The organism is Paraburkholderia sp. DD10 (assembly GCF_049177125.1).
GTDB lineage: Bacteria > Pseudomonadota > Gammaproteobacteria > Burkholderiales > Burkholderiaceae > Paraburkholderia > Paraburkholderia terricola.
The window spans coordinates 1,892,252-2,006,582 of the sequence record NZ_CP185393.1; the positions used below are offsets into that span (position 1 = coordinate 1,892,252).

At 64.5% G+C, this 114,331-nt stretch carries 106 protein-coding genes, 1 tRNA gene and 1 riboswitch (1 of these 108 only partly in view); of the genes, 30 read left to right on the forward strand and 77 right to left on the reverse strand.

All coding sequences use genetic code 11. The features are described 5' to 3' along the window. Positions 1-227: 227 nt before the first annotated feature. The 4 genes from ACOCG7_RS23715 to ACOCG7_RS23730 all read right to left on the reverse strand — a co-directional run bounded on the left by ACOCG7_RS23715 (position 228) and on the right by ACOCG7_RS23730 (position 8,752). A complete protein-coding gene (locus ACOCG7_RS23715; RefSeq protein ID WP_421380290.1) occupies positions 228-665 on the reverse strand; it encodes an outer membrane protein assembly factor BamE in 438 nt (145 codons plus the stop codon). An 89-nt stretch (positions 666-754) separates the two neighbouring features. Continuing rightward, the gene (locus tag ACOCG7_RS23720) at positions 755-4,777 is read right to left on the reverse strand and encodes a YadA-like family protein (RefSeq protein ID WP_421380293.1); all 4,023 of its coding nucleotides are present in this window, start codon (positions 4,775-4,777) and stop codon (positions 755-757) included. 1,769 nt (positions 4,778-6,546) lie between these two features. After that, positions 6,547-6,915, reverse strand: a complete 369-nt coding sequence (locus ACOCG7_RS23725) for a response regulator (RefSeq protein ID WP_421380296.1) — start codon at positions 6,913-6,915, stop codon at positions 6,547-6,549. Positions 6,916-7,681: 766 nt separating this feature from the next. Beyond that, positions 7,682-8,752, reverse strand: a complete 1,071-nt coding sequence (locus ACOCG7_RS23730; protein ID WP_421380299.1) for a GNAT family N-acetyltransferase — start codon at positions 8,750-8,752, stop codon at positions 7,682-7,684. A 743-nt stretch (positions 8,753-9,495) separates the two neighbouring features. On the opposite strand from ACOCG7_RS23730, the gene ACOCG7_RS23735 reads away from it, so the two are divergent. The 4 genes from ACOCG7_RS23735 to ACOCG7_RS23750 all read left to right on the forward strand — a co-directional run bounded on the left by ACOCG7_RS23735 (position 9,496) and on the right by ACOCG7_RS23750 (position 11,357). Next, positions 9,496-9,759 carry a hypothetical protein gene (locus tag ACOCG7_RS23735; RefSeq protein WP_421380302.1) on the forward strand — a complete coding sequence of 88 codons (264 nt, stop codon included), beginning with the start codon at positions 9,496-9,498 and terminating at the stop codon, positions 9,757-9,759. A gap of 346 nt (positions 9,760-10,105) precedes the next feature. After that, on the forward strand, positions 10,106-10,378 hold the full coding sequence (locus ACOCG7_RS23740; RefSeq protein WP_421380305.1) for a hypothetical protein: 273 nt from the start codon (positions 10,106-10,108) through the stop codon (positions 10,376-10,378). A gap of 218 nt (positions 10,379-10,596) precedes the next feature. Further along, complete coding sequence (locus ACOCG7_RS23745; RefSeq protein WP_421380308.1) at positions 10,597-11,079, forward strand: DUF2778 domain-containing protein; 483 nt, start codon at positions 10,597-10,599, stop codon at positions 11,077-11,079. Next, positions 11,076-11,357 (forward strand): hypothetical protein, encoded by a 282-nt coding sequence (locus ACOCG7_RS23750; RefSeq protein ID WP_421380311.1) that lies wholly within the window; start codon positions 11,076-11,078, stop codon positions 11,355-11,357. Before ACOCG7_RS23745 ends, ACOCG7_RS23750 begins: the two co-directional genes overlap by 4 nt. 620 nt (positions 11,358-11,977) lie before the next feature. Here ACOCG7_RS23750 and ACOCG7_RS23755 read toward each other — a convergent pair. The 29 genes from ACOCG7_RS23755 to ACOCG7_RS23895 all read right to left on the reverse strand — a co-directional run bounded on the left by ACOCG7_RS23755 (position 11,978) and on the right by ACOCG7_RS23895 (position 35,474). After that, positions 11,978-12,769, reverse strand: a complete 792-nt coding sequence (locus tag ACOCG7_RS23755; RefSeq protein ID WP_421380314.1) for a DNA adenine methylase — start codon at positions 12,767-12,769, stop codon at positions 11,978-11,980. 225 nt (positions 12,770-12,994) lie between these two features. Then, entirely contained in the window at positions 12,995-13,609 is a 615-nt protein-coding gene (locus ACOCG7_RS23760) for a hypothetical protein (RefSeq protein ID WP_421380317.1), read from the reverse strand. After that, the gene (locus ACOCG7_RS23765; protein WP_421380320.1) at positions 13,609-14,160 is read right to left on the reverse strand and encodes a glycoside hydrolase family 108 protein; all 552 of its coding nucleotides are present in this window, start codon (positions 14,158-14,160) and stop codon (positions 13,609-13,611) included. Before ACOCG7_RS23765 ends, ACOCG7_RS23760 begins: the two co-directional genes overlap by 1 nt. Beyond that, positions 14,157-14,618, reverse strand: a complete 462-nt coding sequence (locus tag ACOCG7_RS23770) for a hypothetical protein (RefSeq protein ID WP_073432313.1) — start codon at positions 14,616-14,618, stop codon at positions 14,157-14,159. Before ACOCG7_RS23770 ends, ACOCG7_RS23765 begins: the two co-directional genes overlap by 4 nt. 108 nt (positions 14,619-14,726) lie before the next feature. Further along, positions 14,727-15,779: a phage late control D family protein gene (locus tag ACOCG7_RS23775; protein ID WP_421380323.1), complete on the reverse strand. Its 1,053-nt coding sequence runs from the start codon at positions 15,777-15,779 to the stop codon at positions 14,727-14,729. Between the two features lie 9 nt (positions 15,780-15,788). Then, on the reverse strand, positions 15,789-15,995 hold the full coding sequence (locus tag ACOCG7_RS23780) for a tail protein X (protein ID WP_073432252.1): 207 nt from the start codon (positions 15,993-15,995) through the stop codon (positions 15,789-15,791). Further along, positions 15,970-16,851 carry a phage tail protein gene (locus ACOCG7_RS23785; protein WP_421380326.1) on the reverse strand — a complete coding sequence of 294 codons (882 nt, stop codon included), beginning with the start codon at positions 16,849-16,851 and terminating at the stop codon, positions 15,970-15,972. The genes ACOCG7_RS23780 and ACOCG7_RS23785 overlap by 26 nt, the downstream gene beginning before the upstream one ends. An 8-nt stretch (positions 16,852-16,859) precedes the next feature. Beyond that, positions 16,860-19,298: a phage tail tape measure protein gene (locus ACOCG7_RS23790; protein WP_421380329.1), complete on the reverse strand. Its 2,439-nt coding sequence runs from the start codon at positions 19,296-19,298 to the stop codon at positions 16,860-16,862. Between the two features lie 111 nt (positions 19,299-19,409). Further along, the gene (locus ACOCG7_RS23795; RefSeq protein ID WP_421380332.1) at positions 19,410-19,769 is read right to left on the reverse strand and encodes a phage tail assembly protein; all 360 of its coding nucleotides are present in this window, start codon (positions 19,767-19,769) and stop codon (positions 19,410-19,412) included. Between the two features lie 80 nt (positions 19,770-19,849). Next, positions 19,850-20,353, reverse strand: coding sequence for a phage major tail tube protein (locus ACOCG7_RS23800; RefSeq protein ID WP_114162072.1), 504 nt, complete (start codon positions 20,351-20,353; stop codon positions 19,850-19,852). Between the two features lie 10 nt (positions 20,354-20,363). Continuing rightward, entirely contained in the window at positions 20,364-21,533 is a 1,170-nt protein-coding gene (locus ACOCG7_RS23805) for a phage tail sheath subtilisin-like domain-containing protein (protein WP_421380336.1), read from the reverse strand. 134 nt (positions 21,534-21,667) lie between these two features. Next, a complete protein-coding gene (locus ACOCG7_RS23810) occupies positions 21,668-21,985 on the reverse strand; it encodes a hypothetical protein (protein WP_421380339.1) in 318 nt (105 codons plus the stop codon). A 42-nt stretch (positions 21,986-22,027) separates the two neighbouring features. Further along, the gene (locus tag ACOCG7_RS23815) at positions 22,028-22,357 is read right to left on the reverse strand and encodes a phage tail assembly chaperone (RefSeq protein ID WP_421380342.1); all 330 of its coding nucleotides are present in this window, start codon (positions 22,355-22,357) and stop codon (positions 22,028-22,030) included. Positions 22,358-22,528: 171 nt separating this feature from the next. Next, complete coding sequence (locus ACOCG7_RS23820) at positions 22,529-24,415, reverse strand: hypothetical protein (RefSeq protein WP_421380345.1); 1,887 nt, start codon at positions 24,413-24,415, stop codon at positions 22,529-22,531. A gap of 12 nt (positions 24,416-24,427) precedes the next feature. Continuing rightward, positions 24,428-24,982, reverse strand: a complete 555-nt coding sequence (locus tag ACOCG7_RS23825; RefSeq protein WP_421380348.1) for a phage tail protein I — start codon at positions 24,980-24,982, stop codon at positions 24,428-24,430. Beyond that, positions 24,975-25,892 (reverse strand): baseplate assembly protein, encoded by a 918-nt coding sequence (locus ACOCG7_RS23830; protein WP_421380351.1) that lies wholly within the window; start codon positions 25,890-25,892, stop codon positions 24,975-24,977. Before ACOCG7_RS23830 ends, ACOCG7_RS23825 begins: the two co-directional genes overlap by 8 nt. Continuing rightward, positions 25,889-26,245 (reverse strand): GPW/gp25 family protein, encoded by a 357-nt coding sequence (locus ACOCG7_RS23835; RefSeq protein WP_083083957.1) that lies wholly within the window; start codon positions 26,243-26,245, stop codon positions 25,889-25,891. Before ACOCG7_RS23835 ends, ACOCG7_RS23830 begins: the two co-directional genes overlap by 4 nt. Positions 26,246-26,247: 2 nt before the next feature. Further along, positions 26,248-26,478, reverse strand: a complete 231-nt coding sequence (locus ACOCG7_RS23840; protein WP_421380354.1) for a hypothetical protein — start codon at positions 26,476-26,478, stop codon at positions 26,248-26,250. Positions 26,479-26,553: 75 nt separating this feature from the next. Then, positions 26,554-27,237 carry a phage baseplate assembly protein V gene (locus ACOCG7_RS23845; RefSeq protein ID WP_421380357.1) on the reverse strand — a complete coding sequence of 228 codons (684 nt, stop codon included), beginning with the start codon at positions 27,235-27,237 and terminating at the stop codon, positions 26,554-26,556. Positions 27,238-27,243: 6 nt separating this feature from the next. Further along, positions 27,244-27,771 (reverse strand): hypothetical protein, encoded by a 528-nt coding sequence (locus ACOCG7_RS23850; protein WP_421380360.1) that lies wholly within the window; start codon positions 27,769-27,771, stop codon positions 27,244-27,246. Further along, positions 27,761-28,300, reverse strand: a complete 540-nt coding sequence (locus ACOCG7_RS23855) for a phage tail protein (protein WP_421380363.1) — start codon at positions 28,298-28,300, stop codon at positions 27,761-27,763. The genes ACOCG7_RS23850 and ACOCG7_RS23855 overlap by 11 nt, the downstream gene beginning before the upstream one ends. Before the next feature lie 13 nt (positions 28,301-28,313). After that, entirely contained in the window at positions 28,314-28,610 is a 297-nt protein-coding gene (locus ACOCG7_RS23860; protein WP_083083960.1) for a head-tail joining protein, read from the reverse strand. Positions 28,611-28,620: 10 nt separating this feature from the next. Next, positions 28,621-29,616 carry a major capsid protein gene (locus ACOCG7_RS23865; RefSeq protein WP_421380366.1) on the reverse strand — a complete coding sequence of 332 codons (996 nt, stop codon included), beginning with the start codon at positions 29,614-29,616 and terminating at the stop codon, positions 28,621-28,623. Between the two features lie 77 nt (positions 29,617-29,693). Beyond that, on the reverse strand, positions 29,694-30,038 hold the full coding sequence (locus ACOCG7_RS23870) for a head decoration protein (protein WP_310316448.1): 345 nt from the start codon (positions 30,036-30,038) through the stop codon (positions 29,694-29,696). Positions 30,039-30,078: 40 nt separating this feature from the next. Further along, positions 30,079-31,236, reverse strand: coding sequence for a head maturation protease, ClpP-related (locus ACOCG7_RS23875; protein ID WP_421380369.1), 1,158 nt, complete (start codon positions 31,234-31,236; stop codon positions 30,079-30,081). Continuing rightward, positions 31,223-32,737, reverse strand: a complete 1,515-nt coding sequence (locus ACOCG7_RS23880; protein WP_421380372.1) for a phage portal protein — start codon at positions 32,735-32,737, stop codon at positions 31,223-31,225. The genes ACOCG7_RS23875 and ACOCG7_RS23880 overlap by 14 nt, the downstream gene beginning before the upstream one ends. Then, complete coding sequence (locus ACOCG7_RS23885; RefSeq protein WP_073429762.1) at positions 32,734-32,940, reverse strand: phage head-tail joining protein; 207 nt, start codon at positions 32,938-32,940, stop codon at positions 32,734-32,736. The genes ACOCG7_RS23880 and ACOCG7_RS23885 overlap by 4 nt, the downstream gene beginning before the upstream one ends. Before the next feature lie 22 nt (positions 32,941-32,962). Beyond that, a complete protein-coding gene (locus tag ACOCG7_RS23890) occupies positions 32,963-35,029 on the reverse strand; it encodes a phage terminase large subunit family protein (RefSeq protein WP_421380375.1) in 2,067 nt (688 codons plus the stop codon). Beyond that, positions 34,911-35,474 (reverse strand): MarR family transcriptional regulator, encoded by a 564-nt coding sequence (locus ACOCG7_RS23895; protein ID WP_421380378.1) that lies wholly within the window; start codon positions 35,472-35,474, stop codon positions 34,911-34,913. The genes ACOCG7_RS23890 and ACOCG7_RS23895 overlap by 119 nt, the downstream gene beginning before the upstream one ends. A gap of 215 nt (positions 35,475-35,689) precedes the next feature. Here ACOCG7_RS23895 and ACOCG7_RS23900 point away from each other — a divergent pair, with 215 nt between their 5' ends. Next, positions 35,690-36,172, forward strand: coding sequence for a hypothetical protein (locus ACOCG7_RS23900; protein WP_421380381.1), 483 nt, complete (start codon positions 35,690-35,692; stop codon positions 36,170-36,172). 202 nt (positions 36,173-36,374) lie between these two features. Here the strand turns inward: ACOCG7_RS23900 and ACOCG7_RS23905 are convergent, their stop codons facing one another. The 5 genes from ACOCG7_RS23905 to ACOCG7_RS23925 all read right to left on the reverse strand — a co-directional run bounded on the left by ACOCG7_RS23905 (position 36,375) and on the right by ACOCG7_RS23925 (position 41,316). Continuing rightward, the gene (locus tag ACOCG7_RS23905) at positions 36,375-37,127 is read right to left on the reverse strand and encodes a hypothetical protein (protein ID WP_421380384.1); all 753 of its coding nucleotides are present in this window, start codon (positions 37,125-37,127) and stop codon (positions 36,375-36,377) included. Between the two features lie 270 nt (positions 37,128-37,397). After that, positions 37,398-39,920 (reverse strand): VapE domain-containing protein, encoded by a 2,523-nt coding sequence (locus tag ACOCG7_RS23910; protein ID WP_421380387.1) that lies wholly within the window; start codon positions 39,918-39,920, stop codon positions 37,398-37,400. A gap of 142 nt (positions 39,921-40,062) precedes the next feature. After that, on the reverse strand, positions 40,063-40,461 hold the full coding sequence (locus ACOCG7_RS23915; RefSeq protein ID WP_421380390.1) for a hypothetical protein: 399 nt from the start codon (positions 40,459-40,461) through the stop codon (positions 40,063-40,065). Beyond that, complete coding sequence (locus ACOCG7_RS23920) at positions 40,462-40,992, reverse strand: phage regulatory CII family protein (protein ID WP_110404823.1); 531 nt, start codon at positions 40,990-40,992, stop codon at positions 40,462-40,464. It lies immediately after the preceding gene. 111 nt (positions 40,993-41,103) lie between these two features. Beyond that, positions 41,104-41,316 (reverse strand): hypothetical protein, encoded by a 213-nt coding sequence (locus tag ACOCG7_RS23925; RefSeq protein WP_421380393.1) that lies wholly within the window; start codon positions 41,314-41,316, stop codon positions 41,104-41,106. Positions 41,317-41,437: 121 nt separating this feature from the next. On the opposite strand from ACOCG7_RS23925, the gene ACOCG7_RS23930 reads away from it, so the two are divergent. The 9 genes from ACOCG7_RS23930 (at position 41,438) to ACOCG7_RS23970 (ending at position 45,857) form a co-directional block, all read left to right on the forward strand. Beyond that, the gene (locus ACOCG7_RS23930) at positions 41,438-41,968 is read left to right on the forward strand and encodes a helix-turn-helix transcriptional regulator (RefSeq protein ID WP_310158940.1); all 531 of its coding nucleotides are present in this window, start codon (positions 41,438-41,440) and stop codon (positions 41,966-41,968) included. Next, complete coding sequence (locus ACOCG7_RS23935; protein ID WP_310316425.1) at positions 41,913-42,398, forward strand: hypothetical protein; 486 nt, start codon at positions 41,913-41,915, stop codon at positions 42,396-42,398. Before ACOCG7_RS23930 ends, ACOCG7_RS23935 begins: the two co-directional genes overlap by 56 nt. Positions 42,399-42,546: 148 nt before the next feature. Further along, complete coding sequence (locus ACOCG7_RS23940; RefSeq protein WP_421380398.1) at positions 42,547-42,789, forward strand: hypothetical protein; 243 nt, start codon at positions 42,547-42,549, stop codon at positions 42,787-42,789. A gap of 9 nt (positions 42,790-42,798) precedes the next feature. After that, positions 42,799-43,002 carry a hypothetical protein gene (locus ACOCG7_RS23945; RefSeq protein WP_421380401.1) on the forward strand — a complete coding sequence of 68 codons (204 nt, stop codon included), beginning with the start codon at positions 42,799-42,801 and terminating at the stop codon, positions 43,000-43,002. An 18-nt stretch (positions 43,003-43,020) separates the two neighbouring features. Next, complete coding sequence (locus ACOCG7_RS23950; RefSeq protein WP_421380404.1) at positions 43,021-43,365, forward strand: beta-hexosaminidase; 345 nt, start codon at positions 43,021-43,023, stop codon at positions 43,363-43,365. Between the two features lie 161 nt (positions 43,366-43,526). After that, positions 43,527-43,841, forward strand: coding sequence for a hypothetical protein (locus ACOCG7_RS23955; protein ID WP_244744895.1), 315 nt, complete (start codon positions 43,527-43,529; stop codon positions 43,839-43,841). Beyond that, a complete protein-coding gene (locus ACOCG7_RS23960; RefSeq protein ID WP_421380407.1) occupies positions 43,834-45,117 on the forward strand; it encodes a ParB/RepB/Spo0J family partition protein in 1,284 nt (427 codons plus the stop codon). Before ACOCG7_RS23955 ends, ACOCG7_RS23960 begins: the two co-directional genes overlap by 8 nt. Beyond that, on the forward strand, positions 45,114-45,566 hold the full coding sequence (locus tag ACOCG7_RS23965; protein WP_083083978.1) for a hypothetical protein: 453 nt from the start codon (positions 45,114-45,116) through the stop codon (positions 45,564-45,566). The genes ACOCG7_RS23960 and ACOCG7_RS23965 overlap by 4 nt, the downstream gene beginning before the upstream one ends. Positions 45,567-45,590: 24 nt before the next feature. Beyond that, positions 45,591-45,857 (forward strand): pyocin activator PrtN family protein, encoded by a 267-nt coding sequence (locus ACOCG7_RS23970; RefSeq protein ID WP_421380411.1) that lies wholly within the window; start codon positions 45,591-45,593, stop codon positions 45,855-45,857. Here ACOCG7_RS23970 and ACOCG7_RS23975 read toward each other — a convergent pair. After that, complete coding sequence (locus ACOCG7_RS23975; protein ID WP_421380414.1) at positions 45,836-46,930, reverse strand: site-specific integrase; 1,095 nt, start codon at positions 46,928-46,930, stop codon at positions 45,836-45,838. The genes ACOCG7_RS23970 and ACOCG7_RS23975 overlap by 22 nt on opposite strands. Before the next feature lie 164 nt (positions 46,931-47,094). Beyond that, positions 47,095-47,562, reverse strand: coding sequence for an Lrp/AsnC family transcriptional regulator (locus tag ACOCG7_RS23980; protein ID WP_083083980.1), 468 nt, complete (start codon positions 47,560-47,562; stop codon positions 47,095-47,097). A 137-nt stretch (positions 47,563-47,699) separates the two neighbouring features. On the opposite strand from ACOCG7_RS23980, the gene ACOCG7_RS23985 reads away from it, so the two are divergent. Next, positions 47,700-48,380 carry a cysteine dioxygenase family protein gene (locus ACOCG7_RS23985; RefSeq protein ID WP_083084343.1) on the forward strand — a complete coding sequence of 227 codons (681 nt, stop codon included), beginning with the start codon at positions 47,700-47,702 and terminating at the stop codon, positions 48,378-48,380. 51 nt (positions 48,381-48,431) lie between these two features. Here the strand turns inward: ACOCG7_RS23985 and ACOCG7_RS23990 are convergent, their stop codons facing one another. The 4 genes from ACOCG7_RS23990 to ACOCG7_RS24005 form a co-directional block, all read right to left on the reverse strand. Continuing rightward, the gene (locus ACOCG7_RS23990; protein WP_083083981.1) at positions 48,432-51,050 is read right to left on the reverse strand and encodes a mechanosensitive ion channel family protein; all 2,619 of its coding nucleotides are present in this window, start codon (positions 51,048-51,050) and stop codon (positions 48,432-48,434) included. Positions 51,051-51,220: 170 nt separating this feature from the next. Beyond that, the gene (locus ACOCG7_RS23995; RefSeq protein WP_083083982.1) at positions 51,221-51,868 is read right to left on the reverse strand and encodes an NAD(P)-dependent oxidoreductase; all 648 of its coding nucleotides are present in this window, start codon (positions 51,866-51,868) and stop codon (positions 51,221-51,223) included. 140 nt (positions 51,869-52,008) lie between these two features. Next, the gene (locus ACOCG7_RS24000; protein WP_083083983.1) at positions 52,009-52,464 is read right to left on the reverse strand and encodes an Rrf2 family transcriptional regulator; all 456 of its coding nucleotides are present in this window, start codon (positions 52,462-52,464) and stop codon (positions 52,009-52,011) included. A gap of 103 nt (positions 52,465-52,567) precedes the next feature. Beyond that, entirely contained in the window at positions 52,568-53,044 is a 477-nt protein-coding gene (locus ACOCG7_RS24005; RefSeq protein WP_073430108.1) for a hypothetical protein, read from the reverse strand. Positions 53,045-53,306: 262 nt separating this feature from the next. On the opposite strand from ACOCG7_RS24005, the gene ACOCG7_RS24010 reads away from it, so the two are divergent. After that, entirely contained in the window at positions 53,307-53,888 is a 582-nt protein-coding gene (locus ACOCG7_RS24010) for a DJ-1/PfpI family protein (protein WP_083083984.1), read from the forward strand. Positions 53,889-54,089: 201 nt separating this feature from the next. Then, positions 54,090-54,416, forward strand: coding sequence for a hypothetical protein (locus ACOCG7_RS24015; protein WP_073430035.1), 327 nt, complete (start codon positions 54,090-54,092; stop codon positions 54,414-54,416). Here the strand turns inward: ACOCG7_RS24015 and ACOCG7_RS24020 are convergent, their stop codons facing one another. Further along, positions 54,417-56,174: a sensor histidine kinase gene (locus tag ACOCG7_RS24020; RefSeq protein ID WP_083083985.1), complete on the reverse strand. Its 1,758-nt coding sequence runs from the start codon at positions 56,172-56,174 to the stop codon at positions 54,417-54,419. Between the two features lie 407 nt (positions 56,175-56,581). Here ACOCG7_RS24020 and ACOCG7_RS24025 point away from each other — a divergent pair, with 407 nt between their 5' ends. Next, entirely contained in the window at positions 56,582-57,784 is a 1,203-nt protein-coding gene (locus tag ACOCG7_RS24025; protein ID WP_083083986.1) for an ammonium transporter, read from the forward strand. A gap of 83 nt (positions 57,785-57,867) precedes the next feature. Here the strand turns inward: ACOCG7_RS24025 and ACOCG7_RS24030 are convergent, their stop codons facing one another. Continuing rightward, entirely contained in the window at positions 57,868-58,215 is a 348-nt protein-coding gene (locus ACOCG7_RS24030; RefSeq protein WP_083083987.1) for a DUF190 domain-containing protein, read from the reverse strand. A gap of 167 nt (positions 58,216-58,382) precedes the next feature. Then, positions 58,383-58,444: riboswitch (Fluoride riboswitch) on the forward strand. A 78-nt stretch (positions 58,445-58,522) separates the two neighbouring features. Between ACOCG7_RS24030 and crcB the strand changes: the two genes are divergently transcribed. Then, positions 58,523-58,903: a fluoride efflux transporter CrcB gene (gene crcB / locus ACOCG7_RS24035; protein WP_073430039.1), complete on the forward strand. Its 381-nt coding sequence runs from the start codon at positions 58,523-58,525 to the stop codon at positions 58,901-58,903. Between the two features lie 20 nt (positions 58,904-58,923). Here crcB and ACOCG7_RS24040 read toward each other — a convergent pair whose 3' ends face one another. Genes ACOCG7_RS24040 through ACOCG7_RS24050 form a run of 3 tightly spaced genes read right to left on the reverse strand, consistent with a single transcriptional unit; the run spans position 58,924 to position 63,744 of the window. Then, positions 58,924-60,933, reverse strand: a complete 2,010-nt coding sequence (locus ACOCG7_RS24040) for a protein-L-isoaspartate(D-aspartate) O-methyltransferase (protein ID WP_083083988.1) — start codon at positions 60,931-60,933, stop codon at positions 58,924-58,926. Between the two features lie 31 nt (positions 60,934-60,964). Next, positions 60,965-62,275 carry an NAD(P)/FAD-dependent oxidoreductase gene (locus tag ACOCG7_RS24045; RefSeq protein WP_083083989.1) on the reverse strand — a complete coding sequence of 437 codons (1,311 nt, stop codon included), beginning with the start codon at positions 62,273-62,275 and terminating at the stop codon, positions 60,965-60,967. 38 nt (positions 62,276-62,313) lie between these two features. Beyond that, positions 62,314-63,744: a homospermidine synthase gene (locus ACOCG7_RS24050; RefSeq protein WP_083083990.1), complete on the reverse strand. Its 1,431-nt coding sequence runs from the start codon at positions 63,742-63,744 to the stop codon at positions 62,314-62,316. A gap of 292 nt (positions 63,745-64,036) precedes the next feature. On the opposite strand from ACOCG7_RS24050, the gene ACOCG7_RS24055 reads away from it, so the two are divergent. The 4 genes from ACOCG7_RS24055 to ACOCG7_RS24070 all read left to right on the forward strand — a co-directional run bounded on the left by ACOCG7_RS24055 (position 64,037) and on the right by ACOCG7_RS24070 (position 67,112). After that, positions 64,037-65,611: a sensor domain-containing diguanylate cyclase gene (locus tag ACOCG7_RS24055; protein ID WP_083083991.1), complete on the forward strand. Its 1,575-nt coding sequence runs from the start codon at positions 64,037-64,039 to the stop codon at positions 65,609-65,611. Between the two features lie 176 nt (positions 65,612-65,787). Further along, positions 65,788-66,330 carry a DUF488 family protein gene (locus ACOCG7_RS24060; protein ID WP_083083992.1) on the forward strand — a complete coding sequence of 181 codons (543 nt, stop codon included), beginning with the start codon at positions 65,788-65,790 and terminating at the stop codon, positions 66,328-66,330. 174 nt (positions 66,331-66,504) lie between these two features. Then, positions 66,505-66,580 (forward strand) — tRNA-Lys (locus tag ACOCG7_RS24065). A 214-nt stretch (positions 66,581-66,794) separates the two neighbouring features. Then, the gene (locus tag ACOCG7_RS24070; RefSeq protein ID WP_083084345.1) at positions 66,795-67,112 is read left to right on the forward strand and encodes a hypothetical protein; all 318 of its coding nucleotides are present in this window, start codon (positions 66,795-66,797) and stop codon (positions 67,110-67,112) included. A 16-nt stretch (positions 67,113-67,128) separates the two neighbouring features. On the opposite strand, the gene tssJ is transcribed toward ACOCG7_RS24070, so the two are convergent. Continuing rightward, the gene (tssJ, locus tag ACOCG7_RS24075; RefSeq protein ID WP_421380428.1) at positions 67,129-67,581 is read right to left on the reverse strand and encodes a type VI secretion system lipoprotein TssJ; all 453 of its coding nucleotides are present in this window, start codon (positions 67,579-67,581) and stop codon (positions 67,129-67,131) included. 495 nt (positions 67,582-68,076) lie between these two features. Between tssJ and ACOCG7_RS24080 the strand changes: the two genes are divergently transcribed. The 4 genes from ACOCG7_RS24080 (at position 68,077) to ACOCG7_RS24095 (ending at position 77,155) form a co-directional block, all read left to right on the forward strand. Beyond that, on the forward strand, positions 68,077-68,913 hold the full coding sequence (locus tag ACOCG7_RS24080) for an IclR family transcriptional regulator (protein WP_073430045.1): 837 nt from the start codon (positions 68,077-68,079) through the stop codon (positions 68,911-68,913). A 380-nt stretch (positions 68,914-69,293) separates the two neighbouring features. Next, entirely contained in the window at positions 69,294-70,685 is a 1,392-nt protein-coding gene (locus ACOCG7_RS24085; RefSeq protein WP_083083994.1) for an MdtA/MuxA family multidrug efflux RND transporter periplasmic adaptor subunit, read from the forward strand. A 23-nt stretch (positions 70,686-70,708) separates the two neighbouring features. Continuing rightward, positions 70,709-73,831 carry an MdtB/MuxB family multidrug efflux RND transporter permease subunit gene (locus tag ACOCG7_RS24090; RefSeq protein ID WP_073430047.1) on the forward strand — a complete coding sequence of 1,041 codons (3,123 nt, stop codon included), beginning with the start codon at positions 70,709-70,711 and terminating at the stop codon, positions 73,829-73,831. Between the two features lie 3 nt (positions 73,832-73,834). Then, positions 73,835-77,155, forward strand: a complete 3,321-nt coding sequence (locus ACOCG7_RS24095; RefSeq protein ID WP_083083995.1) for an efflux RND transporter permease subunit — start codon at positions 73,835-73,837, stop codon at positions 77,153-77,155. 25 nt (positions 77,156-77,180) lie between these two features. Here the strand turns inward: ACOCG7_RS24095 and ACOCG7_RS24100 are convergent, their stop codons facing one another. Continuing rightward, positions 77,181-77,741, reverse strand: coding sequence for a peroxiredoxin (locus tag ACOCG7_RS24100; protein WP_083083996.1), 561 nt, complete (start codon positions 77,739-77,741; stop codon positions 77,181-77,183). Positions 77,742-77,882: 141 nt separating this feature from the next. Further along, entirely contained in the window at positions 77,883-79,250 is a 1,368-nt protein-coding gene (locus ACOCG7_RS24105; protein WP_083083997.1) for an EAL and HDOD domain-containing protein, read from the reverse strand. Between the two features lie 300 nt (positions 79,251-79,550). Here ACOCG7_RS24105 and ACOCG7_RS24110 point away from each other — a divergent pair, with 300 nt between their 5' ends. Beyond that, entirely contained in the window at positions 79,551-81,365 is a 1,815-nt protein-coding gene (locus ACOCG7_RS24110; protein WP_073430051.1) for a putative bifunctional diguanylate cyclase/phosphodiesterase, read from the forward strand. Positions 81,366-81,456: 91 nt separating this feature from the next. Then, complete coding sequence (locus ACOCG7_RS24115; protein ID WP_073430052.1) at positions 81,457-82,914, forward strand: HDOD domain-containing protein; 1,458 nt, start codon at positions 81,457-81,459, stop codon at positions 82,912-82,914. Between the two features lie 131 nt (positions 82,915-83,045). Here the strand turns inward: ACOCG7_RS24115 and ACOCG7_RS24120 are convergent, their stop codons facing one another. The 25 genes from ACOCG7_RS24120 to ACOCG7_RS24240 all read right to left on the reverse strand — a co-directional run bounded on the left by ACOCG7_RS24120 (position 83,046) and on the right by ACOCG7_RS24240 (position 112,724). After that, on the reverse strand, positions 83,046-84,419 hold the full coding sequence (locus ACOCG7_RS24120; RefSeq protein WP_244744890.1) for an EAL and HDOD domain-containing protein: 1,374 nt from the start codon (positions 84,417-84,419) through the stop codon (positions 83,046-83,048). Between the two features lie 396 nt (positions 84,420-84,815). Continuing rightward, the gene (locus ACOCG7_RS24125; protein WP_083083999.1) at positions 84,816-85,616 is read right to left on the reverse strand and encodes an ABC transporter substrate-binding protein; all 801 of its coding nucleotides are present in this window, start codon (positions 85,614-85,616) and stop codon (positions 84,816-84,818) included. A gap of 270 nt (positions 85,617-85,886) precedes the next feature. Next, positions 85,887-86,939, reverse strand: a complete 1,053-nt coding sequence (astE, locus tag ACOCG7_RS24130; protein WP_227470772.1) for a succinylglutamate desuccinylase — start codon at positions 86,937-86,939, stop codon at positions 85,887-85,889. Next, positions 86,923-88,263: an N-succinylarginine dihydrolase gene (gene astB, locus ACOCG7_RS24135; RefSeq protein WP_083084001.1), complete on the reverse strand. Its 1,341-nt coding sequence runs from the start codon at positions 88,261-88,263 to the stop codon at positions 86,923-86,925. The genes astE and astB overlap by 17 nt, the downstream gene beginning before the upstream one ends. A 9-nt stretch (positions 88,264-88,272) precedes the next feature. Then, complete coding sequence (astD, locus tag ACOCG7_RS24140; protein ID WP_083084347.1) at positions 88,273-89,736, reverse strand: succinylglutamate-semialdehyde dehydrogenase; 1,464 nt, start codon at positions 89,734-89,736, stop codon at positions 88,273-88,275. Between the two features lie 2 nt (positions 89,737-89,738). Further along, positions 89,739-90,776, reverse strand: coding sequence for an arginine N-succinyltransferase (astA, locus tag ACOCG7_RS24145; RefSeq protein ID WP_073430057.1), 1,038 nt, complete (start codon positions 90,774-90,776; stop codon positions 89,739-89,741). Next, positions 90,773-91,828, reverse strand: a complete 1,056-nt coding sequence (gene aruF / locus ACOCG7_RS24150; RefSeq protein ID WP_083084348.1) for an arginine/ornithine succinyltransferase subunit alpha — start codon at positions 91,826-91,828, stop codon at positions 90,773-90,775. Before aruF ends, astA begins: the two co-directional genes overlap by 4 nt. A 37-nt stretch (positions 91,829-91,865) precedes the next feature. After that, positions 91,866-93,101, reverse strand: coding sequence for an aspartate aminotransferase family protein (locus ACOCG7_RS24155; protein ID WP_083084002.1), 1,236 nt, complete (start codon positions 93,099-93,101; stop codon positions 91,866-91,868). A gap of 182 nt (positions 93,102-93,283) precedes the next feature. Further along, positions 93,284-94,324 carry a GlxA family transcriptional regulator gene (locus ACOCG7_RS24160; protein ID WP_421380442.1) on the reverse strand — a complete coding sequence of 347 codons (1,041 nt, stop codon included), beginning with the start codon at positions 94,322-94,324 and terminating at the stop codon, positions 93,284-93,286. Positions 94,325-94,356: 32 nt separating this feature from the next. Then, positions 94,357-95,148, reverse strand: coding sequence for an ABC transporter ATP-binding protein (locus ACOCG7_RS24165; protein WP_073430113.1), 792 nt, complete (start codon positions 95,146-95,148; stop codon positions 94,357-94,359). 77 nt (positions 95,149-95,225) lie between these two features. Next, complete coding sequence (locus ACOCG7_RS24170; RefSeq protein ID WP_083084004.1) at positions 95,226-95,939, reverse strand: ABC transporter permease; 714 nt, start codon at positions 95,937-95,939, stop codon at positions 95,226-95,228. Positions 95,940-95,945: 6 nt separating this feature from the next. Further along, positions 95,946-96,635 (reverse strand): ABC transporter permease, encoded by a 690-nt coding sequence (locus ACOCG7_RS24175; RefSeq protein WP_083084350.1) that lies wholly within the window; start codon positions 96,633-96,635, stop codon positions 95,946-95,948. 436 nt (positions 96,636-97,071) lie between these two features. Beyond that, the gene (locus tag ACOCG7_RS24180; protein ID WP_073430061.1) at positions 97,072-98,025 is read right to left on the reverse strand and encodes a patatin-like phospholipase family protein; all 954 of its coding nucleotides are present in this window, start codon (positions 98,023-98,025) and stop codon (positions 97,072-97,074) included. Between the two features lie 36 nt (positions 98,026-98,061). Beyond that, positions 98,062-98,613, reverse strand: a complete 552-nt coding sequence (locus ACOCG7_RS24185; protein ID WP_083084005.1) for a hypothetical protein — start codon at positions 98,611-98,613, stop codon at positions 98,062-98,064. 529 nt (positions 98,614-99,142) lie between these two features. Next, the gene (locus ACOCG7_RS24190; protein WP_083084007.1) at positions 99,143-100,333 is read right to left on the reverse strand and encodes an acyl-CoA dehydrogenase family protein; all 1,191 of its coding nucleotides are present in this window, start codon (positions 100,331-100,333) and stop codon (positions 99,143-99,145) included. A gap of 67 nt (positions 100,334-100,400) precedes the next feature. Beyond that, positions 100,401-101,294, reverse strand: coding sequence for an ABC transporter substrate-binding protein (locus ACOCG7_RS24195; protein WP_083084352.1), 894 nt, complete (start codon positions 101,292-101,294; stop codon positions 100,401-100,403). Positions 101,295-101,687: 393 nt separating this feature from the next. After that, the gene (locus ACOCG7_RS24200) at positions 101,688-103,295 is read right to left on the reverse strand and encodes a rhodanese-related sulfurtransferase (RefSeq protein WP_083084008.1); all 1,608 of its coding nucleotides are present in this window, start codon (positions 103,293-103,295) and stop codon (positions 101,688-101,690) included. Beyond that, positions 103,292-103,900, reverse strand: a complete 609-nt coding sequence (locus tag ACOCG7_RS24205) for a cysteine dioxygenase (protein WP_083084010.1) — start codon at positions 103,898-103,900, stop codon at positions 103,292-103,294. Before ACOCG7_RS24205 ends, ACOCG7_RS24200 begins: the two co-directional genes overlap by 4 nt. Positions 103,901-103,946: 46 nt before the next feature. Further along, positions 103,947-105,044, reverse strand: coding sequence for an ABC transporter substrate-binding protein (locus ACOCG7_RS24210; RefSeq protein ID WP_083084011.1), 1,098 nt, complete (start codon positions 105,042-105,044; stop codon positions 103,947-103,949). A gap of 13 nt (positions 105,045-105,057) precedes the next feature. Then, on the reverse strand, positions 105,058-105,885 hold the full coding sequence (locus tag ACOCG7_RS24215; RefSeq protein ID WP_083084013.1) for a class II aldolase/adducin family protein: 828 nt from the start codon (positions 105,883-105,885) through the stop codon (positions 105,058-105,060). A gap of 11 nt (positions 105,886-105,896) precedes the next feature. Next, positions 105,897-106,976 carry an LLM class flavin-dependent oxidoreductase gene (locus ACOCG7_RS24220; RefSeq protein ID WP_154874191.1) on the reverse strand — a complete coding sequence of 360 codons (1,080 nt, stop codon included), beginning with the start codon at positions 106,974-106,976 and terminating at the stop codon, positions 105,897-105,899. Between the two features lie 439 nt (positions 106,977-107,415). Continuing rightward, positions 107,416-108,903, reverse strand: a complete 1,488-nt coding sequence (locus tag ACOCG7_RS24225) for a glycosyltransferase family 9 protein (RefSeq protein WP_083084016.1) — start codon at positions 108,901-108,903, stop codon at positions 107,416-107,418. A gap of 54 nt (positions 108,904-108,957) precedes the next feature. Continuing rightward, the gene (aroC, locus tag ACOCG7_RS24230; RefSeq protein ID WP_083084017.1) at positions 108,958-110,058 is read right to left on the reverse strand and encodes a chorismate synthase; all 1,101 of its coding nucleotides are present in this window, start codon (positions 110,056-110,058) and stop codon (positions 108,958-108,960) included. 123 nt (positions 110,059-110,181) lie between these two features. After that, positions 110,182-112,119 carry an MFS transporter gene (locus ACOCG7_RS24235; protein ID WP_083084019.1) on the reverse strand — a complete coding sequence of 646 codons (1,938 nt, stop codon included), beginning with the start codon at positions 112,117-112,119 and terminating at the stop codon, positions 110,182-110,184. A 143-nt stretch (positions 112,120-112,262) separates the two neighbouring features. Beyond that, the gene (locus tag ACOCG7_RS24240) at positions 112,263-112,724 is read right to left on the reverse strand and encodes a CBS domain-containing protein (protein WP_073430072.1); all 462 of its coding nucleotides are present in this window, start codon (positions 112,722-112,724) and stop codon (positions 112,263-112,265) included. Positions 112,725-112,963: 239 nt separating this feature from the next. Here ACOCG7_RS24240 and ACOCG7_RS24245 point away from each other — a divergent pair, with 239 nt between their 5' ends. Continuing rightward, positions 112,964-114,331 carry the 5' portion of an O-acetylhomoserine aminocarboxypropyltransferase gene (locus ACOCG7_RS24245; RefSeq protein WP_083084020.1) on the forward strand. Its footprint extends 63 nt past the window's final position, so the window shows 1,368 of its 1,431 coding nt (coding positions 1-1,368); its start codon is at positions 112,964-112,966; the stop codon falls past the right edge of the window.

The following is a 114,331-nucleotide window of genomic DNA, read 5'->3' on the forward strand; positions in this document are numbered from 1 at the left end:
TGCGGTTCGCTAAGCCGACAATGGGAAATCCAAGTCCCCACCTGCGCGGCAGCGTCGAGCAACTGGCCTGCCGACGCGCCGGCTTGGCCACCATCGCAAACGCGGCACAGGCTGACAATACGCAGCCGCCAGCAATTATGTATAGACGTGGGCTACTTTTCATCCAAGTTTCCCCGGCGGATGTCGCCGCGCCGTTCTGGCAGCGAAAGGCGCAGCTCTCACTATGTTCAGTCGAGGTCGTTGAGCGTCAGAGGCTTGGCTGCGTTCTTATCCACGGCGCTGTTGCGTGCACCGCTGTACTTCTCGCAGGCCTGATCCTCCCACCGTGAGCTGGATACCCGGCTCTTGTCGTCGAACTGCACCTGATACTGGCAGTTGGCTATCCCGTCCGCCGTGCGAAAGTGAAACAGGTAATTCCAGACGCGCACATGGAAGACCGATTCATGGAAATGTGGCGGCCCTACCAGCTCGTACAGCTGGTGCTTTGTCATGCCTGGCGCAACCTTGCTCAGGTTGTCGGTGTTAGGAAAGGAGCCTTCCGGCCACGTCAATGTGTCCGGCTGTGGAAACGCGGTATCGCCGCCAACCGGGCCTACGCACGCGGCAAGACCAAGGAGGCAGCAAACTGCGGCTAATGAAACCGGGACCAATCTGATGTTCATCATAATAAGTGTCCAAACGTTGTAAGGCCTAGAGGCTGCAGCGGCGGTTGAGCGCACCGCGTCTGTTCGCGCGATGCCGTCATGCCGCCGGCTTACCACTGGTAGCCGGCGCCGACTACCGCGCCGTATGTCCCTCGCGTATTCGTTGACACGGCGGCCTTGTAAACCCAATGGTCGTTCTCTGAAATCGTCGAGACGCCAAGCGCCTGTCCCGACTGACCGCGATAGACACTACCCGCTATCGCCACCATGCTCTTGCCAGGGCCTGAGGGTTGAGGCAGACCGGCAACGGCCATTGCCGTGGCCGTCCCGCCATCGGCGTCGTGACGATAAGAGTCGAGGCTGTTGCGCAGCCCCGCGACCTGGCTGTCCGTGTAGCTGTTTGCCTGCGTCAGCATGTTGCTGACACTCGCGTTCAGTTGGCCAACGTTCACTGCGTCAGTGGGGGCCGTCCCCGCTGCCACGTTGATGACCTGCCGCGTCGAATCGGTCGAGCCCACAGCGACAACGTTGGAGCGGCCGCCATCGTTACTGCCGGCGCCGACCGCAGCCGAACCTGATCCCGTCGACGTTGCGCCAGTGCCGACTACCGTAGATCCGTTGCCCGTCGCCTGCGAGCCGTTACCGACTGCAGTACTGTTGGAACCCGATGCAACCGCGCCTGAGCCGCCCGCAGACGAGTTCGCACCAGTAGACGACGGCGGCACGGTTGTGCCGCCCGGCGGCGTCGACGTATAACTTCCGCCATTGTTGCTAGTGCGCTGATCGATCAGCGTGGTCAGTTGGGTCGTCACCGCGGCCAGTTGCGAGACGTTGACGGCATCAGTGCCGAGGCGTCCGGCAGCAACGCCGGTGATCTGGCGGTTGCCGACGTTTACTTCGCCAGCTGACGACTGCGGGCTGCTCAATCCATAGGCGATGTAGCTGCTCAATGCACCGACCGTGGTCAGCGACCCTGCACCTAGCGCGACACTGTTCGCAAAAGAAGCCGTTGCACCGGCACCCACGGCGACGGCATCAACCGCGCTGCTGTTCGCGCCCGAACCGAGTGCAATGCCGCCGGCAGCCGTCGCATTGGCGTTGGCGCCCTGAGCGATCGACTGGGCACCGAGTGCCGAGGCACCGCTGCCGAGCGCCATGGCGTCGGCCTGGCCGGAATGCGCACTCTCGCCAATGGCCACTGCCCCCGGCGCGTTCATATCGATGGTCGCGCCATTTCCCATCCCGATGCCATTGTCACCGTTGACGACCGTGGCCGGACCGACAGCAACGGAATCGGTACCGATCGCTAACGAGTCGGGCTTGGTCGAATTGGCATGGAAGTACAGCGTCGGCGTGACTGCGAACGCTTGTAGCGCTCCTGCGAGCTGCCTGACCGTAACCGCATCCTGTGCCTGCGTACCATCGGCGACATTGGTCAGTTGCCGGTAGGTCGCGCTGCCTGCGGTCGAATTGCCGAATGAAACGGCACCTAGCAGCGTCGCATCGGTCGTGTTGAATGGGATTGAGTAGCTGCCTGCTGCAATCGAACCGGTGCCAGACGCAACCGCGCGATTGGACAGCGAGCCCGAGCCGATAGCCACGCCGCCCGCCACCGAGACCGTCGATTGCGCGCCAAGCGCAAGCGCGCTTGCGGCTTGAGCCTGCGCGCCGTTGGCCGCCGCGAAACTGTCCGTGCCGCTCGCGACCGCGAGCGGGCCGATTGCAACGCTATCAGTACCCGTCGCCTGACTGTCGGCGGCGGTCGAGTTGGCATGGAAGTACTTGATGCCGGCACCAGCCTCGATGTTGTTGATCGCGGTGGAGTTCGCCGTCACCTGCTGGTTGGTCGCATAAAGCTGCGAGCCGTTGACCGCGTCGGTGCTGGTTCCGCTCAACTGGCCAGCCGCGACATTCTGGATCTGGCGCTCGGCGCCCACTGCCCCGACGCTCACGACGCCCACGGGTGTCGAACCCGCAAAGCTGTAGTTGACGCTGCCGATCGTTGCGCCTGCCGTCGGCGTAGCGGCTGTTGTTGTCGAGCCCGCGCCAAGCGCGACGCTGTTGGCAACGCTTGCCACTGCCCCGGTGCCCACGGCTACCGCATTTGCTGCAGTAGACTGCGCGTTGCCTCCGACAGCGATGGCATCCGTGCCGGAAGCCGACGAATCGGCCAGCGTCGAATTGGCATGGAAATACTTAATCCCCGCGCCATTCTCGATATTCGTGATAGCCGTCGAGTTTGCCGTCACCTGCTGATTGGTCGCGTAGAGCTGTGAGCCGTTGATCGCATCCGTGCTCGTGCCATTCAACTGGCCGGCTGCGACGTTCTGGATCTGGCGCTCGGCGCCAGGCGCGCCGACGCTCACAACGCCCGCCGGCGCTGCCCCCGCGAAGCTGTAGTTGACGCTGCCGATCGTCGCGCCGGCAGTCGGCGTGGCTGTTGTTGTGGTCGAAGCCGCACCAAGCGCAACACTGTTCGCGACACTTGCCGTCGCACCAGAGCCGAGCGCGAGGCTCTTCGTTGCTGCGCCTTGCACTACTGCGGCATCGCCAATCGCGACAGAACCCGCTGTATTGGCCTGTGAGGCGTTGCCTAGCGCGACGGACCCCTGGCCTGTCGCGGTGTTGCCATTGCCCATCGCCAAGGCGCCCTGGCCGTTCGCCGTATCGTCTGCACCTGCGGCAACGGCGCCATTCCCGATGGCCGAATTCGGATCGCCGATCGCCACCGCGCCATTGCCGCTTGCCGTTTGACCCTCGCCCAGCGCGACCGCGCCGGTACCGCTGGTGACCTGAGAATTGTGGCCCGCCGCTATTGAACCGGCACCGGCCGCCGCCGCAACGATGTTGCTGTCGCCGATGGCCACCGTCGAAGCAGCCAGGGCGTTGGATAAACGGCCAATCGCAACGGCTTCGGCAGCACTCGCAGTGGCACCGTTACCGATCGCCACGGCGGCCGTGCCCGCACTTTGAGCACCCGATCCTTGCGCAATGGCGGCCACGCCTGACGCAATAGCCTGATTACCGAAAGCCAGCGCAAAATTGCCGGACGCATTTGAGAAGGGGCCGATAGCAACGGCACTTGTCCCAGCTACGTTTGCCTGAATGCCCATTCCGATACCGTAGACACCGGAAGATTGCACGTCCGTGCCGATGGCAATTGCCGATTCTGCGGAAGCCCCCACACCGGTCGTGCGCGCGCCGACGTAAATGGCGTTGAGGGCAGTCGAATAGGCCTGCCACCCAACCGCCGTCGCGTGGGTTGTGGTCGCCTGGGTCGATAGTCCTACCGCGGTCGCACCATTGCCGTTGGCGTTGGTGCTGCCACCTAATGCAGTCGAACCGATGCCGGCCGTAGCGTTCTCACCGACGGCGGTCGCATTCCCTCCGTTTGCGTTTGCACTGACGCCAAGCGCTGTGGCATTGCCGGCCGTTGCCAGCGCACCTGCACCTAGCGCAGTGGCATTGCCGACCGTTGCCTGCGAACCTTCACCTATAGCGGTCGTGTAGCTGCTCGCTGCCTGGGAAGAGTCGCCAAGTGCGATGGCGTGGTCCCCGGTTGCTTTCGCCAGGGGACCGACGGCCGTTGAGAGGTTGCCGCTGGAAACCGCGTCGACGCCAATACCAATTGCCGCCGACCCGCTCGCGGTGACGTCCGTACCGATGCCAATTGCCGACTGCGCAGTCGCGCCCGTTCCCGCTGCAGTGCGAGCGCCCACGTAAATAGTGTTGGTGTTGGACGCAATCGCCTGGAAGCCGAACGACACGGCGTTAAGTCCCGTACTGCTCGCGCCATACCCGACCGCGGTGGCTCCGCCACCAGTGGCTGTTGACGCAAGGCCCACGCACGTCGTGCTGCCGCTATAAAAGTTGTAGGGCGCCGTCGAGCAGCTTGCCTGCGCCTGCGCCTGCGCACCCCATCCGCCCGCGCCCATCGCCAACACTATAGCTAGTGCGCGCGGGTGCGCGCCGCTCAGTGCCAAAGAGCGGCACTTTCCCGGCTCTCCGTTGCGTCCATCACATATCGAGGCAGCCGCGCCTGATCGGCCCTTGCCGTACGACCCGTTCAGTTCCGATGTGGCCACAAACGCGCTGAGCGCTTTATTCCAGATTGTCCGGTACACCGTGTTCATGACTCGTCCTGTAAATAAAAGATGGCAGTTGACAACCGCGAGCGTGTGGATTCATCCTTTCGTTAGGATTACTAGCTATCTATAATTCAATGTGTTCGATTGCTGGCGCCCTACCCACCAGACGCCACAGCGCTTGCGACCTGCGGCGGTGAACGTCAAACTGACGTGAGCAGACCCCGCCATCCCCACCTGGGACGGTGCGTGGCTATCAATCGATGGCGGGCAATGCGGCTAACGTGCGTCCGGCGACTCATCGGACTGCACCGACGCGAGTGATGCGTTATGAAGGTCCGGACCGAAGCCCCATGAGGGTCATTACCTGATGGAGTGCCAGACGACGCACTCGCCGATAATCGCTTTTCGCGTGGCACAAGCCTGACAATCTTATGCGCCCCTTACTCATAGTTGACAATCTCTTCTTGAGTGCGCTACGTCCGTTCGTTCGGCGTATGGCTGACAACTGGTTCATGCCGCAGCAAGGCGCCGGTTCTTCTATCGTGTTAATGCGACGGCCCCGCTTGTTCGAATTGAATTCGATTGCCGGGCATGTAACAAAAAGAAAGTTTGTTGGCGGGAACTTTCTCATAAGGCTTTACGTTTGTCTACAGAAAGCCGTTGAGAGCTATGTGTCTCACAAGATTTAACATTTCGACGATGACGGTAGTGGCGCCGTCCACGTCACGGCGTTCGGCCCGGCCAGCCGTTGCTGGGCTGAAGCACGCCATCACTGGCGCGGCCACGCGTCGTCCAGACCCATCTCCGTTTTGACAGTGTCAGGTCTGAATTGAATTACTGATTTTTTAATGAATTTCCGCAATTTACGCATCTTGGCGTTAAGAGAAGTGCGGCATAGCAAACGGCCTTTGCGAGCTCAGTGTGTCGTAAATAGGAATGCCTAGCGTTTCACAGTCTGATTGCCGCAGGTCGGGGGAGGCACTGTGCGAGTTACGGTAGGCAGCGCAGGGAAATTCACCAGCAACAAAAGTCTTTTGTGCCGGGGCCAATGCGGAGGTTGACTGGCTGCTCTGCCTCCAAAACGGTCGTGTCAATAGCGTCTGACGAAATGATATAGCCCCCGCACCGCCAATTTTCGCCTAGAAATCATTGGCTTACAGTGGATTTTTGAGTCGAAATTCACTGGAAAAACGGCCTGATACGTCCTAATAAAATCAATCACTTACGGAGGGTTATGAACAGGCCCGCCAAGGGTTGGCAGCTCTCCGCTCCCGTGTAGGTGCGCGTCGCAAACGTCATGCAACCAACGTACGAGTCGACATCGATAGTCCAGTCGCCAGCCATCCGTGAAGAGCATTGCAAGCGAGCCAGAGTCGCAAAGCGCTGAGACCTTGAGAAAGTCTGGGGCGATAGTCGCTGAAGCTTGGCCGAGCTCGGACCGCGCCAACCATGCCCCGTGCGCGCCGTTGGAATCCGTCCACATGCGGGCGGACTCGACGAGATGGTCCGTACGCAGCCATTCTCCCGTCCGGGCATGCGCCGCGAGCTGAGCAACAACCAGATAGCAAAGGAGTTCGGCTCGCGCATCGCGATCGAGATTGGTGTCTTCAGCCACGCAGGCCTCCCAGAATCGATTCCAAGATGGTGCCGGATGTAACGCTGAGACGAGCACCCAATGCAGTGACCCAAACCGCTATGTGATCCAGACGATGCTTGCGCGTGTCTTTTGTCTTCGAGGGCAGGCGCGCGATTTCGTGGCTCAGAATAACTGTCGTTCCAAGCGATATGTCCAATACCGATGGCAAGCGCATCCCTCATCCCTCGCCGGAACTGTCATCGGATCCGCTGCCAAGAAGACTGACGAGCATGGGCGCGTCTACAGGCTTTTCCAGAATTGCATCAAATAGGCTGAGGGCTAGGAAGTCAAGAGTCGATGTGCCCGACAGTGCGATGATTTTGCAGCGAGATAAGTCCGGGTTGCTACGCAGGATGCGGCATACCTCATGGCCGTCATTCTCGCCCAGCTCGATATCGAGGAGCGCGGCGTCGGGTATCCATTCGGCGGCCGCTTCGATCGCGTCAGCGGCGGTCCAAGCGATTGCTGCCTCGTGTCCCATAGACATAACTTGCCCTGCGACGGTTCGGCCCGCCCGTATCTGGCGGTCGACAATGAGGATCTTCATGGCTTCTGCAGTAAATCTTACGAACGATTTGCCCAAATTCTATTCGGAGCTATTTAATGACCTTGGAGGGTTTTGAAGTCTTGCACCGCTGAAGCGGCTTCCTCGCTGCCTTGTCGACGTGGTTTTCTGCCAGAAGTCGCTGGAACACTGGCAAATCGAATCGCCGTTCAATTGGCGGAATTCGCCAAGGATTTTGACGATGCCGCAGGTCCGTATGGCGCGAGTGAGCATGCTGCGGATACGAGAGCAGCCCCGAGCCAGTTCCAGCTCGTAGAATGCACGGACGGCTACGCGTAGTGCCATGCCCTACTGAGACTGCATCGTGCAGATTGCTGCAATGCGGTTGCTAAACTCTAGCATAGCCAGCCCCGTAAAGCTTAAGGCAAGCTCAAGCGATGCTTCTGCGATCGGGATCGTGCGCGGGAAGCAACGGTTCGAGAAATCATGGAGGCGGACCCGGTTCCTTTGCTCGAGGCTTGGCCGTTATCCAGAGGTTTTTTGTTAGTGGTTGCGGCAACTAACGTATCCGCAGCCGTCCGGACTCAGGCCGCGACCGGTGATCAAAAAACGTCTGCATTAATGTTCTTCAGCACATAAGCGCGTATTCCATGCCATACCTCCTGATTGACCAAGTTGGCGAGTGAAGCACTGGAGGTTCCTTTGACCAGATTGAGCCGCTTCGACTGGGCCTGCTGATGCTGACCAGACGAACGTACGCTTCCTCGCTCCTATGTTCAGGAAGATGTTCGTGTTGTCGCAATAGACGTCACCCGCCACGTTTCAGTCGCGTCACGCGCTGGCGTACCGACCGTGATACAGATCGCCCCAGATGCACGATGCCGCGCATCGCGGCATAGTCCGCACTCGCCCGCGTGACCTCGAGCCGGGGAACCAGGGTTCCCCCAAAGCCGCTGAGGAACTTGAGAATGCCGACATTGGAAATGCCGTCGAAGTCGAAAGTGAGATTTTTTTCCCTGGCATTGCGCATGGCGTTCCATAACAACAGGCCGATGACACCGCCATGGGCATCGTCTTTTCTCGACGACAGCAGGTAATACATCGTGTGCTTATCCCATATCACCGCGATCGCTGAGCACAGGCTGCCGTCCGCCTGGTAGGTGCCAAGCACCATACCCGAGCCCCTCGAGACGAAGGCATCAACGAGTTGCCTCATGACGTGAGTGCCGTATACGTTGTCCCGACTGCGGCGCGTCAAATTGGCATCGTAGAAGCTGACGAACAGGTTCGCGTCCGTTATCTGACGAACGGTGTGCTGTTCGCCGGCACGGCGAATCAGATTGCGGGTATTCGGCCGAAGTCCGGCCCACACCTCCGGCTCGGCCCTGCCGGGCTCGATCCGCATCGTATAGCTTACGGCGACCCCGAAGCCCAGCAACGCAAATCCAACGGCATCCGAGACGTGCGGGTCGAACCGCTGGTGAAACAGCGCGCACTCCGGCAACTGCTCGACCAGGGCTTGCGTTGCACCGAAGCAATGACGCCAGTCATCGTCGCTCGTGCTTTTTGCTGCCGGAATCACGGGACCGAGCGTGCGTGTTAGCGCGGGCAAGGTCGAGAGGCGCCAGATGCCCTTGCGTGTCACGGTGTATGGCATTTCAGCGATCAGTTGACCACGGTCATGAACCGAGGCGAGCTTCCAGTTGCCCCCGGTCGCGATATCCAGCCACCAGGGCTCATGGAAAATCGAGCGCTCGTTCAGACCGGCGCGGGCAGCGTGGATTACCGCTGTCCTGGCGTTGCTCACATCGGTGCGCATTCGGTCGAATTCGATTCGTGGTGCAGGCATCAGCGTTACGGAGACGTCTTCGTTAACCATGTTCACGGTACCAGCGTAACAGTCGCAAGCAGCCACAAGGATTCAATCGGCTGGAGCGTACAGATAGTGAGTTTAGATCTCGACAAGGCCGCCGAGGCCTCATTCATGAAACCCGTTTTATAGTCGCTGCCCATCGCGCGCTTCTGCATCAAACGCCGCTGTTGTGGCGCCACATCACGTGTCGCCATTCCGGAAACCAACCCGAGAGTACGGCGGAACAAGCGTAGCGGCAGTTCGGATGCACCACTGTGCGCGATCAGACATTCGCAAATTGAACGAAACCGTGCCGCCGCCCCTACTTTTGGCACATGGCCCCGTTCCCGCGCCTAGTCCAGGCAACCAGCAGTGTTGTAAGAAATTTATCGGTTTGTAAATTTACAAGGTCCATCGGCGCCCGCGACCCGGGCGCTGCACCGTCGCCTCGTTGCTTGGGGCGCATCCCAGTGCGCTGCAAAAAATACCTTGGGCACCTGTTACAAACGTAAATTCTTCGTCTTGAACTGCAGAACGATGAACGATATCGTCACGTCTCGTCATGCCATCCAGTGGCGATCACCATTAATCATTTCGTATTACATATTTTTTTGCTAGCGCAGCTGGCCCGCATTGCTTTTATAGTGCCGCGGCAAGGTACAGGTCTTATGAATTAAACCGGCCTGTGACGCAATGGGAGCCATACACCTCTGGGAACAGACGTGGCAAAGAGGTGTTTTATTCGCTGCGCTAGAACTAAGGAGGAGACAGTGCGAGACCATATCTGCCAACCATACCGGGATCTCGGCGTACACGTACGCGTCGACGAGACTACAGCACTTTCCTTCAACGGTGCCGAGCCGCGCTATACCGTCACCTGGTATGTGCATAAGAAAGCTCACTTCATTCCGGAAAATGTGGTTGCAAGTCATGCAGAGTCACTTGAATTTTCGTGTCCCGAGGAGGCCGTCGGCTACGGTCAGCGTCGTGCGTATACCTTCGTTGATTGCGCATTCGTCGTATCGAGGAAGTGACGTCACGACGCGTAGGCCAGCAATCCGCCCCCCCTTACATCAGCGATTTCGTGAGGCAGGTCGTGAATCAGGCCGACCTGTGTCGCCACTAACGACTCCACTTGCCGGCGCGGCGGTAGACATCATTCACTGATTACGCAACCGGTCATTTTCCGATCGCGACGCCTCGCTTACTGGGGTGTTCCTGCACGACGAGCTCGAACCACCGGCCCCGCTTCACCGATCGCTTAAGCTTTCGCTCAGTTGCGGATGCTAGATTGGTTAGAGTCGTAGGTTCCGTTCATCAACGGCAAGAGCAGTGGCCGCCCGGACGGAGCAACACAGTTACAAAGGAGAGGTGAATCCCATGCCCAAAGAAAAATCCCGCGGCGGCGTCATGACCTCTGCTATCGCAGTTCGAGCAATCTACTTCCTCGAACTGGCTCGGGGCTGTTCACATGTCAGCAGTATGCTTACACCTGATACGCGTACCCGGGCGATCAGCGAGGTCATCGGTGAGTTTCGCAACCTGTATGGGGATGAGGAAGTAGCACCGTTCAAGGAGTTGCTTGCCGAGGATCTGGAACGACGAGGTAAAAGCGACGCTGCATTAGAAGTACGTGACTTTACTTCTGCCTAGACACACATTGCTGATGCAGCGTCTCCGCCTTCAAGTAGTCTTTCCATACTCGGGCTACGCGCAAGACCGTGCCACCAGGCAAGGACAAACCGCTCACAAGCGCAGGCTCTGACACGCTCTAGTTATTTCGCATAGCGACAAGCACACGCAGCGACCGAGTTGCAATGTGAAGTGGTTGTGTCATAAATTACCTCCTTCACGGCAACCAAAGGTCGGCAATGCCCGCATCCTGCTACTTCACACTTAACGGTCAGAAAATGTCCTCGTTTGTCTGTTCGGGATTCGGCGGCATTGCGGCCTTCTCCGGACGACCCGCATACGTGAACAAGCGGGCAGATACCGCCAAGGCCGGCGAGGGACCGATTCCAACAGGCAGATATTACATCGTGGGCCGCCAGAGCGGCGGCCATATGGGGTGGCTGCGCGACTGGTTCATGGACCAGCTGTCGAACAGCCAACGCGCTAACTGGTTCGCCCTGTACCGGAACGACGGTGCAATCGACGACACCACGTTTATCAACGGCGTGAAGCGCGGCAGTTTCCGGCTGCATCCCAACGGCCGCTTCGGCATCAGCGACGGATGTATCACGCTCATGTCCCAGTCGCAGTTCGACCGCCTGCATGACTTCCTTACGTCGCAGCCGCCGCAAACTATTCCCGGAACGAACATCCAGTACTTCGGAACCGTCGACGTCCGATGAAACGCCTACCGCAGTTAACAATTGCCGCCCTGCTGACTGTGCCGATGTACGTTGGCCTGACTCGAATCGATGCACTGGTGGCATGGATTCAGACCGATATGGCCTGGAAAGCGCTGTTGCCGATATTTCGCCTGTTTGGCGTGATAGGCGCTGAAGGCGAAGAGAACGTCATCGTCGCGTTGCTGCTTTTGTTCAGCTTCGTCCTTGCGTTCTGCATCGTGTGTATTGCCGCCCATATGCTGAAGCGCAGGAAGCCGCGGAAACTTGAATCGCACTGAAAATGGGTGGGATCGTCCAGCGACGCTACGGCCTCCAGACAACACCTGGTTGCCTTCGAAAAACCAAAGTGTAAGCTGAAAATCAGCGTCAGCGCCCTCGCTCGACGTGTGTGTTTAGGCCGCAGGCACCGTCTGCGGCCCTTTTTTGCATCCGTAATCTCTGGCGTTTGCACGAGCTATGCGCTACCGCCAACGTCGACGGCACAAACGGCCGGTGAAGACCTACCGGAGGGAAAACGGCGGCCTCGGGTATCGCCGGCCGTCGATATGGGCTTTGGCGTATTCAATCGCAAACGTGCATGCCGCGTTCTCAGATGCGAAGTAGCCGAGGATGCCCAATGCCTCGCGCTTGCCGTTCCGGTGCGTGACTATCGCGGTTGCTGCATAACCTGGAAGGGAAACCGGGGCGAGAGGCATGATCGTAGATGTCTTGTATTCCACGGGATCAGCGTGCATGACATGTCACTCCTTGTCGTCGCTTCGCAAACCGAGTGTAACGCCTCGATTGTTTAATCCTAGGATATTCGATCAAACAAGAAAAGCCTATCCATGTTGATGGCTTGTAACTGCCAGCAAGAGGTATTCGGAACCCTCGACAGGGTTCCCGTAATCGCCGCGGCTTAGAAAAGCCCTGCCGGTTGTGCCGCATCATCCCAACTGAAAATAATCACCTCCTTGCGCGCGGCCTCCCGGCCACCGCCGCCCACGGTGTACCTGATGTCGACCGTCTCAATATGGAATCCGTCGAACGCCCGACGGATGTCCGGATGATCGTTGAGGCTCACGATCGCCCTGCCCTTCAGCGACCGCAGGCGGGCCGCCATCTCAAGGTATTCGGAGTACGGAAACGGCACGCCGTAGCCCTCGGTTTCCCAGTACGGCGGATCCAGATAGAACAGCGTGTGCGACCGGTCGTACTTGTCGATACACGCCTTCCAGTCGAGCCGCTCGACGAACGTGCTGGACAGGCGAAGGTGTGCGGCTGACAGCGTCTCCTCGAGCCGCAGCAGGTTCAGGCCCGGCGGCGTTGTCGTCGCCGTGCCGAACGACTGCCCTTCGATCTTCCCGCCGAAGCAGTTCTGCTGCAGATAGTAGAAGCGGGCCGCCCGCTGGATATCGGTGAGCGTTTCCGGGATCGTGTCCTGCAGCCACCTGAACACCTGCCGGCTGGTGAGCGCCCACTTAAATTGGCGCACGAACTCCTCGAGGTGATGCTGCACGACACGGTACAGGTTTACCAGTTCGCCGTTGATGTCGTTGATCACCTCGACCTTCGCCGGCGGCCGCATGAAGTACAACGCGGCCCCGCCTGCGAAAACCTCGACGTAACAGTCGTGCTCAGGAAACCGCGGAATCAGATGGTCCGCGAGACGGCGCTTGCCGCCGATCCATGGAACGATAGGATTTGCCATATCTGGAATTGCCTTTTCTTTTTTAAGTTAGAATTCGGCCCGCCTACCGGTAGGTGTCAGGGCCCTGGCTAATTCACTGGCTGGTTCAGTGGAAAGGTGGCGTCGGGAATGCGCGAACATGCCTGACGTCGCCCTGTCTTCTCCCGCGCGGTGAGGCGCGGTCAAAGTGACTTTGGCCGCCCGCGATGGACGGCTACATGAGTGATGTGTTGTGGAGAAGGTGACCTATCGTGCTTCGCCCTCGCCGGGCAGTTGCGCCCGCGAGACCACTGTATCCGGCGACACCGCGAACTGCGTGATCGCCGCGGCCTGCCTGTCCGCACGCGACGACGAGCCGAAGAAATACTCCTTCGAGCCGAGCACCATCGCGATCAGAATCCCGAACAGCGTATCGAGCGCGCGCATCACGCCGTCATCGAGCCGGATCTGTCTGGCCGCCAGCATGAATTCCAGCCCGATTACGGCGAACAGCGCGACCGTATACATATAAGCGAGGTTCCGCGCCGTATGGTCGTGCTCCGCCGCCGCAAAGTTGCGGGCACTCGCGCGATCGTCGGCCGCCACCCGGTCGGCCTGCACCTGGATGCCGGCCATGTTCTCCGCGTGCGTGAAGCCGGCCTGCCGCATCTTCAGCGCGAAGTCGTCGTCGCCCTGCTTCAGCGCGAGTAGCTGCTCGGGCGTCATCTGCTGGCCGGTCAGTGCGGCCTTGACGGCGTCCACTGAGCCATCGGCCAGACCGAGCCTGCCGGCGATCGCCGAGGCGGCCATTGCGGCAATGCCCGGCACCCCGCCCGTCAATGCCGTGACGAGCCACGGCGCGACCGTTTTCAGGACATCCATCATGCGCTCACCCCCAATGCACGGTTGAGCTGCCAGCCGTATTCGAACGTCTCGTTCTCGACACGCTTTTCGGCACACTCGATGTAATAGACAGACTGCTGGGCGGTCACCATGCCCAGCAGCACCCGATGGCCGTCCGCACCCCGCGCGGCGAGAAACGCCTTCAGCGCCGCGATCGTCATGGCGCCCATGCCGCCGTCGACGGCGAGATCGGCAAACGCACGCTGGTTCTGGTTCAGTACATTCAACGCACGCTGCAGGAAGCGCACGCCGGTCGCCGGCCCGGCGTTCACGCCGATATCGAACAGCTTCTCCGCGAGCGCCGGCGACACCGCATCGACGAGATCGAACTTCGGCTGCTGCCAGTAGCGGCTGCGATAGATCTGCGCGGCGGTCGCGCGCGGCATGTCGCGCATCGCGCCGGTATAGCCGAACGCGCGGGCAACCGCAGCGGTGACGCCCCACATCGTCTCGCCGCCGGCATCGGCTGCATTGTTCGCGTAGCCGCCCTCGCGGCCGATCAGCGCATCGATTTTTTCATCAAGTGTCATTGCTTCGTTCCCTGTCTGGTTTCTCTTGTCACGGTCTGTTCCAGCACCTCGAGGCGCTGCTGCTGCAACCGGTTGAGGATGTCGCCTTCGTTGATATGGGTGAACACCCACACGATCGAACCCACCAGGAAGGTCTGCACGATCCCGAGCACGATCCCGAGCACCCACATCGCGCCCCTCGCCGTGTTCTTCATCGCCGCCACCCGGTCGTCGACGCCACCGATCTGCGCCTCGAGCGCATCGCGCTCCTTCTTTCCCTCGTCGACGCGCGCCCACAGCAGCTCGATGTCCTTGCGCGCGTTCTGGTTATGGATCGACATCTGCGCGAGCGCACGATCGAGTGCGGCGACCGGCTGCACCGATGTCTTGATGTCCTCGAGGCTTGCCGCGACGCTGCGCAGCTGCTCGCCGAAACGCGCGATCTGCACCGCCAGATCGTTGTTGTGCTGTTCACCCATCGGGCCGTCCGTTCCAATAAAAAAACCGCCTCGCGTCCCCTATGCGGGCGCGGGCGGTCTGTGGTGATGCTGGTGGTTATCTTCTGCCGGTCAGTGCGCTTCTGTCGGTCAGTGCGGTGGCGCCGGCACCACCAGACTGACCTTCCTGCCCTTCTTTTTCCCGTGCCCGACCTTTGCCTTGCCTTTGTTGCCCGCGTTCAGCTCGACCTGCGTTTCCCAGCTTCGGCCCGCGTAGGTGTTCGTCACCGACTCGACGAGGAAGTCGCCGTCCGCTTCCTTCTTGAAGCCCCTGAGCGTCACCGTCTTCTCGGCCGCGAAATCGGCCCGGCCGGTCATCGTCATCGTGCTTTTCGCGGTGTGGTGATTCAGCTTCTGCAGACGGGCGTTCGCCGCGGCTTTCGCGGCCTCCGGGCTCGCGAACGCATGCCGCTCGGTGTGCACCGCCGCGGCACCGGGCGGCGCATCGGGGTTCGGGATCGTCAGATCGATCTTCCTGCCGGTCTTCGTGTCGTGCACCTTCGTGCGCACGGCGACGAAGCTCGCGCGGTCGGGAAACGTGATCTCGTAGTCGAGCAGCATGTCCGGCGTGAGTGTGATCGTGGGCAGCGGTTTGCCGCTCACGCTTCTGCCAGCGCCGCGACCCGCGACGATCAGCCTGCCCGCCTTCACCGTCGCCGTGGCGCCGTGCTGCCGCGCGAGCCGCGTGATGAAGTGCAGGTCGCTCTCGCCGAACTGGTCCGCACGCGGCACCGGTGCGTCGACGCCGCATGCGGCTGTCCACCGGTTGCGGCGCGCCACGTCGCCGACGATGTCCGCGAGCTTCACGTTCTCCCAGCTGCCATACCGGTGCGTCTTCGCGGTGGCGCGCATGTTCGCGGGCTTGCCGCGGATCACGACCGATGCGGGCGGACCCTTCAGCGCAACCTCGTCGACCGCGTACTCGCCCAGGAACGACAGGCCCCTGCCGCTCCAGCCGAGCGAGATTTTGAGCGTCGCGCCCTTGGGCGGGAACTGGATCCTGCCGTCGCGATCGTCGAGCTCGATCTCGCACTCGTCCGATTCAAGCCCCGGCCTGTCCACCGTGCGGATGCGCAGCACGCGATCCTGGATCACGCGCGTGATGTCGTCGCCGTTCGCGACGATCTGGAAAATGGCCTGCATAAGTCTTCCCTATGTCCAGAGCTGGACCGGTTCATCACGCTGCACGTCGAGATCGGGCAGCGTGATGAGGATTCCCGCGGCAAACGGCTGCGTGCGTGCGGCGAGCCCCGGATTCGCCTCGTACACCGCCTCGACCACACCCGCGAGCGATCCATAGAACGCGTAGCAGAGCTCGTCGAGCACGTCGCCGTCAGAGGTTCTTATAGTCTTCGCCATAGCGGCCGAACTCCAGGCTGAAGGTCTGTTTGCGCGGGGCACCGTCCGACATCAGCGCCTCCTGCTCCTCGTCGACGCCCTGCAGATACCAGCGGCCCAGCACCTCGCCGTAGCCGGTCGTGAGCTGCACGGGCACCATCCGGTCGCCGATTGCGCGCAGCGCATCGATCTGCCGGGCTCCCGGCCCAGAGGCGGCAAACACCACGCCCGAGAGCGTGATGGTCTCGCCGCCCTGACTGACCGCCTGCAGCGCCTCCTGCCGGTTCAGACGCTCCTGCGATGCGACCCTGTACTTCGTGGTGCGCCGCAGCCTGTCGAACGCTGCGGTCGACAGGTTGAAGTGGAACGTATCGCCGGCATCGGACGTCAGCGTCATCAGGTGGGGCGTGGCGCCCGTTGCACCGCCGAGCAGACCCGACAGCAACGCCCCGGCGCCGGTCGACGTTGCGAGCGATGCTACCGACGGCGTCTCCCTGATGCCCGCCCACGCGTTGAACTTCGTGCGCACGTCACCGAGCGCCGTGTTCACCGAGTCAGCCGCCGACTTCACCAGCGGATGATTCGATGCGGTGGCGATTTTGAGGACACTGCTGACCGACGACTGCACGGCGTTAAAGCTGCGCACCACCGTGCCGACCTTCGGATCCAGATCGCCCGCCACCGACAGCGCACTACCCGCTCCGGAAAGCAGATCGGCTGCGCTCGTCAGGTTGCCGGTGGCGAGCTTCTGCAACACCGCCACCGTGTTCGCACTTGCCGCGCGGTTGCGTTCATAGACGCGGCTCATGTTGCGCACGCGCTCGGTCGCAATACTCGCCTGCGTCGCGGCCTGCGTGACCTGTCTTGTGAAATCCATCTCGCCTCCTACAGATGGGGGCTGTCGAACATCGCCGAGCGGTTGTTCTTCGCCAGTTCGTCTTTCATCAGGCGCTGCAGTTGCGGCGACACCTTCGCGAGAAACCGGTCAGCGGCGTCGCTGCCCGGCTCGCCCTGGAACGTGACGTGAAAGACCGGCGCAAAGGTGTTCTGCTGGTCGATCTTCGCAACGGGCTTGTCAGCGCCAGACGGCTTTTCGAGGGCCTTTGCTTTCGCGAGTGCTTCGGCGACCGCCGGCGGCTGCGCGTCGTTGCGCGAAGCGTTATACGAAAGCGCCAGTTTCGCGACCGCACCCAGCGCCTTTTCACCCGCGAAGGTCCCGAGCGCCCCGCCGGCGAGACCGCCGACGGCCGCGCCGACCGGCCCGCCGAACGCGCCGATCATCGCGCCGACCTTCGCGCCCAGCACGCCTCCGGCGAGACTGCCGGCGATACCCGCAAAACCCTGCGCCTTCGCCGCCCGCGTGTCGTCGCCGGTCGCGACCGCATACGCATTGTTTGCCGCGAGCCCGAGCTTGAGCACCGTGCCCGCCATCGCCAGCTTGCCGGCATAGGGCATCACGCGACCAAGCACGCCACGCGCGGCGCCAAAGACACGGGCAAAGCGACCGCCCCGCGCTGCGGCGCCACCGGCCGATCCACGCTTTCCCGCCGCAGCCAGTTCATCGGCAATCGCACCAGCGGCGCCTCCGAATCCGGTGCTACCGCCGGGCATATTGACGACAAAGACACGCTGTACGCCGGCCGACGCCGCCGCGCTACCGAGCGCCTCGATCGCACGGCCAACGGGACCGGCCGCGCCCCCGGCCTTCCCGCCGCGCGCGACGAGAATCGACCCGCGCGCGATGTCGAGCGCGCCACGACCGATCTGGAAAAGTGACTTTGCGCCGCGATACGCGATCAGCCCCGCTGCGACACCCGCGACCGCCATCGTGGTTTTCGGCGCGGCGTCGGTGATCTTCGTGAGCCCCTCGCCCGCTGTCTTCGTGGCGTGACCAACCGCGTCAGTCACCGGCCGCAACGCGTCGCCGATGCTGCGCATCGCATCGTTCCACTGCTGGCCGACCTCGCTCCAGACCTGCTTCGACGCATCGCGCCGGTCAGCGAGATCTTTCGCGATCTCGCCGCTTGCCTGCGCCGACTCGCGCTTGAGCTTCTGGTACAGGTCCGCGTTCTGCAGGTACGCGGTGAGCGCCGCCTTCACCTGCATGTCGTTGAAGAGGTCACCCGTCTTCATCGTGTCCTCGAACGCGGCGATCTGCGCGCGACGCTTGTCCGGATCGGCTTCGCCGTTTATGCGCGTTGCGGCGTCGGCCAGCTGTTTCGCCTTCGCGGGGTCGGTACGCTCGATATACGCGCGCGCGAGAACGAAGGAAGCCTCGAGCGTCGACCAGCCCTTGCCGATCGCTTCCCGCATTTTTGCTTCGTAGTCGACGCCGGCTTTTTTATAGTTGTTCGCGGTTTCATTGGATCCGATCTTCGAGAACCAGTTTTTGAGGTTGTTGGCCGCTTCATCCGCGGTGCCGGCCGTCTTCATCTGCACCTGCAGCATGGCGCCGAGCTGCGTGACCGAGTCCTGCCCGGTGATGCCAATCTTCTGCATTTCGGCGAGCAGCACCGGAAACCAGCGGGCCATGTCCGCCGATTCGAACGAGCCTTCCTTGCCGAGAAACGCGATCGCCTCGAACGCCTTCGCCATCTGCTTCGGGTCGGTGATCCTGGCGTTCTGCTGCAGCGCCTGGATCATCCGCGCGGTCTCGACCGTGGTCGCGCCCTGACCGATCGCGAACTTCGCGGCAAGCGGTGCGAAGTCGAGCGCGCGGCTCACCTCCATGCCGCCCGCGACCATCTGGTTGACCGCATCCGCGAGCTCGTTGCGGCCGATGCCGTTATCGCGCGCGTCGCGGCGGATGCGCTCGCCCATTGACGCTTCCTGCGCCGTGCGGGCAATGCCGGCCTTGATCGCGATGTCGCGGATGATCGCCTGATAGTCCGCCGAGATCGTCGCCGGCACCGCGACGGCGGCCGAGAATTTCACCGCGTCGCCGATCGCGCCACGCGCGCCCTCGCGGCCGGCGGCGATCCGCTCCTGGCCCGCTGCCTTCAGCTCCAGTCCGCGCACCGTGCGACCGAGGCGCGTATACGCCCGCTCGAGCCGGTCGACCTCGATGCCGTTCTCGCGCAGCGTGCGCAGGTTCGATTCGATCCTGCGGCGGATACCGTCCGCTGCGCGGTCGCCCGCCGCGTGCAGCCGGCGGAATTCGTCCTGCAGTTTCACCGTCTCGCCGATCGTGCGCTGCCACAGCCGCGTTTCGTTCGCGGTCTTGCGCAGGCTGACGATCCGCGAACTTGTCTCGGTGATCGCGCGGCCGAACGTCGCCGACACGGCGCCGCCGATCACGATGCCGAGTGCAATGTCGCTTGCCATCACATTCCTCCATCAGATTCCCCCATCTGGTTTCCCCGCTAGTCGGTGAGCCACCAGATCACCTCGTCGAGCGTCATCGCATCGATCGAGGCCGGCTGCACGCCGTGCTCCTTAAGCAGCCGTTTTGCCAGCGCCTTGAGCGTTTTCTGGCTGATGCGTGCCAGCGGATGTGAGGCGAAAGTAGGCATCCTGGACGCGGTGGTAATCACCGAGATCCATGCCCTCCAGGTCGTTCGGCGACACGCCCGCGAGCGCCGCGAAAATCGCCAGTTCCTGCCCTTCCTCATCGCCGGGGGCGATCTTCTGCGCCGCGCGCATGTCGCGCACCTTCGGGCGCCGCAGCGTCAGGGTGTCACGCACGACGCCGTCGAATGCCACCGGATAGTTCAGCTTCACGGTGACGCTGTCGACGCGATCGGTCGCGTTACTGACTACGTTGCTCGCCGCGTTGTTATCCACATTGCTGTCCATCTGTCCCGCCTCAAATAGAAACGGCGAGCCGTACGGCCCGCCGTTCAGGTTAAAAAGTCACTTTGCCGCCCGACCCACTGCTACATGCCGATCGCCTTACGGATCTCGGCGAGCTGGTCGACGCCGTCGATGATGCGCACCATGCCGAGCACGTCGATCTCGTGCACGACCGCGCCGTCGATCTCCAGCTTGTAATAGGTCAGCGACACGGTGAACTTGGCGTCCACCTTTTCGCCCGGCTTCCAGTCGCCGCCATCAACCTCGGAGAGCATCCCGCGAAACGTCGCGGCGACGGCCTTGGTCGCACCCTTGATGTCGCGGAACGCACCGCGAAACACGCCGTTAAATGCGGTCGCATCGGCGAGGCCGAAGAACTTCAGCACGTCGCGCTCCATCGTCGACATCTGGAACGCGGCCTCGAGCGCCTCCATGCCGAGATCGACCTTGACCGGCGCATCCATGCCGCCGGCGCGATGGTCGTCGGTCTTGATCTTCAGCTTCGGCAGCGTGCACTGCGTGGCGCGGCCGGCAAAACCCTTGCCGTCGCTGTAGACGTTGAAGTTATAAAGTGTTTCCGGAGTCACGCATCACCTCTCATGGATTGGTATCGAGCACTTCGGTCAGCCACTGGTTGGTGACCTCGAAGCGGAAGTTGGGGTTCTCGGCCGGCGGCACGTCGGTGAAGCGGATGTTCCAGTACACCTTGCCGTCCTCGAGCTGCGTCGCGGTATTGAGCTCCGGGTCCGCATACACCTCGAAGTTGATCAGCGCGCCCTTGTTCTTCAGATCGCGCATGAACGCCTGCAGGCCTTCGGTAACGTCCTTCACGTACGTGGCCGTAATGCCGCGGTCGACCGCCCACTTGTGGCCGGCCAGCACCGCATCCATCACGATGTCGAGCGTGCGCACGCGCGTGACGAACTTCCATTTCGCGTCGCTTGAGAGCGTCCGGTTGCCCCACAGGCGATAGCCGCCGTCGCGGATGATCGTCGCGATGTTCGCGTTATTCAGCAGATTCGCGCGGCACGTCTCGTCGCCGTCGAGAAATTCGATCGGCCGCTTCGTGCCGGTGATATCGGTGATTTCCCTGTTCGATGGCGACGCCCAGAAACCGATGTTCGCGTCGGTCTGGCAGAAGAGACCCGCCGCATACGACGAAGCCGGTGCATCGACGTCGGCATTGGCGGTCGTGTCCCACATCGTCGCACCGGGATCGACCATATAGAGCCGCTTGCTGCCGAAGTTCTGCGCGTAGGCGATCGCCGCTTCGTCGTCGGTGTTCGGTCCGTCGATGATGCCGATCGCGCGGAGTTTGCCGGCCAGCGAATCCATCGCGGTCGCGACCGCCTGCGTCGACGAGAAGCCAGGTGTCAGCAGCAGGCGCGGCTGCACGTTGTATTTCGACTTCGCATCGAGCAGCGACTGCAGGCCGGTGCGTGCGCCACCGGCACTCACGCCACCGATGATCGCCGAAGTAAGCGCTGCCGGCTCGCCGCCGGCAGGCACGCCGGTGGCAACAATCACCGCCGTACTCTGCGCATAGATTGCTCGGGCCGCTTTCGCAATCGCACTGCCTTCGCCGAACGCGGCGACCGCCTCGCGGTAGCTTGTCAGCTGGACGGGCACATTGGGCGCGGCCCGATCCGCGCCGGGCGTGTAGGTGTTGACCATGCCGACGATCGACGAGCTCGGCACGGCGATGGTGCGCGGCCCGGTGTCGACCAGCGACACGGTCACGCCGTGGAAAAACGATGTTGCACCCATTAAATCCCTCGATGGAAAAATGGACCACCCTGAAAGCTCTCCAGGGCGGTCCATGATGGTGGGGCTCAGTGTGATGAGCGGCGGTTTCCCCTGCTACTACCGGATCCGGTTAAACCGGAAGGGAACGCTGCGGCTTAAACGATTTCCGCGTCGGCAAAAAGGTAGCGGTTCGCCTGTGCCTGCGAGGCGTAAGCCGGATCGGTCGGCATCGGCGCCGACAGCGCGCGCTCGGCGAATGCCGTCAGCTCGTCGCCCTTGGCCGGCAGTTCGTCGACGAGAATGGTCGCAGTGCCGATTGACTGGGCGCCACGTTCGGCGACTTCCGCGTTGTAGAAACTCGCGACCTCGATCGCACTCGTTTTGCCGGGCAGGTCGGCGGTAATACGTCGCACAATGTGATGCGAGGCCGGCACGCCAATAGCGGCAATCAATACGGTTTTCTTCAGTGCCATGTCTGTTGCTCCGGGTTGGTATCGGGTGTTAAAGCCTGGGTGTTAAAGCGGGGAAACGGGCCAGGTGATCGAGGCCGGGAAACCGGGTTGGCCGGTGATGCCTCGCAAGGCCCGGCGATACGCCTGCAGGGCCGCGAACAGGTCGGCTGAAAGCGTCGTCGCAGCACCGTCGTCCAGCTCGTCGCGGTGTCGGTCGACGAGCCATTGCGTGCCGGACAGCAGCGCGTCGCGCTCGCTTCTGGCCCTCGTCGCCAGCTCGTCAGCCGAGGGCGGCATCCAGTCGGCGATCGGGCCGAAATCGCCTTGCACGCAGCGATAGAAAATCTCGCGGCCGTGGGCTTCTGCGTCATTCGGGTAAGCCGTGAAAGGCATCGGCTCAGTGACGCCGGCGGGATGATTCGGAAACGTGACGCGGCATGTAATGGCGGTCTTTTCTGCGTTCTCCCATCGCGGGTCCGCGACGGTGCCGATTGCGAAAGGCATCGGTGTATCGCCCGGTGGTGTTGCGTCGACGAGTACAGGGATAGACATTCGTTTCGTTCCTTAGCTGATACGCACATAGAGCGCGTCGTTATTGCTCCCGCCGAGGCCCGGCCCCATGCAACGCCATGTGCCACCGAATCCCGTGAGGTTATAGAGGCCGTTTTGCGTCGGGGTGTGGTATTGCGTGCTTATCGTGTAAGAACCGACCCCGCCGTAATCAACGATCGAGCGAGGCGCGCACCAGTTACCGAAATTGGTGTGCGTGATGAGCGCACCCTGATACTGGCCATCAACATAGGAATTGAAGTTGCCGTCCCAGTTAATCGTTATGACATTGCCAGTGTCGGAAATGACATAGCCGTATCCGGCATTGCCGTTGCGGATCGGCGCGCGTGCGGTGATTGCGTCCCACACATAACCGCGACCGCCGCTATAGATGTTGCCGTCACGCGTGAACTGGACGTTTTGCCCGCCGTTTGCAAGGAACTCCAGATTTTCATTGCTGATGTTGTAGTGCATGCGCCAGCGATAGTCCTGGTCGCGAGCGCGTGCCATATCAATGTAAGGGCCGTAATCCCACTGGTTAAGCTTCACCGCGCCGGGATAGATCGTCGACTGATACCCATTCAGATCGTTGTTCGAGTTGGTGACATTCAGCACATTGCGCATCGTGTCGCCTTCCTTGTACACGCGCGTGGCCGGGTCGAAATTCCATGTGCCGTAGACGGTGCCGCCGGCCCCTCGTGCAATGTCCGTGCGGCCAAATGACCAGGCGTTCTGCTGGCCATCAACATGAAAGTCGATGCGCGGCGCGCTCGTGGCGCTACCGCCTTCATAGGCGTCGATTGCCGCGAGGTGCCGGCCGCCCTGACGCGTCCAGCGCAGACCCATATAGGCCGAGGTCGAGGCCGGCGCGTCTATCTGTAGCGCCGGTGCGCGCGTCGTGTTCCATGCAGCGTAGGCGCCGCCGATGCCGGTACCATCAGCCGCGAGCGCGCGGAACACGTCAACGCCATAACCCGATCGCGTCTGGAAGGCGGCATTACCATTCAGTTCGCCACCCGCCTTCGTGTACGGGTTCAGGTTGCCGCTATCCCAGGGCGTATAGCCCGCCCAGCTCGGGCGCGCACGCGGCAGCGACAGCACGCCGTTATCGTCCAGGCTCACATTGAGTGCGGTATTTGCCGCATTCACCGCTTCAAGCGTTCTTGCGATCGAGTTCGAGCGCAGAAAAGGGGCGTAGCCGTTCGCGTCGAGGATCAGTTGCGGACTGTACTGGCTGGCCGACTTCAACCGCACAGCGCCGCTCACTTCGCCTCCGCCAACGCCAAGCCGGGCGTCGAGTGCGCTCTGCAGCCCGTCGACATCGGAAATGACGTGTTTGTGACCCTTGTCGGACTTGCCCGCGATGGCCGGGCCAATTGCTGCCGTGAGGCCCGCGGGCGTCACGGCGCGCTGCGTATCCGTACCCGCGATCGTCTCGGCGCTGGTCGCCAGCTCCACCACGCCCTGCCGTTCAGTCGTCGCGGGCGGGTTCGTGAAGCTCGTCTCGCCAAACACGAGCTGCGCCGCGTCGATCGTGGTGAACTGGATGTCGGCCGAAAGCAGCACCAGCGCCTCCGGCGACTTCTCCATGATGGGCGTCGCCTGACCGTAGAGCGCCGCGAGCAAGCCGTCTTCGAGGTAGAGGCCGAACCCGTAGAGCGGATACTGGTCCGTCGTGTCATCGCGCAGTGTCACGTGAATTGTGTCAGGCGCGACGTTTTCGCCGGCAAACGTCGTGATGCGCTTGCGCTCGCTGGGCAACGCTTTCATCGACCGGTCGGCCACGAAAGCGGCGCTCGCCAGTCCGATCTCGACGATCCTGTGTGCTCTGGTGCCCGCGTTGCCGGGGGCGACCAGTGCTGCGCGCCCGGCGTCGGTAATGGTAATGAGGCTTCCGGCCATGCTCAGCTATCCTCAGCTATCGGTGGATTGATCAGTCAGTTGAATACGTCGATAGAGGGCCGGCTGTACGGCCGCCGCGACCTGCTGCGTGCCCTGCATCGACAGACCCTGCGTGAAGGTGTAATGCGCGCTCGCACGCTTCGAGCGTTCGATCTCCGCGATGATGTCCGCGACATAGGCGGCCGTCGCCGGCATCCCGTCGCGCGCGCTGACCGTCATGACAATCTCGAACGTGCCGGGCGCGCCTGGCGGCTCCATCTCGAACCATTCCCGCATGGCGATGTTCGCGCCGAAGGTCGCCACGACCTCGCGCACCGCTGCCGCCGTCCCCTTCCTGCGCGCGATCGGAATCGCCGCTTTTACCCGCGCGCGCTTGACCTGCTCGGGCCAGTAGTCCTTCCACGTGTCCACGCCCAGATGCCACGCAAGCCACGGCAGGAGCGCAAGCGGAATCGTGTCGGGATTCATCAGGTCGGCAAGCGGCGAAGGCACCTCGAAGGCGCGCGCGCTGGTCGCCGCGAGGCTGCGCTCGAGCGGCGTCGCGTTCGACGGCAGCAGGTTACTCACCGGCACCTCCGTTCTGTGTTTCGCCAGTCACCGCGCCGTCATACACGCCACCGTCGATCAGCTCGATGCCCGTGCAGAACGTGGCCTGCTGTTTCGTCACGGGGATGCCGTCAGCGGGTGTTTCGAGAATGACTTTCTGCACACCGGCCACGCGGATCGCCGCGTACAGCCCGTCCGGTGTCACCTCCATGTCGAGCCGGTGCATGTCGTCGGCATACTTCTTCGCACGCCGCTTCGATTCCGCGAGCACGACCGCCCGGTCAGGACCGGCAAAGAACCTGAGCGTCGCGCGGATCGCGTAGTGGATCACCTCGGCGCTGCGCACCGTGACCCGGTCGGCGAGCGGTCGCACGTCATCGGAGCGCAGCGCGTTGCTGACGATCTGTACCAGTTCGTCGCTCGCCGTGCCGTCGCCCTCGCGCGAAAGGATCGTGACGAGAATCTCGCACGGCGCGGGACTGATGACCGACACCGACAGCACACGGCCGTCGGCGTTTAACGCATGCGAGCGGTACGCGCCCTCCGGCCCCGCCACCGAATAGCCCTGTGGGGCAAGCTGCGTGCGCGCGCGCAGGTCGTCGTCCTGCTCGAGTTGCGCATCATCGGTCTGCGCGTCGGCTGTAATCGCCAGCCGGCGGATGCCGAAGAGCGCGGCCAGATGTTCCAGCGTCGTGCCCGATGCAAAGGCGAGCATGACCGAGCGCGCCGCATCATTGACCCGTGCCCGGAAACGCACCTCGCGATAGGCCGACAGCTCCAGCAGCTTCACCACCGGGTCGGACTCGAGCACCGCATTCCAGTCGGCATAACGTCCCTTGAAGTCTTCGACGAGCTCCGCATAGATGTCCTCGAAGTCGAGCGTCTCGACGACATCCGGTGCTTCGATCGCGGTCAGGTCAATGGTTGTCATGTGCTTACCTCGAAGAGGGTCCCGTCGCCCTCGTAGACGCCCTGAATGCGCAACGTCACCTTGCCCTCGATCACGGACACGACGCTCACGCGCGATAACGTCAGGCGCGGCTCCCACCGCCCGATGGCCCGCGCGGCTTCCGCCTGTACGGCCGAGATCCACCCGCGCGAGACCGGCAGATCGACCATTCGGGGAATATCGGAGCCGTATTCGGGCCGTTCGCGCCGGGTGCCCTTGCGGGTGGAGAGAATGTCGCCGATGCTCTGCTTCAGGTGCGCGAGTCCCGTGATGGGCCGCCCCGTGTGCCGGTCCATGCCGACCAGCGCCGGACCTGTTCCTGTGCTTACGCCCATCGTCAGGCTCCGTCCGCGACGCGTTCGAAGTCGGGATGGCGGTCAAGTGCCACCACGTGTTCCTGCGTGGTAGCCATTACGTGACCCTTTTCGACGGCAAGCGTGCTGTCGTCGGCAAACACCAGCGTGCGCGACCTGAACGCTTTGTCGCGGAAAGTGACGGACACCCTGCCGGCCGTGGCGCTTGCCGAGGCGAGCCGGGCCGGCAACGGATTTGCTTCGTCTTGCGGCATATCGAAACTCCAGCAAAAAAGCCTCGCGCAAAGGCGAGGCCAAAGTAACTTTCATGAACGCTTCGGTGTGGCGCCCTACTCTTTCAAGGGCGGGTCCGTCGGCGCACCCTCCTGCTTCACCATGTGTATGTGATCCGGCAGCGAAACGCCCTTCGATTTCACGGTGCCGGTGAAGCTCGCGTCGCCGTCGATCTCGGATGCGGGACCGCCTGTCGCGTTGCTGCCCGTCATGCCGCCCAGGAACGTCAGGCGTTTCTGTGTCGTGCTGTTGCCGGTGAAGGTTGAATCCGGCGCATCGACGAGCAGCTTCGGCGCACTCTGCGTGATGCCGTCCGCCGTCAGTTCAATCTGCGTGTCACCGATGCGGAAAACGATCCGGCCACCAGCCGGCACCGACAGAACGTATTCGTGCGCATCGTGGTCATAGTGTTCGTGCGCGCCGTCCGGCCAGTCGGTCGCCGTCAGGTTCGCGGCACTGCCGTTGGCCCCGCCGTGCGTGTCGCTGTAGAAGCCGGCCAGCACGAACGCGCCGGCAAGCGTGCCCGACGGCGCGAGCACGACGGCCTGCTCGCCGACCGAGGGCGGGCACCACGTCCTGACCCGCCCGGCCGCAAATGTCTTCCACGGAAGGAGCGCACTGACCCACTCGCCGTTGCGAACCCGGCAGCGCGGCGGATCGTACTGCACATCGTCGATATAGCCCGCCTGCACGATGCTCGCGATCAGGCGATCGATCTCGCCAATCTCGTAGTCGCTCATGCCTCGCTATTCCCCGGAAAGATCCTGTGCCGGGTCCGCGTACTCTGCGCCCGGCGCGGTGCCCGTGTCAGGATCGACGCCCCACAGCACAGCGGAGCCCGCGGACGGAAACGGCGCCGCCACATCGCCAAGATCAAACTCGTGTGTCCACTCGACGAGCCAGACGAGATACGCGTCGAGCTCCGGCTTGAACGGATCGTCGCCGATCTGCACGAGCCTCGCCGGCGTCACCGGCACACCCCACGTCTGCGCGTGCACCGCACACGCGATACGCGCGGCCAGCTGGCGCACCGCGAGATCCGCATGGGCGCCAAGCGGATCGCAGATCGCCCGCGCCTGGAAGCGCCCGATCAGCGACGTCTGACCGGTACCCGGATCATGTCCCGGCTCCATTTCCGACAGCTCGAGCGCAATGCTCGGCGTCGGAATCTTCCGGCCGATGCGCGGGTACGCATCGATCGGCGAGATATCGGGCAGCGCGGTACGCAGGCCCGCGATCATCGCGTCGTGCAGCGTTTTCAGGTTATCGGGCACGCCGGATACCTCCAATGACCTTGTGGATTTCGTAGTTCACTTCCTGCTTCAGGATGACCATCAGTCGCGCCTCGCACATCTGGGCCGCCCGGCGGAACGCCGGGTCGCCGGTCTTCGACCAGTTCACCGTCACGACCTCGAACGGCGTGCGGGCCTTGCCGGTGCGCTGGTAGATCGGCCCGTCCGGTTTCGCCTTCGTCTGCCGCCATGCGCTGTCGAACGTGAAGCGCCCCGCACGTATGCCTTTTTTCGTTTCGCGTACGGAACCCAGCCGGTGGGCCTCAACCGGATTCAGCCCGAGCCACACCTTGCCGGTATCGGCCGAACGCATGAAGAAGTACAGCCGGCTGCGGATCACTTTCTGCGGGATCTGCGTGCCGCGGGACACTTCCTTGCCTGTCTGGCTTTTGATCCACGTCGCAGTCTTGCGCAGCGTGCGACGCCACGCAGCCTGCATGGCGGACGGGGATAGCCCCTGCAGCGCGGCGGTCACTTCCCTGATATCGATCTCGACCTTCAGTGCATCCATCAACGCAGCCTCATCAACGGGGTCTTAACAGCAGCACGGTCCAGCCGGTGCCGTCAGGTTGCAGTTCGAACACCACATATTCGTCGACGCCGACCGTCACGATACTGCCCTCGCGGATCGCGACGGCGTCCGCATCGCGCACGCTCACCTGCGGATGCTCGAGCTGCGTGCGCTGCCGGCCGAGATCCGGACCGAGCCACGGCGCGGCGAACATGCCGCGCAGCGGCTCGCCGTCGACGGTGATGTCGTCGTCGGCCAGATCGCGGATCACGGCATCATCGAGGTCCGCGACCAGATCACGGAACGCCATATGTGTCTCCTCAGACCGTCAGCTTGATGACGGCCTTCGGACGCGTGCACAGGTGGATCGGATTGGACTGCGCTTCGAGCTCGACGCCCTTGCCGAAATCCATCAGCTCCTGCTTCGCGTAATACGGCAGGCCGTTCGTGTTGACGGTCTCCATATAGTCCGCCGGCGCAAAACGCGTAATGAAGAGATCCGGCACGCCCTCCGGCACGGCCCACGCTTCATCGTCAGCCACATAGCCGATGTCGCCGACGCGACCGCGATAGCGCTCGAAGGTGCAGCCGCCGAATTCGAACGTGTCGCGCGGGTCGCCTCGCAGCGCCGAGGCCATCGCCGTATTGAGGTAGGTTTCCTTCACCGATTTCAGCACAATGAGACGGTTCCAGAAGTTTCGGCCGCACAGCACACGCACGCCGGTAAAGGGCGTATTGCCCAGCGCATCCTCGACCGCATCGAGCAGATCCGCGCACTTGAGGCGCACCTCGGTGTCGGCCTTGCCCAGTTCGAAACTGATCACCGTCTGCTGGATGCCGAAGCGCTCGAGCAGGTCCGCCACGACCGACTTGCCGTCGGCGTCGAGAATCAGCCCCTTGACCGCGCCGATGCGGTGGAATTCGTGCGTCGCGTCGAGCTGGCGGCGCATCTTGGCGAGGCGTTTGTTGATCACGGTCTGGATCGCTTCGAGCTCGGTCTCAGAGCCGAACGCCCGCAGGTTCTGGATCTCGTCGGCGCCGATCGTCGCGCGCTGCGGCAGGTGAACCGTATTGAACGGAATCATGTTGCGCTTGCTGCCGACGACGACAGCGCCGGAAGCGCCACGCTGGCCGGTCGGCACCAGTGCCAGCGTGTCGCCGTCGCGCTCGATCTGCACCACGGTAGTCGTGATGCCCTCTTCCTCGAAGAGGCCGAGGGTAGCGAGCCGGCTGGGCACCTGCGGCTGCTCGTTGATCGCAGCGCTGAGCGACGACAGCGAGAACGCGTCGTCGTTGAGAAGGGCGATATCCGCCATAAGGGTTCTCCTGGAATGTGTATGCAGGCAGCCGTCGAGGTTCAGCGACGGCCGGATTGTCGAAAGGACGGCGGGGTTTAGCGGACGATCACGTAGTGCGCGGCGAGATCGCTGCGCGCGGCGGCATCGAGTCCCGTGAGGCGGGCTTCGGCGACCTCCGCGAGTCGCACGATGCCGACGGCCGGACGCGGGTCCGTTGACGCCGCAAGCGGGCCGTACAGGATCGCGGTCGCGATCTCCGAACCATCGGTTGCCGTGTTGTCATACGGCGCATATTCGCCGGTGCCGGTCGTGCCGAGCAGTTGCCCCGCCGGCAGTGCGTCGCCCTTGACGACGACGATCTGCTCGCGCGAGATGCGGCCCGCGCCTTCAGAAAGAAGAAACTCGCGGGTGTTCATGCCCTGCGTCTTGATGGTGGTCATACCGTTGCTCCTGTGTGCGCCTGATATGAATAGGCCGTTATCAAAGTGACTTTGCGACGCCCTTGCGGGCGGCGTAGATCGACGACGCCTTCGGACCCGGCGTCGCACCCTGCGTCGTACCCAGCACAGACCGGCCGGCGTCATGCGGGACCGGCTGCTGCCGGTTATTCACACGCGGCTGGCTCTGCATGACGCGATCGAACAGGCGCGCACGCACCTGGTCCGGATTGAGCCCATCGCCCACGAACTGCGCGGTGAGCTCCGGCAGCTTCGCCGCCAGACACAGGCCGGCAATGTCGGTCGCGTTCCGGATTGCTGCGTCGATCGTGGCGCGGTCCTTCAAGGCGGTGAGCGTGACGATGCTTTCCGCGCACATGGACAGGTTCGCCGCACGGCAGGCGTTGAACACGTGGGCGGCCAGCACGCCCGGCTCTTCCTGCGTCAGCGCCGGCTCAGGGGGCGCGGGTTCGGGCGGAGGCGGCGTAGTAGCCGACTCCGGCGGCGGAGAATCATCGACGGGCGGATCATTGGCCGGTGGATCTGCAGGTGGCGCATCACCATCGCCTTCGACCAGCGCCTGCACCGGCTCGGGCGGATTCCTGAAGCGGGCAAGCAGGCCGGCCGCATTCGTCGACGCGGCGAGTCGCACCGGCTCCTCGATCACATCGCAGAAACCCAGCGACTGCGCCTCAAGCGCCGTGAGCCACGTCTCCGCATCCATCATCGCGGTCAGCTCCTCGTCCGTCTGGCCGCTCTTGCGCCGGTACGCCGCGAGAATCCCGTCGCGCGCCTTGTCCATCATGTCGGCCGTGCTGCGCAGATCCGCCGCCGAGCCGAGCGCAATCGTCCACGGGATGTGAATCATCAGCATCGCGTTTTCAGGCATCACGACCTGGTCGCCCGCCATCACCACCAGCCCTGCTGCGGACGCCGCCACGCCATCGACGCGCGCAGTGACCTTGCCGGCGTACCGTCTCAGCGCGTTGTAAATCGCGAAGGCATCGAACACGTCGCCACCCGGCGAATTCACGGCGACGATCAGCTCTGTCGCGCTCGCTGCGGCGGCATCTAGCTGCGCGATAAAGGTCTTTGCATCGGTGCCCCAGAATCCGATCTCGTCATAGATCCGGATCTCGGCGACGGCGGCGCCCTGCGCGTTCGTCATCGCCCTGATGTCCCACCACTTACGGTTTTTCATCTACGGTTCCTGCCTTTGAATGTGCGATATCCCCCGCGATGTCGCGCGAGCGGGGATCGGTGTCGTAACGCAGGCCAAGCGCATCGGCCCGCGCGTTGTCAGCGGCGTTTTCTCCATCGACCTGTTCCGGGTCTTCGCCCTGTTTGAGGATCGACGCCGAGCGGCTCGTCAGCCCCGAGCGGATCGCCAGCTTCTGCGCGTTCACGTCCTGCACCGGGTGGATGTACGGCCAGCCCTGCGGCACCCAGCGCACGCGCAGGTATTCACGCCGTGTGCGATGAAAGTCCGGCATCGGCATGGCGCCCGACAGTGCGCATGCATCAACCCACCACGCCCACGCGCGGCGGCAATACTGGTGAATGAAAATGTTCCACTGCAGCTGCTCGATCGAGCGCCGGAATTCGTTGAGCAGCACCCGCAGCACGCGGTCGCCCACCTCACGCAGGTCGCCCGTGAGAATCTCGTACGGCATGCCGACCGATGCCGCGGCGGCCATCAGCTGCTGACGCATGAACGGGCCGTAATCGGCTCCGGCGCCGGGCGGCGTTGCGAACCGCATGTCCTCGCCCGGCGCCAGTTCCTGCACCGTGCCGGGTTCCAGTGACACCACTGGCGAGAAACCGTCCGAATCAAAAACCAGCCCCTCGCCCGTCACCGGATCGCCGGTGAGACCGGGCTCTGCGTTCGGCTTGACGAGGAAGCCCGCGAACAGGTTGCTGATTTCCTGCCGGAACAGCACCGCGTCGTCGAAGTTATCGAGCGAGTGCAACCGCAGCAGCACGGTCGACAGCTCCGGCACGCCGCGCACCTGCCCGGCGCGCAGCGGCTGGAATACGTGTGCCACGTCGTCCGCCGGAACCGGCACGGTCATGAGACCCCCACTCGCCATCCGGTTGTATTCGCCCGGGTGACGACGCAGCAGGTGATAGGCAACCCGTCGGTCATCCGCGTCGTATTCCACGCCGTTGATGATCTCGCCACCATCCGGCCGCAGTTCGTTTTTTTCGACCGGCAACAGATCGCCCTCCATCACCTGAAGCTGCAGCGGCACCGGTAGCCCGTCGTCGGGGTGACGCATGCGCCGGCGCACCAGCACCTCGCCGTCGCCGAAGAATGCGCGCGCCGCGAGCGTCTGCTGACCATAAAAATCGAGCAGGCCGTCCGCGTCGGACTCGCCGATCCAGTCGTCCCACAGCTGCTTCTGCTGTCGCCGGACAGCGGGATCCGGATGCTGCGGATGCGGCTGGATGCCTGTGCCGATCGTGTTCGACACCAGCCGCGCGATCGCCGTCTTCGCCCACGGGTCATTGCGGATCGCGTCCCGCGCCCGGCTGCGAATGAGCGGCAGGTTCTGCACCGCCGCCGCATTCGGTCCGGCGCCTGACGTCTGCCACGATCGGGCTCGTGCACCGGCCGAGCTGGCGGCCTCGTACGCTGCAGCCTTCAGGCGTGTCGGCATCACGAAGCCGCGCTTCGCGAGTGACGGATAGGAAGGCTTCATCGCACCCCCTTGCCGCCGTGCCGCAGGCGAAACACACGCGAGCGCGGATTCGCACGATCGAGCGCGCGCACAATCTCGGTCTGCGCTTCACGCAGTTCCGCGATCGACCGGTAACGGACCTTGCGGTCTGCGTACTGGACTTCGAGTTCGCCCTTCGCGATCGCGGACTGGATGCGGGCGAGATCCGCCGCTGTGTAGGCCATACCGTGCTCCTGTGATGTGCTGCTACCGGCGCTTCAGATACGTTGACCGCGCCGTTCGCCGGCCCTGAATGCGCGAAACCCCGCTCGGCGGCGGGGTTTCGGGTGTGTTGCGTGGTGCGGGTGCGCGTGTGGGTGTGGCTGCGGCCGTCGGCGGATCCGGTGGCGGTTCCATTTCTGCCACCGCCGGCAAACCGGTGGCAACCGGCACCGTGTCGAACAGCGATACCTGCGACAGTCGATGCTGCTCGATCATCCAGTGCGCTTCGGTCATGAGGTGCGTCTTGATGCTGCGCGCCGCGTGCAACGCGTAGACTTCGCAATCGAGCGCCTCGTTACGTGCACCGGCCTTCTTCTGCCAGATGCGTTTGCTGCCGGTACGCCCCGGCACCTTCACTTCGGCGGTGAGCTGCTGCAGGTAGTCGGCACGCACGCCCCGGTACCAGTGCATGCGGCCGGCGCCGTCGTCTTCGAGTTTGAGCCGGTTGTCGAGAATCAGATCCTTGGCCTTGCTCACACCGACCATGTACGGGCGCAACCCGTACTTCGCCGCCTTGCTGTTATTACGCACCGAGTCGACGGGCGCCTTCGGCACGCTGAATATTTCCGCATCGATCTGCTTTGCGCCCTTGATCGCCATGATGTTGATGCCGCGCTTCTGCGCGACGCGCACATAGCGATAGACCGCATCCGACGTCGAGCCGTCCGACGAGTCGATCGACGCCGCCTTCACGCGCAGCACCCAGCCGTTCGCGTGCCGGTAGCCCTGCGTGATCAGATCGGTCAGTGCGCCCCATACGCCACCGACCATCGGATCGGTGCCCTGCTCGAGCACGTTGCCGTAGATTTCATCCCACAGCACCAGCCAGCTTTCTTCGCCGCGCCCCCACGCGCGCAGCACGATCGCAATCCGGTCGTGCTGCACGTCAATGCCGGCGGTGAGCACCAGTGCGCCGGCCGGTACGGTGAAGACGTCGTAGTCGAGCGCACGCTCGGCGAGCAGATCGATCTCCGGAATGTCGCTCTCGTATCGGTACGGGCGCCCCTCGGTGTTGTTCACGAACGAGCGCATCTTCGTGTCGTCGCCCGCGCGCAGCGCTTTTTCCGCAACGAGCCGCTTCTTGACGAGCTCCGCGAGGCGCGAGCCGGGAAACGGCGACACGAGCTCGTTCAGACGGAAGCCGGCGACGCCGTGAAACGCGGCGGTCGCCACCCACCGCCCGCGCCGCACCGCGCGAAAGCGCGCGGTGTCATCCCACAGACTGCCGCAGAACGGGCACGCGTAACGCGCGGACTCGGGCGTGGCCAGCCCGAACACCTCGTGCGGCTTCTCGGCATTCTCCAACCACGTGACGTTATCCCAAGCCAGTTCGTGCTCTTCGCCGCAATCCGGACACGGCACCAGATACCGGCGCTGGTCCGACGACTCATAGGCCTGCGCGATGCGCGAGAAGCCCTCGATCGTCGGTGTGCCGCCAAAGATGACCTTGCGACGGCTGTTCGAATAGCTCTTGGTGCGCTCCTCGAGCAGCGTGATGGAATCGCCCTGCTCGCGAACGTTCTCGTTGGTTTCGTCGGGCTCTTCCACGGCCACCACCGGCGCGGGCGTCGACTTCACGCTCGACGCCGAGTTCGACGTAATGAATTTCAGAAAGCCGCTCGCAAATACCTTGTTGTCCCATCGTTCGTCGCGGGCGCGACCCGCATGCGCCGGCAGCTTGTCCCGCAATCGGGGGGTGACCTCGACCATCGGCTTGAATTTCTCATCATTGAAGTCCTTCGCCGACTTCTCCCTTGCGAACATGATGATCATCGGGCACGGATCGATGTCGATGCGCCGGCCGATGTAGTTCAGCAGCACGCCATCGGTCCATGCCACCTGCGCCGACTTCATGCACACGACCTTCTGCACGCGCGGATCGTCCAGCGCAGCATGCATGCCGTGCACCCAGGGCGTGATGTCCGGATTGTATTTACCGGGCCGTGCCGTCGCCTTCGCACTCAGACGGCGGTAACGCGTGGCCCACTGCGTCGTCCCGATCTTCTCGGCGGGCTTCAGCAGGTTCGCCAGACGCCGCATCACTGCGCGCACTGTCTGCGTCGTATCGAGCCATCTGCTCGAGACATCCATTGATGTGTTCATTCAGCAGTTCGACGTCGACGTCGATCCCGTAAAGCGTGCGCAACTCGTGCGCGATCCTGTCCGGCAGCGACAGCAGGTCCGAGCGGAACGCGCCGACCATCTGGCCGAAGGCCCGTTCCAGCTGCTCCGCGTTGACGAGTTGCCCTTTCTTTTCCGCGAGGGTCAACAATTTGATTTCGCGATCGACCCGCTCCGTCATCGCGCGCTCGGCGACGAGATCGATCCCGGTGTTACTGCCACGACCAGCCGCCATTTCACGAAGGTGGCGAATGTACGCGATGCGCACGTCGTCCACCGACGCCTGCCGGTAGTCGATGCCGAGTTTGTCGACGAGGCGTGACACGGCCGACTGGTCGAGGTCCAGGTGATCGGCGATCTGCTGTTGGGTTGGCATGAATATGACCCCCCCTGGGGAATCACCAGTAGAGAAAAAACGCGGGTGCGAGCCCCCGTGTGCTGCGGTACCCACAGGGTCCCCGCCTTCGGTTCTATATCGGACGGCACGGTACCGCAGCTATCACCACCGGTCCATTTCCAGACTGCATGGCCAGCACTAGCGTTGAAACACGCGCCGCAATGTCGCGTCGCGTCAAAAACGAGAGGCCATACATGCTTTCCAAAAACTATTTGCTGACCGTCATCGCGTGCACGCTAAGCGTTCTTTCTGCGCCCGCGCTAGCAGACGGAGAATGCCCAATACCGTTCACCGTTCACGGCGCGGCAATCGATACACCTTGGGCCAGCATTACTTACACGGAATGGAGGCGAATGCTTCCTAAACGTTGGCGTAATTTCAACCGACACTTCTTCACGCATGTGAGCGAACGAGCGCCCAATCGCGGCATCGAGACACCCCGTCAACTTGCCGCATCCATCCGCGCTCAAGTTGGTGATGTCGCAACACCGAGAGACGAAGATGAAAGCAGAAGAACCATCGTCTTGCAGGAAGTCAACTCGCGGGGAAAACACTTTGCCGTCGTTTACAGCTACAACAACGGAGCCAAAAAAGCGCCTTGCGTTCTTGTAACGGCAACGTATGTAGACCCGCAGGTGCTCTCTGGCGAATCAGGCACAGCTAACGAACAGTACTAGAGTCGCAAAATGAAAAAGCCCCGAGGCTCACGCACTCAGGGCTTCACAGAAATTCAGGGCGAACGACTCCACCGTACTCAACAGGCTCCGCTAATTCTTCTTTTGTCCCGAGGAGGTTGCACGACTCACGCGCGGTGCCAGCGAATTCATTTGCTCATCAAACGAACGCGAGTCTAGTCGTGTGTATTCTGAAATGCAAGCGTCAGGCACCACGCAGTCCTCGCCTGAACTGCGCTTCGGTGATCGAATCAATCTGCGTGAGCACTGCGCCGAGCCATTCGAAGCGCGCGGCCCACCGACGATGATACTGATCGAGCGGCACGCCGAGTGCCTGCGCCCGCTTCGCGGCGTTGACCGGTTCCTTTCCGCTGCCGTTGCAATGCGTACACAGATGCGGCACTTCCGCGAATGGCCGCTCTTCATAGAAGCCCTTTCCGTAACACGTGGGACAGGGCTCGCGATCACTGATCGGCCAGCGCGAGAAACGCAGACGCGCATCGATCGCATCGCGTACCGGCCGGCATGATCTGCAATCAACGCGCCGCACGATCCTGCCGCCACCGCCGCGCATGCCCCGACCGCCGCATGCAGAACACTGGTCAGCAATCCATTCAACGATCGCACGCTCGGCGAACCGCACAAGCAACGACGGACCATCCGATGTCGCTTCGCCATCGCGCTTCGCGTCACGGAACTTTGCGTCGCGAAATTTTGCGCCGGCGGACTTGCCGCGCCGGTACCGACTGCCGTCCGCGATTCTCGACGCAAGCAGTAGCGACGCACGATGCAACGCACGTCGCCGCAAATCCTGCCCGTACTTCATGTGCCAGAGCATGTTCCCGAGCTCGTCGACCATCGCGAGCGCACCCAAAGTTACTTGTCGGTCCGGCGCGACATCGGCAAGCTGCACGCGCACATTCATCGCAATTCCGGCTCTTTCCTTCAGTTCGCTCATCGATCAACTCCTTTATGTCCCAATGTCCTGATGTCCCAAGGGAAAAAGGTCAGGCGCGCGGGCGCGGCGCGCGACATGCGTCCTGCACACGTCGCGCATGTCGCCCGCCTGCGCACCCACGTGAGGGCGACCCTTGGGACGTTGGGACATGGGCCGGCTCCAGGCACACCCCACCGCGCGCCGACGCTGGCGCAGCAGCGCGCCAGGGCGTCGGACATGGCGCGCTGCGCAACGCGGGACACAACCATGAATTCGCGCGTCGCCATACGGTCAGAGCGGGCTGTCATCGTCATCACCGGCTGCCACCGCGACCGCCGCGACCGCCTCCGCGGCGACCGGCGCCTCTTCTTCAGGGACGTAGTACCAGCCGCGCTTGCCCGTCGACTCCCGCTTGCGCACCCAACCAAGGGACTTGAGCGCCTTGCCCACGCGGCGCTGCTCAGGGAGCGTCCACTTGGACGTATCGAGCTTGAGGACATCGGCGAGAATCTCCTCCATCGTCGTGCGCGATGAATACTCGATCGCGCGGGCGATCTTGTCCTCGTACACGTCGCCCTCGTAGCGTTCGGTCTGCTCGATCTCGAACAGGGGCCGCTCTTCCTCGGTCACGTGCCAGATGACGCGCCTGCGATACAGGTGCACGGCTTCTGCCCACAGCTGGTCGCGATCGCGCCGCAGCGCCTCGATATCGACCGGACCACCGACGCGGATCGGCCAGTAACGCCGGTTGCCGGACTCGTCCTTCAGGTAGGTATCGAAGTTCACCGAGCCCGCGAAAACACCCTGCCGGTGCACGTCGGTCGCGCGCTTGCCATAGAAATTCCGGAAGCGGTCCGTCTCGGTCGCGAAGAAGCTCTTGGCGGCCGACGAGTCGCTCTTGTTCAGCGAGTCGAGCTCGGCCAGCTCGATGATCCACTTGCCGGCCATCACCGCGTACGTGTCTTTCTCGCCGATGCGGATCGGGGAGTTCGTGTACCACGGCTTGCCGGCCAGCACCTCGAGCGCCGTCGACTTGCCCCACCCCTGCTTGCCTTCCAGAATCAGCACGTTGTCGGCCTTGCAGCCGGGCTGCATGACACGCGCGACGGCGGCAATCATCCACTTCATGCCGGCAAGCTGCACGTATTCGCTGTCGGCGACATGCAGGTACTTCGTCGGCCACGAGCGCACGCGCGGCGTGCCATCCCACACCAGCCCTTCGAGGTATTCGCGCACGTCGTGATAGTGATGCTGGTCGGCGACGAGCAGCACCGCGCTCATGACAATGTCCTGCCGCACTGCGATCCCGTACGACTGGGACAGCCACAGTACGCAGCGGATATCGTCCATGTCGGACCATTCGCCGAGTTCGCCCTGCTGAAAGGGTGGCACCCTGCGCTTGACGACGCGACCCGCGAAGTCATCCTGGGCGATCACGCCCTGCCACGCCTTATGGTTCGCGAGGATCAGGTGCACGTTGCCGAGCGTGGGGAGCAAGGTGCCTTTCTCCGAGCGCGCGAGCTTCATCTCCCACGTATGCGCGCCGTTCTCTGCCTCCCGCCCGTCCCATTCCTCCGGTGCAGCGCCAGCGGACGTCGGGTGCGGAGCACCTTCCGCACCAGTCACCGAGCGCGTGCCGTTCGCCGCCATCGGCGACACAATCCCGGCTGGCGTAATAGCGGTGAGCAGGGCCGACTGGATCTGCTGCCTGACCAAGTCGAGCCCTTCCTCGCAATGCAGATCGTTGAAGTCGGTCAGCTTCCGCTCGCCGCGATCGGCGAACCGCGGGAACACGACGCTCGCATTGCCGACTTCGGCTGCCGCTTCATACGCGTACTTCAGGCCCGTGTTCTCGAAACGCCTTTTGCGCTCAGGCATGACGTCATTGCCATAGCTCAGCTCGATGAAACCCACGCCATGATCGTCGCGCCTGAACTGCGCGCGCACCCTGTACCACGTCTGCTTCGTTTCGATACGTATGGCGTCGGCTCCGATCACCAGTTCGCCGCCATAGCCGAACTCGTCGGCGAGGTGCTCGCGCAGGCGCTGTTCGATCTTCCAGTCGTCGTCCGAGCAGATCAGCAGATGCAGGTCCGGATAGGTGTCGCGCAGGTAGCGCGCAGCGGGCAGGATGCCGGCCGCGTCAAAACACACCGACAGCGGCACCGCCTCGTCCGTTGCCATGCGGATCGAGCGCCCGGTCGCGTAGCCTTCGGCGATCATCGCGACCCTGTCGTCCGCCGCAATGTCGCCGAGGATGAACGAGGCGCCCTTCTTTTCCATGCCCTTGTTGAACCGCTTCGCGCCATCCGGCGTGATCTTCTGCAGGCCGACGAGGCGGATACCGTCCGCATACTGGAACATCGGCACGAGCAGCGTCCCCTCGTCGTCGAAGCGCACGGCCTCTGGCGTGATCTGCTTGCGCTCCAGATAGGCCGACGCGCCCTCGTCGCGTGCCTGGTGCCACTGGCTGCGCGCGCGGTTGGCCGCCATCTTCGCGGCATGCGCGCGTTTTTCGGCTTCGGCGCGTTCGGCTGCTTCCTGGCGCTGCCGGGCCGCATCGATGTCTTCAGGCGTCAGCGCCTCGCCCTGCCACTGGAAAGCCTGTGCGCCGTTGTCGTTGCCGGACCACCGGCCGAATGCGCCGGTATAGCCGAGGATGAGACCACCGCGCTCGATCCTGTGCAGCGAGTACCAGTACTTCCTGCCCGGACCGTATCGATGCGGCTTGCCGTCGTCGACGGGATGCCCGTCGGGCAGCGCGGGATGCCCTGCCGACTGGAGCTGCGAAATGATCTGGTCTAGCGAAGACATTCGAGAATTCTCCTTTCGAGTTCGCGTTGATGAGAGAAGGAGCGCCAGGCGGCCCGTCCGGCGACATAGATCTGTCGCCCCGACGACGCCCGGCGCGATGCCGGATGGCGGCGGCGCAGCAATGAACTGGCACTGTGCAAAGTCACTTTGTCTCCGTGGCGCGGCCCGCGCGCAGGTGATGCCATTCGGCGGCGTGGCGCTCCGTCAGCAGGGTGTATTCCGCATCGTCGACATGCCAGCGGATGTAGCCGAAGAAGTTGCGCCGCTCGTCGCGGGTCGGCCGCGCCGCGCAGTAACGGGCCGCGCAGGAAATCCAGACGTCGACAAGCCCGAGCGACCGGCAGGCCTGAAGCAGCATGTCGGCGGCAAAGGGGGAAAAGAGCGGTTGCAGGAATGCGGCGGCCTGCTGGGGATCGGTACGCGCCACGACGCCGAGCTGCCGCATCGCGCAGGCAAGGCGCCGGTCGTCGTCGCACGCGAGCTGGATGCGGGCGCGCTCGGGGTTGCAGCAGCAACGCTCGATCGGAAAGCGCGGCGCCACTTACCTGCGGCCCAGTTTGGCAAGACGGCCGGCCGTCCGGATCAGGCGCTCGAAGAGGCGCTGGCCCTTGCGGCTGACCACCGTCAGCTGTTCCGCCTCGTTGATGTCGATACGACGGTCGGCGACCGCGCGCACGACTTCCGACGCGACCTCGCCGACATGCGCCTGCAGATGCAGCGTCGCGCGCGTGAGCGATTCGACATCGTGGTGGTCATCGGTGGCGTGTTCGGCCGCATCGACACTACGCTCGGCGATCAGGCCGAAGCGCTCATTGAGCGCGTGTAACGGGTCGAGCGCGAATGGCGCGCTTTCCTTCTTTTCCTGCATCCATTCGATGAGCAGCTCGAACATCTCCATCGACAGGCGGTTTTCGCCCTCCCCGCGCAGACGCAGCCGCAACGATTCGGTGGCGATCCCTTTGCCACGACGCAGGGTCAGGAAGTTCGCCGCGTCTGCCACGCCACCCGGCGTATTGCGGACCGACGTGTAGAGGACGTCGAGCCATTCGGTACCACTGTATCGGCACGTCATTGCAGCCCCGGTTCTTTGGATTGGGTGTTTTTCATTCTGTTTACCGCGACCCGGCATCCGTACGATGCGAACATGACCCGACCAGCGATAAACGCCATGCTCAGCAAACCGTCAGTGCGTCGTGTGAGCGCAATCGGCCGCCGCCGGTTGCTCCGCGTTGGCCGCGAAGTAATCGAACAGGGTTTGAACGGTGGAGACGCGCGGATCGGACACGATCCGGCAGGCGATCTTGGTCAGGGTCTGATAGGGCACCCCGCTTGCCCTGGCAATCTCCGGCCACGCGCCTTTTGCCTGATCCAGACGACGCAGGACGGTCGAAAGCATTGGTTCCTGGTTTATCCGCACGGGAATACCTCAAAGGTCGATTTGTAGGCGAATCATATCCCTGCGGGGATATTTCCGCAACCGGAAAGCAACCCCATTTATCCCGCAGGGGAATTTCACTTTGGGCAATATTTTGCGCATGACCAAGAAGCCCATCCGCGAAGTTCTCGCCGCAAATATCCGCCGCCATATGCGCACCGTGCCAGCGGTCGACACACAGGTGAAACTTGCCAAGCGAGCAGGCATTTCGCAAAGCTCCGTGGCGCGCGTCCTGGCGGGCAATGTCGACACGCAGGTAAGCATCGTCGAATCTCTCGCCATTGCCATTGGCGTGACCGCAGCCGAGCTGCTCGAGGATGAAGCCGACGCCCAGACATCCTTGCATTACGACCGGGCGCGTTTCGCAGCGCTGCCTGTGACAGAACAGGCCAAGATCAAAAGTTACATCGACTTCGTGCTCAGCCAGGCCGGCGACGCGAAAATCGAGGAGGACGGCTCCCTGACCGTCTCAAAGGAAGTGGCACCGAGCAAGCAGCAGCGGTTGCGCGCCGGTCGAGCCGCCCAACGACAATTATCAGACGAATCGTTGGGCATCGATGAAACACATAACGACACGACCAAAAAACGAAGGGCGAGAAAACGAAGCGGATAACGTTTACTCCTTCCCATCTCGCGAAAACAATGCGCTCTGCGCTCGGCAAAATGCGATCCGGGAGCACCTCCTCGATCTCGCTGAGCAGACTGAGCGCAGCCCGCCAATTGCTGCCGCAACCGTCCTGCTTCGTGCGGACGGAACGGTCGGGCTAGCTGCAAAAGGTATTGATCCGGAAATCGCCGCATGCATCGCTGACGAGCTCAACGAACTGTCGAACGTCATCCGGCGGCACGCCCACCGATCGAGACGCGCGCGCTCATTACAACGGGGTTTCTTTCACCTCGCCCCAGCCATCTCGATTGCCTTTCTCGTGGCGACTTACATCAATACGAACGCGTGGCTTGACGTCGCTCTGATGCTGCTCAGTCAGGTGACCGTCGGACCGCTGCTCGCCAAACAAAAGCCCCATAAATCCCGCAGCGGGTAGTTCGCCCGGCAACGCCGGCCCCTTGATCGCGGCCGGCCTCTCCTTTCCGCAAAAAGATATCCTCAAGAGGATTGACATGTAAATATCCCCTGCGGGATACTTCGGCACGGGCGCGGCGTGCGCGCCCTTCCTTAATCCGGAGGTCTGCATGAAAACGATAAGCAGCATCGAATCGAATGCCGAGGCCCGCCGCGCGTGGCTTCGAAGCGAACAGGGCTTGCCGGCTGAGCCGGCCGACGGCTACACCGTGGTGCGCCAAAGTGACTTTGAGAAGTCCAGGGTCTGGCGGGCGGTATTCATCGCAGCGGCGATTGCCGTGGGTGTTGCGCTGTTCCAGCCCGCGCCCGCCGACGCGCCCTCGGCCACCGCCCCGGCAAGGGCGACCGCGTAAGCCGCTGCGATGGCCGAGCGAATTTCCGTCACCGACGTCGACATCGCCCGTGAGTTTCGGCTCCGCCGCGTCGCCGGTCCGGCCATCAACGCCCTCAGGAATCCCGCCTTGCGCCTGTGCCTCAGGAACTGCGCCGAGTTGCGGAAAAAACAGCTCCACGCTGACCAACCCACGCCAGACGGCAAACGTCTTGCCTCTGGCGATCCGGACTAACGCCAAATGCACAGTCTGATGTCAACTTCCCAGATCGGGACCGGACGTAGAGATACGATCCGCCTTCGAACCATCGTCAAATACGACCCGATGGCTGCGCGTCCGACGACGCCCATCCTCGTCGGAAAATATGTCGTCGCGCGAAAGCCCATAGCAGATAGCGTTCACACCCTTTACATGATCATGGACGGCCGCGACGTCGTCCGTACGCAGATCTCCTATCCAAGTGTGGCCGACTGCGAGGGTGCTATCCGGGCCGCCGCAAACGCGCGAACGGAAACCGCGCGTGCGCTTGCAAAGGCGAAAAAGTCGGCCAGGAAAGGCTGGCAGGCGCGGCCGATGCGCGTGAAGGAGGCGGCCTAATGATTTTGTCAAGCAACCGGCAGCGGTTTAGGGGCATAGGGTGTCCTGTTGTGGAGGATGGCCCACAGCACATTCACGCGTCGCCATCGCCGCGTTCTGCGCGCTCTGCTTCGTGCGACCATTCCTGCGCAGCTATCGCTACGCGCGAATCAGGAGACACTATGTCAAATAATCTCTCCCCGATCTGCAAGGCGCTGATCGCGTTTTTCGCCGGCCAGCGCGACCCGCTCACGATCGACGACATTGAAGCAGCGTTGCCGCACGCCGACCGGCAGGCGCTCCGCCTGGAGCTGCACCTGCTGGTGTGCGCCACAGTCGTGCGGCAGGCCATCCGGCGGTCGGACGAACGCCTCGTGTACTGGCTCGCAGGCATTGCGATCGCGCCGTTCGACGGCACGCTGTTTCACTACGCGCCGGACGCGACATTTGCCGATGTCGGCGGTATCCCGCCGAGGCGGGAGGTCAGCAATGGCTAACGCGCGCTCGTTACTGGAAGCCGAAGCGATTGTCACCGGCAACACAAAGGCCGCGGTCAAGGCAGCCGGCGGTGGATCGTCGGATCTCTGGACTGTCCCGCCCGACCAGATTCACTACGATCCGCGCGACAACGTTCGCCCACTCGATCAGGACCGCGTGCGGCACCTCGCGGAACTGATGAAGGCGAACGGCTACGACCGGAAGAAACCGCTCGGGTGTTTCGTGCGCAAGGTCGACGGTCAGGACCGGATCTTCGTGTATGAAGGCCAGCACCGCTATCACGCTGCCCTGCTCGCCATCAGGGAAGGCGGGGTCGCGAAGGACAAGGAGATCGAGCGCCTGCCGGTCGTGATCGATGAAGCGAAGTCGGTGAATCGCGTCAACCTGATTTACGCCGGCATCACGAACAACGACGGCGAGAAGCTGACGCCGCTGCAGCTTGCGGAAAAAGTCGTGGAACTGCAGGAATTCGGCGAGTCCAACGCCGCCATCTGCAAGCGGCTCAACGTCACCGACCAGACCATCCGTGACGTCCTGCTGCTGGCGAACGCGCCAGTAGCCGTGCAGGAACTGGTCCGCAACAAGGTCGTTTCGTCGACATTGGCGATCGAAGAAATCCGGGCGCACGGCGGCGAGAAAGCCCTTGAGCGGCTCCAAAGCGCCGCAGCGCAGGCTAAGGCAGGCGGGAAAGCGAAGGTCACCAAGAAGGCGCTCGCGAAACCCACGGCCCACAAGGTCACCGAGGCGCATGCAAAGCAACTTTTGCAGGCGCTGCAGTCGGTTCTGCACGACCCTGTGTTCGGCAAGCTCTCGCCCGGCACGATCGCAGCCGTGCATACCGCTCTTACTCCGCATGCGGACTTGCTCGATGCCGTGCCGACCCGGCAGACCGTGCATCCCATCCATGTTCCGAATGAGCACGGTGCCTTTGCAGACTGCGAGAATATCCGGGCTCCGATCACCGGACGTTATGGCACTCACCCCGCGCAAATTCACCTTGCACAGCCCGACGTTGGCGTCTGGATCTATTCGATCAGCGCGCAAATCGGCCATTGCGCGAAAACTGGACTGCCCTCGATGCGCCACTTCGACGCGACGTTTCCGACGCGCGGCCAAGCCATACGGGCAGCCGTGAGTGAATTCACGGCCCTGCTTGAGCGACCGAATGTTAAGGGTGCAAAGGAGCTTGCGACAGTGCGCAAATGGCTGGACAAGCTCTGGACGATGCCCGACCCGGACTGGACCGAAGAAATGGCAAAGGAGTCCGCTAAATGATGGTTCTCCCGGCCACTTCTACCCCACGTCCGCTGCCGCGTAAGCGGGGTGCGGCGGACAAACGCCCACGGCTTTCCTTCGCTGGCGCCGTCCCGGCGCACGCATCGAACGACGACGTCAACAGCAGCGGGCTGGCGCCCGCAAAAGCGATCCAGACGAACGAAGCGCCGCTCGCGCGGCGAAAAGCTATCCAGAAGAAGGAAAGCGAGTCGGTTACCCGACTCGCAACGATCGCGCGAATCGAAGCCCTGCGCCTCGAAATCCGCAAGCTGGTCGAGGTCGTCGCACTTGGCGCGGATATCGAACTGCTCGACCTCATGCGCGACGAGGTCGGCAGCTATAGCCGGCATAAAGCTGCGCAAGAGGCACGCACGTGGGCGGAACAAGCGCGTCTATCCATCGAAACAGGGTTGATGCAGCTCGACCGAGCGATCAATCCGATGTCGTAGTAACGACCCGACATAGAGTGTCAAATGAATACTGTTTTTCTTTTGATGGCGCAGTTCGGCGCACGTGCGGTCATTCCGATTGATGAAGTCTGCCGCTCGTACTTCCCGCACCTTGAAGTGGACAAGCTGCTTCGAAAGATCACTTACGGAGAAATCAAGCTACCTCTCGTTCGGATCGAATCATCGCAAAAAAGCGCAAAGGGCGTATACGTGCAGGACCTAGCCAACTACATCGACGAGCGCCGCGCAGCAGCAAAGAAGGAATGCGATCAGCTCACCGGCATCGCGTAATCCTGCGATGGCGCAATCACATCCAGCCACTTCCAGTTTTCGTACTTGTCGCCCACCTTGCGCACGTGCGTGTAACGCTTCAACGTATTCCAGCTGCGGTGGCCACTGACTGCGGCCACCCGCTGGATCGTCCATCCCATTTCCGACAACCTGCTCGCGCCCTCGTGCCGTAGATCGTTCAGATGCAGGTCGTCAATCCCCAATAGCTGCACTGCGTTCGTGAATGCGGTGCTCGCCGTAAGAGCGCGGTACGGAAAGATACGATCGTCCACTCGCGGCTGCGCCTTGACGATCCGTAATGCTTCTGGCGTCAGATCCACCCAGGTGTCGTTTCCCACTTTTGTGTTTGGGTGTTTCAGGTCGCGGACCATAACGCGACATCCGTCCTCATCGAGGTCGTCCCAACGAAGCCGGCAGATTTCACTGATTCTTCGCAGCGAAAAAATCGTGAAGGCTGCCAGCGCCTGCATCGGAATACTGTCGGGCGTTCCGTCCCGCACCTTACCGAACTCCGCCATTAAGCGATCCATCTCATCTAGCGTTGGGCGACGTTCACGATGCTTTGATCGGCCAACAAGCCCCATTCTCGTCAGCGCGATGCGCGCGTCCGCGACCACCGAAGCATCGACCGGATAACCCCAGGCCGGCCGGGCCAAGGTGATCACGCTGGACAGGTGCGCGAGATAGTGGCCACGCGTCGATGGCGCGACCTCAACCGTTCGCATGTAGGCAACGATGTCCGCGCTTTCGAGCTGCGCCGCCTTCACCTCGCCCAAGGTTGAGCCGGAGATCTGGTTCAGGATCATTCTCTTCGTACGGTCTAACGGCTTGCCCAGTTCCGCGATGTATCGCTTGATCATTTCCTTGACTGGTGGGTTCTCCTGCAGCGCGGCCTTCAAACCGTCGGCGTGCGATAGCGCCGCCTCGCGCTGCTTAATCCAGATCTGCGCCGCCTGCCGACGTTCAAACGTCTTGGTTTCCTGATGCAAGACCTTGCCGGCCTTACGCACGCGGACTTGTGCCTTATACGAGGTGCTACCGTCCTTGTTCTCTCTTGGTGTAATTGTGCCCATCTCTGCTCACTTGCCTGTAGTGTGGTGCCACGCGAAAATGGCACCCATTTTGGAGCCTTGGCACCGCAAAAACAAGAGGAAACGAGAGACCACCCGAGCAAACGAGAGGTGCATCGATCGGCGTCAATGCCACGCCAGTAAAGGATATCGCCGTCTACCAAGGGTTACAGGGAGAAGCGCACCGGCAGCGCCGTCGAATACTTGATCTGTTCCATCGCAAAACTTGAACTCACGTCGTACAGCGGCACGGCGGCAATGAGAAGCTTGTAGACGCGATCGTAGTCGTCGATGTCGGACACCACCACGCGCAGCAGGTAATCGGTTTCGCCGCTCATCCGGTACACCTCCACTACCTCCGGAATATCCTGAACCGCACGCGTGAAGCTCTGCGCCCACGCCTCGGTATGCTGGTTGGTGCGCACCGCGACGAACACGGTCGTGCCCACGCCCAGCTTGCGGGCATCGCAAAGCGCCACCTGCGCGCGAATCACGCCCGCCTCTTTCAGACGCTGCAGCCGTTTCCAGCAAGGCGTTTGCGACAGATTCACCCGCTGCGCCAACTCGGCGATCGGCATGGTTGCGTCCTGCTGCAGCAGTTCGAGCAGTTTCCGATCGATGATGTCCATTCCCATTCTGACGCCTCTGTAGGAAATTATTCTACTTTTAAGACTTCGAGGGGAATTATATGGAAACTCTTTCTCCGGGGAAATCGGTATAAATGTCGCTATTCGAAATAACCGACAAGCGGCAGCGCAGCCGCGCAACGATCATGAGCCAAAACCTTTCTTCGACGCCCCGCGATCGTTTCCAGGCCCACGGCGGGCAACCGGCTGAAGCGGCCCGAACCGCCTCGGACGTTCAAGCCCGAATTCGAGCCGCCGCGCCGTTGCACGACCACGGCAGCGCGCCTATCAAACAGTTATGCGACGCGCTCGACGCGATCTTCGAAGCCTGTTCGACATGTCCCGAGCCGTCGGATTCGGCGTTGTTCGCGCGCGGTATGCGTGTCGCCCTCGCTGAAGCCGCGGCCACCCCCGACTTGCTGACGCCGGCACAACGCGAAGGCGCGGCGGAGAATTACCGTCGTCATCTGCTCGCCGCCGACCCGCATGGCCGCTATGCGATTGCCGCGCTCGTGTGGCTGCCGCAACAGGCGAGCCCCGTGCACGCGCATCACACGTGGTGCGGCTACGCTGTGCTCGATGGCAGCTTGAACGAAACGATCTTCGAATGGAATAGCGCGCGGCAATGCGCGAGCGCCGCGCGGACGCAAGCGCGCAATCGCGGCGCGGTGTCGTTCGCACGCGGCGGACGCGGCGCCATTCATCGGCTGGGCAATGGCACTCTTGCGCCCGCCGTCTCATTGCATGTCTACGGCGTGCCGGGCGCGCGAATCGCCACGCATGTCAACGACATCGTGCGCGTGGCCGAGGCGCCGGCGCGCGTTTGAAAGCTCACGCCTTGCGTGCGCCGCGCAGGCAGCGGCGCACCGCCAGCGCAATCAACTCTTGCCGCCCGCTTCTCCCGCGGTCGGAATCTGCGGTGGAATCGGCGCGGTCTGTCCGGTCGGCGGCGGCGCCGGACGCGGTTCGTGCGACACATCGCGCGCCACCGCGACCGCCGCATGCGCGGCCCGCACCGACGACGCCGTTTGAGCCTGCGCATGGGCATGGCCGTGCGCACCGGGCTCAGGCAACGCGTCGTCCCCGAAAGGCTGACCTTCGCTATCCTTCGACGACGTGAACAAGCGCATCTGCGGCAGCGGAATCTCAATCCCGGCTTCATCCATCTTGCGCTTGAGCCGCAGATTGAACGCGCGCGCCACGCTCCATTGCTGCAGCGGCCGGGTCTTGATCTGCCCTTTTACGACCATCCAGTTCGGATCGAAACGGTCCAGCCCCCACACCTCGATCGGCCCGAGCATCTCGCGCCGGTAACGGAAGTCCGCCATCAGATCGGCGCCGACTTCGCGGATCAGCTGCGTGATCTGATCGACGTCCGCGGAGAACGACACCCGCACTTCGAACACTGCGTAAGCAAAATCGCGCGACAGGTTCTTGACGATCTTGATCTGCGAGAACGGAATCGCGTGAATCGCGCCCTGGCCGTCGCGCAGGCGCACGGTGCGGATCGACAGGTGCTCGACGGTGCCCGCGTGGCCGCCGTCCACGTCGATCCAGTCGCCCACGGAGATCGTGTCCTCGATGATGATGAACAGGCCCGTGATCAGGTCGGTCACGAGCGACTGCGCGCCGAAACCGATCGCGAGGCCGATCACGCCGGCGCCCGCCAGCAGCGGCGTCACGTTGATGCCGAGGTTCGCCGCGGTCACGATCCCGGCGATGGTCATGATCGAGACGAGCAGCACATTGCGCACGAGCGGCAGCATCGTGCGCGCGCGCATGCTCGGCGCGCGCGACTTGTTGCGCGGACCGCCCGGATTGAGCGCCTCGGTGATCGCCGTGTCGACCAGGATCCAGAGCAGCCACGCAATGAACACGGTCGCGATGATCGCCGTCACCGCATGGGCGATACCGCGCGCCGCGACGTTTTCCTCGATCACCGCCGCGAGCGACACGCCCCACAAACGCGCCGCCAGTTCGAAGAAAAACAGCCAGATGAAGAGCGTGAGCAGCGTGCCGCAAAAGCGCAGCAGGCGCGTCAGATACGGTGAGCGGCGGCGGGCGCGCGCGCTGCGCGGACGCGTCATGCGCAGCACGATGGCCGACAGGAAGAACGCCAGCACCAGCAGCAGCGCCGTCACCACCGAAATCTGCAGCACGTTCTCACTGGTGCCCGAACCGCCGAGCGTGGCGATCACCGAGGCGGTGGCGAGCACCAGCACGGGCACGTGCCACAGCGCGGCGAGGACCTCGAAGGCGTCGGTCGCCGCCTTGTGATCGTTGCGCTGCTCGTAAGGCCGATTGCGAATCAGATGCGCGACCGGCCGGCGAAACGCGAGCGCGAAGTAGCCGGTGAGCACGGCGGCCGTCATGTTGGCCGCGGTCGAGATCAGCGCCGCGAGATTCGTTCCGAGTTGATGCGCGACGTCGTAATTGACGGCCGCATCGCCGAGCGCGCCGCATATGCCGATCACGAACAGCACACGCCGCGCATGATCGATCAGAAGACGCACCGCGATGCGCCGATGCCCCGAGCCGAACAGCGAAAACATGATCAAACAGATCGCCGAGAACACCGCCCCCGCCACGATCGCGTAGGCGACCACCATGCCGAGCGTTCGTCCGAGCGCATCGGGCATCGCACGCACGAACAGCAGCGCCGCGACAAACGCGATGATCCACGGCCCGACGCGGCGCAGCGCGAAGATCAGCAGCTCGCGCGTGGTGGGATTCGGATTCAGCCCCATGACGATGCCGAAGCGCCGGTACAGCCGGTGTTGTCCATAGATCAGCGCGCCGGCGCACGCGCCCCAGCCGGCGAGCATCGCGATCATCGAAAACAGCACGCGGCCGAAGCTCTCGCGCCCCTGGCCCGAGATGATCGTGAAGAGTTCGTTGCCGGCCGCGTTGAGGCGGCCGCCCCAATAGCGCACCGGCGTGCGGCCCTGATGCATGTCGGATTCGAACGACGCGATGCCCGACGCGATCGCGCCCAGCAGGCCGGCACTGGCCTGCGTCTGCGCCGGCACCGGTGGACCGACGTTCTGCGAGACGTCGCGTAGCTTCTTGAGCTGGGCGACGAGCGCGGTGCGCTGCCGGTCGTTGTCGAGCGTGGCGATCACGCTGTCGAGCGAGCGCGCCAGTTCCGCCTGGCTCGCGGGCGACGGCGCGGACGCCGCCTGCGCCGCGGATGCGCCCGAAGCGGCGGACGCGGGCGTCGCGGTGGCGCTGTTGATCAGGCTCTGCAAGGCCGGGATGACCGGCGTGCTGCTGCCGGCGGCCTCGGCGTTGGCGGGCGTGCAGCCGGCGTAGAGGATCAGCGCGAGGAATGCCCCGGCCACCCATGCGCCGAGCCACGCCGCGACGCGCGTGGGCGAGGTGGGGTGGACGTCGCCCCCGGCATGAGGAGAAGGAAGATGAAAGGTGGCGCGAGTCGCCGGTTGCCCGCCGTTGAACGGCGCAGCCTCGGACTCACGCCGCGAAGAGCGTGACTGCATGGCGATCCGTGAAAAAACGGGAGACGCCAGTGTAGCCGCACTTTTATCGGGCGCGACCGAACATGCGTAACGGAATGTTAGGGCGCTTGCACTCGGCAGCGGGTGCGCGGACCGCCCTACCCACCGCGCCGCGGGCGCCTGACTGACAGGCCAGGCCGCGCCATTCAGGCTCAATAGGCGACTGTCGCGATCTGACGCACGAAGCGGCCGTGCTCCAGTTCATCGACGAAGGCGATTGCGTAGTCTTCCGCGGAAATGCGGCTATTGCCTTCGGCGTCGGCCAGCAGCGCGCCCGTGCCGGTGCGGAATTGGCCGGTGCGCTCGCCCGGCGCGATCAGCGCGGCCGGCGCAAAGAAAGTCCAGTCGAGATCGGCGACGCCACGGTAGTAGTCAAATGCGTCGCGGTGCGCGAGCGCGACCGGCTTGTAAGCGTCAGGGAAACCCTCGGTATCCACCAGTTGCTTGCCCGGCGCGACTTCGAGCGAACCCGCGCCGCCCACCACCACGAGGCGCTTCACGCCCGCCGCGCGCACGCCTTCGACCAGCGCGCGAGTCGCTGTGGCGAGCGCCGCCTCGTCACCTTGCGGCGGCGCGTAGGCGCTGGCGACGACGTCGTGCCCGCGCACCGCTGCGCCGACGCTCGCGGCGTCGAGCAGATCGGCTTGCGCCGCCTTCAGGTTCGCCACGTCGGCCGGCACCCGCGCCGGGTTGCGCGCCAGCGCCGTCACCTCGTGCCCGCGACGGGCCGCTTCCGCGGCGATCCGCGAACCGATCGTGCCGGTGGCGCCAAACAACGCAATCTTCAACTGTTTGCTCATTTCGATGCTCCTTTGATTAGCTTATATGTAACTATATTGATTACATATAAGACGAAAAAAAGAGGGGTGGATACCCCTTGATTATCGGGCGCGCGTGCTGACTGACAAACACGCGCATTCCCGGACTGCTTGCTCATGCCTTATCGATGCGAACGCCGCTTGCGCTCCCTGACCCGCTCCGCGCGCACGACATCCGCCGTGGCATCGGCCAGCGTGCGGGCGCCGAGCGATGCTTCCATGGCCTGCTGCGCTTCGTCGATGATGCCGCTCAGCACGCCTTGAATATTACGGCCGACCATGCACGCCGGATTCGGCTCTTCCCGATGCAGCCCGAATAAACGTGGATCTTCCACCGCACGGTATATCTCGAGCAGGCTGATATTCCCGGGCGCCCGGGCGAGCAGCGCGCCGCCGCCCGCGCCAAGCTGCGAGCTGGTGAGGCCCGCCTCCGCCAGCATGCTCAGCAAACGCCGGATCAGTGCGGGATTGGTGTTCACGCTGCCCGCAATCATCTCCGACGAAAGCGGCACGCCCTGCTGCAACGACAGCAGCGCAAGCACGTGCACCGCAAATGCGAACCGGCTACTCGTATTCACAACAACCCTGCCCGGCGACCACAATATGTAACCATATTAATTACATTTGACCGGGCCGTCAAACGTTCGCGCGCGCCGGGGACCGAACGGACGGTCACGACGGTCACTTGTCCATCTGCTTTTGCGCGTCGCCGGAATCGCCCGCTGCGGACGAAGACGCCGCAGCGTTCGTCGATGAAGCGGTGCTTTGCGCGGACCACTGCTGCAGCTTGCGGCCCGCGGTCTCCAGGCTCTGCCCGGTCAGCGCGGCGGCCTTGCCGAGTTGCGCATTGGCCGCGCTCGCGGCGCCTTGCAGATTGGCCTGCGCGCCCGAAGCAAGCGCCTTGGGGTCGATAGTGACCGACGGCGCGGAGGCCGAATCGAGGTTCTGCTGCGCGGCGGATTTGGTCGCGTCGACCTGCTGGCCGATGTAGCTAGCCGCCTGATCGAGCTTTTGACCGGCCGCTTGCGCGGCGTCGTTGAGCTTGCCGGCGACCTGCCCGGCGGACGCATCGTTTTTCTGGCAGGCCGTGAGGCCGCCGAACACGGCGAGAACCAGAACGACACGGTGCAACAAAGGCGAACGGATGGATGAAATCATGTTTGAGTGTGAGCCGCGCCAAGCGGCTTCCGCATGCGAAAACGCGCCAATGATACGCCGTCGCGTGGCGCTTTCGCCCAGCGTCGGCCGATCGTCCGGATCGCGCCGCGAACGCGGGCGCATCTGCTGGCATTCCGCGCCATTCGAACCCGCTCATTGGCGCGGCGTCGCGGTTCTGTCAAACGCGTTGGGGTAGACTGGCTTCGCTTGAATGAGCGTGACGAGCGCTTGGTGTGTTCCGTTGATCAACTGGAGGCATACGATGGCAGCAAAGAAGATTCTGTTCCTGACCGGCGACTTCGCCGAGGATTATGAAACGATGGTGCCGTTCCAGGCACTGCAGGCAGTCGGCCACGTGGTCGACGCGGTCTGCCCGAACAAGAAGGCGGGCGACCGGATCAAGACAGCGATCCATGATTTCGAGGGCGACCAGACTTATACGGAGAAGCCCGGTCATCAGTTCACGCTCAACGCGACCTTCGACGATGCCGATCCCCGCCAGTACGACGCGCTGGCGATCGCGGGCGGCCGGGCGCCGGAATACCTGCGGCTCGATCCCAAGGTAATCGAAGTCGTGCGGCAGTTCGCCGAAGCGGGCAAACCGATTGCCGCGATCTGCCATGCCGCGCAACTGCTGGCCGCCGCCGACGTGATCCGCGGCAAACGCATTTCCGCCTACCCGGCGTGCGCGCCCGAAGTGAAACTGGCGGGCGGCGACTATGCCGACATTCCCGTCGACGCCGCGATCACCGACGCCAACTTCGTCACCGCGCCCGCATGGCCCGCGCATCCCGAGTGGCTGCGCCAGTTCCTCGTGCTGCTCGGCACCCGGATCGAACTCTGATCGAAGTCCAGTCGAAGTCCGATCGAGCCGGATGCCACCATCCGGCTTTGATCCGGCCATGATCCGACTCCGGGTCAAGGCGAGCGCCATGCCCTCATGGCCTCGCGCATTGACCTAAACCGCGCACATTTTGAGAGTAATCCGATAGTTCGCAGCGAAACGGCTTCCTATAGTCAACGGTTGACTTTGGAGTGCCTTTCGATGGAACTGACTGACTGGATCGTCGTGCTCGTCGTCACGTTGATGGCGATCGCTTTTTTCTGCGGGCGCACGCCCGCCAACTGGTCGCGTGAAAACCGCGCGCGGCGTCTGGCCGGCGCGCGCATGCTGGTGCTAGCCGCATGCTCGCTGTGGGCGGCGCTGCTGCTCGCCGCACGTGGCCTGTTCGCGCTGGACGGCGTGCTCGGCTTGCATCCCGCGCCGCTCGAGGCATTGACCGGCGTCATGATCCTGATCGTCTGCGCCTGCTACTGGTTGATTCGCGGCAGCAAGCTGCTCAAACCGCGGCGGCTCTTTAACGCCTGCTGATCACCGGACACCGACGCCGGGTTCGGCATTGGGGGCATTCAGCGCCGCGCCGCCACCCGAACCTTGGCTGTCACGCTCATCCGAGCCCATGCGCGCCTCGCGCACATCACGCATCGCATCAACGCCGCCCGCCTCCAGCGGAACCCGCGGATCGGCAACCGCCTGCGCATTGCGCGGCCGGGCTTCGGGTAGCGACACATAGAACGTCGTGCCCTCCCCCTCTTTCGACTCCACCCAGACACGCCCGCCGTGCCGCTCCACCACGCGCCGCACGAGCGCGAGGCCGATGCCCTCGCCCGCCACCACATTGCCGTGCAGCCGCTGAAACGCATTGAATAGCCGGGGCAATGCGACCACCGGAATCCCCAGCCCGTTATCCCGCACGTAAAAGATCCGCAGCGAATGCACGCCGAGCGGCGGCGGCGTGGTCCCGATTTCGATCCTGCCCTCGCGGGCGGGATCCAGATAATTGACCGCGTTGCCGATCAGATTCGCGAACACCTGCTCGAGCGCGGTGGCGTCGCCCCACACCGCCGGCAACGCGTCGACGCTGATCTGCGCGCCGCGCGCCCGGATCGAGCCTTGCATCGCATCGATCACGCGCCGCACGATATCGTGCACCTCGACCTTCTGCTGACGGTATTCGACGCGGCCGACACGCGACAGCCGCAACAGCGCGTCGATGATATGCGATGCCCGCAGCACGGCCGTTTGCAGATAATGCAACGCCTCGCCGATGTCCTCGTCGACCACCCGTTCGATGCGCTCGCGCGTCCCGGCGCCAAGCGACGACTCGCGCACCGCGACGCGCAGTTCGTCGCACGCGCGGATCAATTCCTTCGAAAAGCCCTGCAGATTCACGAGCGGCGCACGCAGATCGTGCGACACGCTGTAAATGAACATCTCGTTCTCCTGGGTCTGCTGCCGCAGGCTCTCGTTGATGCGCGCCAGTTCGGCGGCGCGGCGCGCGAGGTCGGCGTGGAAACGCGCCTGGATGCGCTCCGCCTCGAGCAGGCGCCGGCTGGTTTCATGCAAGGTCAGGTCGAGCCGGGCGATTTCATCGCCGCCTGCTGCGATCGGCGCCAGCGGCTCGTTGCCCGCGAGGCGCCCGGCGTTGTCGGAGAGCACGGCGAGCCGGCCGCGCACGCCGCGCGTGAACAGCCAGACGGCCAGCGCGACGAACAGCAGCGAGCCGAACACGGCGGCGCCCACCAGCATCTGCTGCCGTTCGCGCGCGGCATCGGCGGCGTTCAGGCGCTGCATGTCGAGGCGCCGTTCCTCGCTCTGGAATGCCACCACCTGCTGACGGAAGCGATCGAGCACATCGGATTGAGCGAGGTCGCGAAAGCGCTCCAGCACGTCGGGCCGCCGCCGCGAATGCAGCATGTCCTGCATGCGGTCGGACCACTGGCGATAGGCTTGCACCGATTGACGCAACTGAACCACGCGCGCGACTTGCCGGGGATTGTCCGCGACCAGTTCGGCAAGCTGGTCGATGCGGCGGTCGACGTCCATCCACAGTGCCAGCGGCGTGGCGAAACGGCTGTCGTTTTCCAGCACCGCGCCGCGCAGCGCGACCGATTCGCCGAGCACCGGCTCGAGAATCGCGGTGGTCTGCCGCAGCACTTCCTGGCTATGGAGAGCCCAGCGCTCCGCTTGCGCCGAATCGGATTGCGCCTTGACCAGTCCGGACAGCAGCGCCAGTTCGAAAAGCGCCGGAATCGCGATCAGCAGCAGGCCTTTGGTGGTGAGTCTCATGCGTGCGCATCGGAAGTCGGGGGCCGGCAGATCATGCGCGGGGAGCGCACATTATGTCGACGTTTCCAGCGGAAAATAAAGGGGCGCGCCATTTATTGGGCGCAATCGGCCATGGCAACCTGCGCGCACATGCGTTGCGCATCGGGCGGCGGGTATTCGGCAGGCGAGCACTCGAAAATATCGGATGACGCACAATTTCGGGACATGACGCCCAAAATAGAACCTGAATGCACCTGTATTGTGCTTAAAGTCGCACAAATCAAAGCCGTTCGTTCCGAGATCCCGAAGTCGCGCAAGCGCTAGCCACCAATTTCGGTGCGCGCCGCACCGAATAGACGCTTTACGCACAACATTGGCCCATTTCTTGCATTCGTTGCCCGCTTTTTTGGCATACGCAGGAAACATCGATGGAAAGTCTTAAAACCGGTACCGACACCCTCTTTCTCTTATTGGGTGCGGCAATGGTGCTGGCCATGCATGCCGGGTTCGCGTTTCTGGAACTCGGTACCGTGCGCAAGAAAAATCAGGTCAACGCGCTGGTCAAGATTCTGGTGGATTTCTCCGTCTCGACAATCGCGTATTTCTTCATCGGCTACACGATCGCATACGGCACGCAGTTCTTCGGCAACGCTCAAACGCTGGCCGCGCATAACGGCTACGAGCTGGTGCGCTTCTTCTTCCTGCTGACCTTTGCCGCGGCGATTCCGGCGATCGTGTCGGGCGGCATCGCGGAGCGTTCGAAATTCAATCCGCAACTCTTCGCCACCTTCGTGCTGGTCGGCTTCATCTACCCGCTCTTCGAAGGGATCGTCTGGAACAACCGCTTCGGCATTCAGAACTGGCTGACCGGCGTGTTCGGCGTGCCGTTCCACGATTTCGCCGGCTCGGTGGTCGTCCATGCGTTCGGCGGCTGGGTCGCGTTGCCCGCCGTGCTGCTGCTGGGCGCGCGTCATGGCCGCTACCATCGCGACGGCGGCATTGCCGCGCATCCGCCGTCGAATATTCCGTTTCTCGCGCTGGGCGCCTGGGTGCTGGCGGTTGGCTGGTTCGGCTTCAACGTGATGAGCGCGCAGACCATCGACAAAATCAGCGGCCTCGTCGCCGTCAATTCGCTGATGGCGATGGTCGGCGGCACGCTGACAGCCTGGCTCGCGGGCCGCAACGATCCCGGCTTCACGTACAACGGCCCGCTCGCCGGGCTGGTCGCCGTGTGCGCCGGCTCCGATCTGATGCATCCGCTCGGCGCGCTGCTGACGGGCGGCATCGCGGGCGTGCTGTTCGTCTTTATGTTCACCTGTGTGCAGAACCGCTGGCGCATCGACGATGTGCTCGGCGTGTGGCCGTTGCACGGCTTGTGCGGCGCGTGGGGCGGCATTGCGGCGGGCATCTTCGGCTTGCCTGCGCTGGGCGGCATCGGCGGGGTGTCGCTCGGGGCGCAACTGGTGGGGACGTTGGGCGGCATCGCGGTGGCGGCGCTCGGCGGCACGCTCGTGTACGGCGCGATTCGCCTGACGGTGGGCCTGCGGCTCGACCAGGAGGACGAATACAACGGCGCGGACCTGTCGATCCACAGAATTTCGGCGACGCCGGAGCGCGAGAGCGTCGGCTGACGCGTTCGCCGCGCGGCAGCCTTCGACGGTTCAGTGGCGAGCAAGGCCCGAGGATGCGCCGGCGCTTGCCGCGCGAGCCGCTCCTAGCGGGACGATGAATCCACCGCGTCCGCGTTGCCGCCGACGATGCCGAATTCGATCGGACAACGCGTATAAAACACCGGCACGCTGCCTTGCCGCACGGCGGCGAGCAGCGTTTCGGCTTCCCCTTCGGTGACGGCGAAAATCACCTGCACCGGCTGATCCGCCAATTCGAAGAAACGCGCCGCGTGACGCGCGCCGGCGTGACCAATGCCTTCGGCGGCCGCCACGACGGTCGCGCCGCGAATGCCGGCCTGTTTGGCGACCGACAATAGCCATTCCACGACCGGCTGATGATCATGACGCCGGTTTTGCTCGCTATAAAACGTCAGCTGGTAGCCTTTCTTCATGTCGGCCTTCCTTGTTGAAGCCTGGCGGACCCGCACTCGACGTCGGCAGGCGCTGACTTCATTCTAGGTCACGCCCACGTGATGCCCGCAACGCTAGCCAACGACCCGCGCGACTACCCCGCGCCGCCGCCCCGACCTGTCCCCACATGCGCTAGCCGGTGTTAGACTTGCGCGCTGGAAATGGCATTCTCCCTTAACCGCCGTGGCGGCTGATGATGCCTGCTTCGCCCGGGTGACCGCGGACGCGGCAGCGCGTCTCCCGCTCAGCCCGGTTTGTCGACCTTCCGGTTTTGCCAGGCCTCTTCCCATGTATTGGTCCATTCTCGCGGTCGCCGTCGGCGGCGCGCTCGGCTCGCTGTTCCGCTGGTTTCTCGGCATCCGCCTGAACGGCTTGTTCGTCAGCTTGCCGCTCGGCACGTTCGCCGCCAATGTGATCGCCGGCTACATCATCGGCGTCGCGGTCGCGGGCTTCGCGCGGGCGCCGCACATCGCGCCGGAATGGCGGCTCTTCGTCATCACCGGGATGATGGGCGGACTCTCGACCTTCTCCACGTTTTCAGCCGAAGTCGTGCAGCGCCTGCAGGACGGCCGGCTCGGCTGGGCCGCGGGCGAGATCGTGATTCACGTGGGCGCGTCGCTCGTCATGACCGTGCTTGGTATCGCCACGGTCTCGTTGCTGTCGCGCTGAGAACGCCGCGGCGTGCCCCGTCACACGCCGAATGGGAACGTATCGGGCGTGCCTTCGCGCATCGGCGTCGGAAGCGGTTCAACGGCGCTGGTGCGATCGACCCAGACATAAGCGTCGAACTGATCGGCGAGCGACGCTTGCGCATAGTGGCTATAACGCTCGGTGTCCGGCCGATAGATCACGCCGATGAAACGTTCCAGCAGCGGTTCGCTCAAGCGCGCCCGCAACGCGTCGTGCACACCGGGGCGCAGATCCAGAAGAAAGCGCGGCTGCCCCGCGCGGTGCATCCAGTATTCATAGCTGTCATCCAGCGCCGGACGCACTTCCTTCACCTCCATCGGACCATCCCAGTCGCTTGCGGCGGCGACGGTGCCCGCGTGCGTGCCGAAGCCGATCAGCGCCGCCTCGTCGCCGAAGTACTCGCGGCATAACTGCCCGACGTTGATCTCTCGCGAGATGCGCCCCATCTCGGTCGCGCTGGCGTCGCCGATATGCGAGTTGTGCGCCCACACCACCGCGCGCGCGTGCGGGCCGCGCGCGTCGAGCGTATGGCGCAGCGTCTCGAACATATGCGTGTCGCGCAGGTTCCAACTGTGCGCGCCGCCGTAATACATGGCGCGGTAGTAGCGCTCGGCCGACGCGACGAGACGCGCGTTCTGCGACGCGTCGAAGAAAGTCTCGCCGTCATGCTCCGCGTAGTCGAGCCGGTTTCTCAGCAGATCCTGCAATTGAGCGACGACGTGTTGCTCGCATTGCGCATAGCCGCCCTCGAGCGCCGCGCGTCCGTACACGGCCGGGTCCTTCTGCCACGGACCGAAGCACCCATAGCGTTCGCGGGCAATACGGGCCGCGGCGGGATCGACGGAGTCGAGGTAGCGCAGCACGGCGTCGATCGACTCGGAGAGGCTATAGATATCGAGCCCATAAAGACGCGCCTGACGCTCCTGCGGCAGAGTGGCGTTATGGCCGCGCAGCCAGTCGGTGAACGCCTTCACATCGGTATTGCGCCACATCCACGTCGGGAAACGCCGGAACGGCGCTTCGCGACCGCTGGCGGGCGGCCGATTCCGCACGTGCCGGTCGAGCGCCGCCGCGTCGGGCCAATCGGCTTCCAGCGCGACGATCGAGAAACCATGCTCCTCGATCAGCCGCCGCGTGATGGCCGCGCGCAAGCGATAGAACTCGGCAGTGCCGTGGCTCGCCTCCCCGAGCAGGACCACGCGCCGCGCGGCGAAGCGGTCGGTGAAATACTCCAGTATCGCGGAATCGAAGTCCGTGAACGGCTCGGCGGCGGCGCGGATCGCCGCGGCCAGATCATCCGGCGCACGAGCGTGTTGCGTCGGACTGTCGGCGACGGCCGGCGGATCGAGCATCACGTCTTCGGCCGGCCAGCCGTCGTCGCCGATGAGCGGCACGAACATCACCGCGCCGAGCGTCCGTTCGTCGTAGTCGTGTTCGGTGCGGCGCACGACTTTCACGAGCCGCTGATGGTATCGCTCGTGGCCCACGGGCATGATGAGCCGTCCGCCGAGCGCGAGTTGCTCGCGCCACGCCCGCGGCACGTGCGGACCGCCGGCGGACGCGAAGATCGCGTCATACGGCGCGCCTTCCGGCAAACCGTGCGTGCCGTCTCCGGTATGCACCGTGACGTTGTCGATGCCCAGGCGCGCGAGCGTTTCGCGCGCGGACTGCGCGAGCGCCGCGTGGCGCTCCACCGTGTCGACATGCGCGGCGATGGCGGCGGCGATGGCGGCGGCGTAACCCGATCCGGTGCCGATCTCCAGGACCCGGTCACCGGGGCGCAACTGGGCCGCCTCGATCATGCGCGCCACGATGTAGGGCTGCGAGATGGTCTGCTGCTCGGCGATCGGCAACGGTGTGTCGTCGTAAGCGAATTCACGCAGATGCGCGGGCACGAACTCTTCTCGCGGCACGCGCCGCATCGCGGCCAGCACGTTCGGGTCGCCGATGGAGCGCCCGGCGATCTGACGCTCGACCATCAACTCGCGTGCCTCGGGCAAGTTGGTCATGGCTGCTCCTTGACGCTACGCCTCCCGCATTTCATAACAGGTCGCGAAGCTTGTAGTACCACATGCCGAGGACAAGGCCGGGTGCGCGCAGCATCGCGCCGCCCGGAAAACGACGATGGCGGATGCGATTGAACACCTCGAACCGCGAGGTTTCCCCCGCGATGCTGTCGGCCATCAGTTTGCCGGCCATGCCCGCGAACACCAGGCCATGACCCGAGAAGCCTTGCACGTAGTAGATGTTGTTGCCGAGCCGCCCGAGGTCGGGCGCGCGGTTCATGGTGATGTCGACGAACCCGCCCCACGCGAATTCCACGCCGAGATCCCCGGTTTGCGGGAACACGTCGGTCATGCGCACGCGCATGCGCTCGACGAGATTGCGCGGCGCCTTGGCGCTATACGTTTCGCCCGCGCCGAACAGCAACCGATGGTCGGCGCTGAGCCTGAAGTAATCCAGGACGAGGTTATTGTCCGACGCCGCCGCCCGGCCCGGCATCAACGCATCGGCACGGGCCTGTCCCATCGGTTCGGTGGCGACCATATAGGTGCCGACCGGCATGATGCGGCCTCTCAGTTCGGGCGCCAGTTCGTCGCCGAACTCGCCCAGATAGACATTGCCGGCGAGCACCACGTAACGGCAGCGCACCTCTCCCTCGGCGGTCTTGACGACCGGCTCCCGCCCTCGCTCCAGCCGGAATGCGGCGGTGTTTTCGAATAGCCGCACGCCGGCGCGGCGCGCGGCGGCGGCCAGTCCGAGGCAGTACTTCAACGGATGCAAATGGCCCGAGCCGGCATCGTAGGCGCCCGAAACAAAGCGATCGCTATTCAGATGTCCGGCGATCTGCGCGCGATCGAGCCATTGCAGCGGGTAATCGTAGACACGCGCCATGTGCTCCACCCAACGACGCAGCGCCTCCGACTTGCGCTTGCGCAACGCGAGCGTCAGGTAGCCCGAGATGTAGTCGCAATCGATGCCGTAGTCGCCGATGCGCTGCCTGAGCAGGCGCATGCCGTCGATCGACGCGTCCCACGCGGCCCGCGCCACTTCGCGCGGACACTGCGTTTCGATCGCATGCTCGCCTTCCGCGCCGAAGCCCACGAGCGCCTGGCCGCCGTTTCTTCCCGATGCGCCCCAGCCGATGCGATGGGCTTCGAGCAGCGCAACCGTGTAACCCATTCTGGCGAGTTCCAGCGCACATGAGAGGCCCGCGTAGCCCGCGCCGATCACACACACATCCACCGCCATCGATTCCTGGAGCGGCGCGCAGAGCGGCGCGCGAACCACGCTCGCCTCGTAGTACGACTTCTCCAGAACGCCCAGCTCTTTTTGCAGTAATCCGGCCATCAAGGCGCCTCCTCGCGCGCTCGCAGTCAGGCAACCCGTCAGGCAACCCGTATGTTGAGGAACTGCCACGGGTCGCTATCGTCCCGTGGCTCTTCGTAGAGCCGCGAATGCTGCGTGAGCGGCGTCCATTTGTCGTAGACGCCGACGACCTCGCCAAGATACGGGCGCGCGATGCGCATGACGGTTTCATAGTCGATGTCGTCGGGCTCGATCACCCCCGCTCGAGGGTTGGACAGCGCCCACACGATGCCGCCGAGAATGCCGGCCACCACCTGCAGACTCGTCGCCGTGTTATGCGGCGCGATGCGGCGTGTTTCCTCGGTGCCGAGCTGCGAGCCGAACCAGTAAGCGCCGCGCTCGTTGCCCATCAGCAGAACGCCGAGTTCGTCGATGCCCTCGGTGATCTCCTCGCGCAAGATCCGCTCGCGTTCCTGCGGCACCCATCCGCGGCCGGCGAGTTCGTCGATTGAAAGCACCGCGTCGTCGCAAGGTCGATACGCGTAATGGACGGTCGGCCGATAGACGACCTCGCCGCTTTCCCTGAGCGTGAGATGGTCCGCGATCGAGATGGACTCGCCGTGCGTGATCAGAAAGCCGTGATACGGTCCGCCCAACGGCGTCCAGCTACGTACCCGGGTGGCGAGGCCCGGGCGCGTCAGATAGATTGCCGCGTCCGAGCCGAAGCCGTGCCGGCACGCGTCGGCGGGCCAATGCCGTTCGTGCGTGCCCCAGCCGAGTTCGGCCGGCTGCAAGCCTTCTTCGATGAAGGCCTGCACGGACCACGTGTTGACGAATTCATTCGGCGCTTTCCTCGCCGCCGCGATCTGCGTGTCGTGTTCGGCGATGTGGATCGCCCGGATGTCGAGCCGCTGCGCGAGCGTTGCCCAGTCCTCGAAACTCGCGAGCCGTCCCACCGGCATATTGCTGTCCACCGCCATGTTGACCAGCGCCTGCTTGACGAGTGACGAGATCAGTCCGGGATTGGCGCCTTGCGTCAAAATGGCCGTGGGTCCGTCGCGCTTGTCGAGGCGGAATGCGAGCACGGCTTCTCGCAACGCATAGTTACTGCGGCGCGACGGCGGCCCCTTCTGGCTCGCGCCGCCTCCGCTCCACGGTTCGATCGAGGTATCGAGGTACAGCGCGCCGCATTCCCAGCAATACCGCACGAGCGCTTCGCTGGACACGTTCACGGAGAGATTCAGCAGAAAGTCGCCTTCGCCGACGAGCGGTTGAAGCACGGTCCGGTAGTTTTCCTCGGTCAGCGCCTCCTGCACGATCGCCACGCCGTACTCCTGCGCGATGGCGATGTCGTCGGTGGGCAGGCAAAGCACGGTCACCGCGCCGGGGTCCATGTCGATGTGCCGCAGCAGCAGCGGCAGCGACGAACTCGCGATACATCCGAAGCCCACGATCAGCATCCGGCCGTCGAGTCGCGCGTGTTTCGTGTCGAAAGAAGAGGCGTTGTTCATGGCGCGTGGCAAACCGTTGAGCGTGACACCCCGGTCGCAGCAATGCGCGTGCCGCCACGCGGACAGTGTCGCTATCCCACGCCGTCGCGAACTTCTCCTGGCGACCCGCGCGCGCTCGGATCGATAGCCGCGTCGGCAACATTTACATGGCTTGCATGCCGAACCATTCGGTGGCGGCACAGGCGGCAAAGGCGGTGTTTCCACTACTCAAGAAACGTCCTGCTCACGCCGTTAATGCAGACAGTAGCCGTCCATTGGAATAGGCCCGGAGACTCCATAGCACGGCCCCAGCATGCCAGCCGATACACCCTTTCTCAAATCCGTTCTCGCGACTCCGACGGCGGCCGACCACCCCGTGACGACGGGCGTGCGCATCTCGCTGCTCTCGTCCATCTTCGCGGATCGGCGCTCGCTTCTCATGTCCGGCTTCGCCACCGCCTTCGTCGCGCTGGTCGCGTTCGCGCGCTTGCATGAGGCGTGGACGTTGGCCTGGCTTCTCAGCGACGCGTGCGTTCTCGCCGCCCGGCTGACCATCGCTCAGGCGCTCGTCTCGCAGCGAGCTCCCGCGCTCGCGCATCTGCGCCGGCCGCTGACGTTCTACGTGCCGCTTTCGCTGCTGGCTTCCGCGTTCCTCGGCGGCGGCACGATGCTTTGCGTGATGTCGGGAGACGCGGCGCTCGCCTCGCTCGCCATCATGGTGACGGCCGGCATTCTCGGCGGCATCGCATCGAAAAACGCGGCCATACCGCGCCTTGCGATTTCGCAGATCTGTCTCGGCGCATTGCCGATCGGCATTGGCGCATTGCTCGCGCCATCGCGCGATTACTGGATTCTCGTACCGCCGCTTTTCATCTTCAGCACCGCGATGGCGTCGATTGTCCGGCGTCACTATTTTTCGCTCAGCGCATTGATGACCGCCGAGGAAAATCACGCGCAACTCGCCGCCCGCTTCGATGCCGCGCTCACGCACATGCCGCACGGCCTGTGCACCATCGACGAAGCGGGCAAGGTCATCATCGCCAACGGCCGCACAGCCGAACTGTTCGGCGCGAAGGCGGACGCGCTGCTGCTCAATGTGCCGTTTCCCGATTTCCTCTGGTACGTCGGCGTAAAAAAACTGGGCGAGCCGCGCGCACGACAATGGGTGGACGAATCGCGGGCGTGGCTGTCGGAGGGGCGCGGCCCGCTCGAACTCGACCTCGGCAATGGACGGAAGCTCGAGATGTCCCGCAACGTGGTGCCGGACGGCAGCGCCGTCATCATTATCGAAGACGTCACGGAGCGGCGGCGAGCCGAGGCGGAAATCCTGCATTGGGCCAGTCACGATCCGCTCACCGGCTTGTCCAACCGCCGCCGCCTGCGTGAGCAACTGGAGCAGATGTTGCTGCGGCAGACGAGCGGCGCCCATCGTGCGTCGGCGGTGATGTATCTGGATCTGGACGGCTTCAAGTGCATCAACGACAACCTCGGCCACCATGCCGGCGACGAAGTGCTGAAGGCCGTGGCGCATCGGCTCGAAAAAGGCTTGCGGCACGGCGAGACGGTGGCGCGGCTCGGCGGCGACGAATTTGCGATCGTCATCGAACGTACGACGCCCGCCGCGTGCGCCGCGCTTGCGCGGCGACTCATCGAGCAATTGTCCAGACCGTACCCGCTATCGTCCGGCGGAACGGTGACCATCGGCGCCAGCGTCGGCATCGCGCTCACCGTCGACGGCGAGACGCTCGAATCGCTGCTGGAGCGCGCCGATACCGGCTTGTATGAAGCCAAGGCCGCGGGGAAAGGCACCTTCCGCTTCGCCGCGGCGAGCAGCGTGGAAGCGCTCGACGAGAGCGCTCCCGGCGCGCCGTCGCGGATGCAGGAGTAGCGACGTCATGCCGCGATGCCGGCGGCGAGCGGAACGCGCGGATTTTCCGCGCGGCGTTCGCGTGTCGCATGTCGCGTGAAAATCGTTGGCTCATGGAGCGGGCCCGGAGATTGCCGCCAACGCATAAGCTGCATGACAAGCCGCACTGACGCGGCTGGCGAGGAGGAGCGAGGCGAATGGAACAGCTACCGTTCTTCACCATCGGTCATTCGACGCGGCCGCTGCCAGAATTCATCGCCCTGCTGGCAGCGTCGCGGGTTCAGACCTTGGCCGACGTGCGGAGCATTCCGCGTTCCCGCACGAATCCGCAGTTCAACCAGGAGAGCTTGCCGCAGGCGCTCGCGCACGCCGGCATCGACTATGTGCACCTCGCCCGGCTCGGCGGCCGGCGCGGCCGCACGAAAGCGGAGGGCGCGTCGCCGAACGCTTACTGGACGCATCCGGCCTTTCGCAACTACGCGGATTACGCGATGAGCGAGGCGTTCCAGGCGGGTCTCGCGGAATTGCTCGAACTGGGGCATCGGCGACGCACGGCGATCATGTGTTCGGAAGCGGTCTGGTGGCGGTGTCACCGTCGCATCATCACCGATTACCTGTTGCTGCACGGCGAGACGGTCGAGCACATCATGGACGCGCGGCATACGAGCCCCGCGACGATGACGCCGGGGGCGTCGCCGCAGCCGGGGTTGATACTGCATTATCCGCAGGCGCCGGATTAGCGATCCGGGGACGTGTGTGTGGTCATGCGCCGCGCCGGCTTGAAATTTTCGTCACAGGGTTCTAACCTGGAATTCGCTCAGGCAGACGACTCGTGTCACGCGCCGAGCGCGTCGCGGCATCTCGGCATCTCGGCATCGCGGCGCGTGATCGCGGCTGTCGATTGCCGGCTCTCCGGGCCGTTAGCTCAGTTGGTAGAGCAGCGGACTTTTAATCCGTTGGTCGGCGGTTCGAATCCGCCACGGCCTACCAAAGAAAGAGAACGAAAAACAATACTTTGCTCAACACTGGAAAGCCACTTACTTCACCGTGGGTAGCTTTACGGTGTGGCTGAATCTTGCCGAATCTTGCGGAATTCACGCTTGTGCGCATTAAGCGCGCGGCACGCTGATTGCTGAACCCTCATGGTCAAGCAGACGGCGGTCGTCTGCGTCGACATTCCAGTTCAATCAAGGAGGAACGGATGATGAACAAGGCAACCAGCATATTGATCGCGACCGTCACCGCACTCGCGCTGTCGGGCGGCGCTTATGCACAGGCGGGCGGAGGCTCGAGCGGCGACGGTACGTCAGGCAGCACGGCTGGCCCGGCGAACCAGGTGAACGGTGCAACGAGCGGCTACGGCACGCCAGGCGCCACCGGTTCGGACAGCGGGAACGTCGCCGGGTCGCCGAACTCGGGTTTGCCGAGTAGCACGAACAGCTCGAAGTCCGGCACCAGCGCGCCCAAGAGCAACAACACGCTGGCGACCCCAAGCACCAAGTCGCCGGCCGCCGGCCAATAACGCCGGAACACGGCATTCACCGCGCCGGCCGCTCGGCCGGTACGCCGGCGGAAGCGAGGAGTTCGTTCTCGACCAGATCGAACTTCAGCGGTGCGTCCGCGGAAAGGTGTTTTCTCTGCACGACGCGCCGCCACGTTCCATTCGCGTCCGGCTCACGATAAAACGCCACCACCGCCACGTACTGCGTGTCGCGCCGCATCGGCTGCGACACGCTTGCGGCCGGGCCGGGGTTGACCACCGTCGCGATGCTCGCTTGCAGGTCGTCGGCGAGCACGGTCTGGTCGTTCTTCAGCAGATCGTCGTATGACGCGGCATCGAAGCGCTTGCGGTCCTTGAGCTGGTACACCCTGACCGCGACCGAATACGGCCGGTTCGCGTCGTCGGGATTCAGAGCGGCGCCGAGGCTGACCGGAGAAGCCGGAGAACACAGCACCCTATCGACCGCGAGAATCCACCAAGCGACGCTCAATTCGCGTGGATGAATCACGCCAAAAAAAAGGCGTCACGTTTCCGTGACGCCTTAAAAAGTTCTAGCCATTCCGAGGGCCGTGCTAGAACCTGAGAGACGGCATTCGAAAGTTCGGCCGGCGAGGCTGCGCCCTGAACGGCGCGCAACACGTGGACTCGAGCACTTAGCTCAAGCGCCTAAGCGGCGGACTGTTACCGTGGACTGTGGAAAGGCACTCGACCAGACACTACGCGGACCACGGTAGGTATCGGGAGATTTCAAACGCAAGGACCCGAACCCGTCTTTCGAAATGAGGTTCCATTTTTTATGGTTATGCTGACTAAGTCAAGCAAAATCTAAACACACGCGCTCCGTTCCGGCAAAATGTTCCGATACAATAAATGTTCGGAGAAATAAGAACGCAATGCCCCAACATGGGGCTGTTCCAAGGCCTTGGCGGGTGAGTCGCCGGCGAGCCGGCGCGTAAAGAAACTGAAATATAGTTCCAAAAAAACCATGAACCGACCCACGTCCTCCCGAATCGCCGCCGACCAGGCCAAAGAAAAAGACGGTCCCGGCGAGGAAGTCACCGCGCTGGCACGCGGCCTCACCGTGCTGCGCTCCGTCGCCGCCGCCGACGCCCCGCTCAGCAATCGCGAACTGACTGAGATCACCGGAATTCCCAAGCCCACCGTCTCGCGCATCACCGCCACGCTGGTCAGCGCGGGCTTTCTGTTCCGCTTGCCCGACAGCGAGCGCTTCGTGCTGACGTCGTCGGTGCTGGAGTTGAGCAACGGCTTTCTGCGCAACTTCGACATTCGGGCGCGCGCGCGGCCGTTCCTGATCGAACTCGCCGAACGGACCGCGCTCTCGGTGCATCTGGCCGTGCGCGACCGTCTCGACATGGTGGTGATCGACGCGATCCGGCCGCGCTCGGCGGTGCTGGTGTCGCGCCTCGAGATCGGCTCGCGCATGAACCTGAGCCGCACCGCCATCGGCCGCGCCTATCTGGCGGCGCTCGCCGAACCGGAGCGCGAAAAGCTGCTGATCGGCCTGCAAGCCGCGGAAGGCGACGACTGGGGTCACGTCGGCAGCCGGCTCGAAAGCGCATTGCAAGAAACCATCGAGCAAGGTTTCGCAATCGCCACCGGCGAGTGGCACGACGGCCTGAACGCCATCGCCCTAGGCTTCATCGGACCGTCGGGCGAACGCTATGCGGTCAACTGCGGCGGCTCCGCCGACCAGTGCCCGCGCGATTGGTTGATATCGCGCGCGGCGCCGGCCCTGCTCGAATGCGTCTCCCGGATCGTTCTGGAAATCGGCGGCACGCCGGGGCGCCGACTCGACAACTGAGATGCCCGAGGGCTCGCCGGTCGGCGGCCATCGGCAACCAGACGTCCTGTAACCCTCGTAACCAAAAGAAAAATACACGGGTGGACTGTTACAGAGCCCGCGACGTAGGATCATGCATTCCCGTCGCGGACGCTCGCCCTGGCTCGTTGCCACTGCGTCGACATTGCATCGGCAGTGTTTCGATAGCGCACCGGGCGATCCGTCGTGATGCCACGTTGGGTTAGCATCTCTGTCCCGCGCCTCGGGTAGCATCGCGCTGAACACGCGCAGCGCCCGCACTGTCGAAACCGCCTGTTACGCCGCGCGAGCCGGGCCGCCGAACTGTCCCGGCGGCTCGTATGCGAGCGGCTCACATCAAAAGCCAGCCACCTGACGAACCGATGGACGAACAACAAAAGCATTCGGAAACCACACGCCCCGCCGCCCCGGCTTCGCCACCGTCCGCGAGCGGCGCGCCCGGCGCGGTAAAGCGCCACCGCGGCCGCAACCTCGCGCTGCTGGTCGCGGCGCTCGTCATTCTCGGGGTCGTGCTGTGGCGCTGGCATCCGTGGGGCGGCCCCGGCGGCGGCGCAAGCGGCGCTTCCAGTGCAAGCGGCGCGAGCGGTGGAAGCGGCGGCCGCGCGGGCCGCGGCGGGCCCGGCGGCATGGCCAACATGCCGCAGCCCGTGCACGTCGCAACGGTGACGCAAGGCGAGATGCCGGTGGTCTTGACGGCGCTCGGCACGGTCACGCCGCTTGCCAGCGTCACGGTGCTGCCGCAGTTGAGCGGCGTGCTGCAAGACGCGTATTTCAAGGAAGGCCAGATGGTCAAGAAGGGCGACGTGCTCGCCCAGATCGACCCGCGCCCCTATCAGATCTCGCTCGACAACGCGCAAGGCACGCTCGCGCGCGACGAGGCCTTGCTGCAAACCGCCCGGCTCGATCTGAAGCGTTACCAGACGCTGCTCGCGCAAGACTCGATCGCGAGCCAGCAGGTCGACACGCAAGCCTCGCTCGTGCGCCAATACGAGGGCACCGTGAAGTCCGACAAGGCGAACATCGACACCTACAAGCTCGACCTCGCCTACGCGCGCATCACCGCGCCGGTGTCGGGGCGCGTCGGTCTGCGCCAGGTCGATCCCGGCAATTACGTCACGCCGAGCCTGACCAACGGCATCGTCGTGATCACGCAGTTGCAGCCGATCAGCGTGATCTTCACCACCTCCGAAGACAACCTTCAGCAGATCCTCCAGCAAACGCAAACCGGCGCGAAGCTTTCGGTCACCGCCTACGACCGCAGCAACACCACGTCGCTCGAAGGCGGCACGCTCGAAACGCTGGACAACCAGATCGACACCACCACGGGCACGGTCAAGCTGCGCGCAGTGTTCCAGAACACGAAGAGCCTGCTGTTCCCGAATCAGTTCGTGAATACGCGTCTGCTCGTCAACACGATCAAGGACGCGGTGATCGTGCCGACGCCGGCCGTGCTCAACGGCTCGATGGGACAGTTCGTGTATGTCGTGAAGCCGGACAACACGGTGAGCGTGCGGCCCGTCAAGGTCGGCCCGGTGGACGGCGAGCGCACCAGCATCAAATCCGGTCTGCAAGTCGGCGAGCGCGTGGTGATCGACGGTTCCGACCGGCTCAAGGAAGGCGCGAAGATCACGATTCCAGCCGAAAAGCCGCGCGGCGCATCGGGCGCGCATGGCGCAAGCGGCGCGGCCTTCGCGTCGGGCGCATCCGGCGCACGCGCGCATCGCGGCAAACACGCGGCGCAAGCCTCGCAATAAAGTAAAGGCACGGCCATTACCGCATGAATCCATCCCGCGCCTTTATTCTGCGTCCTGTCGGCACCGCGCTTCTGATGGCGGCGATCATGCTGGTGGGTCTCGTTGCGCTGCGCTTCCTGCCGCTCTCCGCGCTGCCCGAGGTCGACTATCCGACCATCCAGGTGCAGACGTTCTATCCGGGCGCGAGCCCGGACGTGATGACCTCGTCGGTCACCGCGCCGCTCGAGCGGCAGTTCGGACAGATGCCGTCGCTGAACCAGATGTCGTCGCAAAGCTCGGCCGGCTCGTCGATCATCACGCTGCAGTTCAGCCTCGACCTGCCGCTCGACATCGCCGAGCAGGAAGTGCAGGCGGCGATCAACGCAGCCGGCAACCTGCTGCCCTCCGACCTGCCCGCGCCGCCGATCTACGCGAAGGTCAATCCGGCCGACGCGCCGATCCTCACGCTCGCGATCACGTCGAAAACGCTGCCGTTGACCCAGGTGCAGGACCTGGCCGACACGCGTCTCGCCCAGAAAATCTCGCAGGTGGCGGGCGTGGGTCTCGTGAGCCTGTCGGGCGGCCAGCGCCCCGCCGTGCGAATCCAGGCGAATCCGCGCGCGCTCGCCGCATACGGCCTGAATCTGGACGATCTGCGCACCACGATCTCGAACCTGAACGTCAACACGCCGAAGGGCAATTTCGACGGCCCCACGCGCAACTACACGATCAACGCGAACGACCAGTTGACCGACGCCGAGGCCTACAAAAGCGCGGTGATCGCGTACAAGAACGGCCGCGCGGTGATGCTGACCGACGTCGCCACGATCGTGCAAGGCCCCGAGAACACCAAGCTCGGCGCATGGGTCGACAACACGCCGGCGATCATCCTGAACGTGCAGCGCCAGCCGGGCGCGAACGTGATTCAGGTGGTGGACAGCATCAAGAAGCTGTTGCCGCAGTTGCAGCAGTCGCTGCCCGCCGCGCTCGAGGTGCGGATCGTCACCGACCGCACCACCACCATCCGCGCCTCGGTGCGCGACGTGCAATTCGAACTGGCGATGTCGGTGGTGCTGGTGGTGCTGGTGATGTATCTGTTCCTTGCCAACGTCTATGCGACCATCATTCCGAGCTTGTCGGTGCCGCTGTCGCTGATCGGCACGCTCGCCGTGATGTACCTGTGCGGCTTCTCGCTAGACAACTTGTCGCTCATGGCCTTGACCATCGCGACGGGCTTCGTGGTCGACGACGCGATCGTGATGATCGAGAACATCGCGCGCTACGTGGAGCAAGGCGAATCGCCGTTGGAAGCGGCGCTGAAAGGCTCGAAACAGATCGGCTTCACGATCATCTCGCTGACGGTTTCCCTCATCGCCGTGCTGATTCCGCTGCTCTTCATGGGCGACGTGGTCGGCCGCCTGTTCCACGAATTCGCGATCACGCTCGCCGTGACCATCGTGATCTCGGCCATCGTGTCGCTCACGCTGGTGCCGATGATGTGCGCGAAGCTCCTGCGCCACTCGCCGCCGCCTGAGAGCCACCGCTTCGAAGCGCGGGCGCACCGCTTCATCGACTGGGTGATCGCCCGTTACGCGGTCGCGCTCACATGGGTGCTGAACCGGCAGCGCTCCACGCTGGTCGTCGCGATTCTCACGCTGGTGCTGACCGGCGTGCTGTACGTGTTCATTCCGAAGGGCTTCTTTCCGGTGCAGGACACCGGTGTGATCCAGGCGATCACGCAGGCGCCGCAGTCGGTGTCGTATGCGTCGATGGCCGAGCGCCAGCAGGAACTCGCCGCGCAGATTCTCAAGAACCCGGACGTGCAAAGCCTCACCTCGTTCATCGGCGTGGACGGCAGCAATATCACGCTGAACAGCGGCCGCATGCTGATCAACCTGAAGCCGCGCGACGACCGCGACAACACCGCGAGCGAGGTGATTCGCCAGTTGCAGCGGGACGTGGCGCATATTCCGGGCGCGTCGCTGTACATGCAGCCGGTGCAGGACCTGACCATCGACTCGACGGTCAGCCCGACGCAGTACCAGTTCATGCTGACCGATCCGAACATCGGCGAATTCACGACGTGGGTGCCGAAGCTCGTCGAGCGGTTGAGGCAGTCGCCGGAACTCGCCGACGTCGCCACCGACTTGCAGGACAACGGCCAGTCGGTCTACGTCGAAATCGACCGCGCCACCGCGTCGCGCTACGGCATCACGCCGGCCACCGTGGATAGCGCGCTGTACGACGCGTTCGGCCAGCGCATCGTCTCCACCATCTTCACGCAGTCGAACCAGTACCGCGTGATCCTGGAAGCGCAGCCGCAGATGCAGCACTACACCGAGTCGCTGAACTCGATCTATCTGCCCTCTTCCACGGCGACGGGCGGCCAGGTGCCGCTGTCGGCGATCGCGCGGTTCATCGAAAAGCCCGCGCCGCTGCTGGTCACGCACCTGAGCCAGTTCCCGGCCACCACCGTCTCGTTCAATCTCGCGCCGGGTTCGTCGCTCGGCGCGGCCGTGAAGGCGATCGAGCAGGCGCAGAAAGACATCGGCTTGCCGGCCTCGTTCCAGACGCGCTACCAGGGCGCGGCGCTGGCGTTCCAGGCGTCGCTGTCGAACGAACTGTTCCTGATCCTCGCGGCGATCGTCACGATGTATATCGTGCTCGGCGTGCTGTACGAGAGCTTCATTCACCCGATCACGATTCTGTCGACGCTGCCCTCGGCCGGCGTCGGCGCGCTGCTCGCACTGCTGATCACCGGGCACGATCTGGACATCATCGGCATCATCGGTATCGTGCTGCTGATCGGCATCGTGAAGAAGAACGCGATCATGATGATCGACTTCGCGCTCTACGCCGAGCGCGAGGAAGGCAAGGCGCCGCGCGAGGCGATCTACCAGGCGTGCCTGCTGCGCTTCAGGCCGATTCTGATGACCACGCTCGCCGCGCTGCTCGGCGCGCTGCCGCTGATGCTCGGCACGGGCGCCGGTTCGGAGTTGCGCCGGCCGCTCGGCATCGCGATCGCCGGCGGCCTGATCGTGAGCCAGTTGCTGACGCTGTTCACCACGCCGGTGATCTACCTCGGCTTCGACGCGCTCGCGCGCCGCATGCGCGAGCGCTTCAATCGCGGCAAGCCGGTGCCGCCCGCCACCGACGCGGGAAGCTGACCGATGAACCTGTCGCGTCCGTTTATCTCGCGCCCGGTCGCCACCACGCTGCTCGCGATCGGCATCGCGCTGGCCGGTATTTTCGCGTTCACCCAACTGCCGGTCGCGCCGCTGCCGCAGGTCGATTTTCCGACCATTTCCGTGCAGGCCTCGCTGCCGGGCGCGAGTCCGAATACCGTCGCCACCAGCGTCGCGAGTCCGCTCGAACGGCATCTCGGCTCGATTGCCGACGTCACCGAAATGACCTCGATGAGTTCGGTCGGCTCGACGCGCATCACGATGCAGTTCGGCCTGAACCGCGACATCGACGGCGCCGCGCGCGACGTGCAGGCCGCGATCAACGCCGCGCGCGCCGACCTGCCCACGAGCCTGCGCAGCAACCCGACCTATCACAAGGTCAATCCGGCCGACGCGCCGATCATGATTCTCGCGCTCACGTCGAATACGCTGACCGCCGGCCAGTTGTACGACTCCGCCGCCACGGTGCTGCAGCAGTCGCTCTCGCAAGTGGACGGCGTCGGCGAAGTGGACGTGAGCGGCTCGGCCAATCCGGCCGTGCGGGTCGAGCTGGAACCACAGGCGCTGTTCCACTACGGCATCGGTCTCGAGGACGTGCGCGCGGCGCTCGCCGCGGCCAATGCGAACAGCCCGAAAGGCGCGATCGAGTTCGGCCCGAACCGCGTGCAGATCTACACCAACGACCAGGCGAGCAAGGCGTCGCAATATCGCGACCTCGTGATCGCCTATCGCAACGGCGCGGCCGTGAAGCTCTCCGACGTGGCCGAGGTGGTCGATTCCGTCGAGGATCTGCGCAACCTCGGCCTCTTCAACGGCAAGCGCTCCGTGCTGGTGATCCTGTACCGCCAGCCGGGCGCGAACATCATCGAGACCATCGATCGCGTCAAGGCGATGCTGCCGCAACTGCACGCGTCGCTGCCCGCCGATGTCGACATCACGCCGACCGCCGACCGCTCCACCACGATCCGCGCCTCGCTGAGGGACACCGAGCTCACGCTGGTGATCGCGATGGCGCTGGTGGTGATGGTGGTGTTCCTGTTCCTGCGCAACTGGCGCGCCACGCTGATTCCGAGCGTGGCCGTGCCGATCTCGATCATCGGCACGTTCGGCGCGATGTACCTGCTCGGTTTCTCGATCGACAACCTCTCGCTGATGGCGTTGACGATCGCCACCGGCTTCGTGGTCGACGATGCGATCGTGGTGCTGGAGAACATCTCGCGCCATATCGAGAACGGCGTGCCGCGCATGAAGGCCGCGTTCCTCGGCGCGCGCGAAGTCGGCTTCACGGTGATGTCGATCAGCATTTCATTGGTCGCCGTGTTCCTGCCCATTCTGCTGATGGGCGGCATCGTCGGGCGGCTCTTTCGCGAGTTCGCGCTGACGCTGTCGCTCGCGATCGGCGTGTCGCTGATCGTCTCGCTCACGCTCACGCCGATGATGTGCTCGCGCCTGTTGCGCGAGCCGCACGAGAAAAAGGAAGAAGGCCGCTTCGGCCGCTGGCTGGAACGCGGCTTCGCGTCGATGCTGCGCGGCTATGAGCGCACGCTCGGCTGGGCGCTGCTGCATCCGCGTTTGATCGTCACCGTTCTGCTGTTCACGATCGGCCTGAACATCTGGCTGTACATCATCGTGCCGAAGGGCTTCTTTCCGCAGCAGGACACCGGCCGGATGATCGGCGGCATTCAGGCCGATCAGAGCACCTCGTTCCAGGCCATGAAGGGCAAGTTTGCGCAGATGATGGAGATCGTCGGCAACAACCCGGCGGTGGACAGCGTGGTCGGTTTCACGGGCGGCCGGCAGACCAACGCCGGCTTCATGTACGTCTCGCTCAAACCGAAGAGCGAACGCAAGATTTCCGCCGACCAGGTGATCCAGCAACTGCGCGCGCCGCTCGGCGACGTGGCCGGCGCGCGCACCTTCCTGCAGGCGGTGCAGGACATTCGCGTGGGCGGGCGGCAATCGAACGCGCAGTACCAGTTCACGCTGCTGGCCGATTCCACGCCCGACCTGTACCTGTGGGGGCCGAAGCTCACCGAGGCGCTGCAGGCGCGCCGCGAACTGGCCGACGTGAATTCCGACCAGCAGCAAGGCGGCCTGGAGGCGATGGTGACGATCGACCGCGCCAGCGCGGCGCGGCTCGGCATCAAGCCGGCGCAGATCGACAACACCTTATACGACGCGTTCGGCCAGCGCCAGGTGTCGACGATCTACAACCCGCTGAACCAGTACCACGTGGTGATGGAAGTCGCGCCGAAGTACTGGCAGAGCCCAGACATGCTGAAGCAGATCTACATCAGCACGTCGGGCGGCAGCGCGAGCGGCGCGCAGACCACGAACGCGCCGGCGGGCACGGTCACCACGCAGACCGCCACTTCGTCGAGCACGAGCACCAGCGCGTCGGCGGGCGGCACGGCGGGCACCACCGCATCGAGCGCGGCCACCATCGCCGCCGATTCCGCGCGCAACCAGGCGATCAATTCGATTGCGACGAGCGGCAAGTCGAGTGCTTCGGCGGGCGCGGCGGTGTCGACCTCGAAGGAAACGATGGTGCCGCTGTCGGCGATCGCGAGCTTCGGGCCGGGGAATACGCCGTTGTCGGTGAATCACCAGAGCCAGTTCGTGGCTTCGACTATCTCGTTCAATCTGCCGCCGGGCGTGTCCTTATCGACGGCGACTCAGGCGATCTACGAGACGATGGCGCAGATCGGCATGCCGGCCACGATCCACGGCAGCTTCCAGGGCACGGCGCAGGCGTTCCAGCAGTCGATGTCCGATCAGCCGATCCTGATTCTGGCCGCGCTGGCGGCGGTGTATATCGTGCTGGGGATGCTGTATGAAAGCTATATCCATCCGCTGACGATTCTGTCGACGTTGCCCTCGGCGGGCGTGGGAGCGTTGCTCGCCTTGCTGCTGTTCAAGACCGAGTTCAGCATCATCGCGCTCATTGGGGTGATCCTGCTGATCGGCATCGTGAAGAAGAACGCGATCATGATGGTGGACTTCGCGATCGAAGCATCGCGGCAAGGGCTGTCGTCGCGGGATGCGATTTTTCAGGCTTGTTTGCTGCGCTTCCGGCCGATCATGATGACCACCTTCGCCGCGCTCCTCGGTTCATTGCCGCTGGCGTTCGGCCGCGGCGAAGGGGCGGAACTGCGGGCGCCGCTCGGCATTGCGATCGTGGGCGGCCTGATCGTCAGTCAGATGCTCACGCTCTATACCACGCCGGTGGTTTATCTCTACATGGATCGGGTTCGGGTGAGGTGGGAGGCGAGGAAGGCGCGGCGGGGGGGAACGGCGGCGACCTGACCAATTCAGTCGCGGCGCGAAACCCCTACGGCCTATGCCCCGCCGCCCACTCCTTCACCGCTTTCAACGTGTTCTCGACGTGCTTCTCCGGCGAGAGGCTCGTGTACTCGTAAATGATCTTGCCGTCCGGCGCGATCACGTACGACACGCGGTTAGCCATCGACGCATGCATCGGCATGCCGGCGTCGTATGCGCCGATCACCTTCGAATCGGCGTCCGCCGCCACCGGAAATTTGCTGCGGCATTCGCTGACCGAAAACTTCGTCAACGTGTCGATGTTGTCGTGCGACACGCCGATCACCGTCGCGCCATATTTCTTGTACTCGTCGACGGCTTCGGCAAACTCGTGCGCCTCGATCGTGCAGCCCTTGGTGAAGGCCGCCGGATAGAAGTACAGCACCACCGGCCCTTTCTTCAACTCGTCGGCGAGCGAATAGGTGTAGGTCTTGCCGCCGAGCGATGCCTGCGCGGTAAACGGCGGCGCGGCGTCGCCCGGCTTGAGCGTCGCCGAGGCCGTCAGCGAATGCATGGCGATTCCCACCGACATCGCGGCGGCCAGCGCCGCCGATACGAATTTTCTGTTCATCCGCAGTTCCTCCTGGCGTGAATGCACGCGGTTCGTCCAATGACTCGAAGGTCGTGGCGACCTCCCATGCCATTGGACCACGTATGAACAAGCGGCGTCGGAATCCGCTCAAGACGGGAACGCGAGCCGCCGCCCGCAACCTTAGGCGGCCGCCTCCTCGACATGCGCGCCAAACCACAGCGCCGCGCACAGATTCAGCTCGGCCAGCACGTCGGGCGTGAGCGCGGCGAAGCCGGGCGGCGCATCGGGGCCAGCCGCGATCGACGCCGCATCGGCGCCCTCGCCGGCCGCTTCCGCGACACGCAGCAAGGCGCCGAGCGTGCCGCCGCGCGAGACGATCGCCTCGCGAATCCGCGGCGCGAGGCCGAGTTTCTCCAGCACCGCAGCCGGCGTGCTGCCGACCACCACATGCACCAGCGAAAAAATGCCGGTCATGAAAGCCGCATCGGCGAATTCATCATCGGCCGGGCGCAGCCGGCTTGCGGCCAGTTCCATGAAGCGCGAGCGCGTGCCTGCGAGGTGCACCAGCGGATCGGCGCGCCACGGCAGATCGCCGCTGTCCGCGTAGAGCAGCAGTTGCGCCCAGCGCGCGATCTGCCGCGTGCCCGCGGCGATGATCGCCTCGCGCAGCGACGCAATATTGCGCCCGAGGCCGAACGCACTCGAATTGACGAGGCGCAGCAGTTGCACCACCACGCCGGGGTTCAGCTTGAGTTCGGCCTCCAGCTCGACGATGCCGGCATCGCGCGAAAGCAGTCCCAACAGACGCAGCAGGCCTGGCCGCAGCGAGCGGTTGCGCGGCGCGGTCAACACCTGCGGCCGCGCGAAGAAGTACCCCTGGAACAGATCGAAGCCGAGCTCGCGGGCAAGCATGAAGTCCTCGCGCGTCTCGATCTTCTCGGCGATCAGCGTCTTGCCGTGAGCGCGCACGGCCGCCGCCAACCCGGGCAGCGCGTCACGCGCGGTCAGCAGAAAATCGATCTTGACGATGTCCGCATACGGCAACGCCGCGAACAGTTCGTCCGACAGTTCGCTGACGTCGTCGAGCGCCACTTCGAAACCGGCGCGCCGCAATTCGGTCAGCCGCCGCGTCAGTTGCGGATCGAACTTCACGGTTTCGAGGATTTCGAGCACGAAGCGCTCGGGCGGCATCAGATGGACGATGTCGTTAAAGAGCAGCGCGCGGTCGATGTTGACGAAGCCGCGATGCCGCCCGAGCACGGCCGGCACACCGATCCCGCCGATGGTGCGCGCCACCACGTGCGCGGTGGCCTGGGCGTCGTTGCCGACTTCGGCATAGTTATGCGCGCCCGCTCGAAACAACAATTCGTAGCCATGCAGCGCGCCGTCGCGATCGAGAATCGGCTGGCGGCCCAGGTAGACGAACTGGCCCGCGGCATCGGCCCTACCATCGGCCCTAACATCGGCCCCGGCATCGGCGCCCGCGGCAGACGGATCGAGCACCCCGCAACGCCGGGAAATAGCCCTGACAATGTGACGTTCAGACATGGATCATCGGCGCAAGGGTTCGGAAAGGCCATGCAGCGGCGTCACAACCGGCACTGCATAACAGGTTTGCCGTATTAACGGACACCGGGCCGTCGCGCTTTAACCGAACGGGTCCAGAAGCACGGCCAGCGCGCACGACGGCTCCCTTACAGCATGTTTCTTGCATCAATCGCTAAAGATTTGCCGGCGCGGGTCGTTATCTTGTTCTGATGGGGCGGCCTGATACCTCTCGACCCGCCCGAGCACGGCGGACCGCGAGCCGCTCCGCCTGCAGACGAACACAGGTTGCCAGCGACAAACATGGAAGCGAACAGGATCACCGCGCCCCGCCGGGGCTCCTTGCGCACGGTCGTGGACCGGCTTCGGGCGTTCGGCCGGCGCGCGGACGTCAAGCCGCGGATGGCCAATAGCCGCGCCGCGCAACTGGAACAGGTGGTCGGCGCCGTCGATCTGCTCGCGCATGTCGACCGCGAACTGCGCTTCATCTACGTGTCCGACGCCAGCCTGCGCTTCATCGGCTACCACCGCGAGTATCTCGAGACCGTCACGCTGCACGAACTCGTCGCGCCCGCCGACGTGGCGCGCCTCGACGCCCTGCTCGCGCGCGCCGCCGCGTCGGGCAACGTCGAGAAGGCCACGCTCGGTCTCATCAAGTCGTTGACCTATCCGATCACGGTGGAACTGCGCGTGGTGCGCAGCAATCACGACGGCATCGACGGCTACGCGATCGCCGGCTTCGACGTTTCCGCGTGGCGCGCCAGCGAGGAACGCCTGACCCAGGCGCTGCATCTGGACCGCCTCACCAATCTGGCGAATCAGCCGGCGCTGATCCCCGCCGTGCTCGACGCGCAACAGCAAGCCGACGCGCACGGCACGCCGGCCGCGCTGCTGCTGCTCGACATCGACGACTATCAGCGCGTGAACCGCGCGCTCGGCTACGACGCCGGCGACGAGATGCTGCGCGACACCGCGCGGCGTCTGTTGAACATGACGAGCCCGAGCGAGACCGTCGCGCGCGTGGCAAGCGACGAGTTCGCGATCCTCGTCAAGCCCGCCGCCAGCCGCACCGACGCGGCCGCCGCCGCGGAAGCGCTGGCGCGGCGGCTGTTGACCGCGATCCAGCAGCCGTATGCGTTCAACGGCCAGCAGGTGCATCTGTCGGCGAGCATCGGCATCGCGCTCTATCCCGACGTGCGCCATGCCAACGACACCGCCGGCCACGACACCCATCTGCTGCGCTGGGCCGACCATGCGTTGCTGCAAGCCAAGGCGGCCGGCGGCAACACGCTCGCCTTCTACGTGCCGGACGACAACCCCGCCGACGCCGAGCGCCTGAAGCTCGAGGCCGATCTCTACGACGGCGTGCGCAACGGCGAGTTCTCGCTGCACTTCCAGCCGATCACGAGCAGCCGCACGCACGGCGTGGTCGGCGTGGAAGCGCTGATGCGCTGGTCGCATCCGGTGCATGGCCTCGTGCCGCCGTCGATGTTCATTCCGCTCGCGGAGTCGATCGGCCTGATCAACTTCCTCGGCAACTGGGTGTTGAAGGTCGCCTGCATGCAGTTGATCCAATGGGATGCGCAGGGCATCTCGCTGCAATACGTGGCGGTGAACGTCTCGCCGCAGCAGTTCCGCGACCCGCGCTTCAAGGACGCCGTGCGCGAGGCGATCGAGTTGACCGGCATCGATCCGCGCCGCCTCGTGTTCGAGATTACGGAAAGCCTGCTGATGCACGACCCCGCGCACGCCAAGGTGCTGCTCGAGGATCTGACCGCGATGGGCATCCGCTTTGCCGTCGACGATTTCGGCACCGGCTATTCGAGCCTGGCTTACCTGCAACGATTCCCCCTCGCCAAGCTCAAGATCGACCGGAGTTTCGTCGAGAATCTGCTAACCTCGCGAAACGATCAGGCCATCGTGAGCGCCGTCGTCGGCCTCGCGCAAACACTCGATCTCGAACTGGTGGCCGAGGGCGTCGAAACGGAAGCGCAGCGCGCGCTGCTCACCGAAATGGGATGTGACCACATACAGGGATGGCTCGTCTGCCAGGCGCTGCCTTCCGAGGAACTCGCGCAGCGTTTCGAGGCGCGCTCGCTTCACCTGCACACCGTCTAGCGATGCGGTCCCAGCGCTCACGCGGCGAAACAAGCCGGCTCATGGCCGGCGTGGCATTCATTGGAACAGGTATGGCTTCTGCGGGATTCACATGGTAAAGGCGGCAGTGCTCGACCGGCTCTGGACGCGAATGAGCGAGCGCGGCGATTTTCCGATGCTGTCGCAGTCGCTGCGCAGCACCATGGCGGCGATGAACAATGACGACCTCGACTTCACCGGCCTCGTCCAGGTGGTGTTATCGGACTTCGCGCTGACCCAGAAAGTGTTGCGGCTCGCCAATTCGGCGATGTACATGGCGTTCGGCGGCAACATCACCACCGTCTCGCGCGCGCTGATGGTGCTCGGCATGGACGCGGTCGGCCACCTCGTCGTCGGCCTGAAGATCGTCGATCACTTTCATCACAGCGCGCCGCGCCGCATCGACGCGAAACTCGAATTGAACCGCACCCTGCTCTCGGGCTGCGTCGCGCGCAAGCTGACCGAGCGCGGCGATCTGCGCGCCGGCGAGGAAGCCGTGGTCTGCACGCTGATGCGGCAGATCGGCAAGCTGCTGGTGGTGTTCTATCTCGACGCCGAGTGGGACCAGATCCGCCGGCATATCGACGACGGCGCGCTCGAGACCGACGCCTGCGTGCTGGTGCTCGGCGTCACGTTCGACGAGATCGGCGCCGAAGCCGCGGTGCGCTGGCGGCTGCCCGACATGATCCGCTCCGGCATGGGCGAGTTCGACCCGCAGGACACCGAGCAGCCGCGCCAGGTGCAATGGCTGCGCGCGATCACCAATTACTCCACGGCCGTCGCCGACGTGCTCACCCAGTCGGGCATGCCGGAGGAGGAGCGCGAGGCGCGCATCGGCGAACTGGCGCAGGAATATAGCCGCGTGCTGAACACCGATCCCGAAGTGCTGCTCGAGATGAGCGTGGCGCTGGCCCGCGAGGAAGGCGGCGACGGCGTGATGCGCGAGATCGTCGAATTGCGCGCCAACGCGGACGCGATCGCGCGCGAGGCGCTCAATCCGGAAGCGCGCATCGCCGCGGGCGTGGAGGATCTGCGCGGTCTGCCCACCGGCAGCCCGCTCGCGCCGGCGCTTGCGATGGCCTCGGAAACCGTGCTTGCCGGACTGGGTTTTGCGCGCACCGTGGTGTTCGTCAAGCACAGCAACGGCACCTTCAAGGCGCGTTTGGGTCTCGGTCCGAAGATCGACGCGGCGCTGCCCCGGCTGACGTTCAACACCGCCTTCGAGCCCGACGTGTTTCATCTCGCGATTGCGAACTCGGTCGGCATTTTCATCGAGAACGCGCGAGATCCGAAGATGGTCGCGCGGCTGCCCGAGTGGTTCCGCCGCTCGTTCGACGACGCCCGCGCCTTCGTTCTGTTGCCGGTGGTCGACGAAACCGGGCAGACGGTGGCGCTGCTGTACGGCGACTGGTCGCATACTCAGGAGCCACGCAGAATCTCGCAGAAGGAAATGAGCGTGTTGAACGAACTGGCCAAGGAGTTAGGCCGTTTTTTTGGTCTGGGGCAGATGCGGGAAATGGAGACGATGTGAAGACGTGGCGTGATCGTTGATCGCGGCGCTTCACTTGTTACCGGTTCTGCATTTGCCCGACGCCTCGCGTGCGGAGCGCGGCATGTTCTGCATGCCGCAGCCCTTCGGATACACGCCTCAAGCCTCAATCCTCAATCCTCGATCCGCTCCAACCCTTCCGCGCCGCGATCCGCCACCCCTGCCCACGCGCCCGCCATCAAGCCCAACTGGGCGACCTCTTCCACCGTCAACGGCTGCAGGCGCGCGCACATGGCCTCGACGTCATCCCATGCGCCGCGCTCCAGCGCTTCGACCGCGGAGAGCAGCAAGCCCAACACGCCCTCGCGATGCAGAATCGCCGCCTGGATCGGCCGCGACAGCGTCAGCACATTGAGCGTGCTTTCGAGCGAGCCGCCGAACACCGCATCGACGAATGAAAACACGCCGGTGAGAAACGCCGCGTCGGCCTCGTCACGCCCCGCTTCCGGCAAGCGCTCGATCGCCAGTTCCATGAAGCGCGCGCGGGTCGCCGCGAGTTGCAGCAAGGGATCGTCTTCCAGCGCGACCTTGCGGCCGTCGGCGTAGAGCAGCAATTGCGTCCAGCGCGCGATGCGGTCGGTGCCCGTCGCGTTGATCGCTTCGCGCAGCGTCGTCACCTTATGGCCGACCGCGAGGCCGCTCGAATTCGCGAGCTTCATCAGATGCATCACGAGCACCGGATTCAGTTTCAACTCGGCTTCGAGCTGCGCGACGGTCGGATCGCCCGCCAGCAGTTGCAGCAGATTCAGCAACGCATGCCGCGGCGCGCTGACACGGCGCGTCAACGAGGTCTGCGCACGCGCGAAGAAATACCCCTGGAAACGGTCGAAGCCGAGCGCCAGCGCCGCCTCGAAACCGGCCTGCGTGTCCACGCCCGACGCGATCAATAATTTGCCCGCCGACTTGAGCACGCTCGCGAGCTTGGGCAACAGCGCGGCCGGCGCGCGTGTCACGTCGATCTTGACCACGTCCGCGTAAGGCAGCAGCCTGGCGAAACACTCGTTGGGCTGCGTCACTTCGTCGAGCACGAAGCGGTAGCGCCGGCCATGCAACTGCACGATGCGCTCGATCAGCGCCTCGTCGACTTCGATTGCGGGCGACAGTTCGAGCATGAAGCGCTCGGCGGGCAGCCGCTCGATTGCGTCGTCGAGCAGCAACTCGCGGCTTACATCCACGTAAGCCGGATGCCCGGTGAGCGCGCCGCGCACGTGGCCTTGCACGAGGCCGCGAACGATCGCGTTCGCCACCTGTTGCGCGGGACTCGGCGCGCGGCCCGGCGCCGCGTCGGGCTCCGCCTGGGTGTTCGGGTTCGAAGCCGGCTCGTTGGCCGCGGCGTCGGGCCATGCCGGCGCGCGGACCTTGATCTCATAGCCGCACAGCATGCCGTCCCGATTCAGAATCGGTTGCCGCGCAAAGCTGGCGTTCAATTGCGTATCGTCCGTGGCGCCTGTATGGCCCGGATTTTCGATTGCGATGGTGGTGCTCATTCCGATCCCCCGCTCAGCGCCACCCCGGCGCCTCCTGCTGTATTTTGGTTTTGCTGCATCGACAGCGCGCGGCCCAAGGTCTGAAGCCCAGGAGCCGTTTCGCCCGCGATGCGCCAGGCGATTCTATCTCACGCCGTTATCGGCGGACATGCCTGTGAAGCAATATCTGGAAATATTTGGCGAGCGGCCTGAACGATAACCGGCCAGCAATAGACAATGCTTGAAGGGGCGCGCGACTCCCTGCAAAACATCGCTCTGAAGAGCGCATGGAGAGGGCCGCCGGCGCTCCGACTCGCGCCGTGGCCGGTATCGCTTCCGGGCTTTCAATATGCAAACGGCCGCTGTTCACGATCAGCGGCCGCTTGCATTTACTTCAAAAGAAACCCTCACCAGGCATTACTTCAACACGACCTTCACGTCGAAGTACTTCGCCGCGAAGCGGTCGATCGTGCCGTCCGCCTTCAGTTCCTTGAGCGCCTCGTTCAACGCGTTCTTCAGCGCCGTATCGCCCTTGCGGATGCCGAAGCCGACGCCCGCGCCGAGCAGTTTCTCATCCGTGACGACCGGGCCGGCGAACTCGAAGCCCGCGCCTTGCGGCTTCTTCAGAAAGCCCTTCGAGGCCGCTTCCGCGTCCTGGAACGCGGCGTCGAGCCGCCCGGAGGCGAGGTCGGCGTAGATCTGGTCCTGCGTCTGATACGGCACGACGTCGACACCGGCGGGCGCCCAGCGCGCCTTTGCATACGCTTCCTGAATCGTGCCTTGCAGCACGCCGACGTGCTTGCCCTTGAGCGAGGCCGGCGTAGGCAACAAAGCGCTGCCCTTCTTCGCGATCATCTGATTCGGAATCGAATAGATCGGATCGGTGAAGTCGACCGCCTGGCGGCGCTGATCCGTGATCGTCATGTCGGAGTTGATCGCGTTGAACTTGCGCGCCTGCAACGCCGGAATCAGGCCGTCGAACGAATTCTCGACCCACACGCATTTCGCCTTGAGCTTCGCGCACACCGCGTTGCCGACGTCGATATCGAAACCTTGCAGTTCGCCCGACGGCGACTTCGATTCGAACGGCGCGTACGACGCCTCGACGCCGAAGCGCACTTCCTTGATGTCCGCCGCCGACGGGGTGCCTGCCGTTACCGTGACCGCCGACGCCGCGAACAGCGCGAGCGCAGCCATGTTTCGCCAATTCATCTTCATTACGGGTGTTCCTCTACGGTATTGAATAAGACGGAGCCGAATCCGGGCAAACATGATTGCCGCGCCAAAAAGGCGATTCAAACTCGCGCGGCCGGTGTGGTGCAACGCAACAGCCGCGAGGCGGCGATTGTACAGGCCGGGTTGCGTACGACTGACGGGGCGAGGCAAGCGCGAGCGTCGCGCGACGCCGGATCGATGCACGTCGAACGTGCAAATCCGTGTCGCGTTCACGCAAGGCGGAGAACATAAAACAACTAAAGCGACGCGCGGCTAGACGAGTTGCGACAGCGTCTCGCCGGTGGTTTCGATCACCAGCAAACCGGCGCGCAAACCCGGCTTGACCGTGGCGTTCGGAAACACGATGCGCTCTTCATCGTGACGCACGGTGTAGCGATAGTCGCCGTCGCGCGCGAGCAGGGTGCCCTTCGCGAACGGCGTGAAGTTGGGCACGTCCTCGGCCAGCAGCAATTCAAACGCTTCACTGTGCTTGGTGAGTTGATCGATCACGGTGAACACGCGCGGCATCGCCGCCTGCGTGTTGCCGTTCGTCCCGGCGAGCAGATGACGCAGCGCTTCATCCGCGCCCGCGAACCGTGTCAGGTCGTTCTGGCCGAACGGCTGCACCTTGCCGAGTTCCAGCGTGCAAGCTTGTGCACGGCAAGTCTCAGCCGTGAAGTTCGAGAACGTGTTGGCCCTGGTGGTATGCAACAGCACCGCGCTGATGCGCGCCTCGCCGAGCCATGCGAACATCGCGCGCGAAAACGGCTTGCCGGTATGCGGCAACAACGCGAATTGCTCGAAGGCGGAGGCGCGAATCGCCGTATGCATGTCGACATGCCAACGCGCGCCCGGCTTATCCGACGCGGCGGCGAAAAAGCGCATCGCCGCCTGTTCCAACGCGGCGGCGCGCGGCGCTTCGTGGCTGTGCGGCAGTTGTTCGTGCCGTCCGCTGAAGAGGCGGTTCAGATCGTCGTCGCGATAACGGCACGCGTCGCGCATGGCGTCGACGTTGCCGAGGATCACCATCAAGCGGCATGTCAGCGCGGCATCGCCGTGCGCGATATCGCGCACGAGACGCGACAGCAGTTCGATCGGCGCGGTCTCGTCGCCGTGAATGCCGGCCGAGGCGAGCACGCTACGCGTATCGCGCTCCTGCGCCGCGGGCTCGATGACGAGCACGCCATCATCGAGCCACGACCAGCGCGCGCCGTGGGCACACGTACCCTGCGCCTCCTGCGCGGCAGGCCGCGAACCCGCCAGCGTATAGGCGAGGAAATCGTCGAGCAGCGCAACCGGCATGCCGTGCTCAGCGCTGGAAGTCATACAGCGAGCCCAGCGCGAGAATCTGCGTCAGTTCGTCGAGCGCGGTGCGCGATTCGGCGAGCAATTGCGGATCGGTCAGATCGGCCGGCGCGAGGCGGTCGCGATAGTGCTTTTCGATCCACGAATCGAGACGGCCGAACAGCTTGTCGTCGATCCACACGCCGCCGTTCACCGCCGCGCGCTCCGCGTCGTCGAGCACCACGCGCAGCCGCAGACACGCCGGGCCGCCGCCGTTCTTCATGCTCTCGCGCAAATCGAACACCAGCACGTCGTCGATCGGACCGGTGCGCGACGTCAAACCGTCGAGGTAGGCGGCAACGCGCTCGTTCTCACGGCACTCCTGCGGCACGACCAGCACCTGCTTGCCGTCGGGGCGCGTCAGCAACTGGCTGTTGAACAGATACGAGGTGACGGCGTCGGCCACGCTCACCTGCGCGTCGGGCACTTCGATCACGTTGAACTCGGCTTTCAGCCCCAGGAGCTTCGAGCGCAACTCGTCGTACACCGCCTTCTGTTCGACGAACGCGAGTTGATGACAGAACAGCGTGGTGCGATTGCCAACCGCGATCACGTCGTTATGAAACACGCCCGCGTCGATCACGTCGGGGTTCTGCTGCGCATAGACGGTGGCCGCATCCGCGAGACCGTGGCGCTGCGCGACCGCGCGGCTCGCCTCGAAAGTCTGACGCGCGGGGAAGCGCTTCGGCTCCGGTCCACGGCGATATTCGCTGCGCCCATAGACGAAGAATTCGACGCCACGTGCGCCATATTCAGCGCAAAAGCGCGTGTGATTCGCCGCGCCTTCGTCGCCGAGCGCCGGCGTGCCTGGCAGCGCTTCGTGCACCGCGAAACGGCCGTCGTCGCTGAAAATCGCGCGCAACGTGCGGCGCGTGGATTCGTGTTCGATCGCGCGATGCAGCTTGCTGCACAGATTGGCCGGCGTGAAATGCACGCGGCCGTCGTGCGTATCGGCGGACGGGCTCACGGTGGCCGCGTTCGCCGTCCACATCGCCGACGCAGAGCTTGCGGCAGCCAGCAACTCGGGGGCGTCTTTCGCCACGCGGGCGATCACCGTGGCGTCGTCGCCGGAAAAACCGAGCTCGCGCAACAGGCGCATCGACGGCCGCTCCTGCGGCGGCAACACGCCCTGATGAAAGCCGAGGTCGGCCAGTTGCTTCATCTTGCGCAGGCCCTGCTTGGCCGCCGCCTTCGGATTCGCAATCGACTTCTCGTTGCTCTGCGACGCGACATTGCCGAACGAGAGCCCCGCATAGTTGTGGGTCGGGCCGACCAGGCCGTCGAAATTGGCTTCAGTGGCTTGCATCGTCGATCCTTAGAATTGAAGGCCCGGCGAGACGCTCGCGGGCATGTGCAGTTGCGCGCTTTCGACGGACGCCATCGGATACGCGCAGTAATCGGCCGCGTAATACGCGCTCGGCCGGTGATTGCCCGAGCGCCCCGGACCGCCGAACGGCGCGCCGGAAGAAGCCCCGTTGGTCGGCCGGTTCCAGTTGACGATGCCCGCGCGGATGGTGCGCTGGAAATGCGTCCACAGCGCTTCGTCGTCGGCGAGCAGGCCCGCCGAGAGACCGAATTCGGTGTCGTTGGCCTTGTCGAGCGCCTCGTCGAAGTTGCCGTAACGGATGACTTGCGCGAGCGGGCCGAAATGTTCCTCGTCGGGCAGATCCTGCACCGCGCTCACGTCGAGAATCGCGGGCGTGACGAAGCCGAGCTTCGGATCGCGCTGCTCCATCTTCAGCCACGCTTGTGCGCCGTCGGCCAGCAAACGCTCTTGCGCGGCGACGAGCCGCGCAGCCGCGCGCGCCGAAATCACCGCGCCCATGAACGGCTGCGGATCGGCGTCGTATTCACCGACGCTGATGCGCGACGTGACCTCGGTGAAGCGCGCCATGAAGCGGTCGCCGAACGCATCGTTCGGCACGAAGATGCGGCGCGCGCACGTGCAACGCTGCCCCGCCGACAGAAACGCCGACTGGATCGTGTGATGCACGGCGGCGTCGAGATCGGCAACCGGCCCGATCACGAGCGGATTGTTGCCGCCCATCTCCAGCGCCAGGACGATCTCGGGCCGCCCGCCGAACTGCTTGTGCAGCAAGGTGCCGGTGTCCGAGCTACCGGTGAAGAACAAACCGTCGATCTGCCGATGGTTCGCGAGCGCAATGCCGGTCTCTTTCTCGCCTTGCACCAGATTCAGCACGCCCGCGGGCAAGCCCGCGTCGCGCCAGATCTGCACGGTGACGGCCGCCACGCCCGGCGCGAGTTCCGACGGCTTGAACACGACCGCGTTGCCCGCGATCAGCGCCGGCACGATGTGCCCGTTCGGCAGGTGGCCCGGAAAGTTATACGGCCCGAACACCGCCACCACGCCATGCGGACGATGCCGCAATACCGCGGTGCCGTCCGCCATCGCCGAACGCTTTTCGCCGGTGCGTTCGTTGTAGGCCTGAATCGAAATCTCGACTTTCGCCGCCATCGAAGCGGCTTCGGTGCGCGCTTCCCACAGCGGCTTGCCGGTCTCGCGGCCGATCGCCTCGGCCAGCGCCTCCTTGCGCTCGGTCACGAGCGCGGCGAAGCGGCGCACCACGCCGCAACGCTCGTCGAGGCTGAACGCGGACCACGCCGCAAACGCGCGGCGCGCGCTGCGTACCGCGCGATCGACGTCGTCCGCCGACGCGCTGTTGCCTTCCCACACCGTCGCGCCCGTACCGGGGTTGCGCGACGCGAATGCGGGTCCCGTGCCGGCGGCCCATTCGCCGTCGATGAAAAGCTCGCTCATGATCATCCCTGTTTATGTTTCAACGGCAGCACCCGCACCGGGTCGCCTGCCTTGACGTCGAGCGCCGCGGCCTCGGCGGCGCACAGACGGAACACGCCGTCTTGCGGCACGCCCGCCGCCGCGCCCACGCGAAAATCGCCCAGCGACGTATTCGATACCAGCGAACGCGGCGCATCCTGCGGCGCGCCCGCCGGCACGTCGGCGATCTCGACCGGCACCACCACGCTCTCGCGCACGGTGCGCAAGTCGGAGATGTGGCATTCGAGCACCGGGCCCGCGTCGAAGATATCGACGTGGTTCTCGTAGCGCAGCCCTTCCGATTCGAGCATGCGGCGCGCCGGAATCGTGTCGCTGTGCGTGAGGCCGACGCATTGCTGCGCTTCCTCCGGCAGCAGTTCCACGTACACCGGATAGCGCGGCATCAGTTCCGCGAGAAACGCCTTGCGGCCGTGCGAGCTCAGGTAGTCCGCCGCGTTGAAATCGATCTGGTAGAAATGCGAGCCGACCGCGCGCCAGAACGGCGACGTGCCCTGCTCGTCGAAATGGCCGCGCAATTCCGCGCATAGACGCTGCGGAAAGCGTTCGCGAAACTGCGCGAGAAACATGAAGCGCGAGCGCGACAGCAAGCCGCCGACGCCGCTCGTGCGATAACGCGGGCTCAGGAACAGCGAGCACACTTCGGCGTAACCCGTGAGGTCGTGCGAGATGTTGAGCGCGCGCATGCGCGTCCAGATGCCGAGGTCCTGGCTCGCGTGCACCACGGTACTCACGCGATAGTTGTAGAACGGCTGCTGCAGACCCACCGCCGTTTCGATTCCGCAGACGCCGGCCACGTCGCCCGTGTCGGTGTCTTCCATCACGAAGAAGTAGCCGGCCTCGTGCGGCGCCGCTTTGTCTTCCATCGTGCGGCGCGCGCGTTCGATGCGCGCGACAAGCGCCTCGCGATCCGGCTTGAACGTGGTGAGGCCCGGGCCGGTTTCCTGCGCGAGACGCATGAGCGCGTCCACATCGCCTCGTTGCACAACGCGAACGACGATCATCGTGCGTCTCCCGATTCTTGCCGATGCGGCTGGTGCAGCGGCACGCAGCGCACGGTATCGCCCTCTTCCACGCCGAGCGCCGCGCGCGCCGCGTGAGACAACGACGCGCCGGCTTGCTTGTCCGCGGCGAGGTCGCCGAGTACGCAGCGAAATTCCCCGTCCGCGCCGTTGTGCGCGATCAGATACGTCGCGCCGTCGGGAGCGGCCGCGGCTTCATGGACCACGCGCGTTTCATTGCGCGCCACGCACGCACTGCGGTCCACTTGCGCGGTCAGCACCGGGCCCGCATCGAAAATATCGACGTAGCGGTCCGTTTCGAAACCTTCTTCCAGGTGGATCTCGTAGGCGAGCAACGCCTTCGAGTCCGGTTCGCCGAGCACGCGTTGCGCCGCTTCCGGCAACAGCGGCACATAGATCGGATAGGTCGGCATCACTTCGGCGATGAAGGTGCGGCTACGGCCGCCCGATTCGATTTCGATGTCGGCGAAATCGCGGCCGAAAAACTTGCGGCCCACGGCTTCCCAGAACGGCGACACGCCCGCGTCGTCGGTGACGCCGAGCAGGAGCGAGAACACCTCGGACGTGAAGCGCTTGCGATTGGCGGCGATGTACATCATGCGCGCCCGCGACATCAGATGCGCGGCCGCGTCGCCGCGCAGCGACGGGTCGATGTAGTAGCCCGCGAGCCGGCTCTTGCCGGTCAGTTCATGCGACATGGTGAGCGCGTGAATCTTGCGGTTCACGTGCAATTCGCGCGACGCATGAATCAGCGCGTCGTTGCGAAACGCGTAGAACGGGTCCGAGTAGCCGGCCGCGGCGACGATGCTCGCCGTGCCCATCAGCTTGCCGCTTGCCGGGTCTTCGAGCACGAACAGGTAGAACTCTTCGCCCGGAAAATCGACCTCCGCGCGAAACGAGTCTTCCGACAATGCGACGCGCGCTTCGAGCGCAGCCCGGTCGTGCGGCAGCGAATGCAGCACCGGTTGCGCGGTGCGCGCCATGTGTTCGAGCGCATCGAGATCGGCGAGGCGGCCGGGGCGTACGAAGAGCATCATCGTTCCTGTTGAATGTGACGCATGATGGCGTGGGTTATTTCAACGGCGCTTCGGCCTTCACGCCGACGATTTGCTCGATGGCCTTCGCGAGACGCGCGAAGCCTTCGTTCATGTCGTCGAGCGGCATGATCAGCGACGGCACGAAGCGCAGCACGTCCGGCCCCGCCATCAGCATGATCACGCCGTGCTGGCCCGCCGCGGTGACGAAGTCTTTCGCGCGCCCTCTGAACGCATCGGTCAATTCCGCGCCGATCAGAAGACCCTTGCCGCGCACCTCCTTGAACAAACCGAAGCGCTCGTTGAGTTTCGCGAGGTGGTTCTTCAATGCATCGCTGCGCGCATGCACGCCTTCGAGCAGCCTGGGATCGCTGACCAGTTCGACCACCTTCTCGGCGATCGCCGAAGCCAGCGGATTGCCGCCATACGTCGTGCCGTGCACGCCGACCTTGAAATGCGCGGCCAGTTCGTTGGTGGTCAGCATCGCGCCGATCGGGAAACCGTTGCCGAGCGCCTTCGCGGTGGTGAGGATGTCGGGCGTGACGCCGGTTTCCTGGTACGCGTAGAAATAGCCGCTGCGGCCCACACCCGTTTGTACCTCGTCAAAAATCAGCAGTGCGCCGTGCTGATCGCAGGCCTCGCGCAGCGCCTTCAGGAACGCCGGATCGGCCGGGATCACGCCGCCCTCGCCCTGGATCGGCTCGACGATCACCGCGCAGGTTTTCGCGCCGATCGCTTTCCTCGCGGCTTCGATATCGTTGTACGGCAAATGGATGATGCCCTCGGGCACCGGGCCGAAGCCTTCCGAATACTTCGGCTGACCGCCGACGCTCACGGTGAAGAACGTGCGGCCATGAAACGACTGCGTGAACGAGACGATTTCGAATTTATCCGCGCCGTGGCGCTCGAACGCGACGCGGCGCGCCAGCTTCAGCGCGGCTTCGTTCGCTTCGGCGCCCGAGTTGGCGAAGAACGCGCGGTCGGCGAACGTCAGATCTTCCAGACGCCTGGCGAGACGCAGCACCGGCTCGTTGGTGTAGCCATTGCCGATGTGCCACAGCTTGCCGCCCTGCTCGTGCAGCACTTTCAGCAGTTCGGGGTGCGCATGACCGAGCGCGGTGACGGCGATGCCGCCGGCGAAGTCGATATAGTCGCGGCCTTGCGTATCCCAGACGCGCGAGCCGAGACCGCGATCCGGCACGAAGGGCGCGGGCGCAAACACCGGCACCATGACTTCGTCGAAGGTCTGTCGTGTCACAGTCAGGTCGTTCATGGCAAATCCTCGTTACAGGTGAGAGGTAATACCGTTAGTGTAGGAAACCGCAGGCGATACGTCTTGCGCATACGCGACGCTTTCTATGAGCTTCCACGCGCCGCAAGCGATGCGTCACGCTCGATCGCGGCTTGTGCCGACTTATTGCGGCTCGTTGCGGCTTACTGCAACCCCATCGCGGCTTATTCCGGCCGCTCGATCAGCGCGCCCGCGCGCGGCTCGCTGGCCGCCACGCCGGTCGCGCCGGTCTGTTTGTCGATCCAGTTGCGACGATCCTCGCGCGGTGTGACACCAAAACGTTCGCGGTACGCATTCGAAAAGTGCGCCGCCGATGAAAACCCGCACGCGAGGCTGATCTGCACGACCGATTTGCTGGTGCGCTGCAATTGCGTGCGCGCTTTCGAAAGCCGCAGCCCCAGGTAGTATTTGGACGGCATCGAGCCGAGATACTGGCGAAACAGGCGCTCCAGTTGCCGCCGCGACACGCCGACGAGTCCCGCGATTTCGTCGGTGGTGAGCGGGTCTTCGACATTCGCTTCCATCAGCAGCAACGCGTCGTTCAAACGCGGATGGCGCTCGCCCGGCGCCGTCACGAACGGAATGCGCTGGCGCTCCTCGCCCGCGCGCAATACGCCGACGCCGAGCGTGTCCGCGATCCGGTCGGCCAGTTCGGGCCGATGATCGCGGCCGATCATTGCCAGCATGAAATCGACCGTGGCCTGGCCGCCCGCGCAGGTGGCGCGATCGCGGTCGATTTCGAAGATCTGTTGCGTGACGATCGAGCGTTCGAACTGCTCGGAGAACTGCTGATAGGTTTCCCAGTTGACGCTCACGCGATAACCGGACAACTGCCCCGCCATCGCGAGCCACCAGACGCCGTGATGAATGCCGGTCACGAGCGGCGTGCGCTGCCCGACGCGCGACAGGCTCGCCAGAAACAGCCGGTAGTCGGCGAATTGCTGAAACCGTTCGCTGACGACGATCAGCCAGTCGCACGCAATCGCATCGCCGAACGCCGCATCGGCCGGCCAGTGCGCGCCGCCCGACAGCGGCACCGCGCGGCCGTCCCACGAACACACCTGGACGCGGTACAGCGCGCGGCCGTCGATTTCATTGGCAAGATTGAGCGCGTCGACAATCGGCCCGACGCCCGACATCGATACGGGCGGCAACGCGACGATTGCAACCTGCGTGGTGCGAGCCGGATTGGAGGGACGGGCCATCGCTCGATGAAACGCGCAGCGCGAGCCGCGCGTTACTTCAGGCTGCCGGAGAGGAACTGCTTGAGCCGTTCGCTGCGCGGCGTGGTGAGCACCTCGGCGGGCAAGCCCTCTTCCTCGGTGCGGCCTTGATGCAGGAACATCACATGATTCGACACGTTGCGCGCGAAGCCCATTTCGTGCGTGACGACGATCATGGTGCGGCCTTCTTCCGCGAGCTTCTGCATGACCTTCAGCACTTCGCCGACCAGTTCAGGGTCGAGCGCGGAGGTGGGCTCGTCGAACAGCATCACGTCGGGGTTCATGGCGAGCGCGCGCGCAATCGCCACGCGCTGCTGCTGACCGCCCGACAGATGCGACGGATACTGCTTTTCCAGACGCGGCGCGAGACCGACCTTCTCGAGATATTCGCGCGCGCGATCTTCCGCCTCGCGACGCGGCAAACCGAGCACATGAATCGGCGCCTCGACGATGTTCTCGATCACGTTCATGTGCGCCCACAGGTTGAAGTGCTGGAACACCATTGCGAGCTTGGTGCGGATGCGTTGCAGCTGCTTGTGATCGGCCACTTCGAGATTGCCGTGGCGGTCGGCCTTGGTCTTGACCGTTTCGCCGTCGACGACGATCTGCCCGGCGTTCGGCCGCTCGAGAAAATTGATGCAGCGCAGGAAGGTGCTCTTGCCCGATCCGCTCGCGCCGATGATGCTGATCACGTCGCCCTTGTTCGCGTTCAGCGAGACGCCCTTGAGCACTTCGTTGTCGCCGTAGCGCTTGTGGATGTCCTGAACGGCGAGCTTGCAAGCTTCGGTTTGAGTCGTGTGGAGCAAGATGCTCTCCCTTGGAAAATACGGATCAATCTTGGTGACGGCGCATGCGTCGCGCCGCTCATGCGAACCCGGTTCGCTCAATGCGTGCGCACCGCCAGGTAACCCAGCCAGTGACGCTCGGCGCGGCGGAACAGCGCCACCAGCGCGAACGACACCACGAGGTAGATCAGCGCCGCGAGGCCGAACGCGTCGAACGACTGATAGGTGGCGGAATTCGCGTCGCGCGCCACCTTCAGGATGTCCGGCACCGTGGCCGTGAACGCGACCGTGGTGGCGTGCAGCATCAGGATCACTTCGTTACTGTACAACGGCAGTGCCCGGCGCAGCGCGGACGGTATCACAATGCGGCGGTACATCGTGAACCAGCTCATGCCGTAGGCGCGCGCCGCTTCCACTTCGCCATGCGAGGTCGAACGGATCGCGCCGGCGAAAATCTCGGTGGTGTACGCGCAGGTGTTCAGCGCGAAGGCGAGAATCGCGCAGTGAAAACCGCTGCGGAAAAACGCGTCGAGCAGTTGATGCGAGCGCACGAATTCGAGGCTGTACATGCCGGTGTAGATCAGCAGCAATTGCACGTACAGCGGCGTGCCGCGAAACACATAGGTGTAGAGGCGCACGGGCGTGGACAGCCAGCGCTTTTTCGACACGCGCGCCACCGCCAACGGTATCGCCATCACGAAGCCGATGCCGACCGACGCCACCAGCAGCCACAGCGTGACCGCGAGGCCCGAGATGCGCTGACCGTCCCAGTACAGGAACGCGCGCCAGAATTGGTTGAGGATATCGATCATGGTGGCTCAGAGCTCCGCGTGCCGCACGCCGATCGAATAGCGCCGTTCCAGCCAGATCAGCGCGAGATTCGATACGGTGGTGATCGCCAGATAGATCAGCGCGGCGACCAGGATGAAGAAGAACATGTTGAACGTGCTTTTGCCCGCGTCCTGCGCGGCCTTGACCACGTCCGCGAGACCGATGATCGACACCAGCGCCGTGGCCTTCACCAGCACCTGCCAGTTGTTGCCGATGCCGGGCAGCGCGAAACGCATCATCTGCGGAAACAGGATGCGCGTGAACACGCGCGCGCCGCTCATGCCGTAGGCGCTGCCCGCCTCCAGTTGGCCGCGCGGCACCGCGAGAAACGCGCCGCGAAAGGTCTCGGTGAAATACGCGCCGTAGATGAAACCGAGCGTCAGCACGCCGGCCACGAACGGATCGATGTCGAACTGCGGCAGCTCGAGCGCGTCGGTGAGATTGTTGACCGCGATCTGGATGCTATAGAACAGCAGCAGCATCAGCACGAGGTCGGGCACCGAGCGGATCAGCGTCGTATAGCCGGTGGCGAGCGCCCGCAGCGGGCGGTTGAACGAGAGTTTCGCCGCCGCGCCCGCGAGGCCGAGCAGCACGGCGGCCGCCAGCGAGAGGACGGACAGCTCGATCGTCTGGATCGTGCCGGCGAGCAGCACCGGGCCAAAGCCGTAAAGGAACACGCGTGTCTCCATCCAGGTTCGTTGGGATGTCATGGACGACGCCGGCTTGCCTTGGCCGCTCGTCGTAGCATGGCGCGGAGTCTCGCAAGCGAAAATTAAATGCTCAAAGGCGGGCGCGCGGTTTGTTGCGGCGCATCAAGGCGGGCGGTGAGGACGCGGGAGGCTTGCAGCGCTTGGTGCTGCGGGCGGCGGGGATTCACGGGCCCCCACGCGCACCGCGCGCGCCGGGGCGATTTAGCAAGTTTCGGGTCGCTTTTTCGATAGATGGGAACGGTTGGAGACGGCGCGGAGACCGGCCGAAAAGTACCCGTATGGTTCGTATATGAGTCGCGAAGCCCTTTCGTGACTCATCGATGAACCGCTTCTTGAGGTCGACCTCCCTGCGAACGGCCGACACGATACAACGCTCGCGACCCCGGGCGGTCCGAAAAAAAACCTACTCGAGCCCCAGCCGCGACCGGATCGCCGGCAGCATATGCTCCACGGCCGCGCGTCCCTCTTCGATCGCCGGCGCCGCGCGGTGAAAGTCGAAAATCCCCATGCCGCCCAGCCGCGGCTGAATCAGAATGTCGGCCGGTTCGCCCGCCAGGCGGCTGCGCGTGATCCGCACCTGCATGATGTCGATGCTCTGCGCGATCGAACTCAGCATGGACGGCACGCGCGCGCTCGGCGCGGGCGGCACGCGCACGTCGGTGGTGAAGCGCGCGTCGGCCGGCGCGAGCCAGCGCGGCCACGGCTTGCCGTTGCGGCGCAATGCGACCGGCGGCGGCGCATTCGGATCGATGGCGGGCGTGTCGACCACCGCGCCGCCGAAGTCCCGGCCGTTCAGAATGTCGTTGTTCAGATCAATGGCGATCACGCAGTCCGCCCGCATGCCGCGCGCCACCGAAACCGGCACCGGATTGCTCAGCCCGCCATCCACGAGCCAGACGCCGTTGTGCCACACCGGCGTGAAGATGCCCGGAATCGCGATCGACGCGCGCACCGCGTCCACCACGCTGCCGTCCTGCAACCAGCTTTCGCGGCCCGAATCGAGTTCGGTGGCGACCGCCGCGAACGGCATGTTCAACTGCGCGATCGAGCGGCCGGCGAATTTGTCGGCGAACAGTTGAATCACCTTGCGCCCGCCGAGCAAGCCGCCCGACAGGCGCAGATCGAGCAGCCGCACCACCGTCTGCCACGTGAGGCGCGACACCCACTCCTCGAGCCAGTCCAGGTCGCCGTTCGCGTAGACCGCGCCCACCAGCGCGCCGATCGACGTGCCGCACACCACGTCGGGCTTGATGCCCGCATCGTGCAGCGCGCGAATCGCGCCGATATGCGCCCAGCCGCGCGCCGCGCCGCCCCCCAATACCAGCCCGATGCGGCTGTACCGACGTCGACGTATCATGCTTGCCCCCGTCTTCTGTCCTGCGTCTTTTCTCGTCTATCGACCACGCACCACGTCCGAACGCGATGTGGTGTACACCTTCTGATACTGGTCGAAGTGCACGTTGAAAATGCCTTCTTCCGTCACGCCGCCCTCGCGCCACTTCCAGCTCCACACGGTTTCCGGCTTCAGTGGAAACACCGCGATCTCGCCCGGCTTGCCGAGCAGGCGGCGCACTTCGTCCTCGCTCATGCCGATGCGGATCTTCGCGAAGTTGGCGGCGGTCAGCACCTGCGTGATCGCCTGCAATTTGCCGTCGCGGTCGATGTCGACCATGTAGGTGTTCAGCCCTTGCGGGCCACGTGGATATTCGAAGCGTTTTGAACCGTCGGTGTATGTGCGCTCGGTCTCCGGTTTACCCATTTGATCGCGAATCTGCGCCTCGGTCGTGACGCCCGGCGTCATGTTCTTGAGGAGGAGCGCGTCGGGTTTGACGGCGTTGAACAAGTCCTTGAGTTTTTGCACGGCGCGGTCGCTCTGTTGTTGGTCGCAGCCGCTCAGCGCGACGGATCCCGCCAGCATGGCGACGATAAGCAGTTTGAGGCTCACAGCGAGTTTCCTGTAGTGATGCGGGTCAGGCCACGCCCGTCCGCATCTCGTTGTGTAGTGTCTGCTACAGGATAACCGCGCAAGGAAAAAACCGCGAGCGAGAGCCGCGAGCCAGCGCGTGCAGTCACGCTAGCCGGCTCGACATGAAAGAGGATGAAAGGCGGGATGAAAAGCGGGTGGCCTGAAAAGCAAAAAGGCGACGCTGTGCAAGCGTCGCCAGGTCGGTCGATACGGTCAACCGGAAGTGACAGCGGCCAGGTGGCCGCCTGAGACGAAGCACCGCGGACGACGCGCAGCGGTCAGGTTCCGGACGAAGCGGTGAGAGACCTTGGCCTCTGACCTTGCGCCATCGCCGGAATGAACGGACCGCTGCTGGTTTGGCCGCCCTGGTCCCTCGAAAAGCCTTCCAAGTGCAGCTAATCTAAACGGATTGGACACTTTAGACGAGAGCGCGTTTACACCGAATTGGCAGAGGATTTGCGTTCCGTGACAACCTTGGCCGCGCCGCGAGCGGCAACGCGCGCGTTCCTTATCCGCGCATGAAGGCGGCGAAGCCCGCGCGACCCGCGCCTTGCAGCACCGAATCGTTTTGCGGCGTGTGAATCCGCGCGCACAGCACGTCGCGGTAATGGCGTTCGAGCGGATTGTCGCGGCTCAAGCCCGGATTGCCGCTCGCCTCCACCGCCAGTTGCACCGCCTCGATCGACTGATTCGTCACCGTGTATTTGACCAGCGGCGCTTCGTCGAGCGTCATGTGCCGCGCGTGCGCGGCGGCGTCGAGCACGACGCGGTTGTTGAACAGCAGCGCGTCGATGCGGCCGAGCGTTTGTTCGAACGCGGGCAGGCTCGCGAGCGGCGCGCCGAGATTGCCGGGCTTGCGCTCGACGGCCCAGCGCGCGAACCAGTCGCGCGCGGCCCGCGCGACGCCGTCATAAACGGCCGGCAGCAGCACGCTCATCCACGCCAAACCCAGCGCATCCAACCCGGCGCCCGGCTCGCCTGGCGGATGCACGTCCACCGCGTGCGCGGCGGGCACGAACACGCTGTCGAACACCAGTTCGTGACTGCCGGTCGCGCGCATGCCGAGATGGTTCCATTCGCTGCCGACGCGCACGCCGGGCGCATCGCGCGGCACGAGCCAGACGCCGACGCGCGGCGGCGTCTCGTCGCTGCGCGCCCACACCGCGAGCCAGGCGAGGCCGGGACTGCCGGTCGAATACAGCTTGCTGCCGTCGATGATCCAGCCGTCGGCGCCGCGCCTCGCGATCGTCGACGGCAAGCCGCCGCGCGCCGGCGTGCCGAGTTCGGGTTCGACGCGCAGCGAGTTGATCAGCGCGCCGTCGCGCACCGCTTCGCGCGCGACGCGTTCGCGCAGTTCGACCGGCCAATGCGGATTGCCCTGCAAGCGATGATGAAACAGATACTGCATCACCAGCACGAGCGCCGTGGACGGCTCGCCGCGCGCCACCGCGCGCACCACCTTCAACGCGTGCGGCAAGCTCGCGCCCGCGCCGCCGAGCGCAACGGGCACCGTCAGCGAGAGCAGATCGAATTCGTGCAGGCGCGCGAGGTTCGCATGCGGAAATTGCGCCGTGCGATCGTAGTGCGCGGCGCTCGCGGCGAACTCGCTCGTGAGTTGCGCGAGCAATGCGTCGAAGGCATCGCTGTCAAGCGGCGGATGACGGCGCGTCACTGCGGGATCGGCAAGCGGGGCATTCATGCGAGGGCTCTGCAGGGTGATGACGGCGGCGGCAAAAGCATCGGAAAGTTCGCGGCCTTCATGGCCTTCATGGCAAGGGAAAGCTGCGATCGAAGCTCGCGCGCACGTCCAGATGCGCGCGGATCACGTTGGCCGCTTCGTAGGTATCGGCGGTGCGCTGCTGCGCGGCGACCACGCTGTCGTCGATCGCCACGGGATGCACCTGGCCGCGTCGGTAGACCGTTTTCAATACGTCCGTCGGCAAACCCGTGACGCGCGATTGCATCGCCGCGACTTCGTCGGGATGCGAGAGCGCCCAGCGCTGGCCGATCGCCACGCGCTTCAGGAAATCGGCGAGTTGCGCGCGCTTCTCCGCAATCGCGCGCTCGGTCGCCACCTGATAGCTGAGTCCTTCCGACAGGCCGACGCCGTTGGCGATGATGCGGTCGCGATCGCGCGCTTCGCCGAGCGCGGTGTACGGGTCCCACACGGACCACGCGTCCACGCTGCCGGACGCGAGCGCCGCCTTGGCGTCGGCCGGCGCGAGGAAGACGAAGGTGACGTCGGTCAGCGGCACGTTGGCTCTTTTCAATGCGGCAAGCGCGAGATAGTGGCCGATCGAGCCGCGCGTCGTCGCAATGCGTTTGCCCCTGAGACTCGCGGCGTCGGTCAACGGCGAATGTTCGCGGACCACGATCGCCAGATCGAGCGGCGTCGAGCGGGTGGCCGCGACCGCGCGCACTCGCGCGCCGGCGGCGAGCGCGAACACGAGCGGCGCATCGCCAAGGCCGCCGACATCGACGGCGCCCGCGTTCAACGCTTCACCGAGCGGCTGCGCGGCCGGGAAATTGAACCATTCGATCTTGTACGGCAGGTCTTTCAGTTGACCGGACGCTTCGAGAATGCCGCGCGTTTGCAACGACTGGTCGCCCACTTTGAGCACCGGCAGATCAGCGGCACGCGAAGGCGCCGCGCACAGCATCGCGCAGATCGCGAGCGTCGCGGCGACGAACGGTTTGATTAGCAGGGATTGCGGGAATCGCGCAACGGATGGGAGCGAAAACGAAGAACGGGAAGTCGTCATAGCGGCGCTTACGTCATGGCATCGAGATGATGGGTCATTGACGATAAGGGACGCGTCCGCATAAGACAAACGCCTTATTCTTCTAAGCAAATACGCGGATTTTTATCGAACGGCGAGGTTCACCGTGAAGCGATTTCGCGCGCGCGGCGCAGCGCGGGCGCGCGGCTTGAACCGCGCACCGTGCTTATCCGCTTTGCCGCTTTGCCGCTTTCCCGCGCCCTGCCCCGCATCGCTCGCTTGACTCGCCCGGCTCGCGCGAGCATGCGCGAACGAACACCAACACGCGCCAAATCAGATCACATGAAAACCGTGCGTGCCGTCGCGGCCGAGTTGCTCGACGAGGCCATACTCCCACTCCAGATAGGCGTTCATCGCTTCGCGCGCGTTATCCGTTCCCTCGTAAGGACGCCGGTAACGGTCGATACGCGGCGACGCCAGCCGCGTCTCACCGCTCTCGACCGGCAAGCCCGCCTCGATCCACGCGCTCGTGCCGCCGCTCAGCACCTGCACCGGTTTGCCGGTCGACGCCGCCAGTTCGGGCGCCGCGAAACGCGCGAGCAGGCTGCTGCCGCAGGTCACCACATAACGTCGCGCGTCGGGCAGCTTGTCGTGCAGGGCCGTCTCGAGCTGGCTGCGAATCACGAACCACGCGCCGGGAATGTGCCGCTTCACATAGTTCGCGCTGGTCGTGAAATCCAGCACGACGGTGCCGGGCGACTGCAGCAGCGTGACCAGTTCGGCCGGCGTGATTTCGTCGACGGCGGGCGGCGCGGGCGCATGGCGAGCCGCGGGCGGCGCCGCGCCTTTTTCGCTGAAGTCCGCAGCGGTCAAACCGTCCACCACGTACACCTCGATGTTCATCTGCGCGAGCCACGACGCGGTCATGTTCGCGCGCACGCCGTCGCTGTCCGCGAGAATCACGCGCGCGCCGCGCACCGGCGCGACCATGTCGGTTTCCTGCACCAGCTGACCGCCCGGCACACTGCGAAAGCCGGGCACGTGGCCCGCTTCGTACTCTTCCGGCGTGCGCACGTCGAAGCGATAGACGGTGCGTACCGCCTCGTCGGCCCAGCGGCGCGCTTCGTCACGCGAGGTGCGGCCCACTCGCGCGCGCTCGGCCACCTCGCGCGCGGCGTCGGCGGCGGCCAGCCGAAGCGTGTCGTCGAGCACCGGATCGAAGCGGCGCAAGCTGCCATGCGCGAGCGGCTGACCGGCAAGGGTCCAGCCGATCGTGCCGTTGCGCAGCGCCGCGACCGGATTCGGCACGCCCGCGTTGATCAGCGTCTGCGCGCCGATGATGCTGCGCGTGCGCCCCGCGCAATTGACGATGATCCGCGTGGCCGGGTCCGGCGCGAGCTGCCGCGCGCGCAACGCCAGTTCGGCGCCCGGCACGCTGATGCTGCCGGGAATGTTCATGGTCTGGTACTCGTCGAAGCGGCGCGCGTCGAGCACCACCACGTCGGCTTCGCGATCGAGCAGCGCCTGCACCTCGGGCGCCGTCAGCGACGGCGTATGACGCTTGCTTTCCACCAGTTCGCCGAAGGCCTTGCTCGGCGCGTTGACGTCCTTGAACAACTCGCCGCCGGCGGCGCGCCAGCCTCGCAAACCGCCTTCGAGCAGCGTGACATCGGTATAACCCAACTCATCCAGACGGCGCGCGGCGCGCTCGGCGAGGCCCTCGCCGTCGTCCAGCACGACGATCGGCACGGCGAGGCGCGGCAAGCGCACGGGCGCATCCAGTTCGAGGCGCGACAGCGGCAGATTGGCGGCAAACAGCGGATGACCGCGTGCGTGCGGATCTTCCTCACGCACGTCGACGAGCGCGATTTCCTCGCGTTCGAACAGTGCGCGGCGCACGTCTTCGAATGACCGGGTACGGAACTCTTTAACGAAACTCATGGGATCACGGACTCCTTCGAAACATTCCAGATATTCGGCAGCACGTCGTTCGAGTAGCCGGAGACAAACGCCTTGCGGCCACCGCCGGCGGGATACACCGAGCGCGTCACCGCGCCGATGTTTCCACCGTACACGTGAATGCTGATCGACGTACGGTCACCAAAAGCGTTGCTCACGCGATGGATATCGCCGATGCGCGGCGACACCGCGTCCACCGTGCCGGCCGCGAGGCGTTTCGCCGCCCCCGTTTCCACCAGCGCGCCGTCCGCGGCGATGCGGTATGCCTGCGCAATTTCCGCGCCACGCAGCACGCCGATCAAACCCCATACGGTGTGATCGTGGACCGGCGTCGACTGCGCCGGCCCCCACACGAAACTGACGACCGAAAAACGCTGCCGCGCGTCCGCGTGCAACAGGTATTGCCGATAGCGCTCGGGATCGGGTTGCGCGAACGCGTCGGGCAGCCAGTCGTCGTGTGCGATCAGTTCGCGCAGCGCGGCGCCGCCGGCTTCGAGCAGATGCGCTTCGGGCGCCGCTTCGTCGACGAGCGACGCGATCCGGCCGACGAACGCGCGCAAGCGGTCGGGCCTCGAAATTCGGGTCATCGGTGGTTAGAAAGAATAGGTCAGAAGATAAGGCGCGGCGAACTATTCACGCACCGCGAGCGAGCGCCGCATTGAAAGTGTCGGTCCACATCGGTGCAACATCGACATGCCGCTCGATCACGGCGGCGCGCGCGAACGTGTCGGCCACCTGCTGTTCGCTCGCGATGTCCGCCGCCGTGACGCCGGTGACGCGGCGCGCCTGGCTCTGGTTGCGGTACAACGAGAGGATCGCCGCTTCCGGCACGCGCAACTCGGCGGACAGGACTTTGGCATACGCGTCCTGATGCCGGGCGAACCACTGGCACGCGCGCTGCAGCCGCACCAGCAGATCCGCGCACGCCGCCCGCCGCGGCGGATCGGCAAGCGCCGCCGGATGCCCGTAATACAGGTAGTTGCCGGACAGGTAGCCGTTGGCGTTTTTCAGCACGCGCGCGCCCGCTTGCGAGATCGCGAGCGGCACGTTGTAGCCATAGATCGCCCAGGCGTCGAGCGAACCGGCGTTGAAGGCCGCGAAGCCGTCGCGCGGCGCGAGCGAGGCCGCCTGGATATCGTTGAACGACAGCCCCGCTTCCTCGAGCATGCGCAGCAGGTAGTGATGCGTGGTGGTCGCGCGCAGATAGCCGACGCGCTTGCCCCTGAGATCGGCGATCGAACGGATCGCCGAGCCTTTCGGCACCAGCACGACCTGGTTGTTGACGTCGTCCTTGTAGACCGCGATCACGCGGATCTGCGCGTTTTGCAGCCGCGCGAAAATCGGCGGAATCTCGCTGCCCGAGGCGATATCGAGCGAGCCGCCGTTCATCGCCTCGATCATCGCGTTGCCGGACTGGAACTCGGACCAGTCGATCGTGTACGGCGTGTCGGCGAGGCCCGCGGTTTTCAGCAGCGTGGCGTCGCCGCCTTTGTAGGTCGCGACGCGCAAGCGGACCTGGCTCAGGTCGAGACGGGGATCGGTTTTGTCGTTTGGCTCGGCGTTTGTGGTGGCGTTTGCGGCGGCGTTTGCGGTGGCGTTTGTGGTGGCGTTTGCGGTGGAGGCCGCTTCGGCGATCAGGCCCGTGCTGGCGGTGAGCCACGCGGCGGCCGGCAACGCGGCCACGAGCCGGCGGCGCCGGAGCGACGCCGGCGAATCGGTAGGTTGGGTCATCGTGGGGGAAGGTTCAGGTGAGGACGTCGGGCTCGGCTTCGACCAACCCTTCCAGCAGGCTCTGGAATGCGAATAGCGCGCCGCCCGCGCGGCCCACCTGCTCGTGCGTGAGCGTGGCGACGTCGTGCGCAATCGGCTGCGGCGTGCCGGCGGCTTCGGCAAGCAGTTGCGCGTGGCAGGCGTTGTCGAGCGCGATGTACCACCAGGCCGCGGCCTCGACGCTCGGCCCCGCCGTGAGAATGCCGTGATTCTTCAGGATCACCGCGCGGCGTTGGCCGAGCGCCGCCGCGATGCGCGCGCCTTCGTCGGTATCGAGCACGACGCCGCGGAAGTCGTCGAACAACGCGTGGTCCTGATAGAACGCGCACGAGTCCTGGGTGAGCGGATCGAGCGTGCGGCCGAGCGTCGACCACGCCTTGCCGTACAGCGAATGCGTGTGCGCCGCCGCGATCACGTCGGGACGCGCTTCGTGAATCGCCGCGTGAATCGCGAAGGCCGCCTGATTCACCGGACCTTCGCCGACCACGATGTCCCCTTGCGCATTCACCAGCAGCAGGTCGGACACGCGAATGCGGCTGAAATGCTTGCCGAACGGATTGACCCAGAAGTGATCGGGCCACTCGGGATCGCGCGCGGTGATGTGCCCGGCGAGCCCCTGATCGAAGCCGTGGCGCGCGAACAGACGAAACGCGACCGCAAGCCGTTCCTGCCGGTAGCGGCGTTCGTCCGCGATGCTTTCGCGCGGCGGGACGTCGTCGAACCAGAACTTGCGCAGCGGCGCGTGACGTTCGAGCGTGGACGAATCACGGGTGCGTCGCGGGGCTAGTGAGAGATCGGTCATCGCGCCTCCGTTCACGCCGCCACGCGCTCGACGCGCGCGATGCGCTCGCGGGTCGCCGGAATCAGTTCGCGGCCGTAGTCGATCGCGTCTTCGAGCGGATCGAAGCCGCGCACGAGGAAGGTCGAGACGCCGAGCGCGTAATACTCGGCGAGCGTCTCGGCGACCTGGTCCGGCGTGCCGACCAGCGCCGTCGAATTCGAGCGGCCGCCGATTTCCTTCGCAATGCCGGTCCAGAGGCGCTCGTCGACGCGGTCCGATTCACCGGATGCCGCGAGCAGCCGGCGCGCGCCCTCGCTCTGCGCCGGCCCGCCGACCCCGAGTCCTTGCGCCGCGCGCAGCCGTCGGGTCTCTTCGAGAATATGGTCCGCGCGCTCCCACGCGGCGGCTTCGGTGGCGGCGAGAATCGGCCGGAACGACACGGAGAAGCGCACGCTGCGGCCGTGTTTGGCGGCTTCGGCGCGCACGCGGGCGACTTGCTCGCGCACTTGCGCTTTCGATTCGCCCCACAGCGCGTAGACGTCCGCGTGACGGCCGGCGATTTCCAGCGCGGGCGCCGACGCGCCGCCGAAATACACGGGGATGTGCGGCTGCTGCACCGGCTTCACTTCGGAGAAAGCCTGTTCGAAGCGGTAGTACTGGCCGTCGTGGTCGAACGGTTCGGCTTCGGTCCAGACACGGCGCAGGATGTGCAGGTATTCGTCGGTGCGGGCATAGCGTTCGTCGTGCGAGAGGAAGTCGCCGTCGCGGCGTTGTTCGGCGTCGTCGCCACCGGAGATGATGTGCACGGCGAGGCGGCCGCCCGAGTAATGGTCGAGCGTTGCGAGCTGACGCGCGGCGAGCGTCGGCGCGACGAAGCCGGGGCGATGCGCGAGCATGAAATGCACCTTGCTCGTGACGCTGGCCGCGTGCGCGACGGTCAGGAGCGCGTCGGGGCTCGTGGAATGATGCGGCACGAGGATACGGTTGAAACCCGCGGCTTCGTGAGCACGGGCGAATTGCCCGACGTACTCGATGTCGATCGCCGGACCTTGCGGCGCGTGCGTTTCAGACACCTTGCGGGTCTGGATCATGCCGATGAATTCGATGGACACGATGGGGTCTCCCGGAATGGATGGGTGTGCGCCCGGCGTGGATAGGCTCGGCTGGGCGGCGGCGGTTCTTGTTCGACGCATTTGCTGTTTGCTCAGGGGAGTTAAGGTAGCAGCGCTGAATGCGCTTGTTAAATATTGATCGGCGATATGTTTATCGGGTTTGGGCGGAATGAGGCTTGGCGTTTCGGCCCTGCGGCGCGTGGTAGCTCGGCGGCCCGGATGTATTCCAGGCGGAGAGAGCCAACTGGTTGTTGCGCAGGGCGATCTGTTTGCGAAGGTCGCAAAGCCCCGCAACCCGGGGCGGCGGAACGCCGAATGGATGACGCGCGGAGCATGGCTGACCGCGGAAGTAGCCGTGCGCGCGAGGCACAGGTGATCGCGCTAAAAACCGAGCGCGAGATATTGAAGAGAAGAAGTCACGCGAGGCGCGGCTTGGCCGTCAGCCGCGCCCCAACCCATCAATCCGCTTCCTGACTTGCGCGATCACCGGCGCCCAGTCACCGACCCGCGGCTGTCGAAACAACGCGATGGAATCGTACCAGGCCGTGACCGGCGAGGCATCGCCCCAGAACCATGCGGATACGTGGTCGATCATCAGGCAGGTCGGCACGCCGAGCGCACCGGCCAGATGCGCGGGCCCGCTGTCGATCGTGACGACCAGATCCAGATTCGCCAGCAACGCCGCTACATCGTCGAATCCGGATCGAAAATGATGCGTCAGGTCGACGACTTCCAGCCCCTTGGCTCGCCACTGCGCGACCGTCTCGCCGCGTCCCGGCGACAACGCGAAATAGCTCACGCCCGGCACATTCAATAGCGCTTCGAATTGCCCGGCGGGCACCGAGCGCCGCATGTCGCGGATATGCTCGGGATTGCCGTTCCACACCAGCCCGACCGTGCGATTGCGCTTGTTACCGGCGACGCGCGCGTCGACATGTGCGTCGATCCGCTTGCGCCATGCCTGAACGAGCGACGGCTCGGCGCTCAGGTACGGCGCGCCCCATCCGGCAGCCTCGAAAACGCCGAGCCGCAGCGGCAGGCTCATCAGGCCGCAGTGGAAATCGGGCCGTGTTTCGAGGCTCGTTTCGAGCGGTAAATCGGCGGGCAATATCCGCTCGAACAAATGCCGCAACGGCCCGTCGTGACCGAAGATGACCCGGCCGCCTTCGCGTCGCGCCCGCTGCGCCAAAAGCGGCAGAAAGCGCACCGCCCAAAGGCAGTCGCCATTGCCTTGTTCGCCATAGACAACCAGCGTCTTGCCGGCCAGCGATTCGCCCCGCCAATGCGCGCTGATTGCCGCGAGCGCATGCTGCGCGTTGTTGAGATCGTCGGCGAACGCGACGCGTGCTTCGTAATGCGCCCAGCCCTCGGCGAAACGCCCGGAACGAAGTTCGAGTTCCGACAGGTCGAACAGCGCATGCGCGTTGTTCGGCGTGAGCGCCAGCACGTGCCTGAGCAACGCCTCGGCTTCGGCAAAACGCGCCTGCTCCTTCACGCACAGCGCGAGCTTGTGTAGCGCCACCGGGTTGCCGGGCACGACGCGCACCGCTTCGCGCAGCAGCCGCTCGGCCGTGGCGAAGTCGTCGCGCTGCTGGATGGCAGCGGCGCGCCAGATCAGCGCGTCGCCGTTTTCGACGTTTTGCGAGAGCAGCAGTCCGGTGGCGGACTCGACCAGCGCCCAATCGCGCATGACGAACGCCGTCTGCGTGTTCGTGTGAAGGAGCGTGGCTTCGCGGGAAGGATCGAGTTGATAGGCGCGCACCAGCGCGGCAAGCGCCTCGCGTTGGCCCGCTTTGTCACGGCCTGCGTGCTGCAGCAGCATCTGGCCCAACGCGAGCCACTCGGCGGCTCCCGCATTGGGCGCGGCGGCACGCGCGCGCAAGTCCGCCAGTGGGCTACTGGGGGGCAGGGTATTCAGGTCGTTCATCGGGAAGGCGCCACGCCGCGTGGCATGAAAACGAAGGCGCGCGGGAAACGCCCGTTACGGCGCACTCGCCGCGATCTTCGGCGTGCTGACCGCGACATCGCCGCACTGTGCGCGGTGGCGCAGCGCGTGGTCGACCAGCACGAGCGCGAGCATCGATTCAGCGATCGGCGTGGCGCGAATGCCGACACACGGATCATGCCGCCCGAACGTTTCGACGATGGCCGGCTGCCCCGCCTTGTCGATCGAACGGCGCGGCGTGCGAATGCTCGACGTGGGCTTGATCGCGATCGACACCGTGATGTCCTGCCCGGTTGAAATGCCGCCGAGCACGCCGCCCGCGTGATTGCCGACGAAGCCCTCCGGCGTCAGTTCGTCGCCATGCACCGAACCGCGTTGCGCGACGCTGGCGAAGCCCGCGCCGATCTCGACGCCCTTGACGGCGTTGATGCCCATCATCGCGTGCGCGATGTCCGCGTCGAGACGGTCGAACAGCGGCTCGCCAAGGCCGACCGGCACGCCGGAAGCCACCACGTTGATGCGCGCGCCGATCGAGTCGCCCTCCTTGCGCAGCGCGTCCATGTACGCTTCCAATTGCGGCACGATCTCGGCGTTCGGCGCGAAGAACGGATTCTCACGCACTTGCGCCCAGTCGACGAAAGGCACGTCGATCTCGCCGAGCGCGGCCATGTAGCCGCGAATCTCGATGCCGAACTTCTCGCGCAGCCACTTCTTCGCGACCGCGCCCGCCGCCACCGTGGGCGCCGTCAGACGCGCCGACGAACGGCCGCCGCCGCGATAGTCGCGAATGCCGTATTTCTGCCAGTAGGTGTAGTCCGCATGACCTGGGCGAAACGTCTCGGCGATGTTGCCGTAGTCCTTGCTGCGCTGGTCCGTGTTGCGGATCAGCAGCGCGATCGGTGCGCCGGTGGTCTCACCTTCGAACACGCCGGACAGGATCTCGACCTTGTCTTCTTCCTGACGCTGCGTGACGTGGCGCGACGTGCCAGGTTTGCGGCGGTCGAGTTCGAGCTGGATGTCGGCTTCGTTGAGCGCCATGCCCGGCGGGCAGCCGTCGATCACGCAGCCGATAGCGGGACCGTGCGATTCGCCGAAGGTCGTGACAGTGAAAAGCGTACCGAGCGTGTTGCCGGACATGGGCGTCGTCCAAAAGAAATGCGGGGGAAGCGTTATTATGCCAGCCCGCATGGCGCGAGGGCGGGTCGCCCGCGCGCTTATGACTTGAGGACAAGCCGTGAGCGCCGCGACGCCGACGGGGCCTTACTTGCGCGCCCCACGCAATTCGGTGACGATCCGCTGCAGCATCTCCGGCGTCGCGAGCGCCGGATCGATCGGCTCGCCCACCGCCAGGGTCAGCCGGCTCATCACGCCCTTCTGTATCGGCCGCGGCCAGCGCGCATCGTCGGCGCGCGAAAACACGCTGCCCCACAGGCCGCGCAGCGCCATCGGTATCACCGGCGCGGGCGTGCGCCGGATGATTTCGGTCACGCCGTGGCGAAACGGATTCATTTCACCGGTTCTCGTAAGCTTGCCTTCCGGGAAAATACAGACCAGTTCGCCCTCGGCGAGCGCCTGCGCGCATCGCTCATAAGCTTGCGTGAGCAACTGGGCGTCCTGATGCGCCGGCGCGATAGGAATCGCCTTCGCATGACGGAACACCCAGCCGGCGAACGGCGACCCGAAGATCTGATGGTCCATCACGAAACGGATCGGCCGCGGGCTCTCCGCCATGATCACGATCGCGTCGACAAAGCTCACGTGGTTGCACACCAGCACCGCGGCGCCTTCCTCGGGAATGCGCTCGGCATGCACGAGACGCATCCGGTAAAACGTATGCACGAGCACCCATGCGATGAAGCGCAGCAGAAACTCGGGCACCAGCGAATAGATGTAGGTCGCGACGACGATGTTCAGCAACGCCGTAACCAGAAAAATAGCCGGAATGCCGAAGCCCGCCGCGGTCAACGCCATCGCCATCAGCGCCGAGACGATCATGAACAACGAATTCAGAATATTGTTCGCGGCGATGATGCGCGCGCGGTGACTCGGCTGGCTGCGGCTCTGGATCAGCGCGTAGAGCGGCACGCTGTAGAACCCGCCGAACATGGCGAGCAGGAACAGGTCGGCCAGCACGCGCCAATGGGCGGTCCGCACGAGAAATTCGCCGACGGCGAGCAGATGTCCCGCGGGCGGCAGCGCGCGGCTCGCGAAAAACAGGTCGATTGCGAACACGCTCATGCCGATCGAGCCGAGCGGCACCAGGCCGATTTCGATGCGCCGCTTCGAGAGCTTTTCGCACAACAGCGAACCGATGCCGATGCCGATCGAGAACGTGCCGAGCAGCACCGTCACCACGTCCGGGTCGGCGGACAGCACGTTTTTCGCAAAGCTGAAAAACGACGACAGAAAAGTCGCGCCGACGAACCACAGCCACGATATGCCGAGCAGGCTCAGAAACACGGTGCGGTTTTCGCGCGCCAGCTTCAGGTTGCGCCACGTCTCGCTAACCGGATTCCAGTTGATGCGCAGATCCGGCTGCGGCGCCGCCGTGACCGGCACGAAGCTCGACACGAAGCGCCCCGCCAGCGCAACCGCGACACAGGCGCAAGCCAGCACGATCGCGCCATGTTCGACGAACCCCGCGCCGGCGCCGCCGACGATCGTGCCGATCAAGATCGCGACGAACGTGCCCATCTCGACCATGCCGTTGCCGCCCACCAGTTCCGCCTTCGACAGATGCTGCGGCAGGTACGAGTATTTGACCGGTCCGAACACGGTCGAATGGACGCCCATCAGAAACGTGCATGCATACAGCAACGGTGCGTTATGCAGCAGAAAACCCGCGCCGCCGATCAGCATCACGACGATCTCGAAGCTCTTGACGAAGCGCGTGAGCATCGCCTTGTCGTACTTGTCGGCGATCTGGCCGGAGGTGGCGGACAGCAGCACGAACGGCAAGATGAAGATCGCCGAAATCAGAAACGCCGCCGTTTTCGGATCGACGCCGGAAAAGCGCGCCGCCTGATACGTGACGAGCGACGTGAAGCCGATCTTGAAGACGTTGTCGTTCATCGCGCCGAGGAACTGGGTCCAGAAAAAAGGCGCGAAGCGGCGCTGCCGCAGTAGCCGGAACTGCGATTCGTGCGCCTCGTGCGGGCGCGCGGCACGACGGCCGGCAGGTATCGGACGATCGCTCATGAAGGTCGGGGAACGGGTTGAACGGGCAACGAGAGGGAAAGAGACGCGGGCCCGGAGACAAAAAAAGCGCGCGCTTTCGCGCGCGCCTTGACTGCATTTTCGCGCTCACGGCAACGCCGAACGCCGCGGCGAGCCACCGCGCATCAACGCGCCGGCTGCTGCTCCTGTTGCTCTTCCGGCCAGTCGCGGATGTATGCCTTGAGCATGCGATTTTCGAAGCCCTGCTCTTCGACCACCGCCTTCGCGACGTCGTAGAACGAGATCACGCCCATCAGCGTGCGGGCTTCCATGACGGGCAGATAGCGCACGTGGTGCTCGAGCATCATGCGGCGCACTTCGTTGACGTCCGTTTCGGGCGTGCAGGTGAGCGGATGGTCGTCCATGACCTTACGGATCGTCGACGTGCCGACGCTGCCGCCATGCTTGCTCAGCGTGAGAATGATTTCACGGAAGGTGAGCATGCCGACCAGGTCGCCGTATTCCATCACGACGAGCGAGCCGATATCGTGCTCGGCCATGGTGTTGACTGCGTCGTGCAGCGTGGTATCCGGCGTAACCGTGAAAAGGGTGTTGCCCTTGACTTTAAGAATGTCGCTGACTCGCATGATCGTCTCCCGTGATACCCGCTAAGCTCGTAATGCATGAATGACTTTCGATCCTAGCGGAAAGGCCCATAAAAGGAAAGCGGCCCGCCCGCCAAGGCGCGGCGGGTGTTCGCCTGCCCGAACCCGCATGAGTGCTCGCGCGCGCATCGGGAAAACCGCGCTTGATGCGGTTCGTGCCGGTGATAGGATGGCCGCCACTTTCACCTTTCGCGAGGCCGTCCGTGGCCCCGCCGCCCAGGATGTCCGCCAACCGTTTCGATACGCTTGCGCTGCACGCCGGCGCCGCTCCCGACCCCGCCACCGGCGCGCGCGCCACACCTATTTACCAGACTACCTCCTTTTCGTTCCGCGATTCGGACCACGCCGCGGCGCTCTTCAATATGGAGCGCGCCGGCCATGTCTACTCGCGCATCTCCAACCCGACCGTGGCCGTGTTCGAGGAGCGCGTCGCCGCACTGGAGAACGGCGCGGGCGCGATCGGCACGGCGAGCGGCCAGGCCGCGCTGCATCTGGCGATCGCCACGCTGATGGCCGCGGGCTCGCATATCGTCGCCTCCAGCGCGCTATACGGCGGCTCGCACAATCTGCTGCATTACACGTTGCGGCGCTTCGGCATCGAGACGACCTTCGTCAAACCCGGCGATCTCGACGCATGGCGCGCCGCGCTGCGCCCGAACACGCGCCTGCTGTTCGGCGAGACGCTCGGCAATCCCGGCCTCGACGTGCTCGACATCGCCGCGCTCGCGCAGATCGCGCACGAACACCGCGTGCCGCTGCTGGTCGACTCCACCTTCACCACGCCCTACCTGCTCAAACCGTTCGAGCACGGCGCCGACCTCGTTTATCACTCGGCCACCAAGTTTCTCGGCGGGCACGGCACGACGATCGGCGGCGTGCTGGTGGACGGCGGCACCTTCGACTTCGTCGCCTCGGGGCGCTTCCCCGAATTCACCGAGCCCTACGAGGGCTTTCACGGCATGGTCTTCAGCGAGGAAAGCACCGTCGCGCCGTTCCTGCTGCGCGCGCGCCGCGAGGGTTTGCGCGACTTCGGCGCGTGCCTGCATCCGCAAGCCGCCTGGCAACTGCTGCAAGGCATCGAAACGCTGCCGCTGCGCATGGAACGGCACGTCGCCAACACGCGCCGGGTGGTCGAATTCCTCGCCGCTCACGCAGCGGTCGAAACGGTCGCCTATCCCGAACTGCCGACGCATCCCGACCATGCGCTCGCGAAGCGTCTGCTGCCGCGCGGCGCGGGCGCGGTGTTCAGCTTCAACTTGCGCGGCGACCGCGCCGCCGGACGCGCGTTCATCGAAGCGCTCTCGCTGTTCTCGCACCTCGCGAACGTGGGAGACGCGCGCTCGCTGGTGATCCACCCCGCATCGACCACGCACTTTCGCATGGATGCCGCCGCGCTCGCCGCGGCGGGGATCGCCGAAGGCACGATCCGCCTGTCGATCGGTCTCGAAGACCCCGACGATCTGATCGACGACCTCAAGCGCGCGCTGAAGGCCGCGCAGAAGGCGAGCGGGTCGGGCGCATCCGCAGGAGGCGCATCGGGCCCAGCGCATAGGGATGCCAAAACCGGCGCATCCGGCCAAGGCGCGATT

Coding starts and splice junctions, on each gene's coding strand:
- ACOCG7_RS23715 (WP_421380290.1), bottom strand. CDS start 665: ATGATGAACATCAGATTGGTCCCGGTTTCATTAGCCGCAGTTTGCTGC.
- ACOCG7_RS23720 (WP_421380293.1), bottom strand. CDS start 4,777: ATGAACACGGTGTACCGGACAATCTGGAATAAAGCGCTCAGCGCGTTT.
- ACOCG7_RS23725 (WP_421380296.1), bottom strand. CDS start 6,915: ATGAAGATCCTCATTGTCGACCGCCAGATACGGGCGGGCCGAACCGTC.
- ACOCG7_RS23730 (WP_421380299.1), bottom strand. CDS start 8,752: ATGGTTAACGAAGACGTCTCCGTAACGCTGATGCCTGCACCACGAATC.
- ACOCG7_RS23740 (WP_421380305.1), top strand. CDS start 10,106: ATGCCCAAAGAAAAATCCCGCGGCGGCGTCATGACCTCTGCTATCGCA.
- ACOCG7_RS23745 (WP_421380308.1), top strand. CDS start 10,597: ATGCCCGCATCCTGCTACTTCACACTTAACGGTCAGAAAATGTCCTCG.
- ACOCG7_RS23750 (WP_421380311.1), top strand. CDS start 11,076: ATGAAACGCCTACCGCAGTTAACAATTGCCGCCCTGCTGACTGTGCCG.
- ACOCG7_RS23755 (WP_421380314.1), bottom strand. CDS start 12,769: ATGGCAAATCCTATCGTTCCATGGATCGGCGGCAAGCGCCGTCTCGCG.
- ACOCG7_RS23760 (WP_421380317.1), bottom strand. CDS start 13,609: ATGGATGTCCTGAAAACGGTCGCGCCGTGGCTCGTCACGGCATTGACG.
- ACOCG7_RS23765 (WP_421380320.1), bottom strand. CDS start 14,160: ATGACACTTGATGAAAAAATCGATGCGCTGATCGGCCGCGAGGGCGGC.
- ACOCG7_RS23770 (WP_073432313.1), bottom strand. CDS start 14,618: ATGGGTGAACAGCACAACAACGATCTGGCGGTGCAGATCGCGCGTTTC.
- ACOCG7_RS23775 (WP_421380323.1), bottom strand. CDS start 15,779: ATGCAGGCCATTTTCCAGATCGTCGCGAACGGCGACGACATCACGCGC.
- ACOCG7_RS23780 (WP_073432252.1), bottom strand. CDS start 15,995: ATGGCGAAGACTATAAGAACCTCTGACGGCGACGTGCTCGACGAGCTC.
- ACOCG7_RS23785 (WP_421380326.1), bottom strand. CDS start 16,851: ATGGATTTCACAAGACAGGTCACGCAGGCCGCGACGCAGGCGAGTATT.
- ACOCG7_RS23790 (WP_421380329.1), bottom strand. CDS start 19,298: ATGGCAAGCGACATTGCACTCGGCATCGTGATCGGCGGCGCCGTGTCG.
- ACOCG7_RS23795 (WP_421380332.1), bottom strand. CDS start 19,769: ATGGACAGCAATGTGGATAACAACGCGGCGAGCAACGTAGTCAGTAAC.
- ACOCG7_RS23805 (WP_421380336.1), bottom strand. CDS start 21,533: ATGGGTGCAACATCGTTTTTCCACGGCGTGACCGTGTCGCTGGTCGAC.
- ACOCG7_RS23810 (WP_421380339.1), bottom strand. CDS start 21,985: ATGGCACTGAAGAAAACCGTATTGATTGCCGCTATTGGCGTGCCGGCC.
- ACOCG7_RS23815 (WP_421380342.1), bottom strand. CDS start 22,357: ATGCCTTTCACGGCTTACCCGAATGACGCAGAAGCCCACGGCCGCGAG.
- ACOCG7_RS23820 (WP_421380345.1), bottom strand. CDS start 24,415: ATGGCCGGAAGCCTCATTACCATTACCGACGCCGGGCGCGCAGCACTG.
- ACOCG7_RS23830 (WP_421380351.1), bottom strand. CDS start 25,892: ATGACAACCATTGACCTGACCGCGATCGAAGCACCGGATGTCGTCGAG.
- ACOCG7_RS23835 (WP_083083957.1), bottom strand. CDS start 26,245: ATGGGCGTAAGCACAGGAACAGGTCCGGCGCTGGTCGGCATGGACCGG.
- ACOCG7_RS23840 (WP_421380354.1), bottom strand. CDS start 26,478: ATGCCGCAAGACGAAGCAAATCCGTTGCCGGCCCGGCTCGCCTCGGCA.
- ACOCG7_RS23845 (WP_421380357.1), bottom strand. CDS start 27,237: ATGAGCGACTACGAGATTGGCGAGATCGATCGCCTGATCGCGAGCATC.
- ACOCG7_RS23855 (WP_421380363.1), bottom strand. CDS start 28,300: ATGGATGCACTGAAGGTCGAGATCGATATCAGGGAAGTGACCGCCGCG.
- ACOCG7_RS23860 (WP_083083960.1), bottom strand. CDS start 28,610: ATGGCGTTCCGTGATCTGGTCGCGGACCTCGATGATGCCGTGATCCGC.
- ACOCG7_RS23865 (WP_421380366.1), bottom strand. CDS start 29,616: ATGGCGGATATCGCCCTTCTCAACGACGACGCGTTCTCGCTGTCGTCG.
- ACOCG7_RS23870 (WP_310316448.1), bottom strand. CDS start 30,038: ATGACCACCATCAAGACGCAGGGCATGAACACCCGCGAGTTTCTTCTT.
- ACOCG7_RS23875 (WP_421380369.1), bottom strand. CDS start 31,236: ATGAAAAACCGTAAGTGGTGGGACATCAGGGCGATGACGAACGCGCAG.
- ACOCG7_RS23880 (WP_421380372.1), bottom strand. CDS start 32,737: ATGAAGCCTTCCTATCCGTCACTCGCGAAGCGCGGCTTCGTGATGCCG.
- ACOCG7_RS23885 (WP_073429762.1), bottom strand. CDS start 32,940: ATGGCCTACACAGCGGCGGATCTCGCCCGCATCCAGTCCGCGATCGCG.
- ACOCG7_RS23895 (WP_421380378.1), bottom strand. CDS start 35,474: ATGCCAACCCAACAGCAGATCGCCGATCACCTGGACCTCGACCAGTCG.
- ACOCG7_RS23900 (WP_421380381.1), top strand. CDS start 35,690: ATGCTTTCCAAAAACTATTTGCTGACCGTCATCGCGTGCACGCTAAGC.
- ACOCG7_RS23905 (WP_421380384.1), bottom strand. CDS start 37,127: ATGAGCGAACTGAAGGAAAGAGCCGGAATTGCGATGAATGTGCGCGTG.
- ACOCG7_RS23910 (WP_421380387.1), bottom strand. CDS start 39,920: ATGTCTTCGCTAGACCAGATCATTTCGCAGCTCCAGTCGGCAGGGCAT.
- ACOCG7_RS23920 (WP_110404823.1), bottom strand. CDS start 40,992: ATGACGTGCCGATACAGTGGTACCGAATGGCTCGACGTCCTCTACACG.
- ACOCG7_RS23925 (WP_421380393.1), bottom strand. CDS start 41,316: ATGCTTTCGACCGTCCTGCGTCGTCTGGATCAGGCAAAAGGCGCGTGG.
- ACOCG7_RS23935 (WP_310316425.1), top strand. CDS start 41,913: ATGAAACACATAACGACACGACCAAAAAACGAAGGGCGAGAAAACGAA.
- ACOCG7_RS23940 (WP_421380398.1), top strand. CDS start 42,547: ATGAAAACGATAAGCAGCATCGAATCGAATGCCGAGGCCCGCCGCGCG.
- ACOCG7_RS23945 (WP_421380401.1), top strand. CDS start 42,799: ATGGCCGAGCGAATTTCCGTCACCGACGTCGACATCGCCCGTGAGTTT.
- ACOCG7_RS23950 (WP_421380404.1), top strand. CDS start 43,021: ATGTCAACTTCCCAGATCGGGACCGGACGTAGAGATACGATCCGCCTT.
- ACOCG7_RS23955 (WP_244744895.1), top strand. CDS start 43,527: ATGTCAAATAATCTCTCCCCGATCTGCAAGGCGCTGATCGCGTTTTTC.
- ACOCG7_RS23960 (WP_421380407.1), top strand. CDS start 43,834: ATGGCTAACGCGCGCTCGTTACTGGAAGCCGAAGCGATTGTCACCGGC.
- ACOCG7_RS23965 (WP_083083978.1), top strand. CDS start 45,114: ATGATGGTTCTCCCGGCCACTTCTACCCCACGTCCGCTGCCGCGTAAG.
- ACOCG7_RS23970 (WP_421380411.1), top strand. CDS start 45,591: ATGAATACTGTTTTTCTTTTGATGGCGCAGTTCGGCGCACGTGCGGTC.
- ACOCG7_RS23975 (WP_421380414.1), bottom strand. CDS start 46,930: ATGGGCACAATTACACCAAGAGAGAACAAGGACGGTAGCACCTCGTAT.
- ACOCG7_RS23980 (WP_083083980.1), bottom strand. CDS start 47,562: ATGGGAATGGACATCATCGATCGGAAACTGCTCGAACTGCTGCAGCAG.
- ACOCG7_RS23985 (WP_083084343.1), top strand. CDS start 47,700: ATGAGCCAAAACCTTTCTTCGACGCCCCGCGATCGTTTCCAGGCCCAC.
- ACOCG7_RS23990 (WP_083083981.1), bottom strand. CDS start 51,050: ATGCAGTCACGCTCTTCGCGGCGTGAGTCCGAGGCTGCGCCGTTCAAC.
- ACOCG7_RS23995 (WP_083083982.1), bottom strand. CDS start 51,868: ATGAGCAAACAGTTGAAGATTGCGTTGTTTGGCGCCACCGGCACGATC.
- ACOCG7_RS24005 (WP_073430108.1), bottom strand. CDS start 53,044: ATGATTTCATCCATCCGTTCGCCTTTGTTGCACCGTGTCGTTCTGGTT.
- ACOCG7_RS24010 (WP_083083984.1), top strand. CDS start 53,307: ATGGCAGCAAAGAAGATTCTGTTCCTGACCGGCGACTTCGCCGAGGAT.
- ACOCG7_RS24015 (WP_073430035.1), top strand. CDS start 54,090: ATGGAACTGACTGACTGGATCGTCGTGCTCGTCGTCACGTTGATGGCG.
- ACOCG7_RS24020 (WP_083083985.1), bottom strand. CDS start 56,174: ATGAGACTCACCACCAAAGGCCTGCTGCTGATCGCGATTCCGGCGCTT.
- ACOCG7_RS24025 (WP_083083986.1), top strand. CDS start 56,582: ATGGAAAGTCTTAAAACCGGTACCGACACCCTCTTTCTCTTATTGGGT.
- ACOCG7_RS24030 (WP_083083987.1), bottom strand. CDS start 58,215: ATGAAGAAAGGCTACCAGCTGACGTTTTATAGCGAGCAAAACCGGCGT.
- crcB (WP_073430039.1), top strand. CDS start 58,523: ATGTATTGGTCCATTCTCGCGGTCGCCGTCGGCGGCGCGCTCGGCTCG.
- ACOCG7_RS24040 (WP_083083988.1), bottom strand. CDS start 60,933: ATGACCAACTTGCCCGAGGCACGCGAGTTGATGGTCGAGCGTCAGATC.
- ACOCG7_RS24045 (WP_083083989.1), bottom strand. CDS start 62,275: ATGGCCGGATTACTGCAAAAAGAGCTGGGCGTTCTGGAGAAGTCGTAC.
- ACOCG7_RS24050 (WP_083083990.1), bottom strand. CDS start 63,744: ATGAACAACGCCTCTTCTTTCGACACGAAACACGCGCGACTCGACGGC.
- ACOCG7_RS24055 (WP_083083991.1), top strand. CDS start 64,037: ATGCCAGCCGATACACCCTTTCTCAAATCCGTTCTCGCGACTCCGACG.
- ACOCG7_RS24060 (WP_083083992.1), top strand. CDS start 65,788: ATGGAACAGCTACCGTTCTTCACCATCGGTCATTCGACGCGGCCGCTG.
- ACOCG7_RS24070 (WP_083084345.1), top strand. CDS start 66,795: ATGAACAAGGCAACCAGCATATTGATCGCGACCGTCACCGCACTCGCG.
- ACOCG7_RS24080 (WP_073430045.1), top strand. CDS start 68,077: ATGAACCGACCCACGTCCTCCCGAATCGCCGCCGACCAGGCCAAAGAA.
- ACOCG7_RS24085 (WP_083083994.1), top strand. CDS start 69,294: ATGGACGAACAACAAAAGCATTCGGAAACCACACGCCCCGCCGCCCCG.
- ACOCG7_RS24090 (WP_073430047.1), top strand. CDS start 70,709: ATGAATCCATCCCGCGCCTTTATTCTGCGTCCTGTCGGCACCGCGCTT.
- ACOCG7_RS24095 (WP_083083995.1), top strand. CDS start 73,835: ATGAACCTGTCGCGTCCGTTTATCTCGCGCCCGGTCGCCACCACGCTG.
- ACOCG7_RS24100 (WP_083083996.1), bottom strand. CDS start 77,741: ATGAACAGAAAATTCGTATCGGCGGCGCTGGCCGCCGCGATGTCGGTG.
- ACOCG7_RS24105 (WP_083083997.1), bottom strand. CDS start 79,250: ATGTCTGAACGTCACATTGTCAGGGCTATTTCCCGGCGTTGCGGGGTG.
- ACOCG7_RS24110 (WP_073430051.1), top strand. CDS start 79,551: ATGGAAGCGAACAGGATCACCGCGCCCCGCCGGGGCTCCTTGCGCACG.
- ACOCG7_RS24115 (WP_073430052.1), top strand. CDS start 81,457: ATGGTAAAGGCGGCAGTGCTCGACCGGCTCTGGACGCGAATGAGCGAG.
- ACOCG7_RS24120 (WP_244744890.1), bottom strand. CDS start 84,419: ATGAGCACCACCATCGCAATCGAAAATCCGGGCCATACAGGCGCCACG.
- ACOCG7_RS24125 (WP_083083999.1), bottom strand. CDS start 85,616: ATGAAGATGAATTGGCGAAACATGGCTGCGCTCGCGCTGTTCGCGGCG.
- astE (WP_227470772.1), bottom strand. CDS start 86,939: ATGACTTCCAGCGCTGAGCACGGCATGCCGGTTGCGCTGCTCGACGAT.
- astB (WP_083084001.1), bottom strand. CDS start 88,263: ATGCAAGCCACTGAAGCCAATTTCGACGGCCTGGTCGGCCCGACCCAC.
- astD (WP_083084347.1), bottom strand. CDS start 89,736: ATGAGCGAGCTTTTCATCGACGGCGAATGGGCCGCCGGCACGGGACCC.
- astA (WP_073430057.1), bottom strand. CDS start 90,776: ATGATCGTCGTTCGCGTTGTGCAACGAGGCGATGTGGACGCGCTCATG.
- aruF (WP_083084348.1), bottom strand. CDS start 91,828: ATGCTCTTCGTACGCCCCGGCCGCCTCGCCGATCTCGATGCGCTCGAA.
- ACOCG7_RS24155 (WP_083084002.1), bottom strand. CDS start 93,101: ATGAACGACCTGACTGTGACACGACAGACCTTCGACGAAGTCATGGTG.
- ACOCG7_RS24160 (WP_421380442.1), bottom strand. CDS start 94,324: ATGGCCCGTCCCTCCAATCCGGCTCGCACCACGCAGGTTGCAATCGTC.
- ACOCG7_RS24170 (WP_083084004.1), bottom strand. CDS start 95,939: ATGATCGATATCCTCAACCAATTCTGGCGCGCGTTCCTGTACTGGGAC.
- ACOCG7_RS24180 (WP_073430061.1), bottom strand. CDS start 98,025: ATGATACGTCGACGTCGGTACAGCCGCATCGGGCTGGTATTGGGGGGC.
- ACOCG7_RS24190 (WP_083084007.1), bottom strand. CDS start 100,333: ATGAATGCCCCGCTTGCCGATCCCGCAGTGACGCGCCGTCATCCGCCG.
- ACOCG7_RS24195 (WP_083084352.1), bottom strand. CDS start 101,294: ATGCTGTGCGCGGCGCCTTCGCGTGCCGCTGATCTGCCGGTGCTCAAA.
- ACOCG7_RS24200 (WP_083084008.1), bottom strand. CDS start 103,295: ATGAGTTTCGTTAAAGAGTTCCGTACCCGGTCATTCGAAGACGTGCGC.
- ACOCG7_RS24205 (WP_083084010.1), bottom strand. CDS start 103,900: ATGACCCGAATTTCGAGGCCCGACCGCTTGCGCGCGTTCGTCGGCCGG.
- ACOCG7_RS24210 (WP_083084011.1), bottom strand. CDS start 105,044: ATGACCCAACCTACCGATTCGCCGGCGTCGCTCCGGCGCCGCCGGCTC.
- ACOCG7_RS24215 (WP_083084013.1), bottom strand. CDS start 105,885: ATGACCGATCTCTCACTAGCCCCGCGACGCACCCGTGATTCGTCCACG.
- ACOCG7_RS24225 (WP_083084016.1), bottom strand. CDS start 108,903: ATGAACGACCTGAATACCCTGCCCCCCAGTAGCCCACTGGCGGACTTG.
- aroC (WP_083084017.1), bottom strand. CDS start 110,058: ATGTCCGGCAACACGCTCGGTACGCTTTTCACTGTCACGACCTTCGGC.
- ACOCG7_RS24235 (WP_083084019.1), bottom strand. CDS start 112,119: ATGAGCGATCGTCCGATACCTGCCGGCCGTCGTGCCGCGCGCCCGCAC.
- ACOCG7_RS24240 (WP_073430072.1), bottom strand. CDS start 112,724: ATGCGAGTCAGCGACATTCTTAAAGTCAAGGGCAACACCCTTTTCACG.